98 protein-coding genes, 2 tRNA genes and 1 pseudogene (1 of these 101 only partly in view) are annotated in these 115,343 nt (G+C 67.0%); 46 read left to right on the top strand and 55 right to left on the bottom strand.

Annotated elements, in window-relative coordinates; genetic code table 11:
- Positions 1-88: 88 nt before the first annotated feature.
- From B4U45_RS23785 to B4U45_RS23775, 3 genes are all read left to right on the top strand, one after another.
- Positions 89-1,294, top strand: a complete 1,206-nt coding sequence (locus tag B4U45_RS23785; RefSeq protein WP_371687021.1) for a permease — start codon at positions 89-91, stop codon at positions 1,292-1,294.
- 31 nt (positions 1,295-1,325) lie between these two features.
- Positions 1,326-2,222: a formyltetrahydrofolate deformylase gene (purU, locus tag B4U45_RS23780; protein ID WP_075545361.1), complete on the top strand. Its 897-nt coding sequence runs from the start codon at positions 1,326-1,328 to the stop codon at positions 2,220-2,222.
- Positions 2,223-2,417: 195 nt separating this feature from the next.
- Positions 2,418-2,600 (top strand): hypothetical protein, encoded by a 183-nt coding sequence (locus B4U45_RS23775; protein ID WP_023372216.1) that lies wholly within the window; start codon positions 2,418-2,420, stop codon positions 2,598-2,600.
- A 60-nt stretch (positions 2,601-2,660) separates the two neighbouring features.
- Here B4U45_RS23775 and coaD read toward each other — a convergent pair whose 3' ends face one another.
- The 6 genes from coaD to B4U45_RS23745 form a co-directional block, all read right to left on the bottom strand.
- On the bottom strand, positions 2,661-3,137 hold the full coding sequence (gene coaD, locus B4U45_RS23770; protein WP_075545362.1) for a pantetheine-phosphate adenylyltransferase: 477 nt from the start codon (positions 3,135-3,137) through the stop codon (positions 2,661-2,663).
- A gap of 238 nt (positions 3,138-3,375) precedes the next feature.
- On the bottom strand, positions 3,376-3,930 hold the full coding sequence (gene rsmD, locus B4U45_RS23765) for a 16S rRNA (guanine(966)-N(2))-methyltransferase RsmD (protein WP_082275208.1): 555 nt from the start codon (positions 3,928-3,930) through the stop codon (positions 3,376-3,378).
- Entirely contained in the window at positions 3,927-7,310 is a 3,384-nt protein-coding gene (locus B4U45_RS23760; RefSeq protein ID WP_219859519.1) for a pyruvate carboxylase, read from the bottom strand. The genes rsmD and B4U45_RS23760 overlap by 4 nt, the downstream gene beginning before the upstream one ends.
- Positions 7,311-7,322: 12 nt before the next feature.
- Complete coding sequence (locus B4U45_RS23755) at positions 7,323-7,949, bottom strand: vitamin K epoxide reductase family protein (RefSeq protein WP_075545365.1); 627 nt, start codon at positions 7,947-7,949, stop codon at positions 7,323-7,325.
- Between the two features lie 5 nt (positions 7,950-7,954).
- Entirely contained in the window at positions 7,955-8,716 is a 762-nt protein-coding gene (locus B4U45_RS23750) for a DsbA family protein (protein WP_075545366.1), read from the bottom strand.
- A 76-nt stretch (positions 8,717-8,792) separates the two neighbouring features.
- The gene (locus B4U45_RS23745) at positions 8,793-9,911 is read right to left on the bottom strand and encodes an alpha/beta hydrolase (RefSeq protein ID WP_075545367.1); all 1,119 of its coding nucleotides are present in this window, start codon (positions 9,909-9,911) and stop codon (positions 8,793-8,795) included.
- 248 nt (positions 9,912-10,159) lie between these two features.
- On the opposite strand from B4U45_RS23745, the pseudogene B4U45_RS29590 reads away from it, so the two are divergent.
- Both B4U45_RS29590 and B4U45_RS23740 read left to right on the top strand, forming a co-directional pair.
- Positions 10,160-10,365 (top strand): annotated as a pseudogene (locus B4U45_RS29590) (aldo/keto reductase); the annotation flags it as partial.
- 6 nt (positions 10,366-10,371) lie between these two features.
- Positions 10,372-11,217, top strand: coding sequence for an aldo/keto reductase (locus tag B4U45_RS23740; protein WP_089024988.1), 846 nt, complete (start codon positions 10,372-10,374; stop codon positions 11,215-11,217).
- A 73-nt stretch (positions 11,218-11,290) separates the two neighbouring features.
- On the opposite strand, the gene B4U45_RS23735 is transcribed toward B4U45_RS23740, so the two are convergent.
- Genes B4U45_RS23735 through B4U45_RS23725 form a run of 3 tightly spaced genes read right to left on the bottom strand, consistent with a single transcriptional unit; the run spans position 11,291 to position 15,908 of the window.
- Entirely contained in the window at positions 11,291-12,004 is a 714-nt protein-coding gene (locus tag B4U45_RS23735) for an HNH endonuclease family protein (protein WP_075545369.1), read from the bottom strand.
- Positions 12,001-14,220: an ATP-dependent DNA helicase RecG gene (gene recG / locus B4U45_RS23730; protein ID WP_083044035.1), complete on the bottom strand. Its 2,220-nt coding sequence runs from the start codon at positions 14,218-14,220 to the stop codon at positions 12,001-12,003. Before recG ends, B4U45_RS23735 begins: the two co-directional genes overlap by 4 nt.
- 2 nt (positions 14,221-14,222) lie before the next feature.
- Complete coding sequence (locus tag B4U45_RS23725) at positions 14,223-15,908, bottom strand: DAK2 domain-containing protein (RefSeq protein ID WP_075545371.1); 1,686 nt, start codon at positions 15,906-15,908, stop codon at positions 14,223-14,225.
- Between the two features lie 275 nt (positions 15,909-16,183).
- Here B4U45_RS23725 and rpmB point away from each other — a divergent pair, with 275 nt between their 5' ends.
- Both rpmB and B4U45_RS23715 read left to right on the top strand, forming a co-directional pair.
- Positions 16,184-16,378, top strand: a complete 195-nt coding sequence (gene rpmB, locus B4U45_RS23720; RefSeq protein WP_075545372.1) for a 50S ribosomal protein L28 — start codon at positions 16,184-16,186, stop codon at positions 16,376-16,378.
- 498 nt (positions 16,379-16,876) lie between these two features.
- Positions 16,877-18,226 carry a PPE family protein gene (locus B4U45_RS23715; protein ID WP_240316791.1) on the top strand — a complete coding sequence of 450 codons (1,350 nt, stop codon included), beginning with the start codon at positions 16,877-16,879 and terminating at the stop codon, positions 18,224-18,226.
- Between the two features lie 40 nt (positions 18,227-18,266).
- Here the strand turns inward: B4U45_RS23715 and B4U45_RS23710 are convergent, their stop codons facing one another.
- The 3 genes from B4U45_RS23710 to B4U45_RS23700 are packed head-to-tail and all read right to left on the bottom strand — an operon-like array spanning position 18,267 to position 20,240.
- Positions 18,267-18,950, bottom strand: coding sequence for a uracil-DNA glycosylase (locus B4U45_RS23710; protein WP_075545373.1), 684 nt, complete (start codon positions 18,948-18,950; stop codon positions 18,267-18,269).
- The gene (locus B4U45_RS23705) at positions 18,947-19,237 is read right to left on the bottom strand and encodes a DUF1330 domain-containing protein (protein WP_075545374.1); all 291 of its coding nucleotides are present in this window, start codon (positions 19,235-19,237) and stop codon (positions 18,947-18,949) included. Before B4U45_RS23705 ends, B4U45_RS23710 begins: the two co-directional genes overlap by 4 nt.
- A gap of 25 nt (positions 19,238-19,262) precedes the next feature.
- On the bottom strand, positions 19,263-20,240 hold the full coding sequence (locus B4U45_RS23700; RefSeq protein WP_075545375.1) for a thiamine-phosphate kinase: 978 nt from the start codon (positions 20,238-20,240) through the stop codon (positions 19,263-19,265).
- 151 nt (positions 20,241-20,391) lie between these two features.
- Here B4U45_RS23700 and B4U45_RS23695 point away from each other — a divergent pair, with 151 nt between their 5' ends.
- Positions 20,392-20,958, top strand: a complete 567-nt coding sequence (locus B4U45_RS23695; protein WP_075545403.1) for a DUF3515 domain-containing protein — start codon at positions 20,392-20,394, stop codon at positions 20,956-20,958.
- Here the strand turns inward: B4U45_RS23695 and B4U45_RS23690 are convergent.
- Both B4U45_RS23690 and B4U45_RS23685 read right to left on the bottom strand, forming a co-directional pair.
- Positions 20,955-22,067 carry a D-alanine--D-alanine ligase family protein gene (locus tag B4U45_RS23690; protein ID WP_075545376.1) on the bottom strand — a complete coding sequence of 371 codons (1,113 nt, stop codon included), beginning with the start codon at positions 22,065-22,067 and terminating at the stop codon, positions 20,955-20,957. The two genes, B4U45_RS23695 and B4U45_RS23690, sit on opposite strands and share 4 nt — an antisense overlap.
- 149 nt (positions 22,068-22,216) lie before the next feature.
- Complete coding sequence (locus tag B4U45_RS23685; protein ID WP_075545377.1) at positions 22,217-23,224, bottom strand: NAD(P)H-dependent glycerol-3-phosphate dehydrogenase; 1,008 nt, start codon at positions 23,222-23,224, stop codon at positions 22,217-22,219.
- A 131-nt stretch (positions 23,225-23,355) separates the two neighbouring features.
- On the opposite strand from B4U45_RS23685, the gene cofC reads away from it, so the two are divergent.
- The 3 genes from cofC to mutT1 all read left to right on the top strand — a co-directional run bounded on the left by cofC (position 23,356) and on the right by mutT1 (position 27,306).
- A complete protein-coding gene (gene cofC / locus B4U45_RS23680) occupies positions 23,356-24,006 on the top strand; it encodes a 2-phospho-L-lactate guanylyltransferase (RefSeq protein WP_083044038.1) in 651 nt (216 codons plus the stop codon).
- A gap of 78 nt (positions 24,007-24,084) precedes the next feature.
- The gene (locus B4U45_RS23675) at positions 24,085-26,292 is read left to right on the top strand and encodes an RNA degradosome polyphosphate kinase (RefSeq protein WP_075545379.1); all 2,208 of its coding nucleotides are present in this window, start codon (positions 24,085-24,087) and stop codon (positions 26,290-26,292) included.
- 75 nt (positions 26,293-26,367) lie between these two features.
- Positions 26,368-27,306 (top strand): 8-oxo-(d)GTP phosphatase MutT1, encoded by a 939-nt coding sequence (gene mutT1, locus B4U45_RS23670; protein ID WP_075545380.1) that lies wholly within the window; start codon positions 26,368-26,370, stop codon positions 27,304-27,306.
- A gap of 68 nt (positions 27,307-27,374) precedes the next feature.
- On the opposite strand, the gene B4U45_RS23665 is transcribed toward mutT1, so the two are convergent.
- The 3 genes from B4U45_RS23665 to leuC all read right to left on the bottom strand — a co-directional run bounded on the left by B4U45_RS23665 (position 27,375) and on the right by leuC (position 30,273).
- Complete coding sequence (locus B4U45_RS23665; protein WP_075545381.1) at positions 27,375-27,995, bottom strand: HU family DNA-binding protein; 621 nt, start codon at positions 27,993-27,995, stop codon at positions 27,375-27,377.
- Between the two features lie 224 nt (positions 27,996-28,219).
- Positions 28,220-28,816, bottom strand: a complete 597-nt coding sequence (leuD, locus tag B4U45_RS23660) for a 3-isopropylmalate dehydratase small subunit (RefSeq protein WP_075545382.1) — start codon at positions 28,814-28,816, stop codon at positions 28,220-28,222.
- A 23-nt stretch (positions 28,817-28,839) separates the two neighbouring features.
- The gene (gene leuC, locus B4U45_RS23655) at positions 28,840-30,273 is read right to left on the bottom strand and encodes a 3-isopropylmalate dehydratase large subunit (protein WP_075545383.1); all 1,434 of its coding nucleotides are present in this window, start codon (positions 30,271-30,273) and stop codon (positions 28,840-28,842) included.
- A gap of 83 nt (positions 30,274-30,356) precedes the next feature.
- Between leuC and B4U45_RS23650 the strand changes: the two genes are divergently transcribed.
- From B4U45_RS23650 to B4U45_RS23640, 3 genes are read left to right on the top strand one after another with little or no spacing between them, the layout of a single operon-like run.
- Positions 30,357-31,058: an IclR family transcriptional regulator gene (locus B4U45_RS23650; RefSeq protein ID WP_075545384.1), complete on the top strand. Its 702-nt coding sequence runs from the start codon at positions 30,357-30,359 to the stop codon at positions 31,056-31,058.
- Between the two features lie 39 nt (positions 31,059-31,097).
- Positions 31,098-31,820, top strand: coding sequence for a transposase family protein (locus B4U45_RS23645; RefSeq protein ID WP_158006293.1), 723 nt, complete (start codon positions 31,098-31,100; stop codon positions 31,818-31,820).
- 42 nt (positions 31,821-31,862) lie between these two features.
- Positions 31,863-32,384 (top strand): PPOX class F420-dependent oxidoreductase, encoded by a 522-nt coding sequence (locus B4U45_RS23640; RefSeq protein ID WP_075545386.1) that lies wholly within the window; start codon positions 31,863-31,865, stop codon positions 32,382-32,384.
- A 6-nt stretch (positions 32,385-32,390) separates the two neighbouring features.
- On the opposite strand, the gene B4U45_RS23635 is transcribed toward B4U45_RS23640, so the two are convergent.
- The 4 genes from B4U45_RS23635 to B4U45_RS23620 all read right to left on the bottom strand — a co-directional run bounded on the left by B4U45_RS23635 (position 32,391) and on the right by B4U45_RS23620 (position 35,053).
- Positions 32,391-32,463, bottom strand: a tRNA-Glu gene (locus tag B4U45_RS23635).
- An 84-nt stretch (positions 32,464-32,547) separates the two neighbouring features.
- Positions 32,548-32,619: transfer RNA gene (locus tag B4U45_RS23630), tRNA-Gln, on the bottom strand.
- 155 nt (positions 32,620-32,774) lie between these two features.
- On the bottom strand, positions 32,775-34,259 hold the full coding sequence (gltX, locus tag B4U45_RS23625) for a glutamate--tRNA ligase (RefSeq protein ID WP_082275206.1): 1,485 nt from the start codon (positions 34,257-34,259) through the stop codon (positions 32,775-32,777).
- Entirely contained in the window at positions 34,256-35,053 is a 798-nt protein-coding gene (locus B4U45_RS23620) for a fumarylacetoacetate hydrolase family protein (RefSeq protein WP_075545388.1), read from the bottom strand. The genes gltX and B4U45_RS23620 overlap by 4 nt, the downstream gene beginning before the upstream one ends.
- A 127-nt stretch (positions 35,054-35,180) precedes the next feature.
- Between B4U45_RS23620 and B4U45_RS23615 the strand changes: the two genes are divergently transcribed.
- From B4U45_RS23615 to B4U45_RS23600, 4 genes are all read left to right on the top strand, one after another.
- Entirely contained in the window at positions 35,181-36,431 is a 1,251-nt protein-coding gene (locus B4U45_RS23615) for an MFS transporter (RefSeq protein ID WP_075545389.1), read from the top strand.
- 222 nt (positions 36,432-36,653) lie between these two features.
- Positions 36,654-37,358, top strand: a complete 705-nt coding sequence (locus B4U45_RS23610) for a class I SAM-dependent methyltransferase (protein WP_232336949.1) — start codon at positions 36,654-36,656, stop codon at positions 37,356-37,358.
- Between the two features lie 54 nt (positions 37,359-37,412).
- Positions 37,413-38,753, top strand: coding sequence for an MFS transporter (locus B4U45_RS23605; RefSeq protein ID WP_075545390.1), 1,341 nt, complete (start codon positions 37,413-37,415; stop codon positions 38,751-38,753).
- Between the two features lie 61 nt (positions 38,754-38,814).
- On the top strand, positions 38,815-40,005 hold the full coding sequence (locus B4U45_RS23600) for an MFS transporter (RefSeq protein WP_183154978.1): 1,191 nt from the start codon (positions 38,815-38,817) through the stop codon (positions 40,003-40,005).
- Here B4U45_RS23600 and B4U45_RS23595 read toward each other — a convergent pair.
- Complete coding sequence (locus B4U45_RS23595) at positions 40,002-41,012, bottom strand: 3-isopropylmalate dehydrogenase (RefSeq protein WP_075545391.1); 1,011 nt, start codon at positions 41,010-41,012, stop codon at positions 40,002-40,004. The two genes, B4U45_RS23600 and B4U45_RS23595, sit on opposite strands and share 4 nt — an antisense overlap.
- Before the next feature lie 58 nt (positions 41,013-41,070).
- A complete protein-coding gene (gene serA / locus B4U45_RS23590; protein ID WP_075545406.1) occupies positions 41,071-42,657 on the bottom strand; it encodes a phosphoglycerate dehydrogenase in 1,587 nt (528 codons plus the stop codon).
- Between the two features lie 140 nt (positions 42,658-42,797).
- Here serA and B4U45_RS23585 point away from each other — a divergent pair, with 140 nt between their 5' ends.
- Positions 42,798-44,237: a phytoene desaturase family protein gene (locus B4U45_RS23585; protein WP_083153404.1), complete on the top strand. Its 1,440-nt coding sequence runs from the start codon at positions 42,798-42,800 to the stop codon at positions 44,235-44,237.
- A gap of 109 nt (positions 44,238-44,346) precedes the next feature.
- Here the strand turns inward: B4U45_RS23585 and B4U45_RS23580 are convergent, their stop codons facing one another.
- Together B4U45_RS23580 and B4U45_RS23575 are read right to left on the bottom strand one after the other, a co-directional pair.
- The gene (locus B4U45_RS23580; RefSeq protein WP_075545393.1) at positions 44,347-44,781 is read right to left on the bottom strand and encodes a type II toxin-antitoxin system VapC family toxin; all 435 of its coding nucleotides are present in this window, start codon (positions 44,779-44,781) and stop codon (positions 44,347-44,349) included.
- Positions 44,765-44,998 carry an AbrB/MazE/SpoVT family DNA-binding domain-containing protein gene (locus tag B4U45_RS23575; RefSeq protein ID WP_116526581.1) on the bottom strand — a complete coding sequence of 78 codons (234 nt, stop codon included), beginning with the start codon at positions 44,996-44,998 and terminating at the stop codon, positions 44,765-44,767. Before B4U45_RS23575 ends, B4U45_RS23580 begins: the two co-directional genes overlap by 17 nt.
- A gap of 102 nt (positions 44,999-45,100) precedes the next feature.
- Between B4U45_RS23575 and wrbA the strand changes: the two genes are divergently transcribed.
- Complete coding sequence (gene wrbA, locus B4U45_RS23570) at positions 45,101-45,709, top strand: NAD(P)H:quinone oxidoreductase (protein WP_075545394.1); 609 nt, start codon at positions 45,101-45,103, stop codon at positions 45,707-45,709.
- A gap of 23 nt (positions 45,710-45,732) precedes the next feature.
- On the top strand, positions 45,733-46,059 hold the full coding sequence (locus B4U45_RS23565) for a hypothetical protein (protein WP_075545395.1): 327 nt from the start codon (positions 45,733-45,735) through the stop codon (positions 46,057-46,059).
- Between the two features lie 210 nt (positions 46,060-46,269).
- Here B4U45_RS23565 and B4U45_RS23560 read toward each other — a convergent pair whose 3' ends face one another.
- On the bottom strand, positions 46,270-46,671 hold the full coding sequence (locus tag B4U45_RS23560) for a hypothetical protein (RefSeq protein WP_176357365.1): 402 nt from the start codon (positions 46,669-46,671) through the stop codon (positions 46,270-46,272).
- A 176-nt stretch (positions 46,672-46,847) separates the two neighbouring features.
- Here B4U45_RS23560 and B4U45_RS23555 point away from each other — a divergent pair, with 176 nt between their 5' ends.
- Positions 46,848-48,095: an ISAzo13 family transposase gene (locus B4U45_RS23555; RefSeq protein WP_116526644.1), complete on the top strand. Its 1,248-nt coding sequence runs from the start codon at positions 46,848-46,850 to the stop codon at positions 48,093-48,095.
- Positions 48,096-48,273: 178 nt separating this feature from the next.
- On the opposite strand, the gene B4U45_RS23550 is transcribed toward B4U45_RS23555, so the two are convergent.
- From B4U45_RS23550 to B4U45_RS23525, 6 genes are all read right to left on the bottom strand, one after another.
- On the bottom strand, positions 48,274-48,615 hold the full coding sequence (locus tag B4U45_RS23550) for a type II toxin-antitoxin system PemK/MazF family toxin (protein ID WP_075545877.1): 342 nt from the start codon (positions 48,613-48,615) through the stop codon (positions 48,274-48,276).
- A complete protein-coding gene (locus B4U45_RS23545; RefSeq protein WP_131808263.1) occupies positions 48,612-48,815 on the bottom strand; it encodes an antitoxin MazE-like protein in 204 nt (67 codons plus the stop codon). Before B4U45_RS23545 ends, B4U45_RS23550 begins: the two co-directional genes overlap by 4 nt.
- 101 nt (positions 48,816-48,916) lie before the next feature.
- A complete protein-coding gene (locus tag B4U45_RS23540) occupies positions 48,917-49,147 on the bottom strand; it encodes a hypothetical protein (RefSeq protein ID WP_075545876.1) in 231 nt (76 codons plus the stop codon).
- A gap of 634 nt (positions 49,148-49,781) precedes the next feature.
- On the bottom strand, positions 49,782-50,783 hold the full coding sequence (ilvC, locus tag B4U45_RS23535) for a ketol-acid reductoisomerase (RefSeq protein ID WP_089025153.1): 1,002 nt from the start codon (positions 50,781-50,783) through the stop codon (positions 49,782-49,784).
- Positions 50,784-50,816: 33 nt separating this feature from the next.
- A complete protein-coding gene (gene ilvN, locus B4U45_RS23530; RefSeq protein WP_075545874.1) occupies positions 50,817-51,332 on the bottom strand; it encodes an acetolactate synthase small subunit in 516 nt (171 codons plus the stop codon).
- Positions 51,332-53,176, bottom strand: a complete 1,845-nt coding sequence (locus B4U45_RS23525) for an acetolactate synthase large subunit (RefSeq protein WP_075545873.1) — start codon at positions 53,174-53,176, stop codon at positions 51,332-51,334. Before B4U45_RS23525 ends, ilvN begins: the two co-directional genes overlap by 1 nt.
- Before the next feature lie 301 nt (positions 53,177-53,477).
- Between B4U45_RS23525 and B4U45_RS23520 the strand changes: the two genes are divergently transcribed.
- The gene (locus B4U45_RS23520; RefSeq protein ID WP_075545872.1) at positions 53,478-53,855 is read left to right on the top strand and encodes a PH domain-containing protein; all 378 of its coding nucleotides are present in this window, start codon (positions 53,478-53,480) and stop codon (positions 53,853-53,855) included.
- 6 nt (positions 53,856-53,861) lie between these two features.
- On the opposite strand, the gene B4U45_RS23515 is transcribed toward B4U45_RS23520, so the two are convergent.
- On the bottom strand, positions 53,862-54,707 hold the full coding sequence (locus tag B4U45_RS23515) for a DoxX family protein (RefSeq protein ID WP_075545871.1): 846 nt from the start codon (positions 54,705-54,707) through the stop codon (positions 53,862-53,864).
- Positions 54,708-54,905: 198 nt separating this feature from the next.
- Between B4U45_RS23515 and B4U45_RS23510 the strand changes: the two genes are divergently transcribed.
- A complete protein-coding gene (locus B4U45_RS23510; RefSeq protein WP_082275273.1) occupies positions 54,906-56,027 on the top strand; it encodes a PQQ-dependent sugar dehydrogenase in 1,122 nt (373 codons plus the stop codon).
- A gap of 159 nt (positions 56,028-56,186) precedes the next feature.
- Here B4U45_RS23510 and B4U45_RS23505 read toward each other — a convergent pair whose 3' ends face one another.
- From B4U45_RS23505 to gatC, 6 genes are all read right to left on the bottom strand, one after another.
- Complete coding sequence (locus tag B4U45_RS23505; protein ID WP_075545870.1) at positions 56,187-56,783, bottom strand: flavin reductase family protein; 597 nt, start codon at positions 56,781-56,783, stop codon at positions 56,187-56,189.
- A gap of 39 nt (positions 56,784-56,822) precedes the next feature.
- Positions 56,823-58,343, bottom strand: coding sequence for an Asp-tRNA(Asn)/Glu-tRNA(Gln) amidotransferase subunit GatB (gene gatB / locus B4U45_RS23500; RefSeq protein ID WP_075545869.1), 1,521 nt, complete (start codon positions 58,341-58,343; stop codon positions 56,823-56,825).
- A 50-nt stretch (positions 58,344-58,393) separates the two neighbouring features.
- On the bottom strand, positions 58,394-59,551 hold the full coding sequence (locus B4U45_RS23495; RefSeq protein ID WP_082275272.1) for a MinD/ParA family ATP-binding protein: 1,158 nt from the start codon (positions 59,549-59,551) through the stop codon (positions 58,394-58,396).
- A 153-nt stretch (positions 59,552-59,704) separates the two neighbouring features.
- Positions 59,705-60,736, bottom strand: coding sequence for an ATP-dependent 6-phosphofructokinase (locus B4U45_RS23490; protein ID WP_036411949.1), 1,032 nt, complete (start codon positions 60,734-60,736; stop codon positions 59,705-59,707).
- A gap of 94 nt (positions 60,737-60,830) precedes the next feature.
- Positions 60,831-62,312 (bottom strand): Asp-tRNA(Asn)/Glu-tRNA(Gln) amidotransferase subunit GatA, encoded by a 1,482-nt coding sequence (gene gatA / locus B4U45_RS23485; RefSeq protein ID WP_075545867.1) that lies wholly within the window; start codon positions 62,310-62,312, stop codon positions 60,831-60,833.
- Positions 62,309-62,608 (bottom strand): Asp-tRNA(Asn)/Glu-tRNA(Gln) amidotransferase subunit GatC, encoded by a 300-nt coding sequence (gene gatC, locus B4U45_RS23480; RefSeq protein WP_075545866.1) that lies wholly within the window; start codon positions 62,606-62,608, stop codon positions 62,309-62,311. Before gatC ends, gatA begins: the two co-directional genes overlap by 4 nt.
- A 98-nt stretch (positions 62,609-62,706) precedes the next feature.
- Here gatC and B4U45_RS23475 point away from each other — a divergent pair, with 98 nt between their 5' ends.
- Positions 62,707-63,363 (top strand): ACT domain-containing protein, encoded by a 657-nt coding sequence (locus B4U45_RS23475; protein ID WP_089025155.1) that lies wholly within the window; start codon positions 62,707-62,709, stop codon positions 63,361-63,363.
- Positions 63,364-63,377: 14 nt separating this feature from the next.
- Here the strand turns inward: B4U45_RS23475 and B4U45_RS23470 are convergent, their stop codons facing one another.
- The 3 genes from B4U45_RS23470 to B4U45_RS23460 all read right to left on the bottom strand — a co-directional run bounded on the left by B4U45_RS23470 (position 63,378) and on the right by B4U45_RS23460 (position 67,797).
- The gene (locus B4U45_RS23470) at positions 63,378-64,532 is read right to left on the bottom strand and encodes an LLM class flavin-dependent oxidoreductase (RefSeq protein WP_219859518.1); all 1,155 of its coding nucleotides are present in this window, start codon (positions 64,530-64,532) and stop codon (positions 63,378-63,380) included.
- A gap of 34 nt (positions 64,533-64,566) precedes the next feature.
- A complete protein-coding gene (gene ligA, locus B4U45_RS23465; protein ID WP_219859517.1) occupies positions 64,567-66,618 on the bottom strand; it encodes an NAD-dependent DNA ligase LigA in 2,052 nt (683 codons plus the stop codon).
- Between the two features lie 141 nt (positions 66,619-66,759).
- Positions 66,760-67,797: a uroporphyrinogen decarboxylase/cobalamine-independent methonine synthase family protein gene (locus B4U45_RS23460; RefSeq protein ID WP_075545862.1), complete on the bottom strand. Its 1,038-nt coding sequence runs from the start codon at positions 67,795-67,797 to the stop codon at positions 66,760-66,762.
- A gap of 71 nt (positions 67,798-67,868) precedes the next feature.
- Between B4U45_RS23460 and B4U45_RS23455 the strand changes: the two genes are divergently transcribed.
- From B4U45_RS23455 to B4U45_RS23435, 5 genes are all read left to right on the top strand, one after another.
- Entirely contained in the window at positions 67,869-68,498 is a 630-nt protein-coding gene (locus B4U45_RS23455; protein WP_075545861.1) for a sensor domain-containing protein, read from the top strand.
- 450 nt (positions 68,499-68,948) lie between these two features.
- The gene (locus tag B4U45_RS23450) at positions 68,949-76,595 is read left to right on the top strand and encodes a SpvB/TcaC N-terminal domain-containing protein (protein WP_075545859.1); all 7,647 of its coding nucleotides are present in this window, start codon (positions 68,949-68,951) and stop codon (positions 76,593-76,595) included.
- Positions 76,532-76,843, top strand: coding sequence for a hypothetical protein (locus tag B4U45_RS23445; RefSeq protein WP_036448047.1), 312 nt, complete (start codon positions 76,532-76,534; stop codon positions 76,841-76,843). Before B4U45_RS23450 ends, B4U45_RS23445 begins: the two co-directional genes overlap by 64 nt.
- A gap of 16 nt (positions 76,844-76,859) precedes the next feature.
- Positions 76,860-86,444, top strand: coding sequence for a Tc toxin subunit A-related protein (locus B4U45_RS23440; RefSeq protein WP_219859516.1), 9,585 nt, complete (start codon positions 76,860-76,862; stop codon positions 86,442-86,444).
- The gene (locus B4U45_RS23435; RefSeq protein ID WP_075545857.1) at positions 86,441-86,785 is read left to right on the top strand and encodes a nucleotidyltransferase domain-containing protein; all 345 of its coding nucleotides are present in this window, start codon (positions 86,441-86,443) and stop codon (positions 86,783-86,785) included. The genes B4U45_RS23440 and B4U45_RS23435 overlap by 4 nt, the downstream gene beginning before the upstream one ends.
- A gap of 208 nt (positions 86,786-86,993) precedes the next feature.
- Here B4U45_RS23435 and mnmA read toward each other — a convergent pair whose 3' ends face one another.
- The 5 genes from mnmA to B4U45_RS23410 form a co-directional block, all read right to left on the bottom strand.
- A complete protein-coding gene (mnmA, locus tag B4U45_RS23430; RefSeq protein ID WP_075545884.1) occupies positions 86,994-88,088 on the bottom strand; it encodes a tRNA 2-thiouridine(34) synthase MnmA in 1,095 nt (364 codons plus the stop codon).
- The gene (locus B4U45_RS23425) at positions 88,085-89,266 is read right to left on the bottom strand and encodes a cysteine desulfurase family protein (protein ID WP_075545883.1); all 1,182 of its coding nucleotides are present in this window, start codon (positions 89,264-89,266) and stop codon (positions 88,085-88,087) included. Before B4U45_RS23425 ends, mnmA begins: the two co-directional genes overlap by 4 nt.
- Positions 89,267-89,369: 103 nt before the next feature.
- The gene (locus B4U45_RS23420) at positions 89,370-90,263 is read right to left on the bottom strand and encodes an amidohydrolase family protein (RefSeq protein WP_075545856.1); all 894 of its coding nucleotides are present in this window, start codon (positions 90,261-90,263) and stop codon (positions 89,370-89,372) included.
- Positions 90,264-90,338: 75 nt separating this feature from the next.
- A complete protein-coding gene (locus B4U45_RS23415) occupies positions 90,339-91,223 on the bottom strand; it encodes a lysophospholipid acyltransferase family protein (protein WP_082275270.1) in 885 nt (294 codons plus the stop codon).
- A complete protein-coding gene (locus B4U45_RS23410; protein WP_075545855.1) occupies positions 91,223-92,074 on the bottom strand; it encodes a GNAT family N-acetyltransferase in 852 nt (283 codons plus the stop codon). Before B4U45_RS23410 ends, B4U45_RS23415 begins: the two co-directional genes overlap by 1 nt.
- 130 nt (positions 92,075-92,204) lie before the next feature.
- Between B4U45_RS23410 and B4U45_RS23405 the strand changes: the two genes are divergently transcribed.
- The 3 genes from B4U45_RS23405 (at position 92,205) to B4U45_RS23395 (ending at position 95,683) form a co-directional block, all read left to right on the top strand.
- Positions 92,205-92,843, top strand: coding sequence for a TetR/AcrR family transcriptional regulator (locus B4U45_RS23405; protein ID WP_075545854.1), 639 nt, complete (start codon positions 92,205-92,207; stop codon positions 92,841-92,843).
- Positions 92,836-94,641, top strand: coding sequence for a flavin-containing monooxygenase (locus B4U45_RS23400; protein WP_075545853.1), 1,806 nt, complete (start codon positions 92,836-92,838; stop codon positions 94,639-94,641). Before B4U45_RS23405 ends, B4U45_RS23400 begins: the two co-directional genes overlap by 8 nt.
- Before the next feature lie 79 nt (positions 94,642-94,720).
- Entirely contained in the window at positions 94,721-95,683 is a 963-nt protein-coding gene (locus B4U45_RS23395) for an alpha/beta hydrolase (RefSeq protein ID WP_075545852.1), read from the top strand.
- Between the two features lie 52 nt (positions 95,684-95,735).
- On the opposite strand, the gene B4U45_RS23390 is transcribed toward B4U45_RS23395, so the two are convergent.
- The gene (locus B4U45_RS23390; protein WP_075545851.1) at positions 95,736-96,692 is read right to left on the bottom strand and encodes an electron transfer flavoprotein subunit alpha/FixB family protein; all 957 of its coding nucleotides are present in this window, start codon (positions 96,690-96,692) and stop codon (positions 95,736-95,738) included.
- A gap of 35 nt (positions 96,693-96,727) precedes the next feature.
- Positions 96,728-97,528, bottom strand: a complete 801-nt coding sequence (locus B4U45_RS23385; protein ID WP_075545850.1) for an electron transfer flavoprotein subunit beta/FixA family protein — start codon at positions 97,526-97,528, stop codon at positions 96,728-96,730.
- Between the two features lie 271 nt (positions 97,529-97,799).
- Here B4U45_RS23385 and B4U45_RS23380 point away from each other — a divergent pair, with 271 nt between their 5' ends.
- From B4U45_RS23380 to B4U45_RS23370, 3 genes are all read left to right on the top strand, one after another.
- Positions 97,800-98,624: a class I SAM-dependent methyltransferase gene (locus B4U45_RS23380; protein WP_075545849.1), complete on the top strand. Its 825-nt coding sequence runs from the start codon at positions 97,800-97,802 to the stop codon at positions 98,622-98,624.
- On the top strand, positions 98,621-100,201 hold the full coding sequence (locus tag B4U45_RS23375) for a 1,4-alpha-glucan branching protein domain-containing protein (RefSeq protein WP_075545848.1): 1,581 nt from the start codon (positions 98,621-98,623) through the stop codon (positions 100,199-100,201). The genes B4U45_RS23380 and B4U45_RS23375 overlap by 4 nt, the downstream gene beginning before the upstream one ends.
- A 127-nt stretch (positions 100,202-100,328) precedes the next feature.
- Entirely contained in the window at positions 100,329-101,573 is a 1,245-nt protein-coding gene (locus B4U45_RS23370; protein ID WP_075545847.1) for a glycosyltransferase family 4 protein, read from the top strand.
- Here B4U45_RS23370 and B4U45_RS23365 read toward each other — a convergent pair.
- From B4U45_RS23365 to B4U45_RS23355, 3 genes are all read right to left on the bottom strand, one after another.
- Entirely contained in the window at positions 101,570-102,544 is a 975-nt protein-coding gene (locus B4U45_RS23365; RefSeq protein WP_075545882.1) for an SDR family NAD(P)-dependent oxidoreductase, read from the bottom strand. The two genes, B4U45_RS23370 and B4U45_RS23365, sit on opposite strands and share 4 nt — an antisense overlap.
- Positions 102,545-102,560: 16 nt before the next feature.
- Positions 102,561-103,274, bottom strand: a complete 714-nt coding sequence (locus tag B4U45_RS23360; protein ID WP_075545846.1) for a catalase family protein — start codon at positions 103,272-103,274, stop codon at positions 102,561-102,563.
- A 107-nt stretch (positions 103,275-103,381) separates the two neighbouring features.
- Positions 103,382-104,086 (bottom strand): Rv1815 family serine proteinase, encoded by a 705-nt coding sequence (locus B4U45_RS23355; RefSeq protein ID WP_075545845.1) that lies wholly within the window; start codon positions 104,084-104,086, stop codon positions 103,382-103,384.
- 474 nt (positions 104,087-104,560) lie between these two features.
- Here B4U45_RS23355 and B4U45_RS23350 point away from each other — a divergent pair, with 474 nt between their 5' ends.
- Positions 104,561-105,055: an STAS domain-containing protein gene (locus B4U45_RS23350; protein ID WP_082275269.1), complete on the top strand. Its 495-nt coding sequence runs from the start codon at positions 104,561-104,563 to the stop codon at positions 105,053-105,055.
- 15 nt (positions 105,056-105,070) lie between these two features.
- Here the strand turns inward: B4U45_RS23350 and B4U45_RS23345 are convergent, their stop codons facing one another.
- A complete protein-coding gene (locus B4U45_RS23345; RefSeq protein ID WP_075545843.1) occupies positions 105,071-105,721 on the bottom strand; it encodes an SOUL family heme-binding protein in 651 nt (216 codons plus the stop codon).
- 220 nt (positions 105,722-105,941) lie between these two features.
- Between B4U45_RS23345 and B4U45_RS23340 the strand changes: the two genes are divergently transcribed.
- The 6 genes from B4U45_RS23340 to B4U45_RS23315 all read left to right on the top strand — a co-directional run bounded on the left by B4U45_RS23340 (position 105,942) and on the right by B4U45_RS23315 (position 111,787).
- Positions 105,942-106,337: a hypothetical protein gene (locus B4U45_RS23340; RefSeq protein WP_075545881.1), complete on the top strand. Its 396-nt coding sequence runs from the start codon at positions 105,942-105,944 to the stop codon at positions 106,335-106,337.
- 474 nt (positions 106,338-106,811) lie between these two features.
- Complete coding sequence (mbp1, locus tag B4U45_RS23335; protein ID WP_075509453.1) at positions 106,812-107,045, top strand: microaggregate-binding protein 1; 234 nt, start codon at positions 106,812-106,814, stop codon at positions 107,043-107,045.
- Between the two features lie 157 nt (positions 107,046-107,202).
- A complete protein-coding gene (locus B4U45_RS23330; RefSeq protein WP_075545842.1) occupies positions 107,203-109,326 on the top strand; it encodes an MMPL family transporter in 2,124 nt (707 codons plus the stop codon).
- On the top strand, positions 109,319-109,798 hold the full coding sequence (locus B4U45_RS23325; RefSeq protein ID WP_075545841.1) for a TspO/MBR family protein: 480 nt from the start codon (positions 109,319-109,321) through the stop codon (positions 109,796-109,798). Before B4U45_RS23330 ends, B4U45_RS23325 begins: the two co-directional genes overlap by 8 nt.
- A gap of 7 nt (positions 109,799-109,805) precedes the next feature.
- Entirely contained in the window at positions 109,806-111,140 is a 1,335-nt protein-coding gene (locus B4U45_RS23320; RefSeq protein WP_075545840.1) for a cryptochrome/photolyase family protein, read from the top strand.
- Between the two features lie 101 nt (positions 111,141-111,241).
- Complete coding sequence (locus tag B4U45_RS23315; protein WP_075545839.1) at positions 111,242-111,787, top strand: anti-apoptotic protein; 546 nt, start codon at positions 111,242-111,244, stop codon at positions 111,785-111,787.
- Between the two features lie 12 nt (positions 111,788-111,799).
- On the opposite strand, the gene B4U45_RS23310 is transcribed toward B4U45_RS23315, so the two are convergent.
- Positions 111,800-112,570 (bottom strand): MBL fold metallo-hydrolase, encoded by a 771-nt coding sequence (locus tag B4U45_RS23310; RefSeq protein WP_075545838.1) that lies wholly within the window; start codon positions 112,568-112,570, stop codon positions 111,800-111,802.
- Positions 112,571-112,651: 81 nt separating this feature from the next.
- Here B4U45_RS23310 and B4U45_RS23305 point away from each other — a divergent pair, with 81 nt between their 5' ends.
- Together B4U45_RS23305 and B4U45_RS23300 are read left to right on the top strand one after the other, a co-directional pair.
- Positions 112,652-113,329 (top strand): TetR/AcrR family transcriptional regulator, encoded by a 678-nt coding sequence (locus tag B4U45_RS23305; protein WP_082275268.1) that lies wholly within the window; start codon positions 112,652-112,654, stop codon positions 113,327-113,329.
- Between the two features lie 254 nt (positions 113,330-113,583).
- Positions 113,584-114,024, top strand: coding sequence for a nitroreductase/quinone reductase family protein (locus B4U45_RS23300; protein WP_241780172.1), 441 nt, complete (start codon positions 113,584-113,586; stop codon positions 114,022-114,024).
- A gap of 143 nt (positions 114,025-114,167) precedes the next feature.
- Here B4U45_RS23300 and B4U45_RS23295 read toward each other — a convergent pair whose 3' ends face one another.
- Positions 114,168-114,905, bottom strand: coding sequence for an acyltransferase (locus B4U45_RS23295; RefSeq protein WP_075545836.1), 738 nt, complete (start codon positions 114,903-114,905; stop codon positions 114,168-114,170).
- Between the two features lie 230 nt (positions 114,906-115,135).
- Between B4U45_RS23295 and B4U45_RS23290 the strand changes: the two genes are divergently transcribed.
- Positions 115,136-115,343 carry the beginning of an outer membrane protein assembly factor BamB family protein gene (locus tag B4U45_RS23290; protein ID WP_075545835.1) on the top strand. It continues 1,058 nt past the right edge of the window, so the window shows 208 of its 1,266 coding nt (coding positions 1-208); it begins with the start codon at positions 115,136-115,138; its stop codon lies beyond the right edge, outside the window.

Here is a 115,343-nt window from a genome sequence, read left to right as displayed (position 1 = left end):
CCACCGGACGGAACCCTTGACATATACCCCATGGGGGTATATGGTCCTCAGGTGGGCGTACCCGCCCATATGATCGCCCGAACATGCAATCGAAGCGGAGGACCGGGTGGTGGACCAGGTGGTAGCAGCGGTGGACCATGCATTGGCGCTGGCGGGATCTATGACGTGGGAAATTCTGTGGGCGCTGATCCTTGGCTTCGGTTTGTCTGCGATGGTGCAGGCCGTGGTGCGCCGCGAGACGATTGTGGCCCTGATGGGCGACGACAAGCCCCGAACATTGGCGGTAGCGGCCGGGCTGGGGGCCGCGTCGTCGTCGTGCTCGTATGCGGCAGTGGCGCTGGCGCGGTCGCTGTTTCGGAAAGGCGCAAACTTCACCGCCGCCATGGCATTCGAGATCGGTTCCACCAATCTGGTCGTGGAGTTGGGCATCATCCTGGCGTTGTTGATGGGCTGGCAGTTCACCGCCGCGGAGTTCGTCGGCGGCCCGCTGATGATCATCGTGCTGGCCCTGTTGTTCCGGCTGTTCGTGCGCTCCCGGCTGATCGATGCCGCCCGCGAGCAGGCCGACCGCGGACTCGCCGGCTCCATGGAAGGTCACGCCGCGATGGATATGACGGTCGGCGGAGAAGGCTCGTTTTGGCGGCGGCTGTTTTCCGGGCGGGCCCTTACCTCGGTGTCGCACGTGTTCGTCATGGAGTGGGCGGCGATCCTGCGGGACCTGATCGTGGGCTTGCTGATCGCCGGAGCCATCGCGGCGTGGGTTCCCGAAACCTTTTGGCAGCACTTCTTTTTGACTGACCATCCGGTCTGGTCGGCGCTGTGGGGACCGATCGTCGGCCCCTTCGTCGCAATCGTTTCATTCGTCTGCTCGATTGGCAATGTGCCACTTGCAGCGGTGCTCTGGAACGGTGGCATCAGCTTTGGCGGCGTCGTCGCGTTCATTTTCGCCGACCTGTTGATCTTGCCGATCTTGAACATCTATCGGAAGTACTACGGGACGAAGATGATGCTCACGCTGCTCGGCACCTTCTACGCCTCGATGGTCGTCGCCGGATACCTTGTCGAATTACTTTTCGGCACAGCCAATCTCATTCCGAGTCAGCGCAGCGCTGTGGTCATGCACGCCGGCATTTCGTGGAACTACACCACCTGGCTCAACATCGTCTTCCTCGTCATCGCAGCGATCCTGGTGATCCGGTTCGCCGCCACCGGCGGGATCCCGATGCTGCGTATGATGGGCGGCTCCCCCGACTCGCAAAGCCATCAGCACGACCACAGCCATCACTGCCACTAACGCTGCGGGCGGCGTATCCTGGCCTGCGGCAATGTCTGATACCTATCCGCCGCCGCCTGGCGGTCCGCCACAGCCGGCCGATATCGGCCGGCTGTTGCTGCGTTGCCACGACCGCCCCGGAATCATCGCCGCGGTGAGCGGGTTCTTGGCCCGAGCCGGCGCGAACATCATCTCCTTGGACCAGCACTCCACCGCGCCGGAGGGCGGAACATTCTTGCAGCGCGCGATCTTCCATTTACCCGGGCTGACTGCGGCCATTGACGAGTTGCAACGCGACTTCGGCGAATCCGTGGCCGGCACGTTCAACATCGATTACCGGTTCACCGAGGCCGCCAAACCCAAACGGGTCGCCATCATGGCTTCCACGAGTGATCACTGCTTGTTAGACCTGTTGTGGCGCAACCGTCGCGGCGAGCTGCAGATGTCTGTCGTCATGGTGATCGCCAACCATCCTGAGCTGGCCGACCATGTTCGCCCGTTCGGGGTGCCGTTCGTGCACATCCCCGCCACCCGCGACACCCGCGCGGAAGCCGAGCAGCGGCAGCTTCAGTTGCTCAGCGGCAACGTCGATTTGGTGATACTCGCCCGGTACATGCAGATACTCAGCCCAGCATTCCTGGCCGCAATCGGCTGCCCGCTGATCAACATTCACCATTCGTTCCTTCCCGCCTTCACCGGCGCGGCCCCCTACAAGCGCGCACGGGAACGCGGCGTCAAGCTGATCGGCGCGACGGCTCATTACGTGACCGAGGTCCTGGACGAAGGCCCGATCATCGAACAAGACGTCGTTCGCGTCGATCACAATGACACCGTCGAAGACCTGGTGCGGGTCGGCGCCGACGTCGAGCGCGCGGTGCTGTCCCGCGCCGTCCTCTGGCACTGCCAGGACCGGGTCATCGTGCACCACAACCAGACCATCGTCTTCTGACCACCCGCTGGTCCGTGCGGTAACCGTACGCACGGTGACCGGCCTCCGCGGACCCGGGCGCCGTCGGGGTGCGGCGACGCGTCCAAGGATCCCCCAAGGTTTCGCCAAGCGGCCGCCGTCAGTCTTTCTGCAACGGCCACGGCCGCCACCCGAAATCGCATTCAAGCAAAGACAACAACGCAAAGAGAGGTATCAATGTCGACCACCCGTCTCCGCGCCCTTGCCGGAATGTCCCTGCTGGCCTCGGCCATCGGCCTGGCCGCGCTGGGAGCCAGTGTCGGCGCCGCCGACCCGGCGCCCAGCCACCAGGCGTACGGCACCTACACCTGTTACGACTACGCGACGCAGACGTTCTACGAATGCTTTGACCCCAGCTAGTTATCGCCAGCCCGCACGCCGACGGGCCCGGTCCGCTCCCCGGGCCGGGCCCATTTGGGTTCAGCCGGAGAGCTTTTCGCGCAGTCGCCGGTTCACCGGCTCGGGCAGCAACTCCGACACATCGCCGCCGAGCATCGCCACCTCTTTGGCTAGCGACGACGACACGAACGAATACCGCGGCGCGGTCGCGACGAAAAAGGTGTCGACGCCGGCGATGTGCTTGTTCATCTGCGCCATCTGCAACTCGTATTCGAAATCGGTGCCGGTGCGCAGACCCTTCACGATGGCGTTCATCCCCCGGGACCTGACGAAGTCGACCACCAGGCCCTGTCCGGCCTCCACCCGCAAGTTGGGCAGGTGCGTGGTCGACTCGTTGATCATCGCGATCCGCTCGTCCAGGTCGAACATGCCCTTCTTGGTGGGGTTGGTCAGGATCGCGACCACCACCTCGTCGAACTGGGCCGCGGCGCGTTCGAAAACGTCGATGTGGCCCAACGTGACCGGGTCGAATGACCCCGGGCATACCGCGCCGCTCATGACCCGCGCCGGCGACGAGGCAGAACGACGTGATGCCGAGAAGCGGCGCCCATGAGACGCGGCCGGCGACGAGGCAGAACGACGTGATGCCGAGAAGCGGCGCCCATGAGACGCGGCCGGCGACGAGGCAGAACGACGTGATGCCGAGAAGCGGCGCCCATGAGACGCGGCCGGCGACGAGGCAGAACGACGTGATGCGGCTGAGCGGCGCCCATGACACCAGACGCTAGCAGCCAGTTCAGCGCCGCTCGGCCAACTCCAGCCGGGTGTCGCCGTAGACCCGCTCGGGCCACCCGGTCCAGCCCACCGGCCAGGTCAACGGCGCACTCGTGACCGGTCGCTCCACCACCGCGATGGTGCCTTGCCGGACCCAGCCGTGGGCGCCCAACAGGGCCAGTACGGCATCGATATCCGCGGTGCCCACGTCATAGGGCGGGTCCGCCAGCACCAGGTCCCTCGGAGCCGACGTGCCCGCTGCCAAAACGGTGGCCACCGTGCCGCGGCGCACCGTCGCACCGGCCAAACCCAGGGCCTCGATGTTGCGCCCGATGACGGCCGCGGTGCGCTGGTCGACCTCTACGAACAGTGCCGACGCGGCCCCGCGCGACAGTGCCTCCAGCCCGAGTGCGCCCGAACCGGCATAAAGGTCGAGCACGGCCAGGCCGGTCAGCTCCCGGCGGGCGCTCAGCATATTGAACAGCGATTCGCGCACCCGATCGGTGGTGGGCCTGATCCCCCTCGGGGGTACCGAGAGGCGCCGTCCCCCGGCGACTCCGCCGATGATCCGGGTCAGCTCACCACCGCCAGCAGGTCTCCGCCCTCGACCTGAGCGGTATCCGAGACCGCCACCCGCTGCACGGTGCCGTCGTTGGGGGCGGTGATCGGGGCCTCCATCTTCATCGCCTCGATGGTGGCGACGGTCTGGCCGGCCGTGACCTGGTCGCCGGCGGACACGGCGACGGTGACAACCCCGGCGAACGGCGCGGCGATATGGGTCGGATTTCCGCGGTCGGCCTTCTCGGCGGCCGGGACCGCGCTGGCAATGCTGCGGTCGCGCACCAGCACCGGCCGCAATTGGCCGTTGATAATGCACATCACCGTTCGCATACCGCGTTCGTCGGGCTCGGAGATCGCCTCCAGACCGATCAACAGTTCCACACCGCGTTCCAGCTTCACCCGGTGCTCTTCGCCCTGCCGCAACCCATAGAAGAACTGGTTGGCCGACAACTGCGAGGTGTCCCCGTACGTCTCCCGGTGTTCCTCGAATTCCCTTGTGGGACCGGGGAAAAGCAACCGATTCAACACGGCCTGCCGTTTGGGTCCCGGCACCGCCAGAGCCGCCTCGTCGTCGCCCGTCAGTTGTCCGGCGGGTTTGGCCGGCGCCCGGCCGGCCAGCGCCGTGCTGCGCAACGGCTCGGGCCACCCACCGGGCGGATCGCCCAACTCACCCCGCAGGAATCCCAACACTGAATCCGGGATATCGAATCGTGCCGGATCGGAGGCGAATTCGTCGGCGCTTACCCCGGCACCGACCAGGGCAAGGGCCAGATCACCGACGACCTTCGACGACGGGGTGACCTTGATCAGCCGGCCCAAAATTCGGTCGGCGCCGGCGTACGCCTCCTCGACCTCCTCGAACCGGTCCCCCAGACCCAGGGCGATCGCCTGCTGGCGCAGATTCGACAGCTGACCGCCCGGGATCTCGTGGCGGTAGACCCGCCCCGTCGGCCCGGGAAGGCCGGATTCAAAGGGCGCATACACTTTTCGCAGCGCTTCCCAAAAGGGCTCCAGAGCGCAGACCGCGGCAAGCGACAAACCGGTGTCGTAGTCGGTGTGTGCGGCGGCGGCCACGATCGAACTCAGCGCGGGTTGGCTGGTGGTGCCCGCCAGCGGCGCAGCGGCCCCGTCGACGGCGTCGGCCCCGGCGTGCCAGGCGGCGACATAGCTGGCCAGCTGACCGCCGGGAGTGTCGTGGGTATGCACGTGCACCGGCAGGTCGAAGCGACTTCGCAACGCGGTGACCAGCTTTCGGGAAGCGGGGGCCCGCAACAGCCCCGCCATGTCCTTGATGGCCAGCACGTGGGCGCCGGCCTCGACGACGGACTCGGCCAGCCTCAGGTAGTAGTCGAGCGTGTACAGCCGCTCACCGGGGTCAGCCAGGTCGCCGGTGTAGCACATCGCGACTTCGGCTACCGCAGAACCGGTTTCGCGCACGGCGTCGATCGCCGGGCGCATCGACTCGAGGTTGTTGAGCGCGTCGAAGATCCGGAAGATGTCGATGCCCGTGGCGGTGGCCTCGTCGATGAACGCCGACGTCACCACCTCCGGATAGGGGGTGTAGCCCACGGTATTGCGGCCCCGCAGCAGCATCTGCAGACAGATGTTCGGGATCGCCTGGCGCAGCGCGGCCAGCCGCTCCCACGGGTCTTCTTTCAGAAAGCGAAGGGCCACATCGTAAGTCGCACCGCCCCAGCACTCCACCGACAGCAGCTGCGGCATGCTGCGGGCCAGATAGGGCGCCACCATCATCAACCCGCTGGTGCGCACCCTGGTGGCCAGCAGCGACTGATGCGCGTCACGAAATGTCGTGTCGGTCAACCGGACTGCCGCCGATTCCCGCAGCCAGCGCGCGAAACCTTCGGGCCCCAATTCGGCCAGCCGTTGCTTGGAGCCAGCCGGCGGCGGGGTGTCCAGGTCGACGTCGGGCAGCTTGTCCTGCGGGTACACCTTCGACGGCCGGGTGCCATGCGGTTTGTTGACGGTGACATCGGCCAGGTAGTTGAGAATCTTGGTGCCCCGGTCGGCCGACGATCGCGCGGTCAGCAGCTGTGGCCGCTCGTCGATGAACGACGTCGTGATGAGGCCGGCCTGGAAATCGGGATCATCCAGAACCGCTTGCAGGAAACCGATGTTCGTCGACACCCCGCGAATCCGGAACTCCGCCATGGCCCGGCGCGCCCGGTTCACCGCGGTCGGGAAGTCACGGCCCCGGCAGGTGAGCTTGACCAGCATGGAATCGAAGTGGGCGCTGATCTCGGCGCCGAGGTTGGTGCTGCCGTCCAGCCGGATACCGGCGCCGCCGGGAGCGCGCAGCGCGCTGATCCGGCCGGTGTCCGGCCTAAATCCGTTGGCTGGATCCTCGGTGGTGATCCGGCACTGCAGGGCCGCGCCGTGCGGCTGGATGGCCTGCTGCTCAAGACCCAGGTCGTCGAGCGTCTCCCCCGCGGCGATGCGCAGCTGGCTGGAGACCAGGTCCACGTCGGTGATCTCCTCGGTGACGGTGTGTTCCACCTGAATCCGCGGATTCATCTCGATGAAGACGTAATCCCCGCTTTGGTCCAGCAGAAACTCGACCGTTCCGGCGCCGCTGTAGCCGATGTGGCGGGCGAACGCGACGGCATCTGCGCAGATTTTCGTCCGCAACTCGGCGGGCAGGTTCGGGGCGGGCGCCAGTTCGATGACCTTCTGATGGCGACGCTGCACACTGCAGTCCCGCTCGTAGAGGTGGATCACGTTGCCGCGGGTATCCGCCAGGATCTGCACTTCGATGTGGCGGGGACGCAACACCGCCTGTTCGAGATAGACCGTCGGGTCCCCGAACGCCGATTCGGCCTCGCGACTGGCGACTTCGATCGCCTCTGGCAGCGCGGCGCTATCGCCGACCCGGCGCATACCGCGGCCGCCACCTCCGGCAACCGCCTTGACGAACAACGGAAACCGCAAGCTCGCGGCGGCCGACACCAACTCGTCGACCGAGTCCGACGGCGCCGACGACGTCAGCACCGGCAGTCCCGCTTCCCGGGCGGCGGCGACGGCCCTGGACTTATTTCCAGTCAGCTCAAGCACTTCGGCGCCGGGGCCGACGAAGGTGATGCCCGCGGCCGCACATGCCCTGGCCAACTCGGGGTTCTCCGACAAGAACCCGTAACCGGGGTAGATCGCATCAGCGCCGGCGCGGCGGGCGGTTTCCACGATCTGGTCGACCGAAAGGGAGGCGCGCACCGGATGCCCGATTTCGCCGATCTGGTAGGACTCGTCCGCCTTGGACCGATGCAGCGAATTGCGGTCCTCGTAGGCGTAGACGGCCACCGTGCCGATACCGAGCTCGTAGGCCGCGCGAAATGCCCGGATCGCAATCTCCCCGCGATTGGCCACCAGCACTTTGGCGATCACGCTCGACCCTTCTCAGATCAGTGTCGACCAATAATTCCAGAAACGGACCATGATCTGCAGGAACACCGCGGTGAACCACAGCGTAGCGATCGACCATCGCCATTGGAAGAGCACCCGCACGACGGCGCTGTCGCGCTGTTCGAGCACCGGACGAAACGCGATCGACGCCACCACCACCAACAGGGTGATGGTGACGACCCAGACCAGCATGCAGTACGGGCACAACGCCCCGATGCGGTAAAGGCTCTGAAAGATCAGCCAGTGCACGAACCCCGTGCCGACCAGGACACCCACCGTCAGCCCGGTCCAATACCAGCGCGGCAGAGGCACTTTCGTCACCGCCAGCACACCGGTGACCACCACCACGGTGAACCCCACGATGCCGACCACCGGGTTGGGCAGGCCCAGCAGGGTTGCCTGCGGGGTGCCCATCACCGAGCCGCACGACATGATCGGGTTGAGGTTGCACGACGGCACGTAATCCCGGTCGAGCAGGACCCTGATCTTCTCCACCGTCAGCGTCATCGAAGCGAGCAGGCCGAACGCGCCGGCGATCAGCACCCACCACGCACTGGGCGCGGGTACCTGCACCCCGCCCGCTGGGTCCGGAGGCAGATCGGCGGGTTCGGCTGAGACCATCGTGGTCAAGCTGCCGGGGCGGTTGCCGCCGTGTCCATGCCCGGAATGTCGCCGACGATCTCTTTGATCTTGGCCACCAGCGCCTCCGGCGTCGACCATTCGTATTCGGTGCCGTTGATCTTGACGGTCGGCGTCGCGTGGATGTTCGCGGCCGCCGCCAGCCCGTCGACCTTGGAGAGGTACTTTCCGCTGTTGATGCAGTCGGGCACCTTGCCGACGACACCGGCTTCGCGGGCGAGTTCGATCAGCTTTGCGTTGTCGGGAAAGGTCTTGCCGACTTCGGACGGCTGGATGTCTTTGCTGAACAACGCGGTGTGGAACCGGCGGAACGCATCGATGGACTCATCGGCGACGCAGTACGCCGCGGCCGCCGCGCGCGCCGAATAATTGTCGTTGCGCGGGCTGGAAAGGATATCCACCATGGTGTAATCGGCCGCGATTGCGCCGATGTCAATGAGCCTGGATACGGTCGGCCCGAATCCGCGTTCGAAGTTCCCGCACGCCGGACACAGGAAATCCTCGTAGAACGACACCACGGCCTTGGGGTTGCTGGTTCCGGGCTGGGTGACCAGCTTGCTGGACGTCACCCGGACCGCAGCGGCCGTGGCACCGCCGCCTTTCTTGTCGTGCGAGGTGACGATGTAGAACACCAGCACAACGGCGAAGAGCACAACCAGCGCGGTGCCACCGATCTGCATCAGCCGGCCGAATTTGCCGTCGGGCGACTTCAGATCGATCCGCGGAGGGCGTTTGTTTTTTTCGGCCACGGGTTCGCGATCCTCACTTGGTGAATAGCCTGCGCTGCTGGCGCCTCTAGAGTACCGGCGGCCGTCCGGATAGGGCTCAGACCCGGCTCAGGTGCGCACGCAACGCCGAAATCAGCTCGCTCGTCGCGGTGGCACTGGCACCGCCGAGCGGAAACAGATTGAGGAAGCCGTGCGTCAGCGAACCCTCGCAACGCAGATCCACCGCGGTCCCGGCGGCCCGCAACGCCGACGCGTACTGTTCGCCCTCATCGCGCAGCGGGTCGAATCCGGCGACCACGATCAGTGCCGGCGGCAGACCTGACAGCGACTCGGCCCGCATCGGCGACACCCGCGGATCGGTGGGGTCGATCCCCGAGCCGCGCAGGTAATTGGCTTGGAACCAGTCGATATCTCGTTTGGTCAGCAAGAAGCCACGGGCGAACAGGCCCAGTGAGCGGGTCTGCGCGGTGAAGTCGGTGCGCGGATAGATCAGCCACTGCAACACCGGAGCCGGGCCTCCGCTGTCTTTGGCCAGTTGACACACGACGGCCGCCAGGTTGCCGCCCGCGCTGTCGCCGCCCACCGCAATCTGCCCGGGGACGGCACCGAGCTCGCCGGCGTGCTCGTAGGCCCAGGTGAAGGCCGCAAACGCGTCGTCGATCCCGGCCGGTGCGTGATGCTCCGGAGCCAGCCGGTAGTCGATCGACAGTACGTGGATCCCGGCATCGCGGCACGTCAAGCGGCACACCGCGTCGTGGGTGTCCAGGTCGCCGATCACCCAGCCGCCGCCGTGATAGAAGACCAGCAGCGGTGCGGCGACTCCGCCGGGCGCGCGATAGTGCCGTGCCGGGATGTCCCCGGCCGGCCCGGGCAGCGTGAGTTCGTCGACCTCCACGTGAATCTGCGGACCGCCGAATCCCAGCATCGCCTCACGCATGTTGGCACGCGAGGCGTCGGGGTCGTCGTCGATCACCAGGCCGTCGAGGCCGACGGCCCGCATGCCCGACAGCATCAGCTGCAGCGTGGGATCAAGGGTGTTGCCGTCGATCACGACGGAACGACCGCGCGTGAGAAGCCGCTTGGCCGGCCCCGGAATCCACGGGATGACTTTGACGCCCGCACCGGTGACGGTGCTCTGGATGCGACGCGTCCACCGCATCGGTACGCAGGTCACCTCGGATTGAAGGTCCGGCGTGCCGGGCAGACTTCTGGTCATGGGTTTCTCCTATTTGACGTGCTCCCCGGCATGAATGCCGGGGATTCCCGAGCGGCTACGCCGCTGTTGGAGTGCTTCCTGCTTCATTGTCTCGTGCCTTCCGAGTGGTGGAAGGACTTACCGGGGCTCCACCGGAACCGCTTTCGCGATTTCGCCCACTTTCGGGGGAGGCGTTTATTCTCTCCCCCGCCAGGCGGCGAGAATGACCATGGCGGCGGTCCCGCCGGGCGCGAGCCACTTTGCCGTGCGCGATGGCGACCCTGCGCCTGCCGATTCAACTCGGTAATATCGTGATCCCCAAGTGGGTGACCCAATACGGATAGCGAGCAACTTCGACGTGTTCGACTTCGAGCTCAGCGCCTCGACCCAGCGGCGCCATGGCCTCGAGCTCGTCGCCGATGGCGTAACCCGGCTTGGCCCTGATCCGAGAACCTTCAATTTCACAGGCAGGTGAGATGCATTGACCGGCGAGTCGGGCGCCATGATTCCCTCAATAGCTCTAAACGACGAGAACACGATGCCGGTTCTCGGCCTCGGCGTCGCGGAGTTGTCCGAGGACGAAACCGAACGGGCGGTGTCGGCGGCGTTAGAGGTCGGCTGCCGGCTTATCGACACCGCCGCGGCGTACGGCAACGAGGCAGCCGTTGGCCGTGCGATCGCCTCGTCCGGTATTCCACGCGCGGAGTTGTTCGTCACCACCAAGCTGGCCACCGCCGATCACGGTTTCAGCATGTCGCAGGAGGCTTGTAAAGCCAGCTTGGAGCGACTCGGACTGGATTACGTCGACCTGTACCTGATTCATTGGCCGGCCCCCGCGGTGGGTAAGTACGTGGATGCCTTCGGCGGCATGATCCAGTCGCGCGGCGAAGGCCATGCCCGTTCGATCGGGGTGTCCAACTTCACCGAGGAACATGTGTCGAACATCATCGACCTCACGTTCGTCACACCCGCGGTCAACCAGATCGAGTTGCACCCGCTGCTCAACCAGGCCGAGCTGCGCAAATCGAATGCGCAGCACAACGTCGTCACCCAGTCCTACACTCCGCTGGCTCTCGGCCGGCTGATGGACAACCCGACCGTGACGTCGATCGGTGGTGAATACGGCAAGACGCCCGCACAGGTGCTGCTGCGCTGGAATCTGCAACTGGGTAATGCGGTCGTCTTCCGCTCGTCGCGGCCCGAGCACATCGCCGGCGACCTCGACGTGTTCGATTTCGAATTGGCTGCCGAGCACATGGATGCGCTCAACGGGCTCAACGACGGCACCCGCATTCGCGAAGACCCGCTGACCTACAACGGCACGTAACCTCCGGCTCGCTTACCGACCGTGAATTGACGACGGCTCGTCGCTGTGGTCCGAGTTATCCGGCCGGCCACGGCTAACCCGTCGGGCAGGTGGCCGCGGCGTCGCGCAGGACGCCGGCCGACGCCTGGTCTACTGGCAGCGCGTAGCCGCGCAGCACCGCGATGAACTGGATGGCGTACTGACAGGCGAATGCGGAGTTGGGCGGCATCCACTGGGCCGGGGGAGAATCCCCTTTGTCCTGATTGGCCTGTCCCTGCACCGCCAGCAAGTTGGCCGGATCGTTGGCGAACCGCAGCCGCTCCGGAGCCGGCCAGTCGTAAGCGCCCATGTCCCACGCATAAGACAGCGGAACGATGTGGTCGATCTGCACCGATTCGCCGAACTTGGCGCCGCGCTGGAAGGCGATGGTGGTGTTGGTGTACGGGTCGCGCAGGGTGCCGGTGGCCACGGCATTCGGGCACCGCTTGGTCGGCACATAGGTCTTGTCGACCAGGTCGCGGTCGAGGATGTCGTCGCGGGTGTCGCAGCCGTTGTGCCCGCCAGGCGCGTCGTTGTCGTCGTCCCAGGCGTCGCCGAACGCGGCCCTGCGATAGTCGTAACGGTGGGTGCGCTGCGGCAGCACGGCGACCCCGGCGAGCACATCGGTACCGGGTTGGACCGTCGGCACGTCAGCGCGCGCGGCGAACTGCTCCGCGTGCCTGGCCGCCGATGAGTCCAGTGTCTGGTACGCGACCACCAAGGCCAGCAGCGCCGCCGCCGCCAGGCCCAGCAGCGTCTTGCGGTTCATGATTTGTCCAGGTATTCGATGCGGTCGGTGTCGGTGAATCGCGCTGCCAGCGACTGCAATCCGGGATGCTTGTCGGGGTCTTGGTACGCGCGGACGCAGAAGTCCCGGGCGGCCTCGAGGTACTCCCGGTGCTCGGCCAGCGATAGCAGCCGCAGGGTGATGGCCTTGCCGGACTGGTTGCGGCCCAGCACGTCTCCTTCCTTGCGCTCCTTGAGGTCGAGGTCGGCCAGGGCGAACCCGTCCATGGTCTCGGCGACCGCGCGCAGCCGCTCACCGGCCGGTGAGGACGGCGGCATCCAGCTGGCCAGCAGACACAGGCTCGGATGCGCGCCACGCCCGATGCGGCCACGCAACTGGTGCAACTGGCTGATACCGAACCGGTCGGCGTCCATCACCAGCATCACCGTGGCGTTGGGGACGTCCACACCTACCTCGATGACGGTGGTACACACCAACACATCGATCCGGCCGGCCCGAAAGGCCGCCATCGCGGTGTCCTTCTCGTCGCTCGGCAACCGCCCGTGCATGAGTCCCAATCGCAGGTTGGCCAGCTCGCCGGAACGCAATCGCGCGTACAGGCCCTCGGCGGTCTCCGAAGGTCTCGAGCCGGCGGGCTCTTTCTCCGGCTCATCGCTCTCGTCGATGCGGGGCGCCACCACATAAGCCTGGCGGCCGGCCGCGACCTCCTCGATGATGCGTTGCCAGGCCCGGCCCAGCCAGGCGGGCTTGTCCTTGACGAAGATGACGTTGGTGGTGATCGGCTGGCGCCCCCGCGGAAGTTCGCGCAGCGTGGAGGTTTCCAGGTCGCCGTAGACGGTGAGCGCGACCGTGCGCGGTATCGGCGTGGCGGTCATCACCAGCAGATGCGGGGTGATTCCGGTACGCGCCTTGCTGCGCAATTGATCTCGCTGCTCGACACCGAACCGGTGTTGTTCGTCGACCACCACCATGCCCAGGTTGTGAAACTCCACGGCTTCCTGCAGCAGCGCATGGGTGCCGACGATGATGCCGGCCTGGCCGCCGGCCACCTCGGCCCGGACTTGCTTTTTTTGCCCCGCGGTCATCGAGCCGGTCAGCAGCGTCACCCGGGTGGCGGTATCCGCCCCGCCCAGCTGGCCGGCCATTGCCAGCGGGCCCAGGACATCGCGGATCGACCGTAAGTGTTGTGCGGCAAGAACTTCCGTAGGCGCAAGCAGTGCACACTGATAACCCGCGTCGACCATCTGCAGCATCGCCAGCACCGCCACGATGGTCTTGCCCGAACCGACCTCACCCTGCAGTAAGCGGTTCATCGGGCGGGTCGCCGCGATCTCCTCGGAGAGGACGGCGAGCACCTCGCGCTGGCCCGCCGTCAGCTCGAAGGGCAGCCGGCCCAGCAACTCGGCCGCCAACCCGTCAGCGCGCGGCGGCGCCGGCGGCCCTGATTCCGACAGCTCACCGTGCCGGCGGGCGACCAGCGCCCACTGCAGCCCGACGGCTTCGTCGAAGGTCAGGCGCGCGCGGGCGCGTTGGCGTTCGGACTCGTTCTCGGCGAGGTGAATGGCCCGCAGTGCCTCGTCCTCCGAGACCAGGTCGAGCGCGGCGCGCAGCTCAGCGGGCAGCGGATCATCCACCGGGTCAAGGACTTCGAGCACCTGGCGGACGCACCTGAAAATGTCCCAGCTCTGCACTTTGGTGCTGGCCGGATAGATCGGGAAGAAGCGACGCTCGAACTCTTCCATGGCCAGTTCGCCGCTGATGGCCTTGGAGGCATCGGCGATGCTTTTCAGTGACCTGGTGCCGTGGTTTTTTCCGTCCGGCGAGTCCAGGATCAGAAACGCCGGGTGGGTGAGCTGCATGACGCCCTTGAAGAACCCGACTTCCCCGGACAGCATCACCTTTGTGTTCTTGGTGAGGTCCTTCTTGATGTAGTCCGCGTTGAAGAACGTGGCGGTCACCTTGGCGCGGCCGGTGCCGAGGGTGATGCGCAGGCATTGGCGCTTCGGCGTTTTCTTCATGGGAAACGTCATCGTTTCGGTGATGACGTCGACGATCGTGATGTGCTCACCCGCTTCGGGCCGCTCGTCGCCGGCGCCGCGCCTCGTTCCGCCTTCGACGTAGCTACGCGGGTAGTGGCGCAGCAGGTCGTCGACCGTCCTGATGCCGAACTCGTCGTCGAGCGGCTTTGCCGACGGAGCGCCCAGAACGAAGACCAGCCGGTCGCTCAGTGACACCACGGCTACTCGACCCCGATCAGCAGCACGTCGCCTCGATGCCCGGTGCGATAGGTCACCAGCTCGGTGCCCGGATGACGGTCGTGCATGTGCTTTTCCAACAGCTCACGCAGCGCGCCGGCTTCCTCGTCGTCGAGCTTTGCGCCCAACAACACCGTCACCAGATCGCCCCCGGATGCCAGCAGCAGATCGAGCAGACCGATCGCCGCCGCGGCGATATCGCCGGCGACGATCAGCACCTCGTCGCCGGCGATGCCCAGCCCGTCGCCCGGTTCACAGGTGCCGGCCCAGGTCAACGCCCGCTCGGTGGCGGTGCGCACCGAGCCGTGCCGGGCAGCACCGGCGGCGCGGGCCATGGTGTAACCGTCGTCGACGGCCTGGCTTGCAGGGTCGTGCACGGCCAGGGCAGCCAGCCCCTGAACCATCGACCCGGTCGGGACGGGCACCACGTCGACACCCCAGCCCAGCGCTGCGGTACAACCCGCCACCAGCTCCTCGACGGCGACATACCCGTTGGGCAGCACCATCACCTGGGCGGCACCGGTGTCCACCACCGCCCGCACCAACTGATGGGCGCTGATATCGGCCGCAGGTGCCGAGCCATCCGGGCCGGGTCGCAGCACGCAGGCCCCTTCTCCGGCGAACAGCTCGGCGGCGCCGTCGCCATCGACGACGGCCAGGACGGCCCGTTCCCGGGTCCAGCTGCCCGCCGGCAGCCCGTTGGCACCGGAGCTCAGCGCCGAGATCACGATCCGGCTCAATTGCCCCGCTGCAATTCCCGCTTCGACAGCGGCGCCCGCGTCGTCGGTGTGCACGTGCACCGAATAGCTCTGCGACGGTGCGGCCGCGATCGCCACCGAATCCCCCAGCTCCGCGAGCCGGTCGCGCAGCATGTCCGCCGCCGCCGCATCACAGCCGGTCAGCAGGTACATCACCTCGAACTGTGGTGCCGGCCGTCCGGCGGGCGTCTCGGCGAGCAGCTTTCGCGGCGCCGGCTCGTAGACCGAGCGGGCGGGTTTGTGCCCGGTGAGCGTCGCACGCAACGCGTCCAGCATGACCACCAGGCCCCGGCCGCCGGCGTCCACCACTCCCGCGTCGGCGAGCACGTGGAGCTGCTCGGGCGTCTTCTCCAGCGCGACGACGGCGGCATCACCGGCGGCGGTCACGGCCTGCGCCAGGGTCTCACCGGCGTCGGCGCACTGCTCAACCGCGGCGGCTGCGGCCCGCAGCACCGAAACTATGGTTCCCGCGACTTCCTCGCCGCCCATCGATGCGACGACCAGCTCGACGCCGCGCCACAAAGCGGCGGCCAGCTGGGCCGCGTCGACGGCCGACAAGGCACCGGCCGAGGCCGCTGCCGCGGTCGCGGTGACGTCGGCGATGCCGCGCAGAATCTGCGACACGATCACCCCGGAGTTCCCCCGTGCCCCGTTGAGCGCGCCGGACGACAGGGCGGCAGCGAGCCGGGCGACGTTACCCGCATTGCGGCCGTCGTCGGCCCCGGCCACCGCGTCCGCCTCGGCGAGCGCCGCGCGCATGGTGAACAGCATGTTCGCGCCGGTGTCGGAATCGGCGACCGGGAACACGTTCAGCCGGTTGATTTCGTCGATGTGGGTGATCAGGTCGCTGACGACGGTATGCGCCCAATCCCGCAGGGCCGACGCGTCCAGCGGGCGACCTGGCGTGTCCACCGTGACCCCACCTCCTCTGCGCCAGCTCCCGGTGGGCGCCAGCGTAGCCCGGCGACACTGTGGACAGTGTGCGTCGGCTGCTGTTCTGGACAGGCCATCGAGCCGGGACGACAAAGCTGCATTGAGCCTAGCCAGCGGGGGTGACAGTACTGGTCGCGGCGGATGGCGTTTTGGTGCTCGCCGACGACCCCGGCTATCCTGGGACGGCCTGGGCCAGCCGGGCCGTTCCGCCCGGGTCGCCGGACCCCCAGCAACCGACTTGAGGAGTTTGAACAATGGCCGCTGTGTGCGATATCTGCGGGAAAGGCCCCGGCTTCGGCAAGTCGGTGTCACACTCCCACCGCCGCACCAGCCGTCGGTGGGACCCCAACGTTCAGACCGTGCGGGCGGTGAGCCGTCCCGGGGGCAACAAGAAGCGCATCAACGCCTGCACGTCCTGCATCAAGGCGGGCAAGGTCAGCCGCGGCTGACCGGGTGCCGCGCGTGCCGCTGCATTTCGGCCCGTCCCGATCGGCGCGATGGATTGCGCCTCGATGAATTGCGCCGCTGCCGAAGCCTTCAGGTAAGAGCCCGCGCTAACGGGTGACCCTCCGCGCGTCAGTCTGGCGTGCGCTCTAAGCCCGGCGCCTGTGCCGGATGACGGCCCCATCGTCAAAGAAATTGCGCCACTAAAGGACTGACGTCGCGCCAGCGCCGAAAGCCAGCGGCATCAAATGAACCCACTGTCAATCGCTTCTGCCCATTGATTGATAGTGGATAGCTATTTGACAACAACCTTTGTCACCGACATCTTTTTGGCGTGTCGCCGATCACATCTCAGTAACGCCGGGAGGCGGTACACGAGACAACACCAGGCCTGTCCACCGGTAGCCGAGCGGTGGTCAAACATGGTGTGCCCGTGCGTGATCGGCCCACTGAATGCCCGTCGCAAGTAGAGGTCCAGAAATGTTGTGGGAAGAGGTTCGGCGGTGACGCTGTGCGTGGATGAAACTTTGGCCGCCGTTGCGGGTGCACCGCTGTGGCTGGCTTCGCCGCCGGAGGTGCATTCGGCCTTGCTGAGCACCGGCCCGGGAGCAGCCCCGTTGCTGACGGCCGCCGCGGAATGGGCGTCGTTGGGCGTCGACTATGCGTCGGTGGCTGAAGAACTCACCGCGGTGTTGGGCGCGCTGCGGACCGGGGCGTGGCAGGGCCCCACCGCGGAGATCTGTGCGGGGGCCTACGGGCCGTATGTGGCGTGGCTGGTTCAGGCCAGTAGCGATAGCGCCGCGGTGTCGGCAGCGCATCAGGCGGTGGCAGCCGCCTATGTCAGCGCGGTCGCAGCGATGCCAACGCTGCCGGAGCTGGCCGCCAACCACGCCACCCACGCGGTGTTGCTGGCAACGAATTTCTTTGGCATCAACACCATCCCGATAGCACTCAACGAAGCCGACTATGCGCGGATGTGGATTCAGGCCGCAACCACGATGAGCGTCTATGACGCAGCCGCCGCAGCCGCGCTGGCGTCGATGCCGCACACCCCACCGGCGCCAATCATCATCAAACCCGGCGCCGGTGTGGCCGGCGAGATCGTAGCCGGCGCTACGCACGCCGTCGGCTACCAGCCCTTTCCGATATGGCAGATTTTGTGGGACCTGATCAAACTCGTTGGCACGGAGATTCTCGCCGTTCCGTCCCTTGCAATTTTCACGCTCATGATGGCTTTCTACACACCAATTGTCTTGTTGTTTATTGGATACTTGCTCTTGATCGGCAACACCCATTTGGCGGCTGAAGCCCTTGGCTACCTAGAACTCGCATGGCTCACTGCTGGAATAGAAACCTTCGCTACTGTATTTCTTCCTTTTGTCTTCGGCTATGAAGTCGGCAATCAGGTGATCGGATGGATCAGTCAATGGATCATGGGGCTGAACCTTGGGCTTCTCCCCACTCTGCTGGGTCCGTTAGCCGCGGCGACGGCACTGCCGGTTTCGGCTGCTGCCGCCGGCCCTAGCGCGAGCGCTGCGGCGGGTATGGTCGCCACGCCTGTGGCGGGGGTAGCGGTCGGCGCGGTGGAGCCGTCGGCAGTGTTGCCACCAGCACAGTTGGTGTCGGTCGCAACGGCCGGCAGCTGCCCGCAGGCGCCGGTGCCGGTAGCGGCTTCGGATCACGGTGCGGGCGCTCTGGGGTTTGCCGGCAGCGGGCCATCAGGAGACGCCGCGCGCCCTGCCGGGTTGGCCACGTTAGGTAGTAGCGAGTCGGGGAGCGGCCCCCGGCTGCCGATGTTGCCGAATTGTTGGAATGCAAGCCTGGTCGGCCTGACCAATGTGGGATGTGTTTAGCGTAGAGAAAGAGGGCCCAACCACGGCGCCCGCAGCTCGGTCACGGCAGCCGCCAATCGATCGGGTCGGCACCCATCCCCGCAAGCAGCTCGTTGGCACGGCTGAACGGCCGCGAGCCGAAGAACCCCCGCGACGCCGACAACGGAGACGGATGCGGCGATTCGATGGCGACACATGTGCCGGCGGCCAACATCGGTTTGAGCGTCGACGCGTCGCGTCCCCACAGGATGGCCACCAGCGGCTGCGACCGTGAGACAAGCGCTTGAATCGCGCACTCGGTCACCACTTCCCAGCCCTTACCCCGGTGCGAGGCCGGATTACTCGGGCGCACGGTCAGCACTCGGTTCAACAACATCACGCCGCGCTGCGCCCAGGGCGTCAGATCACCGCACGAGGGCTGCGGATAGCCCAGGTCGGCTGCGTACTCCTCGAAGATATTGGCCAGGCTGCGCGGTAGCGGTCGCACCTCGGGGGCCACCGAAAAGCTCAGTCCCACCGCATGTCCGGGTGTCGGATAGGGGTCCTGCCCGACGATCAGGACCCGCACCTGTTCGAATGGAAAAGTGAAGGCGCGCAATACGTTCGGCCCCGCCGGCAGGTATTTGCGGCCGGCCGCGATCTCGGCGCGCAGAAACTGCCCCATCCGGGCCACCTGGTCGGCCACCGGGTGCAATGCGGCGGCCCAGCCCTGCTCGACGAGTTCGCTCAGCGGACGCGCGCTCACTGCAGGCCTTGCGCCAGCAGCACCACCGTATCGGCGCCCGCCCAACGATCTTGCGAAATCTCTTGGTACTCAGGCGATTGTGCCCAGCCATGGAATGCGGCCTCATCGGGAAACGACATCAGCACCACTTTCTGATGGTCCCACCGCCCCTCGATCACCTGGGGTGAATCGTCGGCAGCCAGCAACGTTCCCGGATGACGACGAAACACTTCCATGAACCTGGTCTGGTACCGGTCATATGCTGCCCGATCGGTGAATCTCAACTGGGCGATCGCGTAGACGGTCACCGCGTCACCCTACTCAATGGCGAACTCAATCGAACGACTGCCAACCCGCATATCCGCCCCAGTCGTTGCCGTCGACCAGCACCCGGGGCGGACCGTCGACCACCTGCCCGATGACGCGCCAGCCGGCCGGCACCGCGCCGGCGAAACACGCCGCCAGGGCGTGGTCTTCGCCGCCACCGAGCACCCAGTGCCACGGATCGGCGCTCACGGCGTCGGCGGCCGCGGTCAACGCGGCGTGGTCGGCAGCCAGGGCCGCGGTCGACACGTCGATACCGACCTCCGACGCCTGCGCGACATGGCGCAGATCGGCGACCAGGCCGTCGGAGATGTCGATCATGGCCTGAGCCCCCGCGACGGCGGCCGCCACGCCCTGCCGATACGGCGGCTGCGGCACCAGATGACGCCGCCGCAGCTCGTCTAATCCGTCAATCCCGTTGTGCCACAATTGATATCCGGCGGCCGAGCGGCCCAAGTCGCCGGCCACCGCGACGACCGAGCCGGGTGTGGCGCCGCGGCGCCGCACCGGTGCGCGTCCCTCGAGGTCGCCCAGCACCGTCACCGACACCACCCACTGCGGGCAGCGAACCAGATCGCCTCCGACGATGCCGGCTCCGATTCGGTCCGCCTCGTCCCACATCCCGTCGACCAGGGCGCTCACCTGGGCCGCGGGTGTGTCGGTGGGCGCCCCGAAGCTCACCACGAACGCGGTGCAGCGCGCGCCCATGGCCGCGATGTCGGCAGCGTTCTGGGCTATCGCCTTGCGGCCTACGTCGTGGGGTGTCGACCAGTCCAGCCGAAAATGCCGGTCCTGCACCAGCATGTCGGTCGACATCACGACGCGGCCGTCGCGGGCGGCGACCACGGCGGCGTCGTCGCCGGGCCCGAGCTCGACGACGGCAGGCTGACGGCGACCGGCCACCAACCGGTCGATCACGGCGAACTCCCCGAGCTGTTGCAGCGTCGGAGACTGCTCCGACGCTTCCCCCGATAAGTCCTCGCGCACGCCACCTCCTGCGGGACGTCTCACCCGGGTCCTCTGCCCGCCCGGGTGGACCGCGTTAGTCTATGAGCTCGGGCGACCCGAACATCCGGGCGGGACGTCGGTGGCCCTGCGACAGCCGGGCGGTCAAGGTGAGTCGGAGGTGGCCGGCGAGGTGACGGGCGACGCCCTTCCCAACCCCGGCGCCGACGCAGACGGTCCGCCACGCATCCTGATCATTGCGGCTGTGGTACTGGCCGTGGCGGCGGTCGGGGTGATCCTGGTGATCGCGGCGACTCGCCACCCCCGCCAACAACCCGTCACCGTTGCGGCCGTGCCGGCCCCCCACGCCGGCAGTCCGGCCTGCCATGCGCTGACGGCAGCGCTGCCTCAGCACCTGGGTGACTATCAGCGAGTGACGATTGCGCAACCGGCCCCGGAAGGCGCGAGCGCCTGGAGCTCCGGGCCCTCCCGCGAGCCGGTCATCATGCGGTGCGGCCTCGATCGCCCCGCCGACTTCGTCGTGGGCGCGCCGATCCAGATCGTCGACCGGGTGCAGTGGTTCCGGGCGACCGACGACACCTCATCCGACGGCCGGTCCACCTGGTACACCGTCGACCGTCCGGTATACGTCGCGCTGACGCTGCCGGCAGGGTCGGGGCCGACCCCGATCCAGGAGCTGTCCGAGGTCATCGACCGCACCATCGCGGCGGTGCCGATCGACCCGGCGGCAACCGGTTAACGCAGGCCCACTCCCCGGGCCAGCGCCGTCTCCACCATGGTTGCCAGCAGCGTGGGATAGTCGACGCCGCTGGCCGCCCACATCCGGGGGTACATCGAGATTGTGGTGAAACCCGGCATGGTGTTGATCTCGTTGATCACCGGGCCCTCCTCGGTGAGGAAGAAGTCCACCCGGGCCAGGCCCTGGCAGTCGATGGCGTGAAACGCTCGGATCGCCAGGTCGCGCACCGCATCGGCGACGTCGTCGTCGACCTTGGCGGGCACATCCAGCTCGGCGGCGTCGTCGAGATACTTGGTCGCGAAGTCATAAAAGGCGTCCTCGCGTCCGCGCACCCCGGCCACCCGGATCTCCCCCAGAGTGCTGGCCCGCACCGTGCCGTCCGGGAACTCGAGCACACCGCATTCCAGCTCACGGCCGTTGACGGCGGCCTCGACGATCACCTTCGGATCGTGACGGCGCGCCTCGGCGACCGCGGCGGGCAGCTCATCCCAGCTCGACACCCGGCTGACCCCGATCGATGAGCCGCCGCGCGCGGGTTTGACGTACGCCGGCAGCCCCAGCCGCTCGCATTCGTCGAGACTCAATGCCGGCCGCGACGGACGCAGCACCGCGTGCGGCCCGACCGGAAGCCCGTCAGCGGCCAGCAGCTTCTTGGTGAATTCCTTGTCCATGCCGGCTGCACTGGCCAGCACCCCGGCCCCGACGTAGGGCACGCCGGCAAGCTCGAGCAGTCCCTGGATGGTGCCATCCTCCCCGTAGGGACCGTGCAGCACCGGGAACACCACGTCGACGGAGGCCAACACCTCACCGGCGCCCGGGGGCAATGACACCAGTCGGCCGCCCCACTGCGGGTCGGCCGGCAACGCCAGCAATGTGCCCGATTGGGAGTTGACCGCGGGCAGTTGCCGGTTGGTGATGGCCAGGGCGTCGGGGTTGCCGTCGGTGAGCACCCACGAGCCTTGCGGCGTGATACCGATCGCGATCACCTCGAACCGCTGCGGGTCGAGGTTGCGCAGGATGCTGCCCGCCGACACGCAGGAGATGGCGTGCTCGTTGCTGCGGCCGCCGAACACGACGGCAACCCGGGCACGCCGGTCGCTGGCACTCACAACCTTCAGAGGCTACCGGGTGCGACGCTAGGACTGCCGGCTCCCGCCCTCCGCGTGCTCGATGACGATACGCCGAGCCTGTAAGTCCGCAGCGGAAGTTCGAGTAATGGCCTGCGTAATTACCGGCTCGACGACATGTGGCAGCCTGCTTACTCGGGTTTGGTGCTGCGCCCCAACAACAGCGCTATCGCCTCGTTCACCGACAGTCCCTTATGGCACACCTGGTGCACGGCGTCGGTCAGCGGCATCTCGACGTCGTAGCTGGACGCAAGCGCCAGCACCGCCTCACACGAGGTGACCCCCTCGACGACATGGCCGTCGCGGTGCTGCAACGCCGATTCCATGGTCTCGCCCCGGCCCAGTCGCTCGCCGAAGGACCGATTGCGGGAATGCGGTGAGGTGCAGGTGGCCACCAGGTCCCCCACCCCGGCCAGCCCGGCCAGTGTCGCGCCTTTGGCGCCCAGCGCGATGCCGAGCCGCATGATTTCGGCCAGCCCGCGGGTGATGATGGCCGCCGCGGTGTTTTCGCCCAACCCGACGCCGACGGCCATCCCGCACGCCAGCGCGATGACGTTCTTGCAGGCGCCACCGATCTCGGTGCCGATGACATCGCTGTTGGTGTACGGACGAAAGTAGCCACTGTTCAGCGCACGCTGCAGAGCGACCGCCCGGCCGGAGTCGCTGCACGCGACGACGGTGGCCGCCGGCTGACACTCGGCGATCTCGCTGGCCAGGTTGGGCCCGGAGATCACCGCGACGTGTGCCGGGTCTACTCCGGTCACCGAGGTGATCACCTGGCTCATCCGCATCAGGGTGCCGAGTTCGATGCCCTTGGCCAGACTGACCAGGGTCGCGTCCACGGGCAACAAGCCGGCCCACCGCTCCAGGTTGTCGCGCAGCGTCTGCGCCGGAACGCCCAGCAGGACCGTGGCTGCGCCGCTGAGTGCCTCCTCGGCGTCGGGGGTGGCGCGGATGCCGGGCGGCAGCGACGTGCCGGGCAGATAGTCAGGGTTGTACCGGGTGCTGTTGATCTGCTCGGCGACGTCGGCTCGTCGAGCCCACAGGATGACCTCACCACCGGCGTCGGCCAGCACCTTGGCCAGCGCGGTGCCCCACGCGCCGGCCCCCATCACCGCAACGGTTCCCGTGCCGGCCATCCGCCCACACCCCCTTGTTGTCCGTTATGGCAGCTGTAGCCGCTACACAGTAGACCCGGCAGCTGGCCGCCGCCATGTTCAGCCCGACGCTCGCCGTTCACCCGGAAACCGGCGCTGGCAGGATGACCTCTATGAGCGGCACACAGGCCGACGGTAACGGTGATGTCGGCTTGATCATCGCCGTCAAGCGGTTGGCGGCCGCCAAGACCCGGCTGGCCCCGGTGTTCTCGGCGCGGACACGGGAAAATGTGGTACTGGCCATGCTGGTCGACACAGTGACCGCGGCGGCTCGCGTGCGCGCATTGCGCTCGATCACCGTCATCACGCCCGACGACGCTGCCGCGGCTGCGGCCGCCCGGCTCGGCGCCGAGGTGCTGGCCGACCCGACGCCGCAAGACGACGCCGACCCGCTCAACAACGCCATCGCCGTCGCCGAACGCACGATGGCCGGATCGTTAGCGAATCTTGTTGTGCTGCAAGGTGATTTGCCGGCACTACAGCCGCAGGAGCTTGCCGAGGCGATCGCTGCGGCACGCCAGCATCAGCGCAGCTTCGTCGCCGACCGGTGCGGAACGGGAACGGCCGCGCTGTGTGCCTTCGGCGCCGCACTCGACCCGCGGTTCGGGGCGGATTCGTCGGCGCGGCACCGCCGTTCAGGTGCGGTCGAGCTCACCGGAGCCTGGCCCGGTCTGCGGTGCGATGTCGACACACCGGCGGACCTGGCGGCCGCGCGCCGCCTGGGCGTCGGGCCGGCGACCGCGCGAGCCATCGGTCACCGATAGCCCGGCCCGAGCCTGTCCGAAGGTGAACGGCACACCAACGGCAGATTGATGTCGACCGGGTGCTGGCAACGTCACCGGGTGATAAGCAATGATCGCTGGGTGACCGAAACCGAAACCAGTCCAATCACGGAGGCGCAGCCGGACGAAGGCGCATGGCATCCAGGCGACTCGGCATTGACGGCACCCCCGGCTGCGACACCCGCGGCGATCACCGACCAGCTGCCCGAAGACCGCTACCTCAACCGCGAGCTGAGCTGGCTGGATTTCAATGCTCGGGTGCTGGCGCTTGCCGCCGACAACTCCATGCCGTTATTGGAGCGAGCAAAGTTCTTGGCGATCTTCGCGTCCAACCTCGACGAGTTCTACATGGTTCGGGTGGCCGGTCTCAAACGCCGCGACGAAATGGGGCTCTCGGTGCGTTCCGCCGACGGTCTGACACCGCGTGAGCAGCTGGGCCGCATCGGCGAGCAGACCCAGCAGATCGCCGGCCGGCACGCGCGGGTGTTCCTCGATTCGGTGCTGCCGGCGCTCGGTGAAGAGGGTATCTACATCATCACCTGGGCCGATCTGAATGAGACTGAGCGCGAGCAACTGTCGATCTACTTCAACGAGCAGGTCTTCCCCGTCCTGACCCCGCTGGCCGTGGACCCCGCGCACCCGTTCCCGTTCGTCAGCGGGCTCAGCCTGAACCTGGCGGTCACCGTGCGCCAACCCGACGACGGCGGTCAACACTTCGCCCGGGTCAAGGTGCCCGACAACGTCGACCGCTTTGTCGAGTTGGTCGGCCATAGCGATGGCGAAAGCGGCGAAGGTCAAACGGTGCACCGGTTCCTACCGGTGGAGGAACTCATCGCGGCCTTTCTTCCGGTGTTGTTCCCGGGAATGGAGATCGTCGAGCATCACGCGTTCCGGATCACCCGCAACGCCGACTTCGAGGTCGAAGAGGACCGCGACGAAGATCTTCTGCAGGCGCTCGAACGCGAACTGGCGCGCCGCCGGTTCGGATCGCCGGTGCGGCTCGAAGTCGCCGACGACATGACCGAAGGCATGCTGGAGTTGCTGCTGCGCGAGCTCGACGTCCATCCCGGTGACGTCATCGAGGTACCGGGGCTACTGGACCTGTCGTCGTTGTGGCAGATTTACGGCCTGGACCGTCCGGCGCTCAAAGACCGGACATTCGTTCCGGCCACCCATCCCGCGTTCGCCGAGCGGGAAACACCCAAGAGCATCTTCGCGACGCTGCGTGAGGGCGACGTGCTGGTGCACCATCCCTATGATTCGTTCTCCACCAGCGTGCAGCGGTTTATCGAGCAGGCCGCCGCTGATCCCGACGTGCTGGCGATCAAGCAGACGCTGTACCGCACCTCCGGGGATTCCCCGATCGTCCGGGCGTTGATCGACGCGGCCGAAGCGGGCAAGCAGGTCGTCGCGCTGGTCGAGATCAAGGCCCGCTTCGACGAGCAAGCCAACATTCGGTGGGCACGACAACTCGAGCAGGCCGGCGTGCATGTGGCCTACGGGATCGTCGGACTCAAGACCCACTGCAAGACCGCGTTGGTCGTCCGCCGCGAGGGCCCGTTGATCCGACGGTACTGCCATGTGGGGACCGGCAATTACAACAGCAAGACCGCCCGGCTGTACGAGGACGTCGGCCTGTTGACGGCCGCGCCCGATATCGGAGCCGACCTGACCGACTTGTTCAATTCGCTGACCGGTTACTCACGCAAGGTCTCCTACCGGAATCTGTTGGTGGCTCCGCACGGGATTCGCACCGGCATCATCGAGCGCGTCGAGCGGGAGGTGGCCGCACACCGGGAAAGCGGTAACGGACGTATCCGGCTCAAGATGAACGCCCTTGTCGACGAACAGGTCATCGACGCGCTCTACCGCGCATCGCGGGCGGGAGTGCCCACCGAGGTGGTAGTGCGTGGCATCTGCGCGTTACGCCCCGGCGCCGAAGGTTTCTCGGAAAACGTCACCGTCCGTTCCATTCTCGGCCGCTTCCTGGAGCACTCGCGAATCCTGCATTTCCGCGCCATCGACGAGTTCTGGATCGGCAGCGCCGACATGATGCACCGCAATCTCGACCGGCGTGTTGAGGTGATGGCTCAGGTCAAGGATCCGAGGCTGACCGCACAGCTGGATGATTTGTTCGAGTCCGCGCTGGACCCGGCCACCCGCTGTTGGGAGCTGGGCCCGGACGGACAATGGACGGCGGCGCCCCAGGATGGCCACAGTGTGCGCGACCACCAGGTATCGCTGATGGAGCGGCACCGCAGTCCCTGACACCGGGGGACTCCCGCTGATGTGCCCTTCCACGACCGCGAGCGGCCCAGGCCGAATTGACCTGCAGGAGTTAACGTGTCGATCCCCAGCACGTCCGCCCGCCGGTCCGCGCAGGGCAGGATCGTGCATGCCGCCGGCGCGGTGTTGTGGCGTCCGGGAAAGGGCAAGGGAGCAGTCGAGATTGCCGTGATCCACCGTCCCCGTTACGACGACTGGTCGCTACCGAAGGGCAAAGTGGATCCCGGGGAAACCGCGGCGGTGGCGGCGGTGCGCGAGGTGTTCGAGGAGACCGGTCAGCGGGCGCACCTGGGCCGGCGCCTCGTCATGACGAGTTACCCCGTCGACCAAGGCGTCAAGAAGGTCTACTACTGGGCTGCGCACCGCGTCGGCGGGGAATTCGCAGCCGGTGCCGAGGTGGACGATCTGGTCTGGCTGCCGATCGCCGGCGCCATGGAGCGGCTCGACTATGCACAGGATCGAAAGGTCTTGGCCCGGTTCGCCAAACAGCCGGCGGACACCAAGACGGTGCTGGTGGTCCGGCACGGTACCGCCGGCAGCAAGTCCCGCTTCCGCGGCGACGACACCAAACGACCACTGGACAAAAAGGGACGTGCGCAGGCGGAGGCGCTTGTCGGGCAGTTACTGGCCTTCGGCGCCACTACCGTGTACGCCGCCGACCGGCTGCGCTGTCATCAGACCGTCCAGCCGCTCGCCGAGGAACTGGGTGTGAGCATTCACAACGAACGCGCCCTCACCGAGGAGGCCTACGCCAAGAACCCCAAACGGGGCCGGCATCGGGTGCTGCGAATCGCCGCACAGCCGGGCACGCCGGTGATCTGCACGCAGGGCAAGGTAATTCCGGATCTCATCGCATGGTGGTGCGAGCGCGACGGCGTGCGCCCGGACAAATCCCGCAACCACAAAGGCAGCACCTGGGTGCTGTCGCTGTCCCGCGGGCGGCTCGTTGCGGCCGACCATATCGGCGGCGCGCTGGCCGCCAACGTGCGGGCCTGACGCACAGATACCCTTTGGGCGGCATCGTTGCCACCCAAAGGGTATCGGCGGTGTACCGAGTTACTTGCTTACTTGCGACCGCGCCTGGTGCTCGTCGCCTTCTTGGCCGGCGCCTTGGTGGCCGGCCGCTTCGCCGCGGCCTTCTTGGCCGGGGCCTTGGTGGCCGCCTTGCGCACCGGCGCCTTGGCGGCGGTCTTCTTCACCGTTGCCTTGGTCGCCTTGGCGGGCGCCTTGGTCGCGGCCTTCTTGGCGGGCGCCTTGGTCGCGGCCTTCTTGGCGGGCGCCTTGGTCGCGGCCTTCTTGGCGGGCGCCTTGGTCGCAGCCTTGCGCGCGGGCGCCTTCTTTGCCGCCTTCTTGGCGGCACTCGTCCCCACGCCACGCTTCACGGCGGGACCTTCCGCCGGGAGCTTTTGTGCGCCAGCCACAACCGCTTTGAATTGGGCACCGGGCCGGAACGCCGGGACAGAAGTCGGCTTCACCTTTACCGTCTCGCCGGTCCGGGGATTGCGAGCCACACGGGCCGCGCGGCGGCGCTGTTCGAAGACGCCGAATCCGGTAATGGTTACGCTGTCGCCCTTGTGCACGGCGCGCACAATGGTGTCGACGACATTCTCGACGGCGGCGGTCGCCTGGCGACGGTCCGAGCCCAATTTCTGTGTGAGCACGTCAATGAGCTCTGCTTTGTTCATCCAACCCTCCGAAGCTAGTGGTCCTCGTTAATGGAACCGACTAGTGGACACGGTAAACCCTCACCTGGCAAATTGCCAAGAGCCACGCGCAATTTCGGGACCCTGGAACGGCAATTTTCGCAATCCGATTGCCGCCCTTGACCGGTGGCGCGGCCTCCAATTGAACCCGGCTTGCCCGCCTTACCCAGACTTGCGGCAGGCGAAATTCCACATCGATGGGTCCTTCACAAGCCGGGCAGGGTGCGCGGTTTCCACGCCGGGTAGGCCGCTTCATAAGACTCGATTTCGTCGAGTTTTCGCAGCGTAAGGGCGATATCGTCAAGGCCTTCAAGCAGTCGCCACGCGGTGTGGTCGTCAATCTTGAACGGCAGCACCACTGTTCCGGCGGTGATATTTCGATCTTGAAGATTGACAGTGATTTCCAACCCGGGACACTGCTCGATGAGCTTCCAGAGAAGTTCAACGCCGTCTTGGTCGACTTCGGCCGCCAGCAGCCCCGCCTTGCCGGCGTTGCCGCGGAAAATGTCACCGAACCGAGACGAGATAACCACCCGGAATCCGAAGTCCATCAGCGCCCAGACCGCATGCTCTCGCGAGGATCCCGTGCCGAAGTCCGGCCCGGCGACCAGGACCGAGCCGCGGTCAAAGGGGCTGAGGTTCAGCACGAACGACGGATCCGACCGCCAACTCGCGAACAAGCCGTCTTCGAAACCGGTTCGGGTGACGCGCTTCAGGAAGACCGCGGGGATGATCTGGTCGGTATCGACATTGGACCGTCGCAGCGGCACACCAATGCCGGTGTGAGTGTGAAAGGCTTCCATGCTCTTCCCCTAACCCGTTGAGTTCAATTCAAATCGGCCGGCGCGGAAAGGGTGCCGCGAACAGCGGTCGCGGCGGCAACGGCCGGTGAAACCAAATGCGTACGGCCCCCTTTTCCCTGTCGCCCTTCGAAGTTGCGGTTGGACGTCGCGGCGCAGCGCTCCCCGGGAGCGAGCTGATCGGGATTCATTCCCAGGCACATCGAGCATCCCGCCTGCCGCCATTCGGCGCCTGCGGCGGTAAAGATCTCACCCAAGCCTTCCGCTTCGGCCTGCGCGCGAACCCGCATGGACCCCGGAACGACGAGCATCCGCACGCCCGACGCCACCTTGCGGCCGCGCAAGACATCGGCCACCACCCGCAGGTCTTCGATGCGGCCGTTGGTACACGACCCGACGAACACGGCGTCGACGGCGATGTCGCGCATTGCCGTTCCGGGCCGAAGGTCCATATAGGCCAACGCTTTCTCAGCAGCCTGGCGCTCGGCGTCATCGGTCATCAGCTCCGGGTCGGGCACCGCGCCGGCCAGCGGCACTCCCTGTCCGGGGTTGGTTCCCCAGGTGACATAGGGACTCAACGTGGTGGCATCGAGGTACACCTCGGTATCGAAGACGGCCCCGGGGTCGGTCCGCAATTGTCGCCAATAGGCCACAGCGGCGTCCCACCGGTCACCGGTTGGCGCGTGCGGACGCCCGCGCAAGAACTCGTAGGTGGTTTCGTCCGGTGCCACCATGCCGGCTCGGGCACCGGCTTCGATGCTCATGTTGCAGATCGTCATGCGAGCTTCCATGGACAGCGATTCGATGGCGGCTCCCCGGTATTCGATGACATGACCCTGTCCGCCGCCGGTGCCGATCTTGGCGATCAGCGCCAAGATGATGTCCTTGGCCGATACGCCCGGCGGCAGGTGCCCTTCGACGTTGACGGCCATGGTCTTGAACGGCCGCAGCGGCAGTGTCTGAGTTGCCAGCACGTGCTCGACTTCGGATGTGCCGATACCCATTGCCAATGCGCCGAATGCGCCGTGGGTCGAGGTATGACTATCACCGCAGACGATCGTCATTCCCGGTTGGGTGAGTCCCAATTGCGGTCCGACGACGTGCACGATGCCCTGCTCGATGTCGCCCATCGGATGCAGGCGGATACCGAATTCGGCGCAGTTGCGCCGCAACGTCTCCACCTGGGTGCGCGAGACCGGGTCGGCGATCGGCTTGTCGATGTCGACGGTGGGCACGTTGTGGTCCTCGGTGGCAATGGTCAGGTCGGGACGGCGCACTCGGCGACCGGCCAGCCGTAAACCGTCGAACGCCTGCGGGCTGGTGACCTCGTGCACCAGATGCAGATCGATGTAGATCAAGTCCGGCCCGTCTCCTTGTTCAGCGGCGCCACCGGACACCACGATGTGGTCGTCCCAAACCTTCTCCGCCAACGTGCGGGGCCTGCGAGTCTGAACTGCCATCTCGGATTGCCTCGATTCACTCAATAGCGGCTCACTGAACCACCAGGCTTTGATCTCAGAATGTGAGACGCTAGTATCTTGATGTGAGACAGCATAGCGGCATCGGGGTGCTCGACAAAGCCGTGGGTCTGCTGCACGCGATCGCGGAATCTCCGTGCGGCCTGGCCGAACTCTGTGACCGAACCGGCCTGCCGAGGGCAACCGCATATCGGCTGGCAGCCGCTCTCGAGGTGCATCGCCTGCTGGGGCGCGACGAGGAAGGCCGGTGGCGCCTTGGTCCCGCGGTGTCCGAACTCGCGGCCCAAGTCAACGATTCGCTGCTCGCCGCAAGCAACGCGGTGCTGCCGAAATTGCGGGAGACCACCGGCGAGAGCGTGCAGTTGTATCGGCGCGAGGGTACGACGCGGGTTTGCGTGGCTGCGCTGGAACCGGCTGCGGGCCTTCGCGATACGGTCCCGGTTGGAGCAAGATTGCCGATGACGGCCGGCTCGGGGGCCAAAGTGCTGCTGGCCCACAGTGACGCGGCGATCCAACAGGCGGTGTTGCCGAATGCGAAATTCGGCGCACGGGTGCTGGCCGAAGTGCGTCGGCGGGGTTGGGCGCAAAGCGTGGCCGAACGGGAACCTGGGGTGGCCAGCGTTTCGGCGCCGGTGCGCGACCGCCGCGGCATGGTGGTCGCCGCCATCTCGGTTTCCGGCCCCGTCGACCGCATGGGGCGGCGCCCGGGCTCGCGTTGGGCCGCCGACCTGTTGGCGGCGGCCGAGGAGATCACTCGCCGGCTCTAAGAGTTAACCCGTAAGCGCCAGGTACAGACCGTGTGCACCGTGGCCCAGCAAAAGCTGCCTCCAGCGCCGGGCCGCCCCTGGAGTCTGCCGCCGGCGGTGCGGGTCCTGTTGGTGCTGACCCACTTGCGCACCAACCTGACCACCCGGGCGCTGGCCGCGCTGTTTCACACCAGCCAATCGACGGTGGACCGGACCATCCACCACCTGGTACCGGTGCTGGCCAACGCGCTGCGCCCCGCGCCTAACACCAGCACCCACCCGCGGATCATCGACGGCACCCTGATCCCAGTACACGACCAGTCGATCACCGCAATCAGCAAAAACTACCGCCGCAGCGTCAACACCCAAATCATCATCTGCGCGCACCGGCGCAGCGTTGTTGCGGTCGGGCGCTGCTGGCCCGGCAACCGCAACGACGTCATCGTCGCCCGCGCCACCGTCGCACATCTGCTCGGCAACCACGAGACCCTCGGCGACGGCAGATGCCGCGGCATCACCACGATCAACAGCCCAGCACGCGACAACACCGGACTCATCATCCGCGACGACACCTACCGAGCGCACCGCAAAATCAGAGCCCGCGTCGAACATGTCATCGCCAGACTCCAAGACTGGCAGATCCTTCGACAGTGCCGCCGCCACGGCAACGCCATCAACCAGAACCTCCAGATCATCACAGGACTCTGGAACCTCAAAACCCACAAGCAATTACGGGTCAACTCTTGGGGGCCTTGCCCCCTGGGCGCCCGCCCGACCGGCTGACGCCGCCGCGTGGGCGTCACGACCACCTGACACACTGACGCCATGGGAACCAACCAGCGCGCGCAGATCGTTATGACCGAGGCAGAAATCGCCGACTTCGTCAACAAGAGCCGCACCGGCACGCTGGCCACCATCAGTCCGGATGGCCAGCCGCACCTGACGGCCATGTGGTACGCGGTGGTCGACGGCGAAATCTGGCTGGAAACCAAGGCAAAGTCGCAAAAGGCTGTCAACCTCAAGCGGGATCCTCGGGTGAGCTTCCTGCTCGAGGACGGCGACACCTATGACACGCTGCGCGGGGTGTCCTTCGAGGGCGTCGCGGAGATCGTCGACGAGCCCGACGCCCTGTTCCGCGTCGGAGTCAGCGTGTGGGAGCGCTACACCGGGCCCTACAGCGACGAACTGCGGCCCATGGTCGACCAGATGATGAACAAGCGCGTCGGCGTCCGCATCGTCAGTCGCCGCACCCGCTCGTGGGACCACCGCAAGCTGGGACTGCCACACATGCCCGTGGGCGGTTCAACCGCACCGGCCGTGCTGGGGACCGGTGCGGCTGAAAAGTAACTCTTGTAGCCCCGATGGGATTCGAACCCACGCTACCGCCGTGAGAGGGCGGCGTCCTAGGCCGCTAGACGACGGGGCCAGAACCGATCCGAGCTGTCAGCATAGCTCACCGCGGTAAGCCCACCTAATCACTCTGCATCCGCTTTGTGTCAGTCGGACTTTGCTGGGGTACCAGGACTCGAACCTAGAATGGCTGAACCAGAATCAGCTGTGTTGCCAATTACACCATACCCCATCTGCCGCCTAAAACCGCTGGTCAGAGCGGGTTCCGGGAACCGGAGCCAGGTCTCCGCGGACCGCTGCTGCCAGCCGTTGTAGGCCGACGTGCAGACTACCAAAAACTAGCCCGGCTGGTCGCACGCCCGGGTTCAATTCTGCGCCACGCCGCAACTAGGCGACCCGACCGCGCGCTGAACGAAACCGCGCCAGGCTGCGGTCGCGGCCGAGCAACTCCAATGACTCGAACAGCGGCGGGCTGACCGTGGTCCCGGTGGCGGCCACTCGGATCGGTCCGAAAGCCTTGCGGGGTTTGAGCTCCAGGCCTTCGATCAGCGCGGCCTTGAGCGCCTCCTCGATGCGGGCCGCGGTCCAGTCGGACACCCCTTGAAGCGCGGCCACGGCCGCGTCGAGAACCGGAGTCGCGTCGGGACCCAGTTCCTTGGCGGCGGCTTTGGGGTCGATTGCATATTGGTCGTCGCTGAGGAACTTCAGCAGATCCCACGCGTCGCCGAGCACCACGATTCGGGTCTGCACCAACTCGGCGGCAGTGGCGAACGCGGCGTCGTCCAACTCAATGCGATGGCCGTGCGCGTCCAGGTAATCGCGGAGCCGGCGGGTGAAGTCGTCGACGTCGAGCATCCGGATGTGCTCGGCGTTGAGGGCGTCGGCCTTCTTCTGGTCGAACCGCGCCGGATTCGAGTTCACGTCGGCCACGTCGAACGCCGCCACCATCTCGTCGAGGCTGAACAGATCGCGGTCGTCGGCGATCGACCAGCCGAGCAGCGCAAGGTAATTCAACAACCCTTCGGGAATGAAGCCGCGGTCGCGGTGCGCGAACAGGTTCGACTGCGGGTCGCGTTTCGAGAGCTTCTTGGTGCCCTCCCCCAATACCGTTGGCAGATGGGCGAACTCCGGAACGCGTTCGGCTATCCCAATTCGGATCAAGGATTGGTACAGCGCGAGCTGTCGCGGCGTCGACGGCAGCAGGTCCTCGCCGCGCAGCACGTGCGTGATCTTCATCAATGCGTCGTCGCACGGGTTGACCAAGGTGTACAGCGGATCTCCGTTTGCGCGGGTCAACGCGAAGTCGGGCACCGATCCGGCCGCGAATGTGGTGGGCCCGCGGACCAAGTCGCTCCAGCTGAGATCGGTGTCGGGCATCCGCAGTCGCACCACCGGCTGACGACCCTCCGCCAGATATGCCGCGCGCTGAGAATCGGTCAGGTGACGGTCGAAATTGTCGTAGCCCAACTTGGGGTTGCGCCCGGCGGCGATGTGGCGGGCCTCGACCTCTTCGGGCGTCGAAAAGGCGTAGTAGGCCTCGTCTGCCGCGAGCAGCTGGGCGATGATGTCGCGGTAGATTTCGGTGCGTTGTGACTGGCGGTATGGGCCGTAGGGTCCGCCGACCTCGGGCCCCTCGTCCCAGTTCAGGCCGAGCCAGCGCAACGCGTCGAGCAGTGCCAGATAGCTTTCCTCGCTGTCGCGCTGGGCGTCGGTGTCCTCGATGCGGAAGACGAAGGTGCCGCCCGTGTGGCGGGCGTAGGCCCAGTTGAACAGCGCGGTGCGGACCATGCCGACGTGGGGAATACCGGTGGGCGACGGGCAGAATCGGACCCGAACGCGGGTTGCTTTCTCTTCAGGAGCAGCTGCAGTCACGACTTTCCTTTGCGCACTACGGGATTGGTAAGGGTGCCGATGCCTTCCACGGTGATGGAGACGGTGTCACCGTCTTCGATGGGACCGACTCCGGCCGGCGTTCCGGTGAGAATGAGGTCTCCGGGCAGCAACGTCATGACCGCCGAGATCCATTCCACGATGGCGCCGATGTCGTGGATCATCAGCGACGTGCGGGCGTGCTGTTTGACTTCACCGTTGACTTCGGTGCGCAGTTCGAGGTCGGCGGGATTCACGTCAGTGACGATCCACGGGCCGACCGGACAAAATGTGTCGTGGCCTTTCGCCCGGGTCCATTGGCCGTCGGCCTGCTGCTGATCGCGGGCGGATATGTCGTTGGCGATGGTGTAGCCGAGGATGTTGTCGGCGGCCTGGGCGGCTGGGACGTCCTTGCACGGCCGGCCGATCACTATCGCCAGCTCACCCTCGAAGTGAACCGGTGATGCGTTGGCGGGCAACCGAATCGGTACGTTGGGACCGACGATTGCGGTGTTGGGTTTGAGGAATATGACCGGGTCGGCGGGAGCGGAGCCGGTTTGGCCGCCCATTTCGGCGATGTGGTCGGCGTAATTCTTGCCGACGCACACCACCTTGCTGGCAAGTATCGGTGCCAGCAGCCGGACATCGGCCAACGGCCAGGATCGGCCGGTAAAGGTCGGCGTACCAAACGGGTGTTCCGCAATCTCCCGGACGGTCATCCCCCCCGGGTCGTCCAGTAAACCCTCGATGCTGACGAACGCGACTCCGTCAGGACTGGCGATTCGACCAAGGCGCATTCGGATGAGCCTAACGACGGGCGCGAGCCCGGCGTAGCCGGGCGCTGCGGGCCGTCCCGCTGGTCTCCGAGAAATTGCTCGACAACGGAAGGCACCCGCGCAATGACATCTGTGCGAGCATGGCTTGATGGCCACGGAGCCGGTCAGCGCAACGCTGCGCTGGTCGATGGTCGCGATTGCGCTGACGGTAACCGCCAGTGCGTTCTCCTTTATCAACGCCGTTCCGTTCATGATTCCCGCACTGGAAGCCGCGCGGGGAACCGCACTGGCCGAGGCGGGTCTGCTGTCGGCGATGCCGAGCCTGGGCATGGTGGTCACGCTGGTCGCCTGGGGTTATGTGGCGGACCGCATCGGAGAACGCACCGTACTCGCCACGGGTGCGGCGCTGACTGCGGTCAGCGCGTTTGCCGCGGCATCGGTTAACTCGCTGGTGGCGATGGGAGCACTGTTGTTCTTGGGCGGGATGGCGGCTGCCAGCTGCAATCCCGCGTGCGGCCGCCTGGTGGCGGGGTGGTTTCCGGCGCATCAGCGGGGGCTGGCGATGGGAGTTCGCCAGACGGCGCAACCGTTGGGAATCGCCATGGGCGCCTTGGTGATTCCTCGGCTTGCTGAGCACCGTCCAAGCTTGGGACTGCTGTTTCCGGCATCAGGGTGCGCGGTGTCGGCCGTGGTCGGCGCCCTGATCGCGCACGACCCGCCGCGCAAGTCACGGACCGCGGCCGCCGAAGCCGAACTCGTGAACCCCTATCGCGGCAGCGCCGTGCTCTGGCGGATCCACGCGATTTCGGCACTCATGGTGATGCCGCAGTCGATGACGGTGACCTTCATGCTGGTGTGGTTGACCGGCAACCACGGGTGGTCGGTGCGAGCTGCGGGTGCGCTGGTGACCATCACTCAACTATTCGGTGCGCTGACCCGGATTGCGGCCGGCCGCTGGTCGGATTGTGTGGGATCGCGCATGCGCCCGGTCCGCATCGTCGCGCTCGCCACCAGCGTCACGTTGCTGATGCTGTCGTTGGCCAATCAGCTCGATTCGCCGCTTGCGGTGGCATTCATGGTCTTGGTCTCGGTGATCACGGTGATGGACAACGGCCTCGAGGCCACTGCCATCACCGAATTCGCCGGACAGTTCTGGAGCGGGCGGGCGCTGGGCGTTCAGAACACGGCCCAGCGGCTGATGACCTTGGCCGGCCCGCCGGCATTCGGAGCGATGATCACGGTCGGCGGATATCCATTGGCGTTCGCATTGTGTGGGCTGTTCCCACTGGCCGCGGCACCCCTAGTGCCCGTCGGCGTGCTCCCGCCCTGCGCGGAAGACCGCCCGGCCGCATATCCTGTTGGCCAGCTTCACCGGAAACCAGTTCGTGCCCGTCGTTAGCAGCCGCGGGCGGCGGCCGGGCGGTCGGACGTATCGGACGGACGGTCCGTCAAGACTGGCGAATCCACCAACGCGCGTTCGGATGAGCCAAAATGGGAGGATTCAGACCCGCATCGCACCGATGAAAAGCCAGGCATCTCCAAACATTGTTGGCGCACAAGCCTGGCTGCGAACGACCGTCGGCGTCCTACCGCGCTGCGCCTCTCGGCTAGGGTTCGGGCCGTGAACGGCGAATTGATGGATTGGGAAGCCGCATACCGCGAGCATGGTGTCTTCGGGGGACCGCCGCCGTGGAACATCGGCGAACCGCAGCCGGAAATCGCGGCACTGATACAGGCCGGCAAGATCCGCAGCGAAGTACTCGATGCCGGTTGTGGGGTCGCCGAGCTGTCGCTGACGCTCGCCGCACTCGGGCACACCGTCATGGGTGTCGATGTGTCTGGCACCGCGATCGACAAGGCCAGGCAAGCCGCAACTGATCGCGGCCTCAGCACCGTCACGTTCGTGCAGGATGACCTAACGTCACTTCGCGGCTACGACGGCCGCTTCAACACGATCATCGACAGCACCCTGTTCGAATCGCTTCCGATCGATTCGCGCGACCATTACATCCGCTCAGTGCACCGCGCCGCCGCGCCAGGCGCGTCCTACTATGTCCTGGTGTCGACCGCGACCGCGCTCCCGGCCGACATCGAGCTACCGCCCGACGCGCCCGCGGCGCCTCCAAATCTCGTTACCGAATCAGAATTGCGAGAAGCTGTTTCGCGGTATTGGGAGATCGACGAGGTCCGGCCGGCGTTCATCCATGTTCACTTGGCAGAGGTGCTATCTCGGATCCCCGGCGTCTCGTTGGCTGACTACGAGGTCGACGCGAAAAACCGGCTAAAGGTGTCGGCGTTCTTGCTCACCGCACACAAAGCCGGGTAGCGCACTGAAGTCGCGAATGACCCGCGCTTGGCGTGCTTGTGCGAGCATGAGCCAATGCCGCGTCAACCGAGCGACCCAGGCGAATTGAGCTTGTTTGCACGCTGGTCGATCGTGGTCGTCTCGCTGCTGGTGACGGCGAGTTCATTTCTCTTCATCAACGGCGTTGCCTTCCTGATCCCCCGCTTGGAAGCGGCGCGCGGCACCCCACTGACACAAGCTGGTCTGTTGGCGTCGATGCCCAGCTGGGGCATGGTGGCAACGCTGGTGGCGTGGGGCTACGTCCTGGACCGCGTGGGTGAGCGGATTGTGATGACGGTGGGCTCGGCTCTCACCGCCGCAGCCGCCTATGCCGCCGCGTCGGTGCACTCGCTGACGCTGATGGGCATCTACCTGTTTCTGGGCGGCATGGCGGCCGCCAGCTGCAACAGCGCCGGCGGTCGGCTGGTATCGGGCTGGTTTCCGCCTCATCAACGAGGGCTGGCGATGGGAATCCGCCAGACCGCCCAGCCGCTGGGAATCGCGCTGGGCGCGTTGGTCATACCCGAGCTGGCCGAACAAGGCGTCCATGCGGGGTTGATGTTTCCCGCCGTCGCGTGCACGGTGGCCGCGGTGGCCAGCCTGATCGGAGTAGCCGACGCGCCGCGCAAGTCCCGCAAGGTCGCCACTGACGAGGAGCTGGCCAGTCCGTATCGGGGGTCGTCGGTGTTGTGGCGCATCCACGCGGTATCCGCGCTGCTGATGATGCCGCAGACGGTGACCGTGACGTTCATGTTGGTCTGGCTGATGAACCATCACGGTTGGTCGGTCGCGGCGGCCGGCGGTTTGGTGACCGTTTCGCAGCTGCTGGGTGCGCTGGGTCGGATCGCGGTCGGCCGCTGGTCTGACTACGTCGGCTCACGCATGCGGCCCGTGCGCATTATCGCCGTCTCTGCCGCGTCGGCCCTGTTCCTGTTGGCGCTTACCGACAACATCGGTTCGCGATATGACGTGTTACTCATGATCGCCATCTCGGTGATCGCGGTACTCGACAACGGGTTGGAGGCAACGGCAATCACCGAGTTCGCCGGACCCTATTGGAGTGGGCGGGCGCTGGGCACCCAGAACACCACGCAGCGCCTGATGGCGGCCGCCGGGCCCCCGCTGTTCGGTGCGCTGATCACGACGGCGGCCTATCCGCTGGCCTGGGCGCTGTGCGGGTTGTTTCCGTTGGCGGCGGTGCCGTTGGTGCCGACTCGCCTGCTGCCGCCCGGCTTGGAGACCCGAGCGCGGCGGCAATCGGTTCGGCGGCATCGCCGGCGACAAGCCATTCGCGCCCGCGAGCTGCCAACCAGGCCACGGCTGCCAGGCCCGCCTGGGTCGGCCAGCCGCGGCCGAGGCGGACGAGCACCGACATGACCGCCCGGTGGCGGCGCCTCGGCGAGGTTTGCCAAAGTGCCGCAACGAGAACTATCAATAGGTGCAGACAACATCGACGCGGCGTTGGTCGCTGCTCGCAGTCGCGCTCATCGCGACGTTGTGCGCGACCGTCTTCATCAATGGCATCGCTTTTCTGATTCCCGCACTCAACGACGTGCGCGGCATCAGCCTGTCCGAAGCTGCCCTGCTCTCGGCGATGCCCAGCTTCGGCATGGTCGTTACCCTGATCGGCTGGGGATACGTGCTGGATCTGGTCGGCGAACGGATAGTGCTCACCGCGGGTTTGGCCCTCACCGCGACCGCCGCCTACGGCGCCGCCGTGGTACCTCAGTCGATGCTCGCCGAAGGCGTTGCCCTGTTCGCCGGCGGGATGGCCGCGGCCAGCGCCAACACCGCCAGCGGCCGGCTGGTGACCGGCTGGTTTCCCGCCGAGCAGCGCGGCCTGGCGATGGGGATCCGACAGACGGCACAGCCGCTGGGAATCGCGTTGGCCGCACTGGTGCTCCCTGAGCTGGGCGAACGCTCCATCTCGGTTGCGCTGCTGTTCCCGGCGACGGTGTGCGCCCTGTCAGCGCTGCTGTGCGCGGTTTGGGTGCGCGACCCGGCGCGGCCGGCGCGGTCGGCCGCTGACCACAGCGAGTTGTCTAGTCCCTACCGCGGCACCGCAGTGCTGTGGCGAATCCACCTGGCGTCTTCCCTGCTGATGGTTCCGCAGACAGTGGTGTTGACGTTCATGCTGGTTTGGCTGATCCACAGCCACGGCTGGTCGATCGCGGCAGCAGGCATCTTGGTGAGCGTCTCGCAACTGTTGGGCGCGCTTGGCCGCGTCGCCGCCGGGCGGTGGTCCGACCACGTTGGGTCCCGAATGCGGCCCATCCGGATGATCGCCGTCGCCGCTGCCCTGGTGATGATGTTGTTGGCGGTGACCGATTACCTGCACTCGGCTGTCGCGGTGGCGCTGATGGTCGCCGCGTCGGTGGTCACGGTGCTCGACAACGGCCTGGCGTTCACCGCGATCCCGGAGGTGGCCGGGCGTTTCTGGAGCGGACGCGCGATGGGCGCCCAGAACACCACCCAGCGACTCACCGCCGCAATCGGGCCGCCGGTATTCGGCGAGGTGATCGAAGCGTCCGGTTATCCGCTGGCATTCGCGGTGTGCGGACTATTCCCGCTACTGGCCTGGCCGGTTGTGCCGCAGCACGCGCGCGCACACGCGCGGGCGGCGGGCTAGAGCGCCGCGACTATCCGGTCACCGACCGCCGTGGTCGGCAGCCGTTCGTCGCCCCGAGTCGCCAGGTACTTCTCGACCGCATGGTCCACCCGGCCGGCGGCGTCGTCCTCGCCGACGTGGGCAAGCAGCAGCGCCACCGACATGATCGCCGCGGTCGGATCGGCGATGCCCTGACCGGCGATGTCGGGCGCGCTGCCATGCACCGGCTCGAACATCGACGGGTTGGTCCGGGTCGCGTCGATATTTCCACTGGCCGCCAGGCCGATTCCGCCGCACACCGCCGCCGCCAGGTCGGTGATGATGTCGCCGAACAGGTTGTCGGTGACGATGACGTCGAAGCGACCGGGGTCGGTGATCATGTGGATGGTGGCGGCGTCGACGTGCTGATACGCCACCTCGACGTCGGGATACTTCTCGCCGGTCTCCTGCACGGTCCGCCACCACAGGCTTCCGGCGAACGTCAGGACGTTGGTCTTGTGCACCAATGTCAGGTGCTTGCGGCGCCGGCGGGCCCGCTCGAACGCGTCGGCGACCACCCTGCGGGCACCGAACGCGGTGTTCACGCTGACCTCGGTGGCCACCTCGTTGGGCGTGCCGACCCGAATCGCACCACCGTTACCGGTGTAGGGGCCCTCGGTTCCTTCGCGCACCACCAGGAAGTCGATGTCGGGGTTACCCGCCAGGGGGCTGTTCACTCCCGGGTAGAGCCGGGCCGGCCGCAGGTTGATGTGGTGGTCCAACTCGAAGCGCAGTCGTAGCAGCAAGCCGCGCTCCAGGACACCACTGGGCACCGACGGGTCGCCGATCGCCCCGAGCAGGATGGCATCGTGCTCGCGCAGTTCGGCGAGCACCGTGTCCGGTAGTAGCTCGCCGGTGGCGTGGAACCGCCTGGCACCGAGGTCGTAGCCGGTCTTCTGCACGCCCGGCAGTACCGCGTCGAGAACTTTGACGGCTTCGGCCACCACCTCGGGACCGATGCCGTCGCCTGCGATGATAGCCAGCTTCATCGGCGCCGCTCTCCCCCCCAAGCGGGCGAAGCCCCCATTGCATCGTCGCCGGCGCGCTTCACGACAGGTCGACCACTTCGAGTTTGTTGGCGCCGACCGCCGCGACGATCGCCGACCGGACATCGTCGGGCACAGTCTGATCCAGCCGCAGCAGGATAGTCGCACGCGGACCCTCGATATCCTCGGACAGTTGTGCGGCGTGGATGTTCACCCCCGCCGCACCGAGCAAGCTGCCGATCTTGCCCAGCGCTCCGGGTTGGTCGACGTAGTGAATGATGAGGTTGATCCCTTCGGCGCGCATGTCGAAGTGGCGGCCGTTGATCTGCACAATCTTTTGGGTCAGTTGCGGGCCGTACAGCGTGCCCGAGACGTTGACGACCGAGCCGTCCGCGCCCACTGCACGAACGTCGACGACGCTGCGGTGGTTCGGGCTTTCCGAGGCCTTGGTGATTTCCGCGGAGACCCCACGCTCGGCGGCCAGCGCCGGGGCGTTGACAAAGGTCACCGGCTCGTCGATCACCGCCGAGAACAGACCGCGCAGCGCCGAAAGCTTCAGCACCTCAACCTCTTCGGAGGCAAGCTCGCCGCGAACCTGTACCGACAACGACACCGGCGCGTCGTCGGACAGCGCGGCCGACAGCACACCGAGCTTGCGCACCAGGTCCAGCCAGGGCGCCACCTCTTCGTTGACCACTCCGCCGCCGATGTTGACCGCATCGGGAACGAATTCCCCTGCCAGCGCCAGCCGGACGCTTTCGGCAACGTCGGTTCCCGCCCGGTCCTGGGCTTCCACGGTGGACGCCCCGAGGTGCGGTGTGACGACCACCTGCGGCAGCTCGAACAGCGGGCTGTCGGTGCATGGTTCGCTGGCGAACACGTCGAGACCGGCCGCGCGCACGTGGCCCCTGGCGACCGCGTCGGCCAGCGCCGCCTCGTCCACCAGGCCGCCGCGGGCGGCGTTGACGATGATGACGCCGGGTTTGGTCTTGGCCAGCGCTTCTTTGTCGATGAGACCTGCGGTCTCGGGCGTCTTGGGCAGGTGCACCGAGATGAAGTCGGCGCGGGCCAGCAGGTCGTCCAGGGGCAGCAATTCGATGCCGAGCTGCGCAGCGCGGGCAGGCGAGACGTACGGGTCGTAGGCGACGACGTGGGCGTCGAACGCGGCGACCCGCTGCGCGACCAACTGTCCGATGCGGCCCAAACCGACGACGCCGACGGTCTTTCCGAAGATCTCGGTGCCGGAGAACGACGACCGCTTCCAGGTACGCTCGCGCAGCGTGGCATCGGCGGCCGGGATCTGCCGGGCGGCGGCCAGCAGCAACGCCAACGCGTGCTCGGCGGCGCTGTGGATGTTCGATGTTGGGGCGTTGACCACCAGGACGCCGCGCGCGGTGGCTGCGTCTACGTCGACGTTGTCCAGACCCACGCCGGCGCGTGCCACGATCTTCAGCTTGGGAGCCGCGGCCAGCACCTCGGCGTCCACGGTGGTGGCCGACCGCACCAACAGCGCGTCGGCCTCGGGCACCGCGGCCAGCAGCTTTTCGCGATCCGGACCGTCTACCCAGCGCACCTCGACCTGGTCTCCCAGAGCAGCGACCGTCGATTGGGCAAGTTTGTCGGCGATTAACACAACAGGCAGGTTCACCCGGACAGCGTAGCGGCGACCGCGAGCGCGGCGGAGCCGGGCGCTGCGGGTCGACGCCATCGAACCAGCGGCGACCGCGAGCGCGGCGGAGCCGGGCGCTGCGGGTCGACGCCATCGAACCAGTCGGTTGTAATCGACGGGTGGACGTCACCGTCGTCGGCAGCGGGCCCAACGGGCTGGCTGCCGCCGTCATCTGCGCCCGAGCCGGCCTGAAAGTACGGGTGCTCGAGGCCCAGCCAACCTTTGGGGGCGGCGCGCGCAGCGCGGCCGACGTCGAATATCCCGGGGTCGTGCACGACGTGTGTTCGGCGGTGCATCCGCTGGCGCTGGCGTCGCCGCTTTTCGCCGAGTTCGACCTGCCCGCGCGAGGGGTGACACTGGCCGTACCGGAGATCGCGTATGCCAACCCGCTACCGGGTCGGCCAGCGGCGATCGCTTACCGTGACCTGACCCGCACCTGTGCCGAGTTGGACGACGGTGCGTCCTGGCGACGACTGCTCGGCCCGCTGGTGACGAATTCCAGTGCTGTCGTTGACCTTATGCTCGGTGACAAACGTTCGGTGCCCGCTTCGCTGGCGGCGACCGTGCATCTCGGGTTACGCATGCTGGCCCAGGGCACGCCCGCGTGGCGATCGCTGGTAGGCGCGGACGCCCAGGCATTGTTCACTGGCGTTGCAGCCCACGCTATTTCGCGGCTGCCGTCGCTGGTGTCGGCAGGTGCGGGTCTCATGCTGGCCACCCTCGCGCATTCGGTCGGCTGGCCGATCCCGGTGGGCGGCAGCCAGGTGATCGCCGACGCGCTGATCGCCGATCTGCGGGCCCACGGTGGTGTGCTGACCGCGGGCGTCGAGATCACTTCTCCGCCTTGCCCTCCGGGCGAAGTCGTGGTTTTCGATACGGCGCCGACCGCACTGTTACGTGTCTACCGTGACACGATTCCGGATCGGTACGCTAAAGCGTTACGCCAGTACCGGTTTGGATCGGGTGTGGCGAAAGTCGACTTCGTGCTCGGCGACGAGATTCCGTGGTCGGATACCCGGCTCAGCCGGGCACCGACACTTCACCTCGGGGGCACCCGCGAGCAGATGGCGCGCGCCGAGGCGGACGTCGCGGCAGGGCGCGACGCCGACTGGCCGATGGTGCTGGCCGCAAGTCCGCACCTCGCCGACCCCGGCCGCGTCGATTCCGCCGGTCGCCGGCCCTTCTGGACTTACGCCCACGTACCTTCCGGCTCGCGAGTCGACGCGACCGAGGCAGTCACCCGGGTCGTCGAGCGATTCGCACCCGGCTTCCGCGACGTCGTCGTCGCAGCTCGTGGCGTGCCCGCCGCACAGCTGGCCGACCACAACGCCAACTACGTCGGCGGCGATATCGCGGTGGGCGCTAATTCTGTCTGGCGTGCGATTGCCGGACCGACGCCACGTGTTAACCCTTGGCGCACACCGATTCCCAAGGTGTACCTGTGTTCGGCGGCCACTCCCCCCGGCGCGGGGGTGCATGGCATGTCCGGTTATTACGCGGCGCGCAGCCTACTGCGGCATGAGTTCGGTATTCGAGACGCCCCTGGACTGGCTCCTTGATCGCGTCCGACTACTGTTCCGGGGCGAGAGACCTGGTGCGGCAATCGCTAGGAACGCCGTGACTATCGCCGGCGCACCGCTTGCCGCTCGTCGACCGCCGGGTCAGGTGTCACCGCGAAATCGGTGACAACAGTTCATAGTTGACGCCCAGAACGCGATATGTCAGTTCGGCCCGGCGGTCGCAAGTTATCAGTGGCAGCTTGTGCTTGCGCGCGGCAGCGCCGACCAGACCGTCGTAAACCGCGCCGCCGGCCAAGCCCAGTTCGGCAAACTCTCGCAACAGGTCTTTTGTATCCGTCGCCGACAGGAAGCGGGACTCCGGAAAATTCGTCTCCGCTAGGCGCAGTGCCGCTGCAGATTTGAGGCGGTGTGGCGGCGGCAACCGGGTGAGGACCGATAGCAGCTCCACCGCGGCATGCCCCGACATTCCACGCCGACATGCCAGGAGCCGCGCTCGGGAGGCCAGATGAAACGGATTCTCACGCTGCGCCAGCGCAAGCGCTGCGCTGGTGTCGACCAGGACGTGTTCAGCGTTGGTCGGCAAGGCGCAACTTTCTGACCGCCTCGGCGTCGATCTCTGGCCCACCACTGGGCAGCAGCAGAAGTCCGTCCTCTTCGACGAGGTCGTCGGTCGCCACGCTTTCGATCCGGATCGCAGCACCGTCGACGAAAATTTCCACCTCACCAGAGGTAATGCCCGCCTGTTCACGAAGCGACTTCGGAATTACCAAGCGTCCGGCGTTATCGATGGTAGTACGCATCCCATTAGGATGCCATCATTTTGGTAGTGAAGCGATGCGTGGCCTCGATCGCCAAGTCATCGCGGCCGGCGGCGTTACCGTACGGGGACATACGCTGACCCCATGACGAAACTCGCAGTCATCTACTACTCAGCTACCGGCCATGGAACGACGATGGCCACACGGGTCGCCGCGGCGGGCGAGGCCTCCGGCGCCGAAGTCCGCATTCGCCACGTGACCGAGACCCGCGACCCTACCTCGTTTGCGCACAACCCGGCCTGGACGGCGAATTACGAAGCAACGAAAGGTCTTCCGGCCGCCACCGGTGACGACATCGTGTGGGCCGACGCGGTGATCTTCGGCTCCCCCACCCGCTTCGGTTCGGTCGCCTCCCAGCTGCGTGATTTCCTGGACGGACTCGGTGGTCTGTGGGCTGAGGGCAAGCTCGCCGACAAGGTGTATGCGGGCTTCACCTCGTCTAACACCCTGCACGGCGGTCAGGAGAGCACGCTGCTGACCCTGTATGTCACGCTGATGCATTTCGGCGGCATCATCGTGGCACCCGGATACACTCACCCGCTGAAGTTCGTCGACGGCAATCCCTATGGGGCAAGCCTGGTCTCGACTCACGACAATATCAACGAGTTCGACGGGGCGACCGGTGACGCGTTGGAGCACCTGGCGCGCCGGGTAGTCCAGGTCGCCGACCGGCTCACGTCGTTGGGCTCCTGATCATCGCCCCTCAGGAAGCAGTGATGCGCGAAAGCGAATTGATCGGCACAGCGCGGTTAATCGGATCCGTGCCGAACACCGTGGCACCGGTGTTCGGCACAGGCGACATTGAGCTGTACGAAGTGGACCCGCCGCTGTGCGGTTTCCGAGTAATCGCGGCCTCACAAACGCTTTGGGCGATCCGTATTCATACGCCGCCGACGCCACCCGAGGATCCGGTCTCGACGGCGCTGTACGGGGTGACCGGTGGCGAGGGCCTGAACATCCTCGCGGAGCAAAACCTACCGGGAAGTGCCGATGGCAGATCACCAGCCCGAGCTCTCGCCGGGATCGGATACCGGGTGTTGTGATCGCCGACTTACCGGACGTGGACTCAGGACGAAAGATGGGCCGCGCGAATTTGGTCTCGACCCACCAGACAGCAAGGAATTCGACAACGCGACCAGCGACCCACTTGTCCTGTCGTAAACATCGACCCACTCCGGCGCAGTGCCCGAATTCGGCGGCCCCATCCCGCCCACGCCGGCGCTGTAAGGCATATGGCGCTTATCGCCAGGTTTTCACTTAGTCTTAGTTGACGAATCTAACGGCGCCGCCGGCGGGGAGTCCTTGGCGCCACCCGCAAGTGCTTGGTACCCGGCCGCGGTTTGCCGCAAGGTCGCCGACGCAGCCCGGTACTGGGTCTCAGTCGTTTGCAGCTGGCCCTGCATCGCTGAAAGGTGTTGATCCATCGCCGCCATGATCAGATGCGCCCCCGCCGGTGAGCAGCCCAACGCCGCAGTCGAAGCCGCCACCGCGCGGGCCTGATCCCGGATCACCCCCGAAGCCAGCCGGCCCTGCGCGGCGGCTTCCCGCAGCTCCTCGTCCAGACCCGCAGCACCCGCACGGGCCTGCTGATACGAGCCCGCCGCCCTCGTCACACCCGCCTGCAACCCGCCGACAGCTTCAGGTGACCCCGGCACCGACCCACCACCCGAGGCCGGCAACGACTCACCCGCGCCACCAGCCGGATACAGCTCATGCGCACGCGACAAAATGCGGTCCACCCGCCACAAACGCCGCAATACTCACCCAATGAACTAAGGGCTCGCGCAGTAATTGCTTAGGTTTTTCTGTTTGGTTTGTTCACACTTGTGGTATGACGCTGCTTGCTGTGGACTCCGATCGGGTCGCCGCCCGTTTGTCGTTGATCCGCCCGCATCTCGATGAGCGGGCGTGGCGGTTGTTGCTCGGCGCGGAGGCCACGGTGTTGGGTCGGGGTGGAATCAAGCTGGTCGCGGCGGCCGGTGGGGTGCATCCAGACACCGTGGCGCAGGGTGCGCGCGAGTTGGATTCCGACGAACCGATTCCGGGGCGGGTGCGCCGGCCAGGTGCGGGGCGCCCACCGATAGCGGTGACCGATCCCGACCTGCTCACCGCGCTGGATGCGCTAGTGGATCCGGTCTCGCGGGGTGATCCGGAGTCACCGTTGCGCTGGACGATCAAATCGACGGCCAAGCTGGCCGCCGAGCTAGCCGCCAGGGGGCATCGGGTGTCTGCGCGCACGGTGTCCAAGCTGCTCAAACAGGCTGGTTACAGCCTGCAGGCGAACTCGAAAACCATTGAAGGCGCCCAGCATCTGGATCGGGATGCCCAGTTCGGATATCTCAACACCCTCGTCGAACGATTCCAGGCCGGCGGGGATCCGGTGATCAGCGTGGACACCAAGAAAAAGGAACTCGTCGGAAACTACAAAGCCGCTGGCCGCGAATGGGAGCCCGCCGGGTCACCGCGCGAGGTGCAGGTGCACGACTTCGCCGACAAACAGCTGGGCAAGGTAGCTCCCTACGGGGTCTACGACGTCGGCGCCAACACCGGCTGGGTCAACGTCGGCACCGACGCCGACACTGGCCAGTTCGCCGTGGAATCGATCCGCCGCTGGTGGACCACGATGGGCGCCATCAGCTATCCCGGATCAAACAAGCTGCTGATCACGGCTGACTCCGGGGGCTCCAACGGATCCCGGCTGCGGCTGTGGAAAACCGAACTCGCCGCCTTCGCCACCGAGGCCGGACTCGACATCACCGTCTGCCACCTGCCGCCCGGCACCTCCAAATGGAACAAGATCGAACACCGGCTGTTCTCCGCGATCAGCCGTAACTGGCGCGGACGACCCCTGGAATCCCACGAGGTGATCATCGAAACCCTCAGGGCAACAACCACATCCACCGGACTAACCGTAAACGCGGCACTCGACACCACCACCTACCCCCGCGGCATCAAGATCACCGACAAACAGATCGCTGCCCTGCAAGCCACCCAGCTACACCGCCACCAATTCCACGGCGACTGGAACTACACACTCACCGCCCACCACACCCCGACACGCCCGACACCACCTACCTAATTACTGCGCGAGCCCTAACCCGACCAACCCAGGCCGGGCCACACCCAAAGCACGGTAAGGCGCCACCGGGTCGTCAGCGATGCCCCAGCTGGCCCAGGTCGTAGCGCAGCTCCTTGTCGCCGACCGATGACGACCAGCTCCGCTTGCGCGCCGGGGGCGTGGATGTAGCTCGCGAGCGTCATCCTCCGAAGCCAAGGTAGGCGGTGACGACTTCGCGTACTTTTGCGAGCACGGTTGGGGTTACGTATCCACATCGTTGTTGCAAATTGCGTCGGAGGACTGTGACGATCGTGTCTGCCTGGATCATGGACGGTTCGGTGAGTCCCGTCTGTTGGCTTGCCGGGATGGGGATGCGAGTAAATCCCTCGGTGTGGTCTGTCGTTATTAGCAGTACCGTCACGAAGTCGAAGTCGGAGAAGACGTCACTTGTGATAATGAGTGCGGGCCGCGGTTTGGTGGTCAGCTTGCCGCCGCCTCCGGCGAGCGTCCAGAGGTCACCCCGTTTTGGCTCGACCTTCATTGCTCGGTGATCGTCTCGGCTTGGATGTCGTCAAGGAACTTCGCCGCGTCTTCGCGCTGGTCGGCCTCATTTAGCGCCGCTGCCTCATTGTGAATTCGCTGGATGAATTCAGGGCTGGTGACATCCGGCACCCAGTACCGGACCTCCTTGTATCCGCGCTGCCTCATCCGCGCCCGGTGCTCTGCTACTCGGTTCCTCACACCACGATGTTACACGTAACACTACTGCGTTGCGCGTAACAACTGCGCACAGGAAGGCCGGCCGTCAGCCAAATCATCTGATGTCGAACGGGTTTCGCTCATTAATGGACTGGTAGCCTCAGCGGTGCCCGTATGCCGGCGACCCACGCGGCGTACACCACATTGAGAAGGTCGGCGCCGTGGCGCTCCCAGCACAGCAGCACCTCCAACTGCCGACACCCCACGAATTCCCTTGTGCAGCTGATCGTTTGGTTGGGATTCTCCGGCCCGCTCAACCCCGGCCGCTGACATGCCATCATCACCAGCGCGTCCTCGTGTTCCTCCCCGAGCACTGCCCACTCCTGGGCAGTCCGGCCAACGTTGGGCCACCAACGCCTGCGCAACCGACTGCACAGCCGGCGACAAACCCTTCCCCCGCAACGCCAAACGCCAACTGGCAGAACAACTCACGGCAGTAATCACGCACCACCGATTCATCCGATCCCACCAAATCTGAATACAGCGCCGCATCCACGGCCTGCAGACGGTGCGCCCGTGCCGTCGACAACGTCGCCGCCGCGTTATCAGGCCGTCATTCGGTTTCACACCGGTCGCTACTTCCGGCACCGGCTGCTCGGCTAAATACTCAGACGGCATCGGCCACGACGTCGCCACGGCGCTCACCGTATCCCCGAACTCCCGGGCCGCCCGCACCGCCTTAGCGGCCGGATTCACCCACCCGAACCAACGGGCATCAAACTCCTCACTATGCCCGCCAGCCACCGACATCGTCTTACGCAGAAACACCCCGGCGGAATGTAGGCAGCACCATCATTAGTCGCCACCCAATACGTTAATGCGGGGGCCGGCCGGGCCGCCTCCGGCGTTCGGGTGGTCCAGACCGCCGACCGCCTGCGCCGACACTGAACCTACGCACGCGACACGCCGACGCGCGTGTGCGCAGATTCAGTCTCGACGCGCCGAAAGCTACGCCGTCTCGGTGATCGGCCGGTCCACCCAGCTCATCAGGTCGCGCAGTTTTTTGCCGGTGACCTCGATGGGATGCTCAGCATTCTCCTTGCGCAGCTGCTCGAGCTCCTTGTTGCCGCCCTCGACGTTGGCGACCAGCTTCTTGACGAAGGTGCCGTCCTGGATCTCGCGCAGGATCTCGCGCATCCGCTCCTTGGTGCTCGCGTCGATGACGCGCGGGCCCGACAGGTAGCCGCCGAATTCCGCGGTGTCGGACACCGAGTAGTTCATCCGCGCGATCCCGCCTTCATACATCAGGTCGACGATCAGCTTGAGCTCGTGCAGCACCTCGAAGTACGCCATTTCCGGCGGGTAGCCCGCCTCGACCATCACGTCGAACCCGGCCTTCACCAATTCCTCAGTGCCGCCACACAATACGGCCTGTTCACCGAACAGGTCGGTCTCGGTCTCGTCCTTGAAGGTGGTCTTGATGACGCCGGCGCGGGTGCCGCCGATGGCCTTGGCGTAGGACAGCGCCAGCGCCTCACCGTTTCCGGTCGGGTCCTGGTCGACGGCGATCAGGCAGGGCACACCCTTGCCGTCGACGAATTGGCGGCGCACCAGGTGGCCCGGGCCCTTAGGGGCGACCATCGCGACGGTGACGTCGGCGGGCGGCTTGATCAGGTTGAAGTGAATGTTGAGGCCGTGGCCGAAGAACAACGCGTCGCCGGGCTTCACGTTGGGCTCGATGTCGGCTGCGAAGATCTCCGCCTGGGCGGTGTCGGGGGCCAACAGCATGATCACATCGGCCCACTTGGCAACCTCGGCCGGTATGTCGACCTCCAGGCCTTGCTCTTCGACCTTGGCCCGCGACTTAGAGCCCTCCTTCAGCCCGACGCGCACTTGCACGCCAGAGTCGCGCAGGCTCAACGAGTGCGCATGGCCTTGGCTGCCATAGCCGATGACGCCGACCTTGCGGCCCTGGATGATCGACAGGTCTGCGTCGTCGTCGTAGAACATCTCTAATGCCACTGTTGCGTTTCTCCTTGTTGGTTATTTAACAGTGCCGATACACCGCGGGCCGCGGGACAACGACACCATTCCGGATTGAGCGATTTCGCGGATACCGAAGGGCTCCAATACTCGCAGCAGCGCCTCAAGCTTGCCGCGGTTACCGGTGGCCTCCACGGTCAGGGATTCCGGCGATACGTCAATCACGTTGGCGCGGAAGAGGTTTACCGCTTCGATCACTTGGCTGCGGGTACCGGCGTCGGCACGGACCTTGATCAGCGCCAATTCCCGGGACACCGAATGATCCTCGTCCTGTTCGATGATCTTGATGACGTTGATCAGCTTGTTCAGCTGCTTGGTGACCTGTTCGAGTGGGGTCTCCTCGCAGGCGACCACGATGGTCATCCGCGACATGTCCTTCTGCTCGGTCGCGCCCACCGCCAGCGATTCGATGTTGAAACCGCGCCGGGAGAACAGCGCCGCGACGCGCGCCAGCACGCCGGGTTTGTCTTCGACCAGGACCGAGAGCGTGTGCGTCTTAGGCGACCCGTTCACCATTAGGCGTGCCCTTCACTTTCGTCGTCGAACAGCGGACGGATGCCGCGGGCGGCCTGGATCTCGTCGTTGCTGGTGCCCGCGGCCACCATCGGCCACACCTGTGCGTCGGCGCCCACGATGAAGTCGATCACCACCGGGCAGTCGTTGATCGCCCGAGCCTGGTTGATCACGTCGACAACGTCTTCCTCACGCTCGCAACGCAATCCGACGCAACCCAAGGCCTCGGCCAGCTTGACGAAGTCGGGGATGCGGTGCGAGTGGGTGGCCAGGTCGGTCTGGGAGTAGCGCTCCTCGTAGAACAGGCTCTGCCACTGCCGCACCATGCCCAGGTTGCCGTTGTTGATCAACGCCACCTTGATCGGTATGCCCTCGATCGCGCAGGTGGCCAGTTCCTGGTTGGTCATCTGGAAGCAGCCGTCGCCGTCGATCGCCCACACCTCGGTGTCGGGCAACGCCATCTTGGCTCCCATGGCCGCCGGGATGGCGAACCCCATGGTGCCCAGCCCGCCGGAGTTCAGCCAGGTCCGCGGCTTTTCGTACTTGATGAACTGCGCCGCCCACATCTGGTGCTGGCCGACGCCGGCGACATAGACGGCGTCCGGGCCGGCGATCTCGCCCAGCTTCTCGATCACGTACTCCGGACTGAGGCTGCCATCGCTTTGCGGTCCGTAGCTCAGCGGATAGGTCTTTCGAACCCCGTCGAGATACGCCCACCAATCGCTTAGCTCGAGGGTCCCGGGAATGTCATAGTGGCGCAGCATCGCGATCAGCTCGGCGATGACGGCCTTGACGCAGGCCACGATGGGGACATCGGCGTGCCGGTTCTTGCCGATCTCGGCCGGGTCGATGTCGGCATGGATGACCTTGGCCTCCGGGGCGAAGGAGTCGAGCTTTCCGGTGACCCGGTCGTCGAAACGGGTGCCCAGCGCGATCAGCAGGTCGCTACGCTGCAGTGCTGCCACGGCGGCCACCGTGCCGTGCATGCCCGGCATGCCCAGGTTCTGCCGATGGCTGTCCGGAAACGCTCCGCGGGCCATCAGTGTGGTGACCACCGGGATGCCGGTCAGCTCGGCCAGTTCGCGGAGCTGCTCGGTCGCCTCGCCGCGGATGACACCGCCGCCGACATACAGCACCGGCTTACGCGCGGCGGCGATCAGCTTGGCGGCCGCGCGGATCTGGCGGTTGTGCGGTTTGGTGTTGGGCTTATAGCCGGGCAGATCCATCCGCGGCGGCCAGCTGAACGTGCACTGGCCCTGCAGCACGTCCTTGGGGATGTCGACGAGCACGGCTCCGGGACGACCAGATGCCGCGATGTGGAATGCCTCGGCGATCACCCGGGGAATTTCGTCGCCGGTGCGGACCAGGAAGTTGTGCTTGGTGATCGGCATGGTGATGCCGGAGATGTCGGCCTCCTGGAAGGCGTCGGTGCCGATCAGCCCGCGGCCGACCTGACCGGTGATGGCGACCACCGGGATCGAGTCCATCTGCGCGTCGGCCAGCGGCGTCACCAGGTTGGTCGCACCCGGGCCCGACGTCGCCATGCACACCCCGACCCGGCCAGTGGCGTGCGCGTAGCCGCTGGCGGCGTGGCCCGCGCCCTGCTCGTGGCGGACCAGCACATGGCGCAGCTTCTGGGAGTCGAACAGCGGGTCATACACCGGCAGGACGGCGCCGCCCGGAATCCCGAAGATGACGTCGACGTCGAGTTCCTCCAGGGCCCGGATGACCGCCTGCGCCCCGGTAAGTTGCTGCGGCGCAACATGTCTGGGTTGGGGCACCGACGGTTTGGCGCCGTTTTCCCCGCCTTGCGATGTCGGTGAGTGTGGCTTCGCTGGTGCGCTCACTGTCGTGTTAATCCTTTATTGCGGTGGCGGTCTCGTTGGTGGGCAAGAAAAAACCCCCGCCAGCTCAGCTGCTGCACGAGGGTTGCGCGTTGGTGCTCGGTCGACCTAGTCAGGCACCAACGCGCCGACCAAGTACTACAAGCATTGTGGGGAGCATTCCGGGCTCTCCGGCGGTGTCCATAGCGTCTGACGGTAGCCTTCGCACAGCTCAACCGTCAAATCCGGTGCCATAACACGCCCGCATGTGCGGGCGGGACCGCGCGGCCGCGGCACAGCGCGCGCACGGTGGAATGATACGAGGGTGGTTACTGGCTCACCGGTGGTGATCAAGGTGTCACCGATCGCGCACCTGGCCGTGGGATTTGCGACCCTGGGACTACTCATACCCGTGCTGGCGTGGCCGCCGAGTGCGCTGCTGCTGCTCATCCCGGTGTTGTTGTCGGCATTGATCGTCAGGCTGCGCACCGTCGCCGACGACGACGGGGTGACGGTGCGGACGCTGCTGGGTAGCAGGACAGTGCGCTGGGACGACATCGACGGCCTGCGGTTCCACCGGGGTTCGTGGGCGCGGGCCCGACTCAAGGACGGTACCGACCTGCGATTGCCCGCGGTCACGTTCTCGACCCTGCCGCAATTGACCGAGGCCAGCTCGGGGCGGGTTCCCAACCCCTACCGGTAAGGATGCTCAGGCCAGCGGGTTCACCCCGTTGAGGAACACCCACACGGCGATCCCGGCGGCAATGCCGGCCAGTAACGCCACGAATGACCCGATGAAGGGGCGTTGTGCCCAGCCGCGGCCCGCGTCGAGGCCGTAGCGGCCGGGGCCGCTCAAGATGACCGCAACAGCCATCACCACCAGCGAGATCTGGTATTCGTTCCCGTCGGGCAGGAAGTAGGTGAAGTGCGACTGCGGCCGGGCCGAGACCATCGCGAGCAAACCATTGATCAGGAACGCCAGTGCTCCCGCCGCCGCTAGCGGGGTGAACAGGCCCAGCACCAACAGCACTCCGGCGACGATCTCGCCGCCGGCACCCACATAGGCGAGGATGTCGGCGTGCTGATAGCCGACGTCGGACAGTGAGTTCTTGAATCCGGTGACCCCGGAGCCACCCCACCAGCCGAACAGCTTCTGCAATCCGTGGGCGATCAGGACCGCGCCCAGCCCGACGCGCAACACCAGCAGACCCAGATGCTGCGTGCCGCGCCGGCCGGCGGCGCGTACTCGCTCGTCGTCCTCGTCGATGTCGATCGCGGGTGCTGATGTCATCGGCCGCACGGGCGGCTGCGGCTGGGCGTATGGAAGTGGCTCCTGCGCCTCGACCAGGTGGTATCCCGAGTTGACGACACCGGAATTGGCGGGGTCATAGGGCGGGATGACCGTGGTGGTACCGGTATTTCCAAAGTCGCCCGAGTAGCTGCCGGGGCTCAAATCGTCTTCGGGGTCGACCAGGCTTGCCGAAACGGGGCGTCCCGCGGTTGGCCCCGGGGAACCGTCCGGCCGCTGCCAATGTGAATCATTCGAACTGGTCACTCGTGCCAGGGTAAGGGCATTTAGTCCTGAATTTGGGATTTGAGCGGCGCTTTCGCCTGTTGAGTCGGCAGTTCGTGCGCCGTGAGCCCCGCCGCAGGCCCCAAATCGGGCTCCGGCAGACCACCCATGGTTGATTGAGCCTGCGATGCGGCGGTGGCAGGTGGCGGGGGCGCAGCCAAAGTCCGTAGCCTGTCGGTCATGCGGATACGGCGGTCGGTTCGGTGCGCACTCACCGCGTTGTGTGCGGTGATGCTGGTCGCGAGCGGCTGCGCGCGGTTCAACGATGCCCAGTCGCAGCCTTTCACCACGGATCCCGAACTTCGGCCTCAGCCCAGCTCTACGCCTCCCCCGCCGCCGCCGCTGCCTCCCACGCCATTCCCGAAGGCATGTCCGGCGCCAGGCGTCATGCAGGGCTGTCTGGAGAGCACCAGCGGCCTGATCATGGGGATCGACAGCAAGACCGCCCTGGTCGCCGAACGCATCACCGGCGCCGTCAAGGAAATCTCGATCAGCGCCGAGCCCAAGGTGAAGATGGTCATCCCGGTCGACCCGGCCGGTGACGGCGGCTTGATGGATATCGTGCTGTCGCCCACATACTCGCAGGACCGGCTGATGTATGCCTATATCAGCACGCCTAGCGACAATCGCGTCATCCGGATAGCCGACGGCGACGTCCCGAAGGACATCCTGACCGGCATCCCCAAAGGTGCTACCGGTAACACCGGGGCGCTGATTTTCACCAGTCCCACCACGCTCGTTGTCATGACCGGCGATGCGGGCAACCCGGCGTTGGCCGCCGATCCCAGTTCGTTGGCCGGCAAGGTGCTGCGCATCGAACAGCCCACGACCATCGGGCAGGCGCCGCCGACTACGGCGCTGACCGGGATCGGCTCGGGCGGCGGCATGTGCATCGATCCCGTCGACGGCTCGCTCTACGTCGTCGATCGCACGCCCGGGGCCGACCGGCTACAGCGGATCACCAAGAAGTCGGAGGTCTCGACGGTGTGGACCTGGCCGGACAAGCCCGGTGTGGCCGGGTGTGCGGCCATGGACGGCACCGTGCTGGTCAACCTGATCAATACCAAGCTGACGGTCGCGGTCCGGCTCGCGCCGTCGACCGGCGCGGTGACGGGCGAACCCGATGTGGTCCGTAAGGACACCCACGCACATGCCTGGGCCCTGCGAATGTCGCCGGACGGCAACGTCTGGGGTGCGACGGTCAACAAGACCGCCGGTGACGCGGAGAAGCTCGACGATGTGGTGTTTCCGTTGTTCCCGCAGGGCGGCGGATTCCCACGCAACAACGACGACAAGACCTAGCCCGGTCAGCACAAACTCACGCCTGTCACAGCAACCACACGAGCCTCCAGGAGCCTCTGACGGTGCTGGTGCGCGTCGCACCCGACTATCAGCGACAAATCCCTACCGCCGCAACGTGGCGCGCGACGGCGCTGATGTGATGATGCGCTCAGCAGGTGCTCATGGCACGTCGAGGGTGAACCGCACGCCGTACCGGCGGGACACCTCGGTGGGTCCATAGAACCGCCCTGTGGGTTCCTCGTGGCCGGGGTCGAGGTCGTCGATGTCGGAGAGGTAAAGCAGTTCGTCGGAGCACTCGGGAGCCCAGACGCTCACCGGCTCCAGCAGGTAGCACACGTGGTCTCCGACATCGCTGCGACTCACTGTCCTGCCGACGAACCACGCCACCGCGTCATCGAGAATCGGCATCCCAAACGGGCCGGCGCGCCATGAGCAGCGAGCGAATTTGTCGGTGTCGTCCGCCGTTTGAGTGGCGAACAGTTCGGCCAGTGCTCGATGGTGCTGCGCCAACAAATGCACCGCCACATGGTCAGATCGGCCGGCTACCTCGGCGGTGCGATTACTCCTGGGCATGCCGATCATGAAACTCGGCGGCTGCACGCTCGTTTGCGTGGCGAAGCCGACCAGACAACCCGACGGATGACCATCGGCCTGGGTTGTCACCACGAATACCGGGGAATCCAGCATCGTCATCAGGTCGTCGAACGATTCATCGATCACCCCAACATCATGAATCGCGGCGACCTCTTTCGACACCTTTCGTAGCGAACTCGTAGAGACCAGTCAGCGAACCGGCTAACCCTGACCGCAGGCCGCCAACACCAACTCGCGCACCCGGGCCGCGTCGGCCTGCCCGCGGGTGGCCTTCATCACCGCGCCGACGATCGCTCCCGCCGCAGCCACCTTGCCGCCCCGAATCTTTTCGGCCACATCGGGATTGGCGGCCAGCGCCTGGTCAACAGCGGCCTGGGTCACCGAGTCGTCTCGGACCAGCTCCAAGCCTCGGGCGGTCATCACCTGCTCGGGTTCGCCTTCGCCGGCCAGCACACCTTCGACGACCTCGCGGGCGAGCTTGTTGGACAGCTTGCCGTCCTCGACCAACCGCACGACGGCCGCGACCTGGGCAGGCGTGATGGCCAGTTCGTCCAGCCCGATACCGGCCTCATTGGCCTTCTGCACCAGGAAGTTCCCCCACCACGAGCGCGCCTCCTTGCTGGAGGCTCCGTGCTTGACGGTCTCAGCGACCAATTCGACCGCGCCGGCGTTCACCAAATCCCGCATCACCTCGTCGGAAATGCCCCATTCCTGCTGAATTCGCTTGCGGCTCAGCCACGGTAACTCAGGAATGGTGTGGCGCAGTTGCTCGACCAGCTCACGGCTGGGTGCGACCGGCTCCAGATCGGGCTCAGGAAAATACCGATAGTCCTCTGCGGTCTCCTTGGTACGGCCGGGGCTGGTGTAGCCGGCCTCGTGGAAGTGCCTGGTCTCTTGGGTGATCTGGCCGCCGGCCACCAAGATCGCGGCCTGACGCTGCATCTCGTAGCGCACCGCGACCTCGACGCTCTTGAGCGAGTTGACGTTCTTTGTTTCCGTTCGAGTACCGAATTCCGTTGTACCCCTAGGCTTTAGCGACACATTGGCGTCGCAGCGCATCGATCCCTGGTCCATCCGCACGTCGGATACGTCCAGTGCCCGCAACAAGTCTCGCAACGCGGTCACATAGCCGCGGGCGACGTGCGGCGAACGTGCTCCGGCTCCCTCGATGGGTTTGGTCACGATCTCGATCAGCGGCACACCGGCGCGGTTGTAGTCGATGAGCGACGTCGTCGCCCCGTGGATGCGGCCCGTCTGGCTGCCGATGTGGGTCAGCTTGCCGGTGTCTTCCTCCATGTGAGCGCGCTCGATCTCGACCCGCCAGGTGGTGCCGTCTTCCAGCGGCGCTTCGAGGTAACCGTTGATGGCGATCGGCTCGTCATACTGCGAAATCTGGTAATTCTTCGGCATGTCCGGGTAGAAGTAGTTTTTCCGGGCAAAGCGGCACCAGGGAACGATCTCGCAGTTCAGCGCCAAGCCGATGCGGATCGCCGACTCGACCGCGGCCCGGTTGAGCACGGGCAACGAACCGGGCAGCCCCAGGCACACCGGACATACCTGGGTATTCGGCTCTGCACCGAACGCCGTCGCGCAGCCGCAGAACATCTTGGTCGCGGTGGACAGCTCAACGTGAACTTCCAGTCCGAGAACCGGATCGAAGCGCGCGACGACGTCGTCGAAGTCCAGCAAATCGGCCCCTGAAGCCCGGGCGGCAGCAGTCATGGGCTCGATCCTAGTGCCGACCCGGAGACCCCGGAGCCGGACATCTGCCGCTACATCCGCTTTGGGACCCGCTTAGGGAACATGTCCGCCAACGTCGCCGCCAGCTGCAGGTAGGCGCGCCGGCTTTCCTTGCTCAACCGGTCCAGACCGATTTCTTTGCCCGCATGGACGTGCCGGTCGAACGGCAGGACCACGGTGGCCGCCACGTCGGCCGACAACTGCTCGAGCTCCTTACCGGCCACAGTGCTCGGCCGGCCCGGTTCGGTGTGGTTGATCGCTAACACCGCCGTCGCGAGCATCGTGTGATACCCGTTGTTACGCAACCATTCCAACGTGATTCTGGTCTTTCGTATCGCGTCGATGGAAGTGCTGGTAACGACCACCAGGGCCTGCGATTCCGGCAACACCGCTTCCATTGCGCTGGACTCGAGCGCCTTGACGCAGTCCACGAGTACCACCGAGTAGTGCTTGCGCAGAATGGAAAACACTTTGACGACGTCGCTGCGCTCCACTCGCCAATTGCTCTTCGCATATTCGGGCAGGCCGAGCACTTCCAGCCCGCAGCTGTTCATATAGGTATGCGCCCGCACATCCGGATATCTGGTGACCGAATCGTCCATGAGCAGGTCCACCATATTCAGCCGGCTGCGACGGCCATGCCGATCGGACAAATCGCCGCCGTCGATGTCGACGGCAACCACCCGGTCGTTGCGCACCTGCGCGAAAGTCGAGCCGAGTGCCTCGACCACCGCGGTCTTGCCGACCCCGCCTTTGAGGTTGAGCACCGCAATGGGAAACGCGCTGCCGACCGGGGCGCGGACGCGGTCGCGCAGCTCACGTTCGTAAGCCGGGCCTTTGCCGGGGCCGAAGTCTCCGCGGCTGATGCGCCAGATCAGGTCTCGCCAGCTGAAACCGATCGTGTCGTCGGTGTGCTGCTCGTCAAGAACGTCAAGTGCCATCCCACCGGGGGCCCGCTCACGAGGAGGCGGCGGGGCGATCGGTGTCGCTGCGGGGGTCCGAGCCGTCGACCAGGGCGCAGACGAACGGTAGGCAGGGGCTTGGCGGCGGTAGACCCGCGGGTCCGTGGTGGACGCCCACTCGGCCGGAGGGCGGCGGCAGGGCGGGGCGGTGTGCCAGTTCGGCGCCGATCGCGGCGTCGGTGGGGTGGCCTGAGGCAGGTCTCCGCGAGCGGGATCGCGGTTGCTCATACCCCACGGTATAGCCGGGCTGATTTGCCCGAAAACCGTAAATAAGGGGGATCCTGGAAATGCAAGCAGCAGTCAAGCAAGAATTATCCTGGCGTTCAGCCCGCGCTACCGGATGTTCGACGAATTTCGAGCGATCGGTGCGAAACGCCGGCGTCAGCCGAAGAAAGCGGCGGCGTCGTCGTAGCGGCTCTGCGGCACCAGCTTGAGTTGGCGAACCGCGTCCGCCAGGGGAACACGGCCGATGTCTTGTCCGCGCAGCGACACCATCTGGCCGTATTCGCCCGCGTGTGCCGCGTCGGCGGCGTTGACACCGAAGCGGGTGGCCAACACCCGATCGTAGGCCGTCGGGGTGCCACCTCGCTGGACGTGCCCGAGCACGGTCACCCGGACATCCTTGTTAATCCGCTTCTCCACCTCGGCGCCCAGCTGCGCGGCGACCCCGGTGAAACGCTCATGGCCGAACTCGTCAATCCCGCCTTCGCGTAACTGGATGGAGCCGGCGACCGGTTTGGCGCCCTCGGCGACCACACAGATGAAGTGCGAATCGCCGCGCTGGAAGCGCTGTTTGACGAGCCGGCACACCTCCTCGACGTCGAAGGGCTGTTCGGGGATCAGCGTCATGTGAGCGCCGGAGGCTAGACCGGAGTTGAGCGCGATCCAGCCGGCGTGGCGGCCCATCACCTCCACCAGCATCACCCGCTGATGGGATTCGGCGGTGCTATGCAGGCGGTCGATGGCTTCGGTCGCGACCGTCAACGCCGTGTCGTGGCCGAAAGTCACGTCGGTGCAGTCGATGTCGTTGTCGATGGTCTTCGGCACGCCGACCACCGGCACGTTCTCCTCCGACAGCCAGTGCGCCGCGGTCAAGGTGCCTTCCCCGCCGATCGGGATCAGCACGTCGATGCCGTTGTCGTCCAGGGTCTGCATGATCTGGTTAAGGCCGGCGCGCAGTTTGTCCGGGTGCACGCGCGCGGTGCCCAGCATCGTTCCGCCTTTGGCCAGCAGCCGGTCGTTGCGGTCGTCGTTGCGCAATTGCATGCGCCGGTTTTCCAGCAATCCGCGCCACCCGTCCTGGAACCCGACCACCGACGAGCCGTACCGGGCATCGCAGGTGCGCACCACGGCTCGGATGACGGCGTTGAGGCCTGGGCAGTCGCCGCCTCCCGTGAGAAGTCCAATCCGCATGCCATCATCTTGCACCGCGGCTGGCTCGGGCCGCGAGCAGACGCAGAATCGCATGCGCGGGGCCCGCGCAGTGCGATTCCGCGGCTGCTCGCGCCTAAATCGGTGAGGGCAGCGGGCCGCGGGCTGCCTCGTAGGCGGCTCCTACTCGGTAGAGCCGGTCATCGGCCAAGGCGGGCGCCATGATCTGCAACCCGACCGGCAGCCCGTCGTCCGGGGACAGCCCCGACGGCACCGACATGCCACAATGTCCCGCCAAATTCAGCGGCAATGTGCACAGGTCGAACAGGTACATCGCCAGCGGGTCGTCGACCTTCTCCCCCAGCGGGAACGCGGTGGTGGGAGTCGCGGGCGAGACCAGCACGTCGACCGATCGATAGGCCTCGTCGAGATCGCGGGCGATCAGCGTGCGCACCTTCTGGGCCTGGTTGTAGTAGGCGTCGTAGTAACCGGCCGACAGCGCGTAGGTACCGATCATGATGCGCCGCTTGACTTCCGGGCCGAAGCCGGCGGCGCGGGTCATGGCCATCACTTCCTCGGCGCTGCGGCTGCCGTCGTCGCCGACCCGCAGTCCGTAGCGCATCGCGTCGAAGCGGGCCAGGTTGCTCGACACCTCCGACGGCAGGATCAGGTAGTAGGCGGCCAGCGCATGATCGAAGTGCGGGCAGTCGACCTCGCTGACCTCGGCGCCCAAAGCGGTCAACTGCTCGACAGCGGCCTGGAACGACGCCAGCACTCCCGGCTGGTAGCCCTCACCGCGGAGTTGCTTGACCACCCCGATGCGCACTCCGCTCAGGTCGCCTTTAGCGCCGGCCTTCGCGGCACCGACCACATCGGGCACCGCCGCATCGACGGAAGTGGAGTCGCGGGGGTCGTGCCCGGCGATCACCTGGTGCAGCAGCGCGGTGTCCAGCACTGTGCGTGCGCAGGGGCCGCCCTGATCCAGCGACGACGCGCAGGCCACCAGCCCGTAGCGCGACACCGTGCCGTAGGTGGGTTTGACACCGACGGTCGCGGTCAGCGCGGCCGGCTGGCGGATCGAGCCCCCGGTGTCGGACCCGATGGCCAGCGGCGCCTGGAATGCGGCCAGCGCCGCGGCGCTGCCACCACCCGAGCCACCGGGCACCCGGTCGACGTTCCATGGGTTGCGGGTGGGGCCGTAGGCGGAGTTCTCGGTCGAGCTGCCCATCGCGAACTCGTCCATGTTGGTCTTGCCGAGAATCGGGATGCCGGCCGCGCGCAACCGCAGCGTCAAGGTGGCGTCGTAGGGCGACCGCCAGCCCTGCAGGATCTTCGAACCGCAGGTGGTGGGCATGTCGACGGTGGTGAACACGTCTTTGAGCGCCAGTGGCACGCCGGCCAGCGCAGATGGCAGCTGTTCGCCGGCGGCCAGCGTCTGGTCGACGGCGGCTGCCGCGCTCAAAGCCTGGTCGGCGGCCACGTACAGGAATGCGTGGTACCGGTCGTCGGTTGCCGCGATCTGGTCCAGGCAGGCCTGAGTGAGTTCGGTGGACGACAGCTCCTTGGCGGCGATCTTGGCACCCAGCGTGGCGGCGTCGGAGCGGATGAGGTCGCTCACTCGGCGTCCCCCAGGATCTGCGGGACGGCGAAGCGGCCGTCCACGGCCTGCGGCGCCGCGGCCAGCGCCTGCTCCTGCGTCAGGCACGGCGCGATCTCGTCGGGGCGCGTGACGTTGACGTCCTTGAGCGGATTGCCGGTGGCTTGCACGCCGGTGACGTCGACGGCCTGGATCTGGCTGACGTGCGCCAAGATGGCGTCGAGTTGACCGGCGAAGTGGTCGAGCTCATAGTCGGTCAGCGCCAGACGGGCCAGCCTGGCCAGGTGGGCCACCTCGTTGCGGGAGATCTGGGACACGAGCGAAAAGCCTAATGGGGAGCGTGCGGCTGGTTCACTCGAGTCGCTCTGCTCTTGCCGACATGCCGCGGGCGCGTGGCTGTGTAACAGTGTTGGCCGTGCCGTCGTATCTGTTGCGCATCGAGCTGGTCGACCGTCCAGGCAGCCTGGGGTCGCTGGCGGTTGCGCTCGGGTCGGTGGGCGCCGACATCTTGTCGCTGGACGTCGTCGAGCGCAGCGCCGGGTACGCGATCGACGACCTGGTGGTCGAGATGCCGCCGGGCGCGATGCCGGATCGGCTGATTACCGCCGCCGAGTCGTTGCCCGGCGTCCGGGTGGACAGTCTGCGTCCCCACACCGGGCTGCTGGAGGCGCACCGCGAGCTGGAGCTGCTCGACCACGTCGCCGCGGCCCGTGACAATGCGTCCCGATTGCAGGTGCTTGCCAACGAGGCGCCCAGGGTGCTGCGGGTGAGCTGGTGCACCGTGTTGCACAGCTCCCAGGGCGCGTTGCACCGGCTTGCCGGGAGCCCGGGCGCCCCGGAAACCCGGGCCGATTCGGCACCGTGGCTGCCGATCGAGCGCGCCGCACCGCTCGACGGTGGCGCCGACTGGGTGCCGCAGGCCTGGCGTGACATGGACACCACGATGGTGGCCGCACCGCTGGGCGACCCGCACATGGCGGTGGTGCTGGGGCGGCCGGGCCCGGAATTTCGGCCCTCGGAGGTGGCCCGACTGGGCTATCTGGCCGGAATCGTGGCCACCATGCTGCGCTGACCCATTGCGGCGTATCAGCCGCCGGGTGCAGGGTCGCCTCGCCGGCTGGTCAGCGAACGGGCGACACGCATGGTGGCCCAGAGCCCGTAGCGAGCCGCACGCCGGGACACCAGACCGGATACGGGTGCCAGAACCACGTGGCGCATCCCCGCGTCGCCGAAGGCCCGCAGCTTGGCCAGCACCTGCCGCGGAGTTCCCCACAGCAACGGCCCCTCGGTCATCACGGCGTCCGGCACCGCGGCGATGGCATGCTCGACCGCCCGGCGACCGTGGCGGTCGGGCACGAAGTCGACGAAGGTGTCGAAGTGCGCCCCGAGCGGGTGTACGGCCCCGGCCTGCCGCCACACATCGGCGGGCGCAACAAGCCCAAGCATCCGGACGGCCCTTGTGTCCAGCATCGCCCGCGCCTCCCGTTCGGTCGCGCCGATCACCGCGAAGCGATGCAGCGCCGGTGTGATCGACTCTGCGTCTCGCCCAGCCTCGGCGGCGGCCGCGCGCACCGCCGCCAACTTGGCCGCGTACTCCTGGGGCGAGACCACCGAGACGGGATACCATCCGTCGCCGTAGCGTCCCGTCAGCCGCAGCATCCGCGGACCATGCCCGCCGACCCAGATCTGCGGTACCCGCCCGGGCGGAGCCTCCAGGTCCATGGTCGCCCGGTCGAGCCGAAAGTGCTTGCCGGAGAACGTGATAGGACCGCGTGCCGACAGGCACAGCCGGATTACCTGCAGGGCCTCCTCCAGTCGGGTGACCGGCTCGGAGAAGTCGAGTCCATACGGGTCGACATTCATCCGCTCGCCCGCGCCGATACCCAGGATGGGCGCGCGGCGGGTGAGATGAGACAGCGTCAGCATCGCCTGGGCGATGAGGACGGGGGGCCGCCGGATCGCCTCGGTCACCCCGACGCCCAAGCGCACTCGCCCGGCCCGGGACGCGAGATATCCCAGCAGAACCTGGTAGTCATAAAACTCGTGTGGGCTCTGATCTTGCGCCGCAAGCCAGGTGAGGTCTTTGTTCCAGATGGCGCGGGGCACACCGCTCTGGAAGTGGTCGATGAGCATCACCGACTCCAGCCGCGCCACCCGCGCCGCAAGCAATAACGCCCGAGCGCCGCTCATTGGCGGCTGCGTCCCGATCTGCAGCCCCACCGAGATCGCCGAGTTTGTCATGATCCTTCGCGCCTCAGGTCAACCCGTGCGCCGCTCACTGCGTTGCAGCTTCGGGGTCGGGAGGGCCTTCGGCCAACAGCTTGCGAAAGCCGTCTTCGTCGAGGATCGGCACGCCGAGTTCGATGGCCTTGTCGTACTTCGATCCCGGCGAGTCGCCGGCGACGACGAACGAGGTCTTCTTCGACACCGAACCGGCAGCCTTGCCGCCGCGCGCGACGATCGCCTCCTTGGCCTCGTCGCGGGAAAAGCCGGCCAGCGAGCCGGTGACGACGACGGTCAACCCGGCCAGCGTGCGCGGCACATTCTCGTCGCGCTCGTCGGCCATCCGCACCCCGGCGGCCCGCCACTTGTCGACGATCTCGCGATGCCAGTCGACGGTAAACCATTCCGCGACCGCCGCGGCGATGGTTGGTCCCACACCCTCGACGGCGGCCAGCTCCTCGGCGGATGCCGCGGCGATCGCATCGAGCGTGCCGAATTCGGTGGCCAGCGCGCGGGCCGCCGTCGGGCCGACATGGCGGATCGACAACGCCACCAGCACTCGCCACAGCGGTGCGGCCTTGGACTTGTCGAGGTTGGCCAGCAGGCGTTTGCCGTTGGCCGAAAGCCCGCCGGCCTTGGTGCGGAACAGCTCGGTGCGCAACAGGTCGTCTTCGGTCAGCGCGAACAGGTCGCCCTCGCTGGTGATCACACCGGATTGCAGCAACGCGACGGCCGCCTCGTAGCCCAGCACCTCGATATCCAGAGCACTGCGGCTGGCGACGTGAAACACCCGCTCCCGCAGTTGCGCCGGGCAACGCTGGGAGTTGGGGCAGCGGATGTCGGCGTCGCCCTCCTTCTCCGGGGCCAGCGGGGTGCCGCATTCGGGACATGTTGTGGGCATGACGAATTCGCGTTCGGACCCGTCGCGCAAATCGACGACGGGCCCGAGCACCTCGGGGATCACGTCGCCGGCTTTGCGGATCACTACCGTGTCGCCGATCAGCACCCCCTTGCGTTTGACTTCCGAGGCGTTGTGCAACGTGGCCTGCGCGACCGTCGACCCGGCGACCTTCACCGGCGTCATGAACGCGAACGGGGTGACCCGCCCGGTGCGCCCGACGTTGACGCGAATGTCGAGCAGTTTGGTCTGCGCCTCCTCGGGCGGGTACTTGTAGGCGATCGCCCAGCGCGGGGCCCGCGACGTGGAGCCCAGCCTGCGCTGCAGCGCCACCTCGTCGACTTTGATCACCACACCGTCGATTTCGTGGTCCACCTCGTGGCGGTGCTCACCCCAGTAGTCGATGCGCTCCCGGACCCCGGCCATGTCGTCGACCAGCGTGGTGTGCTCGGACACCGGCAACCCCCAGGCTTGTAACGCCAGGTACGCCTGGTGCAGGGTGGCCGGGCGGAAACCTTCGGTGTGGCCCAGCCCGTGGCAAATCATCCGCAGGCGCCGCCGGGCCGTGACGGACGGGTCTTTCTGGCGCAGTGAGCCCGCCGCGCTGTTGCGGGGGTTGGCGAACGGCGCCTTGCCCTCCTCGACCAGGCTGGCGTTGAGCGCCTGGAAATCAGCGACCCGGAAGAACACCTCGCCGCGGACTTCGAGGACGTCGGGAATCGGGTAGTCGTCGGTGGTGCGCAGCCGTTCCGGAACGTCGTCGATGGTGCGGGCGTTGAGCGTGACGTCCTCGCCGGTGCGGCCGTCACCTCGCGTCGAGGCACGCGTCAGGCGGCCTCCTTGGTAAACCAACGACAGTGCCACGCCGTCGATCTTGAGCTCAGTGAGGTAGCTGGCGGCGTCACCGATTTCGGCGTGGATGCGGGTGGCCCAGGCGCCGAGTTCCTCGGCACTGAACGCGTTGTCGAGGCTGAGCATTCTTTCCAGGTGGTCAACCGGCTCGAACTCCGTCGCAAAACCGGCGCCGCCGACCAGCTGCGTGGGCGAATCGGGCGTACGCAGCTCCGGATACTGTTCTTCGAGCGCTTCCAGCCGGCGCAGCAGCTGGTCGAATTCGGCGTCGGTGATGATCGGCGCGTCGCGCACGTAGTAGCGGAACTGGTGTTCGCGGACCTCCTCAGCCAGCTCCTGCCATCGATGCAACACGTCGGGCGGCGTGGTGTCGGCTTCGGACGAACTCCCCCTGGCAGGCTAGCTGAGGGGTCTGACCCGCCGAGATTGCCGTGATGGTCGGGCTAAGCCGGCCATGCGCGACCGTGACGGCAATCTCGCGAAGGTCAGCCGAAATCAGATGGCGTCCGGGTCCTCGGCGAACGCCTCGGCAGCCCTGCGGGCCAGCTCGATGGCGGCGCGCGCCCAGCCAGGCGTCGCGCTCGCCAGGCCGCAGGCCGGGGACACCCCGACGCGGTCGCGCAGCGCCGAACGACCGAAGCCGAGCCGATCGGTCACCGCGACGACCTCGGCGGCGACTTCCTCGACCGCCGGTCGCCGCTGCGGCGCGCTGGCGGGGACGACGCCCAGTACCACGGTGCGGCCCGACTCGACGAAGGCCGCGATGCCGTCCAGGTCCGCCGCGCGCAGCGTGCCCGCATCCACCGACACCGCACCAATAGCGCTGCGCGCCAACAGCTCCCACGGCAGCTCCGGCGCACAGCTGTGCACCATGACGTCCGCGCCGGCCGCCGCGGCGCAGCTGTCGAGCAACGCGCCGGCCACCGCCTCGTCGAGGGGGGCCACCGGGTTCAGTGCGGTCACGCCGGTCAGCCGGCCGCCCAGGGCCGCCGGCAATGACGGCTCGTCGAACTGCACCACCACCGACGTGTCCAGCCGGCGGGCCAGCATCGCCCGGTGCGCGGCGACGCCTTCGGCCAGCGAGGCGGCCAGGTCACGCACCGCACCCGGGTCGGTGATCGCCCGGTGGCCGTTGGCCAGCTCCAGCCCCGCGCTCAGCGTGATCGGTCCGGGCGCCTGCACCTTGACCACGCGCCCGCCGCCCCGCAGACCGGCGCTCTCCCAGGCCTCTTCGAGGGCGTCCATGTCCTCGTTGAGCATGCTGACGGCTCGGCGGGTCACCGCGCCGGGCCGGGCGACGATGCGGTAGCCGCGCGGCACGGTGTCCACCGCCAAATCGAGCAGCAGGGCGCCGGCCCGGCCGAGCATATCGGCGCCCACTCCCCTGGCGGGCAGCTCGACGAGATGCGCCAGGGCATCGGCCAGCTCGCCGACGACGACCTCGGCGGCCGGCCGCGCCGCCGTGCCGGGCCAGGATCCGATGCCGGTGGCCCTTGCGAACGGCGGCGCGAAAGGCGGCGCGAAATCACTCACTTGTCAACCGTATTCGAGGGCTGTTTAGCGGCCGGGCGCACGGGTAGGTTGCAAACACAGAAGGGTGGCTGATGGCAAGACGGATCCGGCCGCTGCTGTGGTGCTGCGCGATGGCGCTGACGGCGGCGTGCACACGCGTGGTGGATGGCGAAGCACTGCCCCCGTATGGCGCTTACCCGCTGGATGTGCTCAACGTCGACACCGTGCTGTTGGACCAATCGAGGATGCGCGCGATCACCGGTGCCGGTGACGACCTGACGATCGTGCCGTCGACGGACGGCAAACACCCGATCGACATCGACGCCCTCGCAGACACCCTGCCCCGGGAATGCCGGTTCATCTACGCCGAGACGGCAATCTTCGGGCCCGACATCGCAGGTTTCCACAAAATCACCTTCCAGGACCCGCCCGAAGGTGCCCTGATCTCCGAGGGCGCCGCGGTGTATCGGGCGCCCGACATCGCCCGGCATGCCTTCGAGTCGCTGGTGGCGGCCGTGGGGAGTTGCGCAAACAGTTCCAGTGGCGCGCTGCTGGTCAGTACGTGGCATGTCGACGGCGACTCGCTGCACATCCGGCCCGGCGACTGCGGCCGCGACTACCGCGTGCTCTCGGTGACGCTGCTGGAAGTCACCTTCTGCGGTTTTCCGGAGTCGGTGCCCGACATCGTGATGACGAACATGGCCGCCAACGTGCCGCATTAGAGTAGCCGATCACTCTTTTGAGTGGCGCTTCGGAGCGATAGGCTCGTCGCTAATCGCGCGTCATACGTAAACGAGTCGGGTCCGTGGCAGCAGCATCCATACCTCTGGGCCGACGCGCCCGATTTGCTGATCTCAGTGACCGCGCGATAGGTGGTCAATGGCCTTGCCGCTCAAGCGATTACGTGGGATCATCGGCGGGCCGAGGATTTTCTGCTCTGAATCGGTAAGGGACGGGCAGGCAACGATGGTGACGATCGGGGACGACCTTTCCGGCGCCGATTTCCTCGGCACCAGACACCGGGTTGACGGTGGACGCATGGTCGACGGAGACGGCAAGAGGCAGTTTCGGCCCGGAGCCGACCTTTGCAGGCCCCCGGGTGGCGGTGAAATGAAGCGGGATGAATACCACCCGGACACCATCGAACTGCCTTGTGCCGTATCGGAAGCCCCGTGTCGCAGCCGCTGACCGAGCACGGGACCGGCGCCGCGGCGCCGCTGGCGCTTCCCAAGGGCGGCGGGGCGATCCGCGGCATCGGTGAAAAATTCGGGGCCAATCCCGTCACCGGATCCGGCAGTCTATCCATTCCGATCCCCGCCAGCCCTGGGCGCGACGGCTTCGGGCCCAGCTTGACCCTGACCTACGACAGCGGTTCGGGCAACGGCCCGTTCGGCTTCGGCTGGACGCTGCGCCTTGCCTCGATCACCCGGCGCACCGATCGCGGGCTGCCTCGATACCGGGACGCCGAGGAGTCCGACGTGTTCGTCCTGGCCGACACCGAAGACCTTGTTCCGGTGCTCACCGACGCCGGTGCGCGCTGGGAGGACCGCGCCAGCGCCCCCGGCTACGTCATCCATCGCTACCGGCCCCGGTTGGAGGGCCTGTTCGCGCGGATCGAACGCTGGACTCACCGCAGTGACGGCGACGTGCATTGGCGCTCGTTTTCCCGAGACAACGTCCTGACAATCTACGGCCGCGACGACCGGTCACGGATCCGCGACCCGGCCGACAGGCGCCGCATCTTCTCCTGGCTGGTGAGCGAGACCCGCGACGACAGGGGTAACGGCATCCTGTTCGACTACGTCGCCGAGAACGGCGCCGGGGTCCCACTCGAGCGGGTGCACGAGCGCAACCGCGGCGACCGCGCCGACGCGGCCCGCGGCGCCAACCGCTACCTCAAGCGGGTACGGTACGCCAACCGCACGACGCTGCTCGACGAAAATGGCGACCGCCCAACCGATCTCACCCAAGCTGTGATCGATACGACGGTGTGGATGATGGAGGTGGTCTTCGACTACGACGAGGGTCACTTCGAAACGCTGCCGCCCGCCCCCGGCGTACCGGTACGCGAGCAGCACGCCCTGGTTCGCGCCAGCCCGCAGCCGGCGCACGCGTGGGCGCCGCGGCCGGACCCGTTCTCGACGTTTCGGCCCGGATTCGAAATCCGCACCGTCCGGCGCTGCCGGCGCGCACTGGTGTTCCACCACATTCCCGACGTGGCCGGCATGGCCGAACCCGTGCAGCCCGGTTACGACGGCCTCGTCGCCGCCACCCACTTCGACTACAACGACCTGAACCTGCCCGCCTCCGTCGCCGTGGAACACGCGCACGAAGGAAGCACCCGCTACGGCTCCTTTCTGTGCGCGGTCACCCAGTCGGGATATCGCCACGCCGACGCGCCCGGCACCGAACTCGAGCAGTCGCTGCCACCGGTGCAGCTGCGCTACAGCCGCCCGGCGATCCAGGAGGCCGTCCGCCAGCTCGACGCCGCCGACATCGCCGACCTCCCCGCCGGCCTCGACGCGCGGCGCCGACTCGTCGATCTCGACGGGGAAGGACTGCCCGGCATCCTCGCCGACGAGGCGGGCTGGTGGTATTACAAAGCCAACCTCGGCGGGGGCCAATTCGATGCCGCCGCAGCGGTTTCCAGCCAGCCGCGGTCGGGGCGCGACCGGTTGATCGATCTCGACGGGGACGGGCGCCCAGCCCTGGTCTGCCTCGACGGCCCGGTGCCCGGCTACTACGAACGGGCACCGGGTGTCGGCTGGGAAAACCTGCGTGCCTTCGAACAGCTTCCCGCTCTGATGTGGGACGACCCGGCGCTGCGCTTCGTCGACGTGGACGGCGACGGCCGACCTGACGTCCTGGTCACCGAAGACGAAGCGCTGGCATGGTATCCGTTCCTGGGCGACGAAGGATTCGGCGAACGGGTGCGGGTGCCCGCGGCACTGGACGAGGAGCTGGGCCCACGCGTCGTCCTCGCCGATGCGCTGGAATCCATCCAGCTCGCCGACATGAGCGGCGACGGGCTGGCCGACATCGTCCGGATCCGCAACGGCGATGTCTGCTACTGGCCGAACCTGGGTTACGGCCGCTTCGGCGCCAAAATCACCCTCGACGACGTCGCACCCTTCGACGACGCCGAGGCGTTCGATCAGCGTCGCATCCGGCTGGCCGATATCGACGGATCCGGCACCACCGACCTCATCTACCTCGCCGACGACGGTATTCGCCTGTACTTCAACCGCTCCGGCAACAGCCTCAGCGAAGCGCGCCCGCTCCCCCCGCTCCCGCACCTCGACGACGTGGTCAACGTCATGGCCGCCGACCTGCTCGGCAACGGAACCGCGTGCCTGGTGTGGTCGTCAGCGCTGCCGGCAGACGCCGCCGCACCCATTCGCTACCTCGACCTGATGGGCGGCGCCAAACCGCATCTGCTGGTCGCAACGACCAACAACATGGGCGCCGAAACCCGCGTCGAATACGCGGCGTCGACCCAGTTCTACCTCGCCGACAAGCGGGCCGGCGTGCCGTGGCCGCTCCCGCTGCCGTTCCCCGTACACGTCGTGGAGCGGATCGTCGTCGTCGATCACATCAGCGGCAACCGATACGGCACCCGATTCGCCTACCACTACGGGTATTTCGACGTCGCCGAGCGCGAATTTCGCGGCTTCGCCAAGGTCGAACAATGGGACAGCGAGGCCTTCGCCGCGCTCGATCCCGCCGGCGCGGGCCCAGGCATCACCAACCTCGAGGCGTCCTCGCAGGTGCCGCCGGCACACACCGTGACCTGGTTTCACACCGGCCAGTGGGAGCAACGCGCGGAGTTCGACGCCGCGCTGGCCCGCGACTACTACGGCGATCCGCAGTTGGGTGAGCCGGTGCTGCCGGCCGGGCTTTCCGTTGACGAGGAGCGCGAGGCCCGCAGGGCGCTCAAGGGTTCGCTGCTGCGGCGCGAGGTCTACGGCCTGGACGGAACCCGCCGCCAGCCGCACCCCTACTCGGTGACGGAAAGCATCAGCACCGTGCGCTGTCTGCAGCGCCGGGCCGGCAACCGGCACGCCGTCTTCCATACCGCGCAACGTGAGACGGTCACGCTGCACTACGAACGTGAGCCGGACGACCCGCGGGTGCAACACGACCTGACCTTGGAAGTCGACGACCACGGCAATGTCGTGCGCGCGGCGCAGGTGGTGTATGGGCGGGCAATACCCGACGGTGCGTTGCCACCCGAGGAGCAGGCCGCACAGGCCGCGGTGCATGTGCTGCTCGCCGAAAACCGGATGACCGACCCCCTCGACGAGCCGGCCACCTACCGCGAGCCGGTGCCCTGCGAGCAGCGTCGATTCGAGGTGACCGGGATCCCACCCCCGGCCGCTGCGACCCGATACGGGTTCGACGACCTGGCCCGCCGGACCGCGCACGCCGCCGAAATCCCTTTCGAGGCAACGCCGACCGGCGCCACGGCGCAGAAGCGTGTGGTCGACCACCGCCGCGCCTACTTCCGCCGCGACGACCTCAACGGCCCCGCCCCGTTGGGCAGTACCGGTCGCCGCGCGCTGCTACACCAGCGCTACGCGCTGGCGTTGACGCCCGGTCTGGTCGACCAGGTATACGGGACCAAGGTGACCGCCGCGCTGCTCGACGGCACCGGCCGCTATGCGCACCCCGACGGCCACGCCGGCTTCTGGACCTCGTCGACCCGCGAGCTGCTGTCGCCCGGCGCAACCGACAGCCCGGCACAGGAATTCGCTTACGCCCGTGCGCATTTCTTCCGTCCGCTGCGCCTTCGGGACCCGTTCCACACCGCCGTCACCAGCACCGAGTCGTTCACCGTGCTCGACGCGCACGACCTGCTGGTCTTCGAAACCCGCGATGCGCTGGGCAACACCACCCGCGCGGTCGGTCTGGACTACCGGGTGCTCCGCCCGTCGCGCCTGGCCGACCCGAACGGCAACGTCAGCGCCGTGGCCTACGACGCGTTCGGCGTGGTCGCGGGCAGCGCCGTCATGGGCAAACCCGCGCCCGCCCCCGCCGAGGGGGACACTTTGGACGGCTTCGTCGCCGACCCGACACCGGCGCAGGTGCAGGACTTGCTGGCCGATCCGCGCGGGCCGCTGGCGGCCACCCTGCTGGCGGGCGCGACGACACGAACCATCGTGGACCGCAATGCTTTTCTCCGGACACCGGCGGGTCCGCCGGTCACCGTGACCATCGTCAGGGAAGTCCACGTGTCCGAGCTGCCCGCCGGGGCGGCCAGTCCACTGCAGGTCCGCCTGGCCTACTCCGACGGCCTGGGCCGGCAGGTGCAAACCAAGGCGCAGGCACGGGCCGGGCCGGTTGCGCAGCGCGACGCCGCGGGCGCGGTGATCGTCGGCGCCGACGGGCAGCCGGTGCTCACCGCGGCCGACGCGGACCCGAGGTGGGTCGCCAGCGGCTGGACGGTGTACAACAACAAGGGTTTTGCCGTCCGCCAGTACCAACCCTTCTACACCGACCGCCATCAGTTCGAATTCGATGTCCGGGTGGGGGTCAGCCCCATCACGTTCTACGATCCGCTCGGCCGCACGGTCGGGGTGCTGCATCCCGACCACACCTGGCAGAAGACCGTCGTCGGCGCGTGGCGTTCGGAATCCTGGGACGCCAACGACACGGTGGCGCTGGTGGGCGCCGCCGACGACGACGTCGGTGGGTTCTTCGAACGCCTGCCCGCGGCGGCGCACGTCCCGACCTGGGCCGCGCTGCGCACCGATCCCGCGCTGTCGGCCGCGCGCTGGCCGGATCCCGGTGACCGGGCGGCGCACCGCCGCGCCGCCGAGCAGGCGATGGTACACGCCGCGACACCGACTGTCGCGCATAGCGATTCGCTCGGACGCGCGGTTCTGACGGTGGTGACCAACCGCTACAAATACTCCGACGCCACACCGGCCGACCCGCCGACCGAGCGCAGCTACCGCAACCGGGACGTGCTCGACATCCTCGGCCGGCGCCGCGCGGTGATCGACGCGCGCGGGCGGACCGTGCTGCGCGCCGCATTCGACCTGCAGGGCAACCGGATCCACGAAGCCAGCATGGAAGCCGGGGCCCGCTGGAGTCTGACCGACGCCATCGGCGGCGCGCTGGTCTCCTGGGACGACAAGGGGCGGCGCTTCACCACACGCTACGACGTGCTGCGCCGGCCCACCGGCACCGTGCTGACCGACGGCGGCGCCGACATCCTGGTCGCCGACACCATCTACGGCGAATCGCGGCCCGACCCGCAGGCGGCCAACCTGCGTGGGCGTGCCGTCGAACTGCGGGACCAGTCCGGCTCGGTGACCACCGACCGCTTCGACTTCGCCGGCAATCCGCTGCGGGTGGAACGCGCGTTGGTGGCCGACTACCGCAGCGTCATCGACTGGTCCGGTCCGGTCGACCTGGAAAACGAGCGCTACCTCAGCGCCACCCGGTTCGACGCGCTGAACCGGCCGATTCAGGTCATCGCGCCGCACAGCAGCCAGCCCGGCGCCGCGGTCAAGGTGCTGCAGCAGCAGTACGACCAGGGCTCGCTGCTGCGCCGCCTCGACGTGTGGATCGACGAATCCGATGAGCCCACAACGCTTCTCGACCCGGCCAGCGCCGACGTCCCCGCACTAGCCGACGTCCGCTACGACGCCCAGGGGCGCCGTATCCAGGTCGACCGCGGCAACGGTGTGCGCACCACCGCCCGCTACCACCCGCTGACCCAGCGGCTCGCCGAGCTACAGACCCGTCGCACCTCAGCAGCTTTCGCCGACTGCCCGGACCCGCCGCCGGCGGGATGGCCCGGATGCCAGCTGCAGAACCAGCGGTTCGTCCATGATCCCAGCGGCAACATCGCCGCGGTGCGCGACCTCGCCCAGCAGGCCATCTTCTTCCGCAACAGGCGCGTCACCGCGGACAGCGACTACACCTACGATGCCTTTTACCGGCTGATCGAGGCGACCGGCCGCGAGCACATCGGCCAGGCGGCGCCCTCCCCGGCCACGTACAACGATGTTGCGCGCCTTCGTATCCCGCACCCAGCCGACGGCAACGCGATGGCACGCTACCTCGAGCGCTACACCTACGACGACGTCGGCAACCTCCAAGCGGTGGCGCATGTCGGCACCGATCCCGCCAATCCGGGATGGACCCGTACCTATGCTTACGCCGAGGCCAGCCTGCTGGAGCCGGCCCAGCACAGCAACCGGCTCACCAGCACGACAGCGGACGCCGTGACCGACGTCTACGAATACGACGAGCACGGCAACACGCTGAAAATGCCGCAGCTGCAAGCGATTCAGTGGGACTTCGCCGACCGGATGCGGATGACGCGGCGTCAGGCAGTGAACGCCGGCGACGCCGACGGCACCGCCCACGCCGGCGAGCGGACCTATTACGTCTACGGCGCCGGCGGCGAACGGCTGCGCAAGGTCACCGTGACGGCCGCCGGCGTCGTCGTCCAGGACCGCATCCAGCTCGGCGGCGTGGAGATCCTGCGCCGCGCCGGCCCGTCACCGATGACCCAGGAGATCCTGCACATCCCCGACGGTTCGGCCACCCTGGCCATCGTCGAGACGACGCTGTCCGGCGGGCCGCCAGGGGCGCCGAAACACCTTGTGCGACATCAGGTCCGCGACCAACTCGGTTCGGCGGCGGTCGAGCTCGACGACCAGGCGCGGATCCTCAGCTTCGAGGAATACACACCCTACGGCGCCACCACCTACCAGGCGGTGCGCAGCCAGACCGAGACACCCAAGCGATTCCGCTTCCTGGGCGCCGAGCGCGACGAGGAATCGGGCCTGCAGCACCTGGGCGCCCGTTACTACGCGCCCTGGCTGGGCCGGTTCGTCTCGTGCGATCCGATAGGCATCGAGGGCGGCACCTGTCTGTACGCATACAGCCGCGCCAATCCGGTTACCCGCAAAGACCCGGGCGGCATGGGCGACGAGCCGACGGCCGCCGGCGGTATCACGATCACCAGCGGCGGCAAGGTCAGCGCGGGACCCTTTGTGGTCAACCGGGATCCGTCGAAATACGTCGTCGCGTTCGGACCGGGAATGGGCTACATGGATCGCGCCGAGCACAACACCGGGCTCATTCCGCTCAACATTCAAGACAAATACAACTGGGGACGGCCGGGCACGGGACCGCCGGCGTTCTTCCCGTCCGGTCCGGAGCTGGAGAAGCAATTTCAGGTACCCAACTCCCAGGGCCAGCGACGCGACCTCTACCCCATGTTCTCGGCGCTGATGACCGAGGAGGCGCTCGAGGGCAAAGTCGCCAGCACGGTCCACTTCGACATGCGCAAGGTCAACCCGACACCGAAGATGCCGCCGCTGGTGCCCGGTGACCCGGAGGCTTCCACGCCCGGGTACTCGTGGGCCGACTTCCACTCTTCCGCCGAAGCTCGCCGGGTGCTGGCGCACCTGGCCGACACCGCCCCCGGCGACCGCAAGGTCGACATCTTCATCGAACACGAAGACGGAATCTCGATCATTCGCAAGGGCTCCGGCGCGGTCGAAGGCGCGCCGCTGCCGCAGCGGCTGGCCAAATTCGTGCCCAACCTCAACAACGGCGGCACCCGCGGCAGCGGCGGCGGAACAGGGACGGCGCCGACCGGCGGCGGTGCGCCGGGCGGGGCTCCAAGGGCGGCGGTTCGCGCGGCGGGCCCAGCCTGGGTCAGCGGGTCGGCGGTGCGGTCGCCGGTGCGGCCAAGGTGGCGATCCCGGGCGTCGTCGAAACGGAGGCCATCGTGGGCAGTAGCGCCCTGCTGGCCTACGGCCTCGGATATCACACCGCGGCCGCGACATTGCTGACCGTGGCCGAGGCGGTACCCGTGGTGGCGGCTGCGGGCGCGGGCGGCGCGCTCGCCGGACTGGCGGCACGCAACGCCGCCAAGGAATACCTGGGCGCCACCCAGCAAGAGGCCGACACGATCGGCTTGCTGGCCGCGGTCGGCGTGGGCGCCGCCATCGGATCCGTCATTCCCGGCGTGGGCACCGCCGTCGGCGCGGCAATCGGCGCCGCGGTGGCGGGCATCGCCTACCTGTTCAGCATCTGGTGACCGAAGGGACCCGGACATGCCGCTCGACAGCAAACTCAAACTCGACGACATCGCGCGCCTGCAGACCCCGGGGGCCGCGCCGACCAAACACCGCGTCGAACTGTTGCATCAAGCGCTCGGCACGCTCGGCTTGCCGGTCGACCCCGGCGAGGTGGACGAGGCCAAGCTGGGGAAAACCACCACCGCCGCGGTCAAGGTGCTGCAGGAGCGCGCCGGCCTCGACCAGACAGGCAAGTTCAATAAGTCCACCGTCGACGCGCTCAAGGTCCACGTCGAAGACCAGCTGCTGACCGCAACCAGCTACCGCGCCGGCCGAATCCAGCAGCTGTTGACCGACGCCGGGGTGACGGTCGAGGCGGGCGAGCTGAAAACGCGTACCTTCGGCCCCTCGACCCGCGACCAGCTGAAGGAGTTCGCCACCCAGGCGGGGCTGCGCGATGACGGCCTGGTGACCCAGGACGTCATCACCGCGCTGCGCGCGCACGCGTTGACCCGCAAGCTCAGCAGCAAGACGCAGACCAGCAAGCTGCAGAAGACGATGCTGCGCGCCGCCTGGGCCCGCAACATCGACCTGCACATCGACGGCACCGAGATGCGGACCAAGGAATTGGGGCCGTCGACGCAGGCCGCGATCCGCACCCTGCAAGCGCGGTTCGGCCTACCGGCCACCGGCACCGTGGACCCCGAAACCTTCGACCGGGTGCACGCCGCCGCCGCCAGCAAACCGCGCAAGCCGGTGCTGGTGTCCGCGCCGGACCCGACCGCGCTGAAGCCGATCCCGCGGGCGTTGCGCCTCAACGCGACCAACAAGGACGTGCCGGTGCTGCAGCGCACGCTTGCATTCCTCGGCCACGGCGTCAACGAGACCGAGTTCAAAGAGACCCGCTTCGGGGCGTCCACCCGCGGCGCGGTGCTCGCCTTCCAGAAGTCGGCGGGCCTGCCGGAGACCGGCCACGTCGACAAGGTCACCCTCGCCGCGCTCAACCAGGCGGTCATCCGCGCCAATCCCGCCGCCGCAGCCACCACGGCCCGCATCCGCGGAACCGTCCGCGACACCGCGTGGGCCGGCATCAAAGGCGCGAGCGTCGAACTGCGCACCCGCGCCATCGGTGACGCCGGCGTCGTTCTGGGGCAACGCACCACGCTGGCCAATGGCTTCTTCGATCTGCCGTACACCCCACCGGTCGACGCCGCCACCGGCAAGTCGGTTTCCCCGCTGTTGCTGACGGTCATCTACCGCGACCCCGCCGGCGCCGAGATCGGGCGTAAGAACTTGGTGAACCCCTCGCCCATGGCGTGGGCCAACTTCACTCAGGGCGACCGGCCGTACGCCGGGCCGTCCGATTACGAGGTTCGGCTCGCGGCCATCAGCGCCGCGGCCAAGGGCGCCCCGCTGATCCTGCTTACCGAAACCGCCGATCATCCCGATATCAGCCACGTCGCGCTGGCCTGTGGCCTGGCGCAGGACGACGTGATGCGGATGGTGCTGGCCGCCCGGGTGTCGTCCAAGCTCGCCGGCGGTGCGCTGGACATCGCGGGGGTGTACGCCTTTCTCGAGCAGAGCCTGCCGCCGAGCCTGCCCGCCGAGCTGTTGGCCAGCACCAACGAGTGGGAGCTCATCGACCAACTGGTGGAAAGCACCGCCAACGGCATCGTGTTCATGGAAAGCCCGTTGCAGGAGGCGGCGCTGGACAGCGCGCTGGCGGAAACCCTCACCCCCGCCCCCGTCGGCGCCCGCCGCGCCGCCATCACCGCGGCGCTGGCCGCCAACCGCACCGCCTTCGCGCTGCACAAGCCGTTGCTCGTCGGCAACGGCAACTTGGCGTCGGTGCTGGGGACCAGCAGCATCCCCGCGGACCAGTTCGACACGGTCGCCGAGGTGTTCGTGACCTCCCGCGGTTTCGGCGCCCAGTTCTGGGCCGACGTGAACGCCGCACTGCCGGGCCTGGACACCCAGGTCCAGGACTTCAAGCAATCCGTGGACGTCGGGTTGGTCGTCAAGAACCACCTGCCGACGATGACCTTCATGAAAGAAAAGATCGCCGATCCAGCCGACACCCGGGTCAACTCGGCGCGTGACCTGGCCAAGCTCACCCCCCAGGAATGGAGCGACTACATCTCGGCCAACGGGAACGCGATCCCGGACGGCACCGACGGTGCCTCGCTGCCGGCGCGGCGCGAGACGTTCGCGCGCACCCTGGCCGCCCAGAGTGAGCGCATCTTCCCCACGGTCGCGTTCGTCGCCGAGGTCGGCCGCAGCACTCAGACCGCGCTGACCAAGGTCGACCAGGTCGCGGCGTTGGTGGACGCACACGAGGAGCTGAACCTTCGCACCGACAACGTGGACGGGTTCGTGGCCAGCAACGCTATCGCCGTCGACGACGACGTACGGGCCGATCTGCGCGTCCTGCAGCGCGCCCACCGGCTGGCGCCCACCGCGGCCACCGGCCGGGCACTGCTGGACAACCACCTGCACAGCTCGATGCAGATCCTGTCGGTGGGTAAGGCCGAACTGGTGACCAAGCTGGGCGCCAGCGGCGTCGACCAGCCGACCGCCCTGTCGATCCACGGCTACGCCATGTTCCAGTACGCCAACGTCCTACAGCGCCTCGGCGACTTCCGCGCCGAGATCCACCAGAGCGATCCGGCCGCGGTGGTTCCGCAGGCGGTCACCGCCGCGGAACGTGCCGATCTGCTGGGCCAAATCCCGGACCTGGAGCTGCTTTTCGGCCCGCTCGACGTGTGCGATTGTGCGCACTGCGCCTCGGTGTACGGCCCGGCCGCCTACCTCGCCGACCTGTTGCGTTTCCTGGACGCGCATCCGTCGCAGGTCGCGGGGCGCACCGTACGCGAAATCCTCACCGATCGCCGTCCCGACCTGGTGACGACAAAGCTCAACTGCCCCAACACCGAGACCGCGGTGCCCTACATCGACCTGGTCTGCGAAATCCTCGAGGCCGCCGTAACCGGAGCGGACCCGGACGGGCAGACCACCCGCCCGGCCGAGGAGCTGCGCGCGGTCCCCGAGCATCAACGGGACGGCGCCTACGACACGCTGCGCACCGCCGACTTCCCGATGACGGGTGTCTTCGATCTGTGGCAGGAAGACACCCGCATGCTGCTCGAGCACCTGGGTGTCCCGCGCTGGCGGTTGATGGGGGTGTTCGGCGACCCCGACGCCGACGCCGCGTCGATCGCGGCCGAGCAGCTCGGCATCTCCTCGCACGAGACGTCGATCATCACCACCGCCGCGGCCACATCGGTTGCCCAGCAGAAGTTCTGGGGCCTGGACCCCGACCGGGCAGAGATCCCGGTCCTGGATGTGATGGGCCACGCCCACCTGCGCTACCAGCAGATCCTGGTATTGCGGACGCTGACCTGGATCAACCCGCCGGGGGCGCCGGCGCCCCTGCAACTCGCGCGTCCGGTCGGCAGCGCATCCCTCGACGACCAGCGGTTGACCGGGATCACCGTCGACACGCTGGACCGCATCCACCGGCTGCTGCGGCTATGGCGCCACGTGCCGTGGGATCTGTGGGAACTCGACCTGCTGGTGCGCACCGCACGCATCGGCGGCGGCGCCGTCAACGGACCGGCGCTGGTCGCATTGCGCGACGCCGCGCAACTGCAGAGCCACCTCAATGTGCCCGTCGAGACGCTGGTCAGCTGGTTCGGCGATTTGCCCCGGCAAGGGCGTCCCGACCCCGCCGACCCCACGGAAGCGGCGATGTCGGCCTACGCCGCGCTGTTCTGCAACCCCGCGGTGCTCAACCCGCCGGACCCCGCCTTCGCGGCGCCGGGGGGCGGCGCGCTCGCCGCCGATCGTCACCCGGCCCTGCTGGCGGCGCTGTCGGTGACCGAAAGCGAGCTCACCCAACTGCTGGCCAAGGTGGGCGCGACCTTCGATGTCGAGCACCTGAGCGCACTGGTGCGCTGGAGCACGCTGGCCCGCGGCCTGGGCATGCGGGTGACCGAGCTGCTGGCGCTGGCCACGCTCGTCGAGTCCGTGGTCGCGGACCCGTTCGCCGCCCCCGCGGCGCTGCTGGAATTCCTCGACGTCCGCGACGTCATCCGAACGGTCGGCATCGCGCCCGCCGAACTCGACGCGCTGCTGCACGCCCGGCCGGACTCGCCGTATCTGCCCGGTGACGACGCCACCACCGACGCGGTGCGCACCCTGCGGGAAAGCCTGCGCACCGCGGCGCCGGACAGCCGCGCCGGAGCGGCCATCAGCCACGTCGCCACCACCTTCGGGGTGCCCGCCGAGCACGCCGCGCTGCTGATGAACGGCCTCACCGTGACCGGCGAGCCGCTGGCCACCCGGTTCACCGACGCGGCGATCGACGCGCACGACGACGCCGGCAACTATGTCACCGAGCTGAGCGCCGCGGCCCAGCCCGCGTTGTATACCTCATATGCGTTGCTGCACAAGGTGGTTCGTCTGATGCACGTGCATGGCGTCACCGCGCTGGACGACCTGCGGTGGCTGCTCGACAACGCCGCCGACGTCGGTGTGCTGGCGTTCGGCGATCTGCCGGTATCCGCCGAGCCACCGGCCGATCGCTTCGGCGACTGGCTTGCCCTGGCGCGGCTGCGGCTGCTGCGCGCGACGGTGCCGTCGGCGCCCGAGGTGCTGCGCCTGGGCAGCAAGCCCGCCTCGACACTGGCACAGTTGCGCACGGCCGCCGCCGGCTTCGGCCTCAGCGCGGACGATCTCGCCAAGCTCGATGGCGGTCGCCGCGCGCCCTACCGCGACCTGAGCTTCCTCAACCGGCTGTGCGCGGCCGCGGCACAGATCAAACGCCTCGGTGTCTCTGCCACAACATGTTTCGCCTGGGCGGACCGCGACACCGACGCCGTCCAGGCGGACATCGCGCGGCAGGTACGTCAGGCGGCCAAGTCGAAATACGAAGCCGCCGCGTGGCTTTCGACCGTGACGCCGATGCAGGACAACCTTCGTGAGCGCAAACGCGACGGCCTGCTGGCCCATCTGATCGAGAAGTCGCTGCGCGCCGAATCCCCGTCGGTCACCGTCGACGGCAAGGTGTACGTCAACCGCAAGTACTGGCGCAACTCCGAGGATGTCTTCAACTACTTCCTGATCGACGTCGACATGTCGGCCTGCCAACTGACGTCGCGCATTCAGGAGGCCATCAGCGCGGTGCAGACGTTCGTGCAGCGCTGCTTGCTCAACGTGGAGAAGCCCGAGGTGCTGATCTCCGGGGCCGAGCGGGCCGATCAGGTCTCGCTGGACGCCTGGAGCCAGTGGAAGTGGATGAAGAACTACCGGATCTGGGAAGCCAACCGCAAGATCTTCCTCTACCCGGAGAACTGGATCGAACCCGCACTGCGCGACGACAAGTCGCCGTTCTTCGTCGAACTGGAAAACGAACTGCTGCAAGGCGACATCACCGACGCCCGCGCCGAGACCGCGCTGCGCCACTACCTGGAGAAGGTGCACGAGGTGCACGACCTCGAGGTGGTTGGCATGTACCACGACGTCGACGACGACTCGCCGTTCGACAACCTGCCGCCGTCGATTAACCGGGTACATGTCGTCGGGCGCACCAGAACCGATACCCCGTCGTACTTCTACCGAAGCTTCGACCTCAACACCGGGGCGTGGGCGGCCTGGGAGCGCATCGACCTCGATATCACCGGCGAGCACGTCGTGCCGGTGGTGTATAACCGTGCGCTGCACCTGTTTTGGCTGGTGATCACCGACAAGCCGCAGAAGGTGCGGCGCCAGCCCGCCGCGCAGCAGACCACGTCGACCAGTGACGCCCCCGAGCCGCCCAAGCAACTCGAGATCAAACTCGCCTGGTCGGTGCGCCGCGAAGACGGATGGAGCCCGCGGCGGGTCACGCCGAACCCGCTGGTGCATCCGTGGCAGCGGCCCGCCGGCAGCTACACGCTCAAACCGCGCTACAAGAGCCGCGAAAACCAGCTGTGGCTGGACCTTTACGTGTCCACCAGCCTCGAATTCAACAACACCAAGTTCTACGACCCCTACACCGGTCAGTTCGCCTACCTGACCGGGACACGGTTCGACGAGACGGCACGGCCGTGGCACTCGTCGTCATTCGTGTTCGACGGCAATGTCGTTGCGACCAAGCTGAAACCGCTGCGCGGCCACTACCACGTGCTGGACGCCGCCGGGCTGGCCTCGCCGACCCTCACCCAGACGACGTCGTATCAGTACGTCCACGACGCCGCCGACGACCGCGGCCGCATGGTGCTTGCCCTCACCGGCGGCTATGAGATCGCGCCGCGGATGGCCCTGCCCGAGGGCATGCACTTCCAGACCAACCGTCTGGTCAACAACACCTACAAGATGAACAGCGGCCGGTTGTCGGTGCTCGAGTCCGGGGCCTCGGTCGCGCTGCTCAACGCCGCACGCACGCCGTTCTCGCTGTCGTTTTCGACGCATCACGTGCAGCTGGACACCGCCGCCTACGAACGCAGCCCGTTCTTCTACTCCGACACCGGCCGAACATATTTCGTGGAATCGGAGTGGGTGACGGTCCAGCAAAGCTCCACCGAGGCGGTGCAGCGGCTGCGCTACCGGTTCGCGCCGTTCTCGCACCAGTACACCGCGCTGTTTCTGCGTGAGTTGAACCGCGGCGGCGTCCCCGGCCTGCTGAGGCGGGCCATCCAGCGCTTCCCGCAGACGTTCTACCCCACCAATTCCTTCAACTTCGGGAGCTACCAGCCCACCAGCGCCGCCATCGCCGAACCGACCGCCCAAACCGACATCGTGGATTTCAGCCCGCGCGGGGCGACGTCAATCTACAACTGGGAGCTGTTCTTTCACGCGCCGTTCCTGATCGCCTGCAAGCTCACGGCCAACCAGCGCTTCGAAGAGGCCATGAAGTGGTTCCACTACGTGTTCGACCCGACCGACACCGAGCAGCTGTCCGCGCCGCAGCGTTTCTGGGTGACCAAGCCGTTCTTCGACATGGGCGACGCCGAGATACGCAAGCAACGGATCCAAAGCATCTTGGACAACGTCGAAAGTCATGCCCCGGAGGTACGGGCCTGGAAGAACGATCCGTTCAAGCCGTTCCTGGTGGCGCGGACCCGGCCCGTCGCCTTCCAGAAGGCGGTCGTCATGAAGTACATCGACAACCTGATCGCCTGGGGTGACCAGCTCTACCGGATGGACACGCTGGAGTCGATCAACGAGGCGCGAATGCTGTACGTGCTGGCCCACGAGCTGCTCGGCCGCCGGCCCGAACACGTCCCGGCCGCGCCGCGCGCCGACCAGTCCTATGCCGAGCTCACGGCGAGCTCGCCGCTGGATCCGTTCGGGAACAAGCGGGTGGACGTGCTGCTGGAGAACTTCGTGGCGCGCCCGGCCACCGTGGTCGATGCTCCGCCGGGGACACCGCCGCTGCCCGAGCTGCCGCTGCTGTATTTCGGCATCCCGGCCAATGATCAGCTCGAGCAGTACTGGACGACGGTCGAGGGCAGGCTGTTCCAGATTCGCCATTGCATGAATCTGGCCGGCCAGGTGCGTCAGCTGCCGCCGTTCGCGCCGCCGATCGACCCGGCGGTGCTGGTGCGCGCGGTGGCGGCCGGCGTCGACCTGGACAGCGTGCTGGCCCCGTCCGGGGCCGCCGCCAGCCCGTACCGCTTCCGCACGCTGGTGGGTAAGGCGCTCGAAGTCTGCGCCGAGGTGCGGGTGCTGGGCCAACAGATGATCGGCGCCCTGGAGAAGCGTGATGCCGAGGCGTTGGCCTTGCTGACCGCGGGAAACGACGTTGCCTTGCAGGACGCGATCACCCTGATCCGCAAACAGCAGATCACCGAGGCCAACCTGGCGGCCGCCGCGATGGAGAAAGGGTTCGACGCGATCGACGAACGCATCGCCTACTTCGGCGGCATACCGCGGATGAACGACTGGGAGACGGCCGGTGTGGTGGTGCACGGCCTGGGCCTCATCTCGGAAATCCTGGCCACCGTGCTCAGCGCGGTCGCCGGACCCTCCCACCTGATTCCGCAGATCGAAGCCGGCGCAGCGGGTTTCGGCGGCTCCCCGACGCTGACGGTGAAGTTCGGCGGCACCAACGTCGGCAGCGCGGCCAGCAGCTTCGCGGCATTGTTCAACGGCCTGGCCGGCATCCTGCACCAGGGCGGCCACATGCTGGAAACGCAAGGCATGTACACCCGTCAACACGACCGCAACCAGCACGAATTCACCGTGGCCCAGAAGGATCGCGCGCACCTGAGCGCGCAGCTGGAGGCGTCGAAGGTGCGCATCACCATCGCCGAGAAGGAGCTGGAAGCTCACGAGCTGCACATCGACCATGTCGGCGCCACCGCCGAATACCTCAAGTCGAAATACACCAATCAGCAGCTCTACGACTGGATGGTCGGGCAGCTGGCCACCGTGTACTTCCGTGCCTACCAACTTGCCTTTGACCTGGGCAAGCAGGCCGAACGAGCGTTCGAGTACGAGCTGGGCGCCGACCCTTCCCGGCCCACGTTCGTCCAGTTCGGGTACTGGGACAGCCTGAAGAAGGGTCTGCTGGCCGGTGAGCGCCTGACCGCCGACCTGCGCCGGATGGAGGCCGCCTATTTAGACACCAACCGGCGCCGGTTGGAGCTGACCCGGTCCTTCTCGCTGGCGGCGATCGACCCGATGGCCCTGGTTGCGCTGCGCAGCAGCGGCAGCTGCAACGTCACTTTCGGCGAGTGGCTCTACGACCTCGACCATCCCGGCCACTTCCAGCGTCGGCTGCGTTCGGTCGCGATATCGGTGCCGTGTGTGACCGGGCCCTACACCAATGTCAACGCGACGCTGACGCTGACCGGCAACGGTGTCCGGCTGATCGACGATCCCGGCGGGGACTACGGCGATCCGTTGGTGACCGAGGACGCCCGGCGATTTGCCGCGGAGAACGTGCCGGTGACGATGATCGCCACCAGCCATGGGCGCGCGGACAGCGGCATGTTCGACGTCCGTGGCGACGACGACCGCTACCTGCCCTTTGAAGGTGCCGGCGCGGTGAGCAAGTGGGCCATCGCGTTGAAGAAGGAGCACAACCAGTTCGACCTCGCGACGGTCACCGACGTCATCCTGCATATCGAGTACACCGCACTGCCGGGAAGCGCCGCGCTGGCGGCCGCGGCCACCACCGCGTTGAATACGAAATTGCCCAAGAATGGCGCCCGGCTGCTTGCTCTTGACGCTGAATTCGCCGGCGCATGGTACCGATTCGAACACCCCGATGCCGGTGCGGAGCAGATCTTTGCCATTGACGTCGGCATGCAGCAGGTGCCATTTGCCATTCGGCGCGCGGCGGGATCAACCGGCCTGGTCGTCACGCGGGCCGACCTGGTGGTGGAAAGCGCCGCTACCCAGCCGTTCGACGTTCGCGTCGCCGGGCCGGGAAACGATTTGGGTGACAGCGTGCCGCTGACCGTCGACGGTAGCTTCGGTGACTTGTTCCATGCGGTGGTCACCCCCGGCCCCGGCACCCCGGTGCTGGGCGCCTGGCAACTGTCGATCAAACGTCAGGCCGACGACGACTTCACCTCTCTGCCCGCCGGCCTGGTCACTCACGCCTATCTCGTCCTGCAGTTCGGTACGCCATGATCCGCGCGGCAGCCGCGATGGCCGAACTCATTGTCCGAGCGTGCGATCCGGAGGAAGTCCTGCTCTTCGGATCGTTCGCGAAAGGCCGGCAGCGCGAGCACAGCGACATCGATCTGCTCGTCATCACCGCCAAGCGCGCCTCCGACGCGCTGCGCCACGAGTTGCGGGATCTGCTGCTGTCCTTCCCGGTCTCGGTGGACGTGCGGTTGCTAACCCCGGACGAGGCCCGGGCCGCATGGGCCGACCGCGGGTGTTTCCTACAGTCGATCCTGTCCAGCGCGGTGCCACTGTACGTGCGCGGTGAGCGATCAATCGTGCGGGAATTGGCCGCGAATCCTTGACCCGATGACTTTCCGCGTTGTACTTTGAAGGTCCGGAGGAACTTAAAGTCATTGTATTGGGGTGTTGAATTAGTCGCAGGACAAATTGCACTGTCATAAAAAGCCTTCGTTACTAGATTGAGACCTCGCTCGCCGGGGCTCTTTCGCTTTTAGGGCCAAAATCGAGCGCGGCCCGCGGCTCTTCGGCACCCGAAACGGCGCTCGGCGCCTAGTTCAGCTTGCGGTTTGCCGCCGACGTTGCCGTGATGGTGGCGCTGCCGAGCACCTCGTCACCGGCGGGATCCGGCCGATAGAGCACCACCGTCTGGCCGCGGGCCACGCCGCGCAGCGGCGCATGCAATCGCACCATCAGCTCATCACCAACCAATTCGACTGTCGCACTTACCGTTTCACCGTGGGCACGCACCTGCACCGCGCACTCGAGCGGACCTGTCGGTGCGGCTCCGGCGGTGAACACCGGCGCTCGTCCGCTCAGCGCGTGCACGTCGAGCTCGGACACGTCCCCCACGCGAACGGTCGCGGTGTCGGCGTCGATCGCGGTGACGTAGCGCGGGCGGCCATCGGGACCGGGTCCCGGAATACCGAGGCCTTTGCGCTGGCCGATGGTGAACCCGTGCACTCCGTCATGGGTGGCCAGCACGGAGCCGTCCGCATCGACGACGACGCCGCGGCGAACGCCGATGCGCGCACCGAGGAACGCCCGGGTGTCGCCGGAGGGAATGAAGCAGATGTCGTGGCTGTCGGGTTTGTCGGCTACCGCCAGGCCGCGGCGGGCCGCCTCCGCCCGAATCTGCGACTTGGGAGTGTCCCCGATCGGGAACAGCGCATGGCGCAGCTGCCGCGCGGTCAGCACGGCCAGCACATAGGACTGGTCCTTGTCGCGGTCGACGGCGCGCCGCAGCCGCCCATCCGACAGCCGGGCATAGTGGCCGGTGGCCACCGCATCGAAGCCCAGCGCCAGCGCCCGGGTCAGCAGTGCCGAGAACTTGATCCGCTGATTGCATCGGACGCAGGGATTGGGTGTTTCGCCGCGGGCGTAGGACGACACGAAGTCGTCGATCACGTCTGCGCTGAACTTCTCGGCGAAATCCCAGACATAGAACGGTATTCCGAGTACATCGGCGACCCGGCGGGCGTCCGCTGCGTCCTCTTTGGAGCAACAGCCCCGCGATCCGGTGCGCAGCGTTCCGGGCGCCGTCGACAGCGCCAGGTGCACACCGACCACGTCGTGTCCGGCATCGACCATGCGGGCGGTGGCGACCGACGAGTCGACACCGCCGCTCATCGCGGCGAGAACCTTCACCACGAGGCTCCCGCGGCTGCCAGGGCGGCGCCGCGAGCGCGGGCCACCGCACCGGGCAGGACCCGCAATGCCGCATCGACATCCGCGTCGACACTGGTGTGCCCCAGGGAGAGACGCAGCGACCCACGAGCACTGGCGGGATCGGCGCCCATCGCGACCAACACGTGCGACGGTTGCGCAACGCCAGCTGTGCAGGCCGATCCGGTTGAACACTCGATCCCGTTGGCGTCCAACAACATCAGCAGCGCATCACCCTCACATCCGCCAAAGGTGAAGTGCGCGTTGCCCGGAAGCCGCAACGGGTCGCGAGCACCGTTGAGACACACGTCGTCGATTTCGGCGAGCACCCCCTCGACCAGGCGGTCGCGCAGCAGCCGCAGCCGCGCGCTGTTGGCCTCCAGGCCGTCCACGGCGAGTTGCGCGGCGGTGGCCATTCCCGCCGCTCCGGCGACGTCGGGAGTGCCGGAGCGGATATCGCGTTCCTGGCCCCCGCCGTGCAGCAACGGCACACAGGCGACGTTGCGGCGCAGCAACAGCGCGCCGACGCCGGGCGGACCGCCGAACTTGTGCGCCGCCACACTCATCGCCGACAATGTGCTCGCACCGAAGTCGACCGATACCTGTCCCACGGCCTGAATCGCGTCGCTGTGCATGGGCACGCCGAACTCGGCGGCGACGGCGGCCAGTTCGGCCGTCGGCATGATGGTGCCGACCTCGTTGTTGGCCCACATCACCGACACCAGCGCGACGTCGTCATGGCTACGCAGCACCTCACGCAGCGCGGATGCCGACACCGAGCCGTCGTGCGCGGTAGGCAGCCAGGTCACGTCGGCGCCCTCGTGCTCGACGAGCCAGTCCACCGCGTCGAGTACGGCGTGGTGCTCCACCCGCGAGGTGACGATGCGCCGACGGCCCGGCTGCTCGTCACGGCGCGCCCAATAGATCCCCTTGACGGCCAGGTTGTCGCTCTCGGTACCGCCGGCGGTGAAGATCACCTCCGAGGGGCGGGCGCCGAGCTTGTCCGCGATCAGCTCCCGGGATTCCTCGATCCGCCGGCGCGCCGTCCGCCCCGTGGTGTGCAGCGACGAAGCATTGCCGACGGTGCCGAGCGCGGCCGTCATCGCCTCGATGGCGGCGGGGTGCATCGGGGTGGTGGCGGCGTGATCCAGGTAGACCATGACCCGGCCCACGATACCGGCCGGGCCCGAAGACCCGGAATTTTCGGGAAGCCGGCAACCGCGGCGGACCGGCAACCGCGGCGGACCGGCGACTGCGGCAGCGTCAATCGACCTCGGATAGTCCGAATAACCGGGCGGCGTTGCGCCAGAGCCACTGTTCGAGGGTGCCCGGGTCCAAAGGAAGTGCCCGCATTTCGTCGCAGAGTTGCCGGTGCGGACGGTTCAGCAGGAACGCTCCGGTGCCATAGAGCACCTTGTCACGGATCGTGTTCTGCCCGAATCGCATCAGTGCCTCCCAGCCGGCGCCGGGCGCGGCGAAGTACTTGGGTCGGTGCGCAGCGAGTTCGAGGTACACATTGGGATGTTTCCAGGTGATCAGGCATGCCTCGAGCACCCATGGGTAGCCGCCGTGGCTCATCACGATGGTCAGTTCGGGAAAGCGGCACGCCACATCGTCGATGTGGCGGGGGTGTCCGAGGTCGCTGGGCCGGGTCCGAGTCCAGTTGGCCGACGTGTGGATGCTCAGCGGCACCCCGAGTTCGACACACTTGGCGTAGTACGGAAAGTATGCGGGGTCTGATGCCGGTCGACCGATCATGAAAGGCCGCAGGCTCAGTCCGCGGAATCCACGGTCGGTGATCCAGCGCTCGAATTCGTCGAGCGTCGCGGCGCCGCCCATGATGTCGGCGCCGGCGAACGGGATGAACCGATCCGGGTGTCGGGCGGCGAGCGCGGCCACTGACTCGTTGTGCACGAACGTCACGCCGCAGGTGGAGCGTTCGTCGAAGCCGGTGATAAGACTCTGGTGGATGCCGGCGGCGTCGAGCTGGGCAAGGATGTCATCGTCGCTTCGCCGAAGCGATTCCGCGTAGGCGTTGAACTGCTCGGCGGTGAGTGGCGTCTTGGTGAACACTTCGAGATACCGGAGTTGTTCGGACGGAAAACCGGCACGCAGGTCGTCGATGATCTCGGCAGCCGGCACGATCGGCGCCCACATGTCAATGACTTTGTCAGCCAACGTCTTCCCCTTCCGCGACAACAGTTGGGCGGCGAACGGCGCGCTTCGCCAAACCTACCCTGTGGCCGCGGTTCTCGGCGTGTCACCGCAACCGGTCAAGGCGTTGCGCTCAAGGCCGCGAGCCACCAGCGCCGGCCGGTGACCCGGGAGCTGTGCCCCCGCATGTACCGCAGACCGGCACCGTGCGGCCAAGGTTCGGCGATCGGTACCCGGCAATTGCAGGGACCCGACATGCACCCGGGTCACCGTGCGGCGCACGGCGAGCACCCGGCACACCGACCGTGCCAACGTGTCCTGGCCTACGTAGGCCGGAGTGGTCGACACGCTGCCGTCGACGCGGTGATACGTGAGCCATAGGGGCTGCACCGGACGCCCGGCGTCGACGGCGGCCTGAAACATCGCCGGGTAAAAGCTGCCCGACGCCAGCCCACACCAGGTAGTGCCCTCCGGGAAGGCCACGACGATCTGACCGGCGCGCAGCCTTCGGGCGACGGTGTCGACCACCTCTGGCAGTCGGCGTAGGCTGGCCCGCTCGATCGGGATGATCTTCAGCAGGCGGGCCAGGATCCCGATCGCGGGTCCGCTGAACATGTCGGCCCGGGCGACGAACGACCCGGGCAATACCGCACCGATGGCGAAGACGTCGAGCCACGACATGTGATTGCTGACCACCAGAACGCCGCGCAGGTTGCGAATCGGGTTGCCCGACAGGGTGATCCGGACGCCAAAACAGCGCAGCACCAACCGGCAGTAGGCGCGTTGCACGTGGGTGCGACCGGGCAGTGGCACCCCGAGCAGGGGCAGGCCCGGCGCCAACAGCAGCGCGAGCGTCAAGCGCAGTGCCACCCGCAGCCGCGCAAGACTGGCGGTGTCGCCCTGGCCCACGCAGCTGACATCACATGATGCGCGAGGCAGCCAGCAGTGCCCGGCAGTGTTCATCAGCGCGCCCCGCCGGCCATCTCTGAGGCCGCCGCCGCCGATCGCAGCCGCTTCAGGTAACGGGTGTCGGCGTGACGCTTGTCCAGCAACACGCAGAAATCGCCGACTCCGAAGGCCGGGTCGTGCGCGGGCTCGCCGCATACCCTCGCGCCCAGCCGCAGGTAGCCCCGCATCAGCGGCGGGACCGTCGGACGCCGCGGCGGGGCAATGTCGTCCAGGCCGCTGCCCGCGATGCGCACCGGCCGGTATGGGTACACCCGGTACTGCGCCGCGTGCCGGACCCGGACGAAGTCGCGCACCCCGCGGATCTGGGCTCCGGGTGGGTGACCTTCCGGACTCTTCGGGCCCGCATCGACGGGCACCGACACGCAGCCGGTCACGTAGTCGTAGTCGCAGCGGTCCAGGTAGGCCAGGATGCCCGCCCACATCAGCAGCACCACCGCGCCGTTGCGGTGACCGTCGCGCACCGCCGCGCGGCCCATCTCGACCAACGACGGCCGCAGCGGGTCGAATGCGCGGACGTCGAATTCGGTGGCGGTGTACAGTCCTCCCGCGGCGATGGCACCCGCCGGCGGCAACATCCGGTAGCAGCCGACCAGCTCACCGGTGTCGTCGTCGCGGACCAGCAGGTGGTCGCAGTACTCGTCGAACCGGTCGACGTCGCGGTGATCGATGGCCGACGGCACCGCGAACCCGGGCGTGCTGCTGAAGACGTCGTATCGAAGTCGTTGCGCGGCCTCGATCAGGGCGTCGTCGGTAGTCAGCAACAGGGAATAGCGTGGTCCCGAGGATGATCCGGTCGCCGGATCGTTCGGCTTGTCGCTGGGTATGAGGACAGAAGCGATACTCATGGCACCAACGTGGCGTAGCCGGTCAGCTAATCGGCATCGACGCTGTGACGGGCCGGTGCACGTCAGGTGACAACATGTCGCAGCACCGAATCCTTGCCGAATTTTGAAAATTGATCCAGTATCTTGTGCCATGGCTCACGTTCCCGGATACGCAAAACGTCACCGGACGCGCGCCTCGATTTTGGACGCCGCGCTGGCCGAGGCCAGTGAACGCGGACTGCACCGCGCATCGGTCACCGGAATCGCCGCACGGGCCAACACCGCGGTGGGAAACCTGCACTACCACTTCGGTTCGCGCGCCGAGCTGTTGCGGGCGACGATGCGCAAGCTCGTGTCGGATTTCTTTGCGCGGCTGGCCGCCTTCGAAGAGCAACCCGCGCAGCACGGCGGTGATTTCTTCGAACGTCACCGCACCGGCTTGCTGGCCTATGTCGACTACGTGCGCAGCAACCCCGGGCATATCCGGTTGGTCGACGAGATCAGGTTTCTCGAGCCCGAGTTGTATCGCCAAGGCATCGACGCCTGGGTCGAGCTGATTTCGGCGCGGCTGCGCGACGGCATCGCGGCCGGCTCGGTGCGGGCGATGAACGACGTCGAGATCGCCGCGCAGGCACACTTTTTGGTCGGGGCCCACCGGTTCCTCGAGGACCTGGTCACCGACGCGGGCCGGGAGGCAGAAGTCGTCGACGCCTATCTGCGATTGGTACGCCGCGGGCTGGCCGCAGAACCCCAAGACACCCAAGACAGCGGAGAGGTCGATCATGAGTGAGTTCGCCGGGAACGGATTCGACCCCGATGCGCTGCGCGCCAAATACCAACAGGAACGCGACAAGCGCCTGCGACCGGACGGGATACGCCAATATGTGGAAGTCGCGGGCGCATTCGCCCGTTTCGGCGACGACCCGTGGGCTGATCCCGACTTCTCCCGCGATCCGATCACCGAAACGACCGACGTGGCGATCATCGGCGCCGGTTTCGGCGGACTGCTCATCGGTGCGCGGTGCCGACAACTCGGCGTGGACGATATCCGGCTCATCGACAAGGCGGCCGACGTCGGCGGCACCTGGTACTGGAATCGCTACCCCGGCATCGCTTGTGACGTCGAGTCCTATATCTACCTGCCGCTGCTCGAGGAGCTCGGTTACGTCCCGACTGAGAAGTACGTCAAGGGAGCCGAAATCTTCGCCCACTGCCGGCACATCGCCGAGCACTACGACCTCTACCGCAACGCCCGACTGAGCACCGAAGTCACCGAGATCCGTTGGGATCCAAGCGATTACCGCTGGATAATCGCCACCAACCGGCATGACACGATCCGCGCCCGGTTCGTGGCGATGGCAAACGGATACCTGCAGAAACCGAAGCTACCCGGCATCGACGGCATAACAACCTTCGGCGGCCACGCATTTCACACCAGCCGGTGGGATTACACCTACACCGGTAAAAATCTCGAGAGGCTCTCCGACAAGCGGGTGGGCATTATCGGCACCGGCGCGACGGCGATCCAATGCGTGCCCCGTCTGGCTGAGGCCGCGCAGCGGCTGTTCGTCTTCCAACGCACCCCGTCAACGGTGGACGTGCGGGCCAATCGGCCGACCGACGCGGACTGGGCGGACTCGTTGCAGCCGGGCTGGCAGCGGCGTCGCATCGAGAACTTCCAAATCCTCACCGCCGGAGGCGAATGCGACGAGGACCTGGTCGACGACGCGTGGACCAGCCTGACCAAGAACCTGCCCATCGTGCGCCACAACGCGTCCGCGGGGCCCGGCCAGGCATCACCGTTGGAGCTGGCCGATTTCGCGAAAATGGAAGAGATCCGGGCACGTATCGACTCGATCGTCACCGATCCCGCCACCGCCGAGGCGCTCAAACCCTGGTACGGGTATTTCTGCAAGCGGCCCTGCTTCCATGACGAGTACCTGCAAGCCTTCAACCGCGACAACGTCACCCTGGTCGATACCCACGGGAAGGGTGTCGAACAAATCGCCGAGCACGGTGTCATCGCCGAGGGCGTCGAATACCCGCTCGACTGTTTGATTTTCGCCACCGGGTTCGAGGTCGGAACCGAGTATTCCCAGCGAACCGGCTTCGAGGTGATCGGTCGCGACGGCCTGACGTTGACCGCCAAGTGGGCCGACGGTATCCGCACCTTCCACGGCCTGCACGTGCACGGCTTTCCGAACTGCTTCATCGAAAGCATTGCCCAGTCCGGCTTTACCGTGAACTTTCCGTACCTGATCGACACTCAGTCCCAGCAGGTCGCCTGGGTGATCGCGTGGGCGCTGCAGCACGATGTTACCGAGGTGGAGGCGACCGCCGAAGCCGAACAAGCCTGGGTGGACGCGGTGGTGCAGCGCTCGACCGTGATCGCCGGACGGCGGGAGGCGTGCACCCCGGGCTATTACAACCGCGAGGGCCAGGTGAGCGCCAGATTGCGGCAGGACAGCTTTTTCTTCGGCAGCCCAACGGAATACACCGACATCCTCACGGCGTGGCGGGACGCAGGCCAGCTCGACGGTCTCGCCAAGCGGACGTCGTCGCCCCTCAAGCAGGAAGTCGCGTCATGATCGACGGCACGCTGGACGCCTCGCGGTACGGCTCCCCAGGCGCCCGGATCACCATCGACCCGGTTCGCACCTGACCGCCGTGGGCCTGCAGATCGACCAGGAAGTGCTCGCCGAGCTGGCGTTGCTGAAAGCGGGCGGGGCCGAGTCCGAGCCGCCGCCGGTAGGCGATGTGGCGACCCGGAGGGCCAACAGCAAGCGCACCGTCGATCAGCTCATGGCCACCCGCCCGCCGATAGCTGGTGTGGAGGTGCAGCACCACGCGGTAGCCACCGACGACGGTGCGACACTGACGTTGCACTGGTACCGCGCGACGACGGAGCCCCCACCCGGCAGTGCCGTGCTCTATTTGCATGGCGGCGGAATGATTTTCGGCATGCGCGAACTGGGCGGCCTCTACGACTGGCTCGCGCGACGCTACGTCGCCGACTCCGGTGTGCCGATGTTGCTCGTCGACTATCGCACCGCACCGGAGGTTTCGCACCCCGTCCCGGTGCACGACTGCTTTGCCGCCTTGGAATGGCTGCACGGCCACGTCGACGAATTGGGCATCGATCCGGCCCGGGTGGCCGTGATGGGCGACAGCGCCGGCGGCGGGCTGGCCGCCGCGGTGTGCCTGATGGCTCGCGATCGCGGGGGCCCCGCAATCGCCCAGCAGCTGTTGATCTATCCGATGCTCGACGATCGCACCTGCCTGCCCGACCCCGAACTGGTGCCGTTCGTTACCTGGACCTACGACGACAACATCACCGGCTGGCAGGCCCTACTGGGCCAGAGCGCCGGCACCGATGACGTCAGTTCTTATGCGGCTCCGGCGCGGGTGAGCGATGTTAAGCAGCTGCCGCCCACCTACATCGACGTGGGTGACCTCGACATCTTCCGGGACGAGGACGTCGCCTACGCGCGCCGCCTGGCGGTGGCCGGCGTGCCAACCGAATTGCATGTGTATCCAGGTTGTCCGCACGCATTCGAAAGCATGGCTCCCAATGCCGCGGTTTCCCGGCGGGTGATCGCCGGCCGCGTGCGGCGGTTGCGGACCATCTAAGGCACTTTGCGATCGTCCGCTTGCGCCGGGATCGCCAAGACCCGGCGGGTTGCTAACCCTTGCGGGCCTTGATCGCCTCGGTCAGCTGCGGAGCGACCTTGAACAAGTCGCCGACCACGCCGTAGTCGGCGATCTCGAAGATCGGCGCCTCCTCATCCTTGTTGACCGCGACGATGGTCTTGGAGGTCTGCATGCCCGCGCGGTGCTGGATCGCTCCGGAGATGCCCAGCGCGATGTAGAGCTGCGGCGACACCGTCTTGCCGGTCTGACCGACCTGGAACTGGCCCGGGTAGTAGCCGGAGTCGACGGCGGCACGGGATGCGCCGACGGCGCCACCGAGCGAGTCGGCCAGCGCCTCGACCACGCTGAAGTTCTCTGCGCTGCCAACACCGCGGCCACCCGACACCACGACGGTGGCCTCGGTCAACTCCGGCCGGTCACCGGCCACCGCGGGCTGGCGGGAGGTGATCTTGGTCGCGTTCTCGGCGGGAGCCGGCACTTCCACGCTGACCTGCTCACCCGCGCCGTCGGCCGGCTGCGCCTCGATGGCGCCGGCGCGCACGGAGATCACCGGGGTATCGCCGTTGGCCTGCGCCTCGACGGTGAACGCGCCACCGAAGATGCTGTGGACGCCCACTGCACCCTCTCGGACGTCCACCACGTCGACGAGCAGGCCGGACCCGATCCGGGCGGCGAGCCGGCCGGCGATCTCCTTGCCGTCGGCGGTGGCGGCCACCAGCACGGCGGCCGGGGCCGAGGACTCGGCCAGCGCCGCGAGCACGTCGACATACGGCGTGATCAGGTAGTGGTCGACGACATCTGATTCGGCGACGTAGATCTTGGCGGCACCGGCCGCCTTCAGTCCGTCGACCAGCGGCGCGGCGGTGCCCGGGGCGCCGACCACGACGGCCGCCGGCTCGCCCAGCGCCCGGGCGGCGGTGATCAATTCGGAGGTGACTTTTTTCAGCGCACCTTCAGCGTGCTCAACGAGCACCAGTACTTCAGCCATGGGTTATATCGCTCTCGTCTCGGAATAGCGCTGGTTTAGATGATTTTCTGGCCGACCAAATACTGCAGGATCTGGTTGCCACCCTCGCCCTCGTCGGCGACCTTCTCACCGGCCGTTTTCGGCGGCTTGGGCGTCGAGGACAACACCGCGGTCCCGGCATTGGCCAGCCCCACCTCGTCGGCCTCGACACCGATCTCGGCCAGAGTCAGCACGGTGACCTCTTTCTTCTTGGCGGCCATGATGCCTTTGAAGGACGGGAAGCGTGGCTCGTTGATCTTCTCGTTGACGCTGACCACCGCCGGCAGGGTGGCCTCGAGGGTGAACACACCGTCATCGGTCTCGCGCTCACCGACAACTTTGCCGCCCTCGACCGACAGCTTGCGCAGATGGGTGAGCTGCGGCAGGCCCAGGTACTCGGCGATGATGGCCGGCACGGCGCCGCCCACGCCGTCGGTGGACTCGTTGCCCGCAATCACCAGCTCGGTGCCTTCAATGGTGCCCAGGGCACGCGCCAGCGCCCACCCGGTCTGGATGACATCGGAGCCGTGCATCCCGTCGTCCTTGAGGTGCACGGCCTTATCGGCACCCATGGACAACGCCTTGCGAATCGCCTCGGTGGCACGCTCGGGGCCCGCGGTCAGCACCGTCACCGACCCTTCGACGCCGTCGGCTGCCTCCCGCTCCCGGATCTGCAGCGCCTCTTCCACAGCGCGCTCGTTGATCTCGTCCAGGACCGCATCGGCGGCCTCACGGTCGAGCGTCCAGTCACCCTCGGTCAGCTTGCGCTCCGACCAGGTATCCGGGACCTGCTTGATCAGGACCACGATGTTTGTCATGAGTGTGGCTCGTCCTCCTCGAAGGCGTCCGGCAGCGCTCGTCAGCCGGACTCGGTCACGCGGTTTCGCAACCGCACAGGCATGTTACTAGGCGGTAACTTTTTGCGGTCTGCCCCCACACCATAGCGGGTCGTACTTGCCGGATTGCCCGGTCACCCCGGCAAACGGGGCCCCTCGGCTCGCTGGTCGGCACCTGCCGCATCCTTGCCGGGCCGCCGCTAGCCGGTGCGCGGTTCGCGAATCGGGCGCTACGGGTTAGCCTGCCTTAGCAATGAGCGCATTCGTCCCCGGCCTTCCCCGAAACACCCCGACCGACTCCCCGCCGGCGGTCTCTCCGACGACCCCGACGGTGCTCACCTTGACGGGTGAACGGACCATCCCCGACCTGGACGTCGAGAACTACTGGTTCCGCCGCCACGAGGTCGTCTATCAGCGGCTGGCGCCCCGCTGCGCGGGCCGTGACGTGCTGGAAGCCGGGTGCGGCGAGGGCTACGGCGCCGACCTGATCGCCACTGTGGCCCGTCGGGTGGTCGCGATCGACTACGACGAGGCCGCCGTGGCACATGTTCGCAGCCGCTATCCCCGGGTCGACGTGATGCAGGCCAACCTGGCAGAGCTGCCGCTGCCTGACGCGTCGGTGGACGTCGTGGTCAACTTCCAGGTCATCGAGCATCTCTGGGACCAGAGCGGTTTCGTTCGGGAGTGCGCCCGGGTGCTGCGCCCGTCGGGCCTGTTGATGATGTCCACCCCGAATCGGATCACCTTCTCCCCCGGTCGCGACACCCCGATCAACCCCTTCCACACCCGCGAGCTCAACGCCGACGAACTCACCGAGTTGCTGGTCAACGAGGGCTTCACCGAGGTGGCCATGTACGGGTTGTTTCATGGGCCGCGGTTGCGCGACATGGACGCCCGCCACGGCGGTTCGATCATCGACGCCCAGATCGAGCGGGCGGTCGCCGACGCGCCGTGGCCCGCCGAGCTGGCCGCTGACGTCGCGGCGGTCACCACGGACGACTTCGACATGGTGAACCAGGACGACAGCCGCGACATTCACGACAGCCTGGACCTGATCGCAATCGCGGTGCGGCCGTGAACGCACCCGCAAGCCGGGTGCCCGGAATGTTCACCCTGGTGTTGCACACCCACCTGCCCTGGCTGGCCCACCACGGCCGGTGGCCGGTCGGCGAGGAGTGGCTCTACCAATCCTGGTCGGCCGCCTACCTGCCGTTGTTTCGGGTGCTGCGGGAGTTGGCCGGCGAAGACCGCAGGGGCTTGATCACTCTGGGCATGACCCCGGTGGTCAACGCCCAGCTCGACGACCCCTATTGCCTGAGCGGGATGCACCACTGGCTGGCCAACTGGCGCTTGCGCGCCACCGAAGCCACCAGCGTGCGGGGCGCGCCGCGCTCGAAATCGGCGCACTATCAATCATGCACGCCGGAAGCATTGCGGCCGTTCGGTATTCGCGAGTGCATCGAGGCGGACCAAGCACTTGAGCACTTCGCGACGCTGTGGCGTCACGGCGGCAGTCCGCTGCTGCGCGGCTTGATCGACGCCGACGCGGTGGAGCTGCTCGGCGGGCCGCTGGCGCATCCCTTCCAGCCATTGCTGAATCCCCGGCTGCGCGAGTTCGCGTTACGCGAAGGCTTGGCCGACGCGTGCTTGCGGATGGCGGCACGCCCGACCGGAATCTGGGCGCCCGAATGCGCCTACGCCCCGGGCCTGGAGCACGACTACGCCGCCGCGGGAGTCAGCCACTTCATGGTGGACGGGCCGTCGCTGCACGGGGACACCGCGCTGGGCCGGCCGGTCGGCGACACCGACGTGGTGGCGTTCGGGCGTGACCTGCAGGTCAGCTATCGGGTGTGGTCGCCGAAATCCGGTTACCCCGGACACGCGGCCTACCGCGATTTCCACACCTACGACCATCTGACGGGTCTCAAGCCGGCCCGAGTCACCGGCCGCAATGTGCCCTCGGAGGCCAAGGCGCCCTATGACCCCGAGCGGGCCGATCGTGCGGTCGACGTTCATGTCGCCGACTTCGTCGACCTGGTGCGCGGGCGGCTGATCGCCGAGTCGGAGCGGATCGGGCGGCCCGCCCACGTCATCGCCGCCTTCGACACCGAATTGTTCGGCCATTGGTGGTATGAGGGGCCGACATGGCTGGCGCGGGTGTTGCGGGCGTTGCCGGCCGCCGGGGTGCGAGTCGGCACGCTGCTCGACGCGCTCGATGACGGGTTCGTCGGCGACCCGGTCGAATTACCGCCCAGCTCTTGGGGTTCCGGCAAAGACTGGCAGGTGTGGAACGGCGAGAAGGTGGCCGACCTGGTCCAGCTCAACTCCGAAGTCGTCGACACCGCGTTGACCACCGTCGACAAGGCTTTGGCGCAGACGGCATCGCTGGACGGGCCGATCCCCCGCGATCATGTCGCCGATCAGATCCTGCGCGAGACGCTGCTGACCGTCTCCAGCGACTGGCCGTTCATGGTGAGCAAGGACTCGGCCGCCGACTATGCCCGGTATCGCGCGCATCTGCACGCCCATGCGACCCGAGAGATCGCCGGGGCGCTGGCTTCTGGCAGGCGCGACAACGCGCAGCGGCTGGCCGATGGCTGGAACCGCGCCGACGGTCTGTTCGGCGCTCTTGATGCCCGAAGGCTGCCCCGATGACGGCTTTATCGGGTCCGCCGGGCCGCCGAGACTGCGCTGGCCGCATCCATCCTGCGCTCAGCGTCTATTCGGGGGTCGAAGCCGCGCTGTGGTTGCAGTTTCGGCGACGGAATGGGGGGCCGTTTCGATGAAAATCCTGATGGTGTCGTGGGAGTACCCGCCGGTGGTGATCGGCGGGCTCGGCCGCCATGTGCACCATCTGTCGACCGCATTGGCCGCGGCCGGTCACGACGTCGTCGTGCTGTCCCGCCGGCCCGCCGGCACCGACCCCAGCACCCACCCGTCGTCCGATATGGTCAGCGAAGGGGTGCGGGTGATCGCGGCCGCACAGGATCCGCACGAATTCAGCTTCGGCAGCGACATGATGGCCTGGACCCTGGCGATGGGTCATGCGATGATCCGGGCCGGCCTGTCGCTCAAGAGGCACGGCACCGACCGGCCGTGGCGTCCCGACGTCGTGCACGCCCACGACTGGCTGGTGGCGCATCCGGCCATCGCGCTCGCCCAGTTCTACGACGTGCCAATGGTTTCCACAATTCACGCGACCGAAGCCGGGCGGCATTCCGGCTGGGTCGCCGGAACGATCAGTCGTCAGGTGCACGCGGTCGAGTCGTGGCTGGTGCGCGAATCCGATTCGATCATCACGTGTTCGGCGTCGATGAGCGACGAGATCACCGAGCTCTTCGGTCCGGGCCTGGCTGAAACCACGGTGATCCGCAACGGTATTGACGCGGCGCGCTGGCCATTCGCGGTCCGACGCGCGCGCACCGGGGCGCCCGAGCTACTGTACGTCGGCCGGCTGGAATACGAGAAGGGTGTGCACGACGCCATCGCCGCGCTGCCGCGGATCAGGCGAGCCCACCCGGGTACCACCCTGACTATCGCCGGCGAAGGCACCCAACGGGATTGGCTGGTCGAGCAGGCCCGTAAGCACCGGGTACTCAAGGCAACCACGTTCGTCGGACACCTCGACCACACCGAACTATTGGCGGTGTTACACCGAGCGGACGCGGCGGTATTCCCCAGCCACTATGAGCCGTTCGGGCTGGTCGCCTTGGAAGCCGCCGCCGCCGGCGCCCCGCTGGTGACGTCGAACATCGGCGGCCTGGGCGAAGCGGTGATCAACGGGGTGACCGGGATATCGTGTCCGCCCCGCGATGTGGCGGGGCTGGCCGCCGCGGTGTCCGCGGTGCTCGCCGACCCGGCCGCCGCGCAGCAGCGGGCCCGCGCCGCCCGCGACCGGCTCACCTCCGACTTCGATTGGCGGACAGTCGCCGAAGAGACCGCTCAGGTGTATCTGGCGGCCAAACGCCGCGAACGGCAGCCACTGCCCCGGCTGCCGATCGCCGAGCACGCCCTGCCGGACCGCTAGTCCACACCATCCAGGCCGATCGCTGTCGCGCAATACCGCCACAGCACATCGCGATCGCGGTCACTGGAACGGGTCCAGGGCAGGTAATGCTCGGGTCGGAGCCGGCGATCGTGCCAAAAGGTGCCGGTCGGTGGTGCGGGACTGGTCGCGGCGAGCCACACGGCGGTGTCGGCGCCCTCCTCCAGGGTGCGCAGCAGCGGCCCGGTGACGGCGCGAAAACCCGGAAGTGACGACGCTACGCCCGGAGTATCGGCCCAACCCGGATGCATGGAATACACGCGGATGTGCCGGTCGGCCCAGCGGCGGGCCAGGATCGGGGTGAATGCCACCTGCATCCGTTTGGTGCGGGCATACGCGACGGCGCCACGGTAGCGACCGATGCGATATTCGGGGTCCTCGACGGGCAGCGACTGGGTATACATCCCGCCGGAGGACATCAGGATCACCCGCGGGTCGTCGGAGGCAGCCAGCATCGGAGCCAGCAGCTCGGTCAGCAGTATCGGCCCCAAAACATGTGTGGCCAAAGTGATTTCGTGGCCATCGGCGGCCTCGTCGCGGGTCGCGGGCAGCAATCCGGCGTTGTGGATCAGCACGTCCAGCCGCGACACCCGGGTGCGCAGGTCGGCGGCGAAGGTGCGGACGGCGTCCAGGTCGGAGACGTCGCACACCTCCACCCGCACGTCGGCGCCCGATTCGGCGACGATCTCGTCGCGGGCCCGCTCACCGTTCTCGCGGTCGCGAACGGTCAGCAGTACGGTCGCGTCCAGCCCGGCCAGACCCGCGGCGATGGCCTTGCCCAGGCCGCGATTGGCGCCGGTGACCAGCGCGGTGCGGCCCCGCAGCGCACCCGGCGGCGGGTCACCGGACCAGCCCGATCGGCGAAGCCGATAGCCGATGCGGGTGTAACCGGGCACGATCGTCCGGTCGAGGGCCGTGTCGAGCAGCGGGCGCAGCCGGCCGAAAACGCTCATACCGCCCCATACTTCCCTATCCCCCGTGGCAGCGGCACCCGCCGGCGGCTGCGCCGGCATGTCGGCCGTCACGGCTTCGCGCGTAGGCACGGCCCCGTAGGTCCGCCAGCCATCCCGGAAACAGCCGCAACCCGGGCACGGTGTTGACCACCGGATCGAACGACACGTCGTTACCCGGGCCCGGACTGGCGACACTGGTCAGCCTCAGGTGCGCCACCTTCTCGAAATTGGCTCTGCCGCAAGCTTGGTCGAGGGCCAGTTCGACGCCACCGTCGTTGATTCGTTCCCGAACATCGCCGAGAGACAGGCCGAATCCATTGATATCGGTCAGTATTCGCGCTCGTAGCCACCAGTACTTTGCCCGGTAGCGCAACGGCATGAGGGTGGTCATGGGTGGGCCCGTCCACGATGTGACCGGCCGCAGCGCCAGCGCCCGGCTCAGGACACCAGATCCCGCGGAGACCAACAGGATGTCCCACGGTGTCGCGTCGACCCGCGGGGGCGCGACCCGCAGAGCCAGCCCGATGAAGTCGGGCAGGGACCCGGGCGTGCCGCCTGCTTTTGACACCCTGACCACGACGTCGGACGACGGCACCGGAAGCCCGGTGGACGCCGGCGCAACGCGTTCGATCGAACCTGACGCGATGACGCCGACCGGGTGGAAGATTCGACTACCGCGGATCGCGGATCCCCACTGAAAAGGCCGAGCGACGAAGTCGGAAACAGTCATCCGCGCCGGGTTCCCCTTCTCGGGATTGCGAAACCAGCACTCGGGGCCGGCCGGTCATCGTTGCCGCGCAGCTACTTTCGGGTCTGTCCCGGTTCGAACTGGGTCGTTCACCGGCCGATGGTGTGTCCCAAGGGCGGCTGTATCGGGCCAGCCGACCGTGCGTCGATGTAGAGCTGCCGCATGACCGCCTGCCAAGACTGGGCCCACAGCGTCGAGCCGCGCGCCCCGTCGAGCAGTCCGACAATGACGGCGCGGTTGTCGTCGGTCAGTGTATATACCGGCCCGCCCAGCTCGCGCTGGTCTGCGGTCATGTCGGCAATGGCAAACCCGTCGTTACCGACCGAGCTGACCCGGCCGCAGACGTGCCCGGAGGATATTCCGCCATGGCACACCGGCAGCGCCGGTTGCACGCTGAATCCCGGGATGGACTGCAGTTGACGGCCGCCGGGCAACAGCTCTGAGGCGATCACCTCGGGTGCCAGTGTGATGACTTCGTATTCGACGCCCGCTGCGGAGTCGGCTGCCGCGGGTTCGTTGACGGTGTCGCGCCGGGCGAGCATCACGCTACCGACCACGTTCCCATTACTGTCGGTCACGGTGGCCCCCTCGTCGCAGCGGCCGGCGCTCACCGCGATCCGCAGCCGCGGTTCGACGAACCCCACCGTGCACACCACGGCGCCCTGATGAATTTCCATGCCCGGAAATACCGTGACACCGGGTTTGGCCGCAGCGGGCGCCGGTGTACTGAGCACCACCAACGCGATCGCTATAGCTACCGCGGAATGGCGAAATCCGTACCACACGGTTTCCATTTGGCCGCTACCATTCCTCGTCTCCACAAGGGCAACTTCCGCAACCGTCAATTCCAGGCTGTACAAGCCGCCTAGCGGGCTCAGATTACCCCTTTTCCGGCGCGGTGAAACCCAAATATCGCAGAAACACCAGGGCGGTGGCGAGTACATTTTCCGGCGGCGATCTGGTCGCAGAGCGGTCGGTTACGGGCCCGCGGTCGAAGGTCAACAGGCGAAGTGGTTAGGGGGGCAGTAGCCGAAAAGCGAAGACTCGGCGTGGTTGCCCGACCTCGGCGGCTCTGCCGAAATCTGTTGTGCCGCTGGCATTTAATCGCTGCCCCGGGCTTCGCGTCGGGTCCGCCTACGGCCACCGCGCCGCGGCTGCCGGCATTAGGCTTTTCGACGAGGTTGAGTTCACAGCTGACCACCGCGGGGGCGGTGTCCCAAAGGCTGTAGCTCCCGCGCCCACCACCACACTCGATGGGCTCGAAGAATATGACTGCTTTAGGGGCTATCAGCCCACCAGAACAACCCCGCTGCCGCTATGTGGTCGACTGCGCAGGGGCACGACTGTGCGTTTACGCGCGCAGCCTGGCCACCATTGCGCGCATCGACGGAGAGATCGACGCTTCGAACGCCGAGCGCATTGCCCACGAAATTCGGCGCTTCGCGCGGGTGAAGGCGCCGTTGATACTCGATCTGAGCCACCTCGAGTTCCTCAGCGTTGACGGTTTTCGGGCTCTTTTGGTGCTCAACGACGAACACCACAAAGCCGGCCTGCACTGCAGCGTGATCGCGGGTCCTGCGATGCGTCCGCTACTGCGGATTGTCATCAATCACGGTCTGCCTGTTGCCGATTCGGTTGCCGAGGCTCTGCAGTTGATCGAGGACGTCATCCGCTCGCGCCGTCAGTTCCTTGCCGGACTGGTCAAACAACGCGAACCGCAGCGCCAAACCCCGCTCGCGCAAGTCTCCGGAGATCGTCGCTAGAACTGCCCGCGGCGGTCACCGCCTCGTCACCGGTACGGCAACTTCGTTGCGGCGCAAGCATGGCAGCGTCCACGGTGGGTCATAAAACCACGCCACCGGAGCACCGGCCGGCGCGTACTCGGTGCCGTCGAGCAGCCCGAGCAATTCGTCGGTGTGTGCGGCGACGGCGCCGGGTCCGCGGTCACCGCTGAAACGCAGCACGGCATAATCCTGCGCCGGTACCGAGACGAGTTCGACGGATTCGTCGTCCGGCGTGGGTAGGGTATCCAGCCTCCATTTAGCCGGCATGAAAAACCGGATCACCCAGGCGCCGTCGCCGCCCGCTTGCTGTGCTACCGGGGCCGTCATGGCGATGCGCATTCCCGGGCCGGCTGCTCCACCGGCCCGTTGCTGACTGACCGGAGCCGTCATCGCGATTTTCGAATTCGCATGATTCGCACCGAAGATGTAGCCCGCCAGTGCACGGAATCCGCGATTGCGGGCACCTTCCTCGGTATCGGCGACGACGACTTCGGCCGCGATTCGTGGGCCGTAGCGGCGGATCTGAAGTCCGCCGTGGAGCTGCTCTACGGTATGGGGCGGTTTCTCGGTCCCGACCCGCACCCCGACGACCGAGCCGGCCGCCTCGACGACCTGGGTCAGCAGTGGCGCGACACATCCCAGCATGCTGCGGACCTACCTTTCGTGTGCTTCACGGCCTAACGGCGCGGACCAGCCCGACGTGTCGGCTCTGAAAATATCGAATGGCAGTCTCTTTTTCCGCAGCAATCCTATTTTCCGGCAAAACGCCGCGCACCGCGCCGGAGCCGGTGTAGACCACGATGCGACGGCCAGTAGCCTCGGTACGAACAGCGGTGGCGCGAAGGCGCAAGACGGGAGCCGGGCAATGAAACCGCAGAACCGGGGACAACACTTTCCCTATCGCTACGATCCTCGCCTTGCCGCGATGTGGCTTCCGTTTCGGTGGCCGGGACGCCAGGGCGTGACGCTGACGGACGACGGCCGTTTTCTGGCTCGCTACGGGCCATTTCGTGTCGAAGCGCCGTTGTCGAGCGTCCGCGACGCGCATATCACCGGTCCGTATCGATGGTGGACCGCGGTCGGCCCCCGGCTGTCGATGGTCGATGACGGACTCACCTTCGGCACGAACGCGCGGGCCGGGGTGTGCGTCCACTTCGAACCGCCTGTTCACCGGGTGCTGGGACTGCGCGACCACTCGGCCTTGACGGTGACCGTCGCAGACCCTGAAGGGCTGGTGGCCGCGCTCAAGGGCATTCGGTAGCCGCGGCGGGCCGGGCCGCCGCGGAAGGGCTTTCGGACCGGCGCTGACGAGACGTCCGTTGCCACATCGACCATGCCGCCACGGATACCACGATTGCCGTGGTGATCGCGGCCGCCGGAAGAACCAGCTGCGCCAACCACAGTCGCCGTTGCACCCGCAGCACGGTGCGCTCTGCGCGCCGGACGCGCCGGGCTGCCTCTCCCGCGTTCACCCCACCCACATACCCGCTAGCAGCAGCGCGAAACTCCGGCCGGAGCACCGCGTTCACCGGCGGGCCGGCCGGCCGCGGTCTTTCAGGGTCGCGCCGGAGACGACGATCACCCTGCCGCACCCGTCTGCGGAGCTCCGCCGGCATTTCGCTGGCCTCGACGGGCGACCCGGGGGTCCGCGAAGGTTTCCTTTCGAGACTTAACGGGAAACTGAGGTCGAGGGCGGGGTAATGCCGCCGAATCGAGAAATCAGCGGGAGGCAGAAATGGCAAGCAGAAGTGGACCCCTGGAAGCCGTCAGCGGCATAGTCGAGGGCGTCAAGGGCGCGATCAAGCAAGTCATCGGTTTGGTGACCGGCAATGATCGGCTTGCGCAGGAAGCAAAAGCCCAGCAGGACAAGGCCGACGCCCAACGCCAGGCCGCCAAGAAGGAGGCTGCGGCCGAATCGGCCCGTGCCGGCGCGAAGGCGGCAAAAGAACGGCAGCAGGCCAACCAGTAGTTCGTCGACACGGTGGGCCCGGCCGGAATTCCTGGCCGGGCCCACCGTCGATTTACATTGGCGTACAACGTATTCGAGCATTGTTCTGCGGTCGCCGCCACGCGGCCGGACCCGGGCCGCCATAGTGGTTAGTTTGCTTAATACTTAAAAAATTGAAATGCTTGCCGGCGTGGTGTGGGACGGGCTCGCGGCTGCGGTGACCGGTAGGCGGTCATGGCTGATCACCTTGGGCGTTGTCCTGTTCGGCGTCGGCTTCATGGTGTTGATCGGCCCCAATGCCGCGGCGGGTCAGGCACCGCAATCGCTGCCGAGCAACTCCGCGTCGGCCAAAGTCGAGGCGCTCTCGGCTCAGTTCCCCGGCGGCGACCGCGCTCCGCTGCTGGTGGTCCTCACCCGCCGCGCCGACGGCGCCGTCCTGGACGGCGCCGATCTCAAAGCCGCCGAACAAGTCCGCGATCGGATGCGGGCGGCTGCCCAACCGGGCGCGCCGCCGGCACCGCTGCCCGTGCAGGTATCGGCCGACGGCAAAGCGGCCATCGGGGTGGTGCCGATCAGCACCGGCCTTTCCGGGTTGGAACTCACCGACGCGGTCACGTCGCTGCGCGCCGCCGCGCACCGCGGGCTGCCGGCAGATCTCGATGCCCACGTCACCGGAGGCCCGGCGTTCGGCGCCGACATCGCCAACGCGTTCTCCGGCGCCAATGTCACCTTGCTGGCTGTCACAGGAACCGTGGTCGCGCTGCTGCTGATCGCGACCTACCGATCGCCGGTGTTGTGGCTGCTGCCGCTGCTGGTGATCGGGTTCGCCGACCGACTTGCCGCGGCTGCCGGGACCGCGGTCGCCTCGGTGACCGGGCTCAGCTTCGACGGGGCTACCTCCGGGATCACCAGCGTGCTGGTCTTCGGCGCCGGCACCAACTATGCGCTGTTGTTGATTTCGCGTTATCGCCAGGAACTTCGGCGACACGCGGAACACCGCGGCGCCCTGCGCCGCGCGGTGCGCATGGCCGCGCCGGCGATCGTCGCCAGCAACGCCACCGTGGTGCTGGCGTTGCTCACGCTGCTTTTTGCCGCTACTCCCAGCACCCGCAGCCTGGGTGCGCTGGCGGCCTGCGGACTGCTCGTCGCCGCGGTGTCGGTGCTGGTGGTGCTGCCGCCGCTGCTGGCGTTGAGCGGCCGGCGACTGTTTTGGCCCTTCATCCCGGAGCCGGATGCCGGCGCGACCCTCGAATCGGGACTGTGGCACAGCGTCGCCGAACGGGTTGCCCGCCGCCCCGCCCTGGTCGCGGCGGCCACCCTCGCCCTGCTGGTCCTGCTGGCCACCGGGTTACTCGGCACCCGCACCGGTTTGTCGCAGACCGAGCAATTCCGGGTCAAGGCCGATTCGGTGGCCGGGTTCGACATCGTCGACCGGCATTTTCCGGCCGGACTGGCCAGCCCGACGATCGTCGTGGCCCCCGCCGCACAGGTGCCGCAGGTGCAACAGGCGATCAGCGCCACACCCGGAGTGGTATCGGCGACCGAGTCGGCTAGGTCGACGACCGGGTTGGCGAAATGGTCGGTAGTGATCGATGCGCCGCCGGCATCCAAGAAGGCGTTCAGTATCGTTGCAGCACTGCGCGATTCGACCGCCGCGGTATCCCCCGGTGCGTTGGTGGGCGGCGCCGACGCCCAAGCCCTCGACGTCGGCGACGCGGCCGCACACGACCGCAGGGTGCTGATTCCGGCGATCCTGATGGTCATCCTGCTCGTGCTGTACGTACTGCTGCGAGCCGCGTTGGCGCCGCCTACCCTGCTGGCCGCGACCATTCTCGGCGCGCTGGCCGCACTGGGACTGGGTGGCTGGGCCAGCATGCACGTCTTCGGATTCGCGGCACTGGACAACAGCACCCCGTTGTTCGCTTTCCTGTTCCTGGCCGCGCTCGGGGTCGACTACACCATCTTCTTGGTCACCCGCGCCCGCGAGGAAGCCGCACACCACGGCGCCCGCGACGGAATGATCCGCGCGGTGTCGGCCACCGGCGGCGTCATCACCAGCGCGGGAATCGTATTGGCCGCTGTTTTCTGCGTCTTGGGCGTGCTGCCGCTGATTGCGCTGACCCAGATTGGGATCATCGTGGGGCTGGGAATCCTGCTGGACACCTTCGTCGTGCGCACGCTGGTGATCCCGGCTGTGTTCACCCTGATCGGTGATCGTATCTGGTGGCCAAATTTCCCGAATATGGCTAGATATCAACATGATTCAGCCTATTCACCGGCGAATGGAGGATTGGATGAATAAGTCGACACTGACCGCTACCGGGCTGGCCGTCACCGCGGCGGCGGGTGCCGGAAGCATCGCCAGCCCGGGATCCACCGCCGGGTGGTACGCGCGGCTTCGCAAGCCCGGGTACCAGCCGCCAAGCATCGCCTTCCCGATGGTCTGGACCACCCTCTACGGCGACATCGCCCTCAGTTCCGCGGTGGCCCTCGACCGGTTGCGCGCAGCGGGACACCACGACAAGGCGCGCCGCTATGTCGCCGCGCTGGGCATCAACTTGGTGCTCAACGGCGGATGGAGTTGGCTGTTCTTCCGGTTCCACAAACTCGGCGCGTCCGCGGTGGGCGCCGCGGTCTTGGCGACCAGCAGCGCCGACCTGGTGCGCCGGACCGCCGGAGCAGATCGACGCGCGGGGCTGGCGATGCTTCCCTACGCAGTGTGGACGGCCTTCGCCACCGTGCTGGCCACCCACCTCTGGCGGCTCAACCGCTGACCGCCCGATGACGCGGGCGCTCTTGTGGTTTCGTCGCGACCTGCGGTTGCGCGACCATCCGGCGCTAGCCGCTGCCGCCGCCGACGACGAGGTGCTCGCCTGCTTTGTCCTCGATCCGCGTCTGGAGGCGTCGTCCGGCCGGCGCCGCCTGCAGTATCTGGGCGATTCGCTGCGGCTATTACGCGACGATCTGGGCGGCCGGCTGCTGCTGACCCGCGGGCGGCCCGAAGAACGGATTCCCGTAATCGCCAAGGAAATCGAGGCATCGGCGGTACATATCTCCGGGGATTTCGCGCCGTTCGGCCGGCGCCGCGACGAGCGGGTGCGCGCGGCGCTGGGCTGCGTTCCGCTGGTGGCGACGGGATCGCCGTATCTGGTGCCACCCGGGCGCGTCGCCAAAGACGACGGGACGCCATATCGGGTGTTCACCCCGTTCTTCCGCCGGTGGAGCGAGGCGGGGTGGCCCTCGCCGGCGCGTACCGGCCACGACTGTGCGCGCTGGCTGGATCCGGCCCAAGTGCCCGTCGAACACTGCGAAATCCCCGACCCCGGTGTGCCGCTTGACCCGGCTGCGGGCGAAGCCGCGGCTCTTCGGGAGTGGGGAGCCTTCGTCGACGACGGACTGGAACGCTACGCCGAGGATCGCGACCGGCCTGACCTCGACGGCACCAGCCGGATGTCGGCGCACCTGAAGTTCGGCACCATACACCCCCGGACCATGGTCGCCGGCCTGGACTTCCGCGGTGCCGGTGCCCGAAGTTACCTGCGCGAGCTGGCTTTTCGCGACTTTTACGCCGCGGTCCTGTTTGACCGCCCGGCCAGCGCCTGGCGCAATTGGAACAGTGACTTCGATTCCATCCAGACCGACACCGGCGCCCACGCCGAACGAGTCTTCGAGGCCTGGAAGGCCGGTGAAACCGGGTTTCCAGTGATCGATGCGGGGATGCGGCAACTGCGCGAGACCGGGTTCATGCACAACCGGGTCCGGATGATCGCCGCATCGTTTCTCGTCAAGGACCTGCATCTGCCCTGGCAATGGGGGGCGGCCTGGTTCCTGGAGCAGCTCACCGACGGCGACATGGCCAGCAACCAGCACGGGTGGCAGTGGTGCGCGGGATGCGGTACCGACGCCGCGCCGTATTTCCGGGTGTTCAACCCGACCACGCAGGGCGAGAAGTTCGACCCCTCAGGCGATTACATACGCCGCTGGGTGCCCGAACTGCGCGCGGCCGCCGACGTCCACCTCCGGACAGGCAAGCGCCCATCGGGGTATCCGCCGCCGATCGTGGACCATGGCACCGAGCGCGCCGAGGCGCTGCGCCGCTACCGTGGCATCGGCTGACCGGCGCGCGGTATTTCCCGGATTCGCTTTCGGAGAAGCTGTTTGGCATGTCATTATCAGCCGATTCACAGTTGTCCCAGTGTTCCAAGCAGGGAGGCGATATGGCTCACTCGATCGTTCGCGCGTTGCTGATCTCAGGCGCTGCCTTGGGGCTGATGGCCAGCGCCGGAGCCTGCTCATGTTCGATCGGATCGTCGTCGCATTCGGTGAGCAAGAGCGACGTCGCCGACCAGATCAGAGCCAAGATGACCGACGCCGCCGGTAACAAGCCCGAATCCGTGACCTGCCCGGGTGACCTGCCGGCCAAGGTCGGTGCGCAGCTGAACTGCGAGATGAAAGTCAAAGACTCGACCTACAACGTCAACGTCACCGTAACCAGTGTCGAAGGCAAGGACGTCAAGTTCGACATGGTGGAGACCGTCGACAAGAACCAGGTCGCCTCCATCATCAGCAACAAGCTGACGCAGCAGGTGGGCCGACGACCTGATTCGGTGACCTGCCCCGACAACCTCAAGGGCGTCGAGGGAGCCACACTGCGTTGCCAACTCACCGACGGCAGCGATAAGTACGGCGTCAACGTGACCGTCACCGGCGTCGACGCCGGCGATGTCAACTTCGACTTCAAGGTCGATGACCACCCCGAATAGGCCGGCTTAGTCTCAGGCGGCTATTTCGGCCTGTTGAACCGCCTGACCGACGCCACCGGCGAAGGTCCATGGGTCGCCGTGGCCGGGCAGCAGAGCGTCATCCATGTAGGGAGTGAGGTGTCTCAGTACGGACACCGTCGCCGCATTGTTGGCGGTGTGCTCGGCGAAGACGATCGGGCGGTCGTGACCGAAGAACATGGGATCGCGGGTCATCAGCGCGTCGCCGGTGAATAGCGCCGCTTGTCCGGGCAGATGAAATACGACGGAGCCGGCCGAATGGGCGCCGACGAACAGCGGCACCGGTCTTCCCGGTACATCCAACGGTGAGCCGCACCCTACGCGGTTTACCGATTTCAGCAGCGGCTGAACGAATACACCGTCACAGGCGGCTTCACCGAGCAAGCCGAGTGCTGCGGGCCTCCAGATGCGTCGCCGTAACCGCTGTGGGGGCAGTCGGCCCCGGGAGCTCTGCGCGAAGGCGGCATCGGCGTCGTGCAAGTAGACGGGAACGCCCTTGCGCCGCAACCGCTCAGCGAACCCGACATGGTCGGCGTGACCGTGCGTCAGGATGACTGCCTCGACGTCGGACTGCCGCCTACCTGTCCTCTCGAGCCAGGCGGCCAGGTAACGGCGGTGTCCGTCGAACCCGCAGTCCACCAGTGTCACCGCGTCACCCTCGGTGACGGCGTAGAAGTTCACTCGCCGAGTCCCCAGCAGATGGATGCCGGCCAACACCTCATCACCGGGCCGTGGCGAAGCGAATGGATTGTGCTTGATCAACATGACAGCTACTCCTACGGCGGAATGTATTTTGCTACTGTTTCGCAATAAAATTGCGTTGTCAATATTTTCGAGCGGATCGGTATGAAAAACATCTCGCCACGGCGCCCCCGGGGACGACCGCGTCAGTTCGACGAGCACCGAGTGCTGGAGGCGGTGCTGTCGGTGTTCTGGGAGCGCGGCTACTCCAGCGCTTCCCTCGACGATCTGGCACGCGCGGCTGGCGTCACACGGCCGAGTCTGTACACCGCTCTGGGCGACAAGAAGTCGATGTATCTGGCGGCGCTGGACCATTTCGGGCACCGGATGCGCACCGAATTCACGGCATCGCTGAACGCTGGTGGGCAGCTTCGCGACGACCTGCTGGCCGCTTACCTGTCCAGCGTCGACCTGTACACCACTCAACCAGGACCGGGCCGCGGCTGTCTGGCGGTCTGTACCGCGTCGGCAGAGTCGTTCAGCGACAAAGATATTCGTGACCGACTCGCAGAAATCTTGAGTGCCATCGATGCCGCTTTCACCGAGCGTTTCGATGCCGCGATCGCCAGCGGGCAGCTACCGCCGACCACCAATGCCGCCGCGCAGGGGCGGCTTGCCGGAGCGGCTTTGCATAGCCTGGCGCTGCGCGCCCGCGCAGGAGCCGACCGTCGGATTCTCGAGGAATTAGCCCACACCGCTGCCGAAGTCTTGAGCATGTCAGCGAATTGCGCCGCCGCGAGCACGGATGGCGAGTCAAAGCCGTTGCCCGTGAGTGATCTTTAGTGGTCACGCGAGCTGCACCGAATCACGCGATCGAACGAACTCTTACACCACGTCTGCGGGCTTGGCGCCGCGCCGCCATGGTCCACCTCTGGGCAGTTCGCAGTGAACTCATCGCATTCGCCTGGCCGCTCACCAGTTATCCAAGGCGCTCTGATCGGCATCAAGCGCAGCATCGAAGCGGCGCGTACGGTTGTTGCCGCGCGATCTTTCTCGCGTCCTCGTCCGCAATAGGAGCCCCGATGGATTCTGCTGAGATGGTCAACAACCCGGATGCGATGGGTGACTACAACAGCCGCAACATCGAAGAGTTTCGCGCCAACCGCGGCAAGGTCGCTGCCTTCGGCGAGGCACCACTGCTTATTCTGCACTCGGTCGGAGCGAAGTCTGGTCAAGAACGCCTCAATCCGGTGGCATATCTGCCTGTCGGCGACGACTGGGCCATATTCGCCAGCCGAGCCGGCACACCCAGGAACCCGGATTGGTATTACAACTTGAAGGCGCATCCCGCGGCGGCGATCGAGATTGGCACTAGCGACGGTGTCCAGACGATCGCAGTTACGGCGCGCGAACTGACCGGCACCGAACGCGACGACATATGGAATCGCCAGAAGGCGCTGGCTCCCGGCTTCGCCGACTATGAGCAGCAGACACAAGGCCGCGTCATCCCGGTCATCTTGTTGACCCGACGAAGCTGAAAAACCGGACCCAACGAGGTTCCGTGCAGCGATGCGACTTTGATCGATGGCGATTTCTTAGCCAACTGAGCGGCAATTCGGAGCGCCGTCGCGTGACCCGGTGCGAGCGAGCGGTACCCCGATGAAGCGCTGTTGGCGCCACCTCATCTGGCCGCCTTCTTGCGTTCGATATCGGCCAGTGCGGCAGCCAGTTCGGCGCGCTGCGCGGCCGACGCATCCCAGGCCACCCGCCGGTTCTTGACCACCTTGGCGGGAGCGCCGACGGCGATCGAATAATCGGGGACGACGCCGCGGACCACGGCGTGCGATCCCAGCACGCAGCCGCGTCCGATAGACGTGCCCCGCAGCACCGTCACCTTCACACCGACCCACGTGTCGGGCCCGATACGGACCGGCGACTTGACGATCCCCTGGTCCTTGATCGGCAACGTGATGTCGTCCATCCGATGGTCGAAGTCACAGACGTAGCACCAGTCCGCCATCAGCACCGAGTCCCCGATCTCGATGTCGAGATAGCAGTTGATGACGTTGTCCCGGCCGAGCACCACCTTGTCGCCGAAGCGCAGCGAGCCCTCGTGAGCGCGAATGGTGTTCTTGTCGCCGATGTGCACCCAGCGGCCGATCTCGAGCTGGGCCAGCTCCGGCGTCGCATGGATCTCCACACCCTTACCGAGGAACACCATGCCCCGGGTGATGATGTGCGGGTTGGCCAGCTTGAACTTCAGCAGCCGCCAGTAACGCACCAGATACCACGGGGTGTAGGCGCGGTTGGCCAGTACCCATTTCAGCGATGCCAGCGTGAGGAATCTGGCCTGGCGCGGGTCCCGCAATTGCGCACCACGCCAGCGGCGATGCAGCGGCGCACCCCACATGGACGTCATGGCCGGAAGCCTAGCCTGACGACGCGGAGCTATCGAGCGGGACGCGCAGCGTCCGGATGTGGGGGCACGGCACACCCGAGCCGCCACGGGTTACCCTCACCTGTACCCGATGGCCGCTATGCCGAACGGCCGGACCCGGCTGCCGGCGACCAACGTTGCGGAAGGTATTGGGGAACCCTGCGTAAGGACTGCGAAAGGTCAAGGTGCGTGCGCGACGTCTCCTGACAGCCATGTTCGCCGCCGTGCTCACGGTCGGGCTCAGCGGTTGCGGCAACACAGATTCCTGGGTGGATGCGGCGCCGGCGCTGGGCTGGCCCGCGCAGTACGGCGATGCCGCCAACAGCAGCTACACCGGCACGAGCGGCGCCAGCAAGCTCAAGCTGGCGTGGACGCGTTCGGTGAAGGGCAGCCTCGCGGCCGGGCCGGCGCTGAGTGCGC

The organism is Mycobacterium persicum (genome assembly GCF_002086915.1).
Taxonomy (GTDB): domain Bacteria; phylum Actinomycetota; class Actinomycetes; order Mycobacteriales; family Mycobacteriaceae; genus Mycobacterium; species Mycobacterium persicum.
The sequence above is the reverse complement of the archived record's forward strand: the minus strand, read 5'-3'. Positions and strand labels throughout refer to the sequence as shown.

Bases quoted from the DNA above. Each gene is read 5' to 3' on its own strand.
- B4U45_RS23400 (WP_075545853.1), top strand. From the start codon at position 92,836: ATGAGTGAGTTCGCCGGGAACGGATTCGACCCCGATGCGCTGCGCGCC.
- purU (WP_075545361.1), top strand. From the start codon at position 1,326: ATGTCTGATACCTATCCGCCGCCGCCTGGCGGTCCGCCACAGCCGGCC.
- B4U45_RS23775 (WP_023372216.1), top strand. From the start codon at position 2,418: ATGTCGACCACCCGTCTCCGCGCCCTTGCCGGAATGTCCCTGCTGGCC.
- gatB (WP_075545869.1), bottom strand. From the start codon at position 58,343: ATGACTGCTGCCGCCCGGGCTTCAGGGGCCGATTTGCTGGACTTCGAC.
- B4U45_RS23470 (WP_219859518.1), bottom strand. From the start codon at position 64,532: ATGACAAACTCGGCGATCTCGGTGGGGCTGCAGATCGGGACGCAGCCG.
- B4U45_RS23685 (WP_075545377.1), bottom strand. From the start codon at position 23,224: ATGGCCGGCACGGGAACCGTTGCGGTGATGGGGGCCGGCGCGTGGGGC.
- B4U45_RS23575 (WP_116526581.1), bottom strand. From the start codon at position 44,998: ATGCGTACTACCATCGATAACGCCGGACGCTTGGTAATTCCGAAGTCG.
- B4U45_RS23435 (WP_075545857.1), top strand. From the start codon at position 86,441: ATGATCCGCGCGGCAGCCGCGATGGCCGAACTCATTGTCCGAGCGTGC.
- B4U45_RS23665 (WP_075545381.1), bottom strand. From the start codon at position 27,995: ATGAACAAAGCAGAGCTCATTGACGTGCTCACACAGAAATTGGGCTCG.
- B4U45_RS23415 (WP_082275270.1), bottom strand. From the start codon at position 91,223: ATGAACACTGCCGGGCACTGCTGGCTGCCTCGCGCATCATGTGATGTC.
- B4U45_RS23340 (WP_075545881.1), top strand. From the start codon at position 105,942: ATGAAACCGCAGAACCGGGGACAACACTTTCCCTATCGCTACGATCCT.
- ilvC (WP_089025153.1), bottom strand. From the start codon at position 50,783: ATGTTCTACGACGACGACGCAGACCTGTCGATCATCCAGGGCCGCAAG.
- B4U45_RS23320 (WP_075545840.1), top strand. From the start codon at position 109,806: ATGACGCGGGCGCTCTTGTGGTTTCGTCGCGACCTGCGGTTGCGCGAC.
- ilvN (WP_075545874.1), bottom strand. From the start codon at position 51,332: ATGGTGAACGGGTCGCCTAAGACGCACACGCTCTCGGTCCTGGTCGAA.
- B4U45_RS23510 (WP_082275273.1), top strand. From the start codon at position 54,906: ATGCGGATACGGCGGTCGGTTCGGTGCGCACTCACCGCGTTGTGTGCG.
- B4U45_RS23325 (WP_075545841.1), top strand. From the start codon at position 109,319: ATGAATAAGTCGACACTGACCGCTACCGGGCTGGCCGTCACCGCGGCG.
- B4U45_RS23345 (WP_075545843.1), bottom strand. From the start codon at position 105,721: ATGCTGGGATGTGTCGCGCCACTGCTGACCCAGGTCGTCGAGGCGGCC.
- cofC (WP_083044038.1), top strand. From the start codon at position 23,356: ATGAGCGGCACACAGGCCGACGGTAACGGTGATGTCGGCTTGATCATC.
- B4U45_RS23595 (WP_075545391.1), bottom strand. From the start codon at position 41,012: ATGAAGCTGGCTATCATCGCAGGCGACGGCATCGGTCCCGAGGTGGTG.
- B4U45_RS23455 (WP_075545861.1), top strand. From the start codon at position 67,869: ATGGCAAGACGGATCCGGCCGCTGCTGTGGTGCTGCGCGATGGCGCTG.
- B4U45_RS23490 (WP_036411949.1), bottom strand. From the start codon at position 60,736: ATGCGGATTGGACTTCTCACGGGAGGCGGCGACTGCCCAGGCCTCAAC.
- B4U45_RS23555 (WP_116526644.1), top strand. From the start codon at position 46,848: ATGACGCTGCTTGCTGTGGACTCCGATCGGGTCGCCGCCCGTTTGTCG.
- B4U45_RS23355 (WP_075545845.1), bottom strand. From the start codon at position 104,086: ATGGAAACCGTGTGGTACGGATTTCGCCATTCCGCGGTAGCTATAGCG.
- B4U45_RS23640 (WP_075545386.1), top strand. From the start codon at position 31,863: ATGGGAACCAACCAGCGCGCGCAGATCGTTATGACCGAGGCAGAAATC.
- B4U45_RS23425 (WP_075545883.1), bottom strand. From the start codon at position 89,266: ATGGTCTACCTGGATCACGCCGCCACCACCCCGATGCACCCCGCCGCC.
- B4U45_RS23295 (WP_075545836.1), bottom strand. From the start codon at position 114,905: ATGACGTCCATGTGGGGTGCGCCGCTGCATCGCCGCTGGCGTGGTGCG.
- B4U45_RS23420 (WP_075545856.1), bottom strand. From the start codon at position 90,263: ATGTGGGCGCCGATCGTGCCGGCTGCCGAGATCATCGACGACCTGCGT.
- B4U45_RS23620 (WP_075545388.1), bottom strand. From the start codon at position 35,053: ATGCGCCTTGGTCGAATCGCCAGTCCTGACGGAGTCGCGTTCGTCAGC.
- B4U45_RS23405 (WP_075545854.1), top strand. From the start codon at position 92,205: ATGGCTCACGTTCCCGGATACGCAAAACGTCACCGGACGCGCGCCTCG.
- B4U45_RS23755 (WP_075545365.1), bottom strand. From the start codon at position 7,949: ATGGTCTCAGCCGAACCCGCCGATCTGCCTCCGGACCCAGCGGGCGGG.
- rpmB (WP_075545372.1), top strand. From the start codon at position 16,184: ATGGCCGCTGTGTGCGATATCTGCGGGAAAGGCCCCGGCTTCGGCAAG.
- B4U45_RS23310 (WP_075545838.1), bottom strand. From the start codon at position 112,570: ATGTTGATCAAGCACAATCCATTCGCTTCGCCACGGCCCGGTGATGAG.
- B4U45_RS23360 (WP_075545846.1), bottom strand. From the start codon at position 103,274: ATGACTGTTTCCGACTTCGTCGCTCGGCCTTTTCAGTGGGGATCCGCG.
- leuC (WP_075545383.1), bottom strand. From the start codon at position 30,273: ATGGCAGTTCAGACTCGCAGGCCCCGCACGTTGGCGGAGAAGGTTTGG.
- B4U45_RS23605 (WP_075545390.1), top strand. From the start codon at position 37,413: ATGCCGCGTCAACCGAGCGACCCAGGCGAATTGAGCTTGTTTGCACGC.
- B4U45_RS23565 (WP_075545395.1), top strand. From the start codon at position 45,733: ATGCGCGAAAGCGAATTGATCGGCACAGCGCGGTTAATCGGATCCGTG.
- wrbA (WP_075545394.1), top strand. From the start codon at position 45,101: ATGACGAAACTCGCAGTCATCTACTACTCAGCTACCGGCCATGGAACG.
- B4U45_RS23315 (WP_075545839.1), top strand. From the start codon at position 111,242: ATGGCTCACTCGATCGTTCGCGCGTTGCTGATCTCAGGCGCTGCCTTG.
- B4U45_RS23735 (WP_075545369.1), bottom strand. From the start codon at position 12,004: ATGAACCGCAAGACGCTGCTGGGCCTGGCGGCGGCGGCGCTGCTGGCC.
- mbp1 (WP_075509453.1), top strand. From the start codon at position 106,812: ATGGCAAGCAGAAGTGGACCCCTGGAAGCCGTCAGCGGCATAGTCGAG.
- coaD (WP_075545362.1), bottom strand. From the start codon at position 3,137: ATGAGCGGCGCGGTATGCCCGGGGTCATTCGACCCGGTCACGTTGGGC.
- B4U45_RS23330 (WP_075545842.1), top strand. From the start codon at position 107,203: ATGCTTGCCGGCGTGGTGTGGGACGGGCTCGCGGCTGCGGTGACCGGT.
- B4U45_RS23440 (WP_219859516.1), top strand. From the start codon at position 76,860: ATGCCGCTCGACAGCAAACTCAAACTCGACGACATCGCGCGCCTGCAG.
- B4U45_RS23300 (WP_241780172.1), top strand. From the start codon at position 113,584: ATGGTCAACAACCCGGATGCGATGGGTGACTACAACAGCCGCAACATC.
- B4U45_RS23365 (WP_075545882.1), bottom strand. From the start codon at position 102,544: ATGAGCGTTTTCGGCCGGCTGCGCCCGCTGCTCGACACGGCCCTCGAC.
- leuD (WP_075545382.1), bottom strand. From the start codon at position 28,816: ATGGAAGCCTTTCACACTCACACCGGCATTGGTGTGCCGCTGCGACGG.
- B4U45_RS23410 (WP_075545855.1), bottom strand. From the start codon at position 92,074: ATGAGTATCGCTTCTGTCCTCATACCCAGCGACAAGCCGAACGATCCG.
- B4U45_RS23350 (WP_082275269.1), top strand. From the start codon at position 104,561: ATGACTGCTTTAGGGGCTATCAGCCCACCAGAACAACCCCGCTGCCGC.
- B4U45_RS23615 (WP_075545389.1), top strand. From the start codon at position 35,181: ATGGCCACGGAGCCGGTCAGCGCAACGCTGCGCTGGTCGATGGTCGCG.
- B4U45_RS23370 (WP_075545847.1), top strand. From the start codon at position 100,329: ATGAAAATCCTGATGGTGTCGTGGGAGTACCCGCCGGTGGTGATCGGC.
- B4U45_RS23745 (WP_075545367.1), bottom strand. From the start codon at position 9,911: ATGACCAGAAGTCTGCCCGGCACGCCGGACCTTCAATCCGAGGTGACC.
- B4U45_RS23495 (WP_082275272.1), bottom strand. From the start codon at position 59,551: ATGAGCAACCGCGATCCCGCTCGCGGAGACCTGCCTCAGGCCACCCCA.
- B4U45_RS23550 (WP_075545877.1), bottom strand. From the start codon at position 48,615: ATGAAGGTCGAGCCAAAACGGGGTGACCTCTGGACGCTCGCCGGAGGC.
- B4U45_RS23390 (WP_075545851.1), bottom strand. From the start codon at position 96,692: ATGGCTGAAGTACTGGTGCTCGTTGAGCACGCTGAAGGTGCGCTGAAA.
- B4U45_RS23385 (WP_075545850.1), bottom strand. From the start codon at position 97,528: ATGACAAACATCGTGGTCCTGATCAAGCAGGTCCCGGATACCTGGTCG.
- B4U45_RS23305 (WP_082275268.1), top strand. From the start codon at position 112,652: ATGAAAAACATCTCGCCACGGCGCCCCCGGGGACGACCGCGTCAGTTC.
- B4U45_RS23380 (WP_075545849.1), top strand. From the start codon at position 97,800: ATGAGCGCATTCGTCCCCGGCCTTCCCCGAAACACCCCGACCGACTCC.